Genomic DNA, 115,343 nt, shown 5'->3' with positions numbered 1-115,343 from the left:
AGTCGTATATGTGAATAACCCTAACGAATCATATTGCGTACTTTCAGTAAGTTCCAGCTGATCATAGCCATTTGCTTTTAAAAATTCCGCTGATTTGTTTGCTGCCGCATTTAAGCTAATTTTTTGATCGCCGATATCTCGATGATTAATAAACCAAATTGGATATCCGCCTTTTTTTGTAACATCAATGCTGGCACCTTGACCGTTCCCATCATCTACATTTACACTGTAAAATTGATATGGGGATCCTTTCCCGCTTTCAGTCACCTTGACTTCTTTAGCGGCAGGAATCCCTGCATATTTTGTAGCAAGTGAGACAGCTTCGTCCTTCGTAATGTTTTTTCCGGTTAGGTGATCAAAATTCGCATCCTTTTTTTGGAAGGCAACCATTGATGGATCTTGTAGATTCTCCTCATCATAACCTTGGGCACTTTTTTCCACCGTTTTGAATCCATCAATAATTGTATTATCAGAGTTTTCTTTTCCGGTTGCTAAGGCTAGTTCAACATCCATCCAACGCAAATTGTTTTTTAATACTAGATGCTGAACTCTTCGTAATTCGCTCCGAATCTCGTCACTCTGGGTATATAAATTTTTCAACGAAGAATACTCTTCTTTTGATAATGGATCTTTATCAAGATCGCGAACTGCAGTCCGATAGCTAAAGTTTCCGATATTCGTTAAAAATTCTTCGGTTTTATTAAATGGCAAAAGTGTAAGCGGCAGCTGCCCAACTTCACCTTTGGCAGTAGAGGTAATCCTCCATACATCTGCGAGTGCAGGAGATAAAGATTTTTTAGAATTCATCGCCAGTGTTGTACCAATTTTGTCATGTAGTGTATCCATTTGATAGGTTAAATCATGGAATGCCCGCTGATAATTATTCTCTGCATTGATTAATATTGCATTCTTTTCTTGATGTTCTTGATATCCCCAATAGGCTGTACCAACAACGCCAATTGTTAATATGGCAATCAATATATTTCTAATCATTTTTTCAGCCGCCTCCTTTTTTATTTAACTGCAAAAAATATGCTTCCCAATTCTTTTAATTTGCGGCCTAGTCCAAATCCATGCACTTGTGGCAGTATCAGGGTTAAAATAATATAATGCGCTAGTTGAAGGATCCCATCCATTAATAGCATCAAGTACTGCCTGTTTTGCCCGCTCATTGGGCGTTAGCCAAATTTGACCATCTGCAACGGCTGTAAAGGCACCTGGTTCAAAAATAACTCCTGATACCGTGTTAGGAAAAGATGCACTATTAACACGGTTTAAAATGACTGCCGCCACAGCAACCTGACCTTCGTATGGTTCTCCTCGTGCTTCACCGTATACTGCATTTGCCATTAGCTGAATATCATTTTGCGAAAATCCTGTAGGGGTATTACCGGCAGCTGGTTTAGGTGCAGTGTTTTTTGTGGGAGCAGCCTTACCGGGAGCCGTTTGTTTAGATAATGCTGTACCGCCGTAATAAGTAAAATTTCTTCCTTTATTTATTTGTTCTTTCACAAATTGCTGATTATACTTAGATGCACTTACTAATTTTGCTTTTGTGTCACTTCCAGCTAAGCCGTCAACCTTTAACCCAAAGTCATTTTGAAAGTTTCTTAACGCCCAATATGTTCCCCAGCCAAATACCCCATCAATTTTCCCTGTGTAAAAGCCAATATATTGAAGCCGCGCCTGTAATTCAATAACATCTTCACCGACTGCACCTTTTTGAATCACTTGATTTGTGAATGCTCTTGCTTCATGTGTTGGAGCTGTTGATATTGTAATAATACATAATAATAAAACGGATATTAGCTTTAATATTCTGCCATACCTCATTTTGTCATACCCTCCATATAAAGTTTTCATAGAGATAGTTTCTGGAATAAAGGGATTTTTATACACATTAAAAGAGAAAAGCGCATCATCCTGTATGTCAGAATGATGCGCTTTTTTCTTTTAGCTTTTGAATAAAATGTTGTTTAGAAAGCAAATGTGCATCCTTTACTTTTCTCAAACCGAACCACCAAAGGAATAACATAAAAGGAAAAATATAGTATAACCATTTATTTTCCAAGAAAAGAATGTAATCATATAAACCATGCAATATAAAGGGAACGAAAAAAGAAGCTAATAACCAAGGACGAGAACTGCCACCTATATTAAATTTTGCCTTTCCAAGATAATAACCCATAAGTACACCGAATAAGGCATGGCTAGAGACAGGAAATATCGCCCGTCCAAACGCAAATTCAATGCCATTTGAAAGTAAATATAATATATTTTCCACAGTAGCAAATCCAAGTGAAATACTAGCACCGTACACAATTCCATCATATGGTTCATCGAAATCAGCATGTTGGTATACAGCTAAAAATAAAATAAACCACTTAAAAAACTCTTCTAATAGAGCAGCAGAAAAAAAGGAATGCATTAGAGCACTTTGCAGCAGCCCTTCCTCAGCAAGGACATATTGAATAAACATGATCGGAAAAGTTAATATGGTACCAAATAAGAAAACCTTAAATACAGTGATAACCGGTTCTTGCTCATACTGATCCTTCAAATAAAAATAGCTGATCAGAGCAAGTCCAGGGGCAATACCGGCAGATAATAAGACCAGCATAAACAGCCCTCTTTTCTTTCTGTTTCCTTAATCGTATCATGGAAGAGACAGGATGAAAACGACAATTAAATGTTAAAACATGATATAAATATAATTGACTCTCGGAATTTCAAGGCGTAAATCTGCTGAATTTCCAAAAACCTACTTGGAATTAAGCTTTATTGAATATTTGGTATTCGTTTTCGAAACCTATTCAAAAAAGACATGCGCCACATATTTATTTTTTAAAAGGTTTTTTTGCAAACATTGTTGCTTTACCATGGTAGTGCGTGGTTGATTTCCGCTACAGTTGCTCGCTTTCCGCGGGGCGGGCGGTGAGCCTCCTCGGCGTAAACGCCTGTGGGGTCTCACCTGTCCCGCTGATCCCGCAGGAGTCTCGCACTTTCGCTACAATCAACCTTCAACAGTTTTTGTTTTAAAAGCAACAATCCCTTAGAAAAGGACCTTTAAAAAAGATTAAGCCATTGAAGAGAAAAATATGACCGTTAAGAAACGATTGTTCGTCTTTTTGATAAGCATACCAAGCGTCAAAGTGTTGTCACATCATGATGGTATATGTCCTTATGTACCACATTTTTGTGGACTGATGCCCATCAGATTGCAAGTGATAATCTAATTTCTCCCTTTTGTTTGAGCGTTCTACGGATGTAAGGCGATTATAAGCTGCCACTTTTCAGACTTTCTAGGAGTTCTGGTAAACAATCGGTCCCCTGGCAGCTCCTTTTTCTTGGAGCCATACCGGAAAAAACAATCCATTAACTTTCTTACAATTCCCAAACTTGGGGGAAATGCTTTCTCGCCTTTTGGCGTCATTTTCTTTTTTCTTTTATTGGCACTTAGGTTTGATATAGGGTTTTATATTAGTAAGGAAATTTCCTTCACCGGCTATTATTGTATTGTTTCCAAAAAGTCAAGTGTTTTTGAAACAACAACAAACTTAAGCCTTTCACGGAAATCTTATGAAAAGGAAGAGATTTGAAAACAAGGTATGTACGCCCTACCATGAGTAAAAGAATATCTTAGTTGATTGGAGTGGAAGGCGGCGACTCCTGGGGGATCAACGTGATAGGTGAGACCCCGCAAGGCGCGAAGCGACTGAGGAGGCTCACCGCACGCCCCCTGGAACGCGTCCGCCTGGAACGGAAATCAACGAACGGTGGCAGGCGGACGCATTGTATGTAGAGTATTTATCTCATTCAATACAGAATGGGCAAATTTTACTAAAAAAAATGGCACAAGAAAATCTTGTACCATCTGACTCGGTGAATGCCGAAAGTCTATTATACTAAGAGGTGGTTTACAATGAAACGTATCCTTGTTATCCATACAGGTGGAACAATTGCCATGCAGGAAGATTCCGAAACCGGAGCCGTCTCTCCAGGGCGGGATAATCCATTACTCATTCATACTGAGCAGATTAGCAAGTTCGCTCAACTCAGTATCCGGCAGCCTTTTCACTTGCCTTCTCCACATATAACTATTTCAGAAATGCTGGAATTGAAAAATGTAATAGACGAAGAATCCCAAAAACAACATACAGATGGTATTGTCATTACTCACGGAACAGATACGCTTGAGGAAACCGCTTATTTTTTGGATTTAACTGTCCATTCCGATATTCCGATTGTTGTGACTGGAGCAATGCGATCTAGCAATGAAATTGGATCGGATGGTTTATATAACTACATATCATCCATCCGTGTAGCTTGTACTACTGAGGCAAAGGGTAAAGGTGTTTTAGTTGTGCTAAACGACGAAATCCACACCGCTATGAATGTGACTAAAACTCATGCGAGCAATGTTTCTACTTTCCAAAGTCCTCAATATGGGCCAATCGGCATCGTCACAAAACAAGCAATTATTTTTCACCATCAGCCAACTTATAAGGAAAAATATGATATTCATACTTTAACAAAAAATGTTGTACTTATTAAAGCGTATGCAGGTATGAATTCGGATTTATTGAGCGCCATTAATGATATGAAGGTGGATGGCGTTGTCATAGAAGGATTGGGACAAGGCAATCTCCCTCCGGCTGCAATGACCGGTGTGGAGAAGTTGATTCACTCAAATATCCCGATTGTCCTCGTTTCGAGATGCTTTAATGGGATTGCTCAGGATATTTACAGTTACCAAGGTGGCGGCAAGCAGTTGAAGGACATGGGCGTTATTTTTTGTAACGGTTTAAACGGTCAAAAAGCAAGGATAAAATTACTCGTCGCTCTTACACAAACAAATGATATTAAAAAACTGAATGAATTATTTTCGAAGTGAAAATAAGAAAACATCCCTTTAGTCGCTAGGGATGTTTTCTTTATTTTCTTTCGATTGGATAGCTTTTGCTATACGTCCTCCATGAAAGCGCCCATTTTCAATAAATATTTCGTTTGCGTTATTACCAGCGGCAATGACACCGGCAATAAATAATTGTTCAACATTTGTTTCCATTGTATCCGGATCAAAATAAGGCTTCCCTGTTTCACAATTAATTTCTACACCCATTTTTCCGATAAACTCATGATCAGGATGGTAACCAGTCATAGCAAAAACAAAATCATTTGTGATTTCCTTCATTTCTGTACCAACTTGATACTTTAGTGTTGAAGGTGTGATTTCAGTAATATGCGCATTAAACTCCATTTTAATTTCTCTGCTTCTTACTAACGCATCAAATTCAGGAAGAATCCAAGGCTTAACGCTAGGAGAATATTCGCTCCCACGATATAAACAAGTGACGTGCGCCCCTGCATTATGAAGCTCTAGTGCGGCGTCAACTGCTGAGTTCTTTCCTCCTATTACAGCAACTTCCGCTTCAAAGTATGGATGACCTTCTTTAAAATAATGTAAAACTTTATCTAGCTCTTCACCAGGGATACCCATATAATTCGGATTATCATAATAGCCTGTAGCAATCACCACATACTTTGCTTCATATGTGTCTTTATTTGTTTTAACTATAAATAAGCCATCCTCTTTTCGGATGCTTTCTACTGTTTCAAACCTATTTATTCTCAAGTCTTTCCTTCTTACCACTTCCCGATAATAGGTAAGAGCTTGATTTCTTTTGGGCTTACGTTCTACCGTAATAAAAGGAACGTCCCCAATTGAAAGTTTTTCACTCGAACTGAAAAAAGTTTGGTGTGTTGGATAATTGTATATTGCATTTACAATGTTTCCTTTTTCTATAATCAACGGGTTCTTTCCAATTTCCTTCAAAGCAATGGCAGCTGCCAAACCACAGGGGCCTCCACCTACGATGAGGCATTCTTCTTTTTGCATATTACGACTCTCCTTCTTGCCAAACAGTAAAAATCTCCTATTTATTATGATAGGAGATTTCAAATTGGTGTGCAAAGATTATGATTCAAAAGTAATGGTGAAGAGTTTGCAAGGCATTTTTTTCAATTAATGGCTTTCCATAATCTTCTAAGAGTTCAAGGGAAATCGGATCGATGGTTCCGTATTCCTCGCATAATCCGTAAAGTGCATTTTGATTGAAGCCGTTTTTTTCAATGGTTAAATAATAGTTGGAATTTAATACATACAATGAACTTAAAATATTTTCATGTTTTATTTGAATTAAGTATTTTACAAGCATAATAATGTGGTCTATATCGGCGGCCATTACGATTATGTTTTCGCTTTCTGCTTTTACTGGTTTTTTCACATCTTCACTTGACGGCTCAATCACGTCTTCTTCATCTAACGTCAATATCAAAACGAGCTCTTTTGATGTTAATGAAAATATTTCTATTGAAACTGCACCACAGTCTTCTAGTTCATACATCCTGCTAGCCTCATCAAGCATTTCATCAAATAAGGCGTCCCATATAAACGATTCTTTTAACAGATCGTCTTGGATAAATCCTTTATATGACAACTCTTCAAAAGATATGGAATATTTTATTTGATTCTGTGAAATACGTTCCAACTTCATGAAACCGCCCCCTGAATGTTGCTCTTACCCCATACTATGAAGCAATGAGTGGATGGTTCATGAGAAGTGTTCCTTCAGGCTTGATAACCTTTTCCATTTTTGATCGTAATTAAATGTGTTTCAGCATCAGCACCCAATCGAAGCGGCAATGCCGTTGTTCCATAGCCGTTACTGACTAATAAAGTAAGACCTTTAATATTTCTTATACCCCCTTTTCGGTAAGGACCGAATCCAAACACACGAATTTGTCCACCATGGGTATGTCCACTTAATATAAGTGAAATTCCATGTTCTTCTGGAAGCATATGAATGATATCTGGATTATGACTAATTAATATGCGAAAGACATTTCGCCCTTCCTGTTTTAATATATCTTCCAAAGGCGGTAATTCCTGTGTTAAATCATCGACTCCGATGAATGCAAGCTTTTGCTCATTTTTTTCAATGTAATATACTTCATTTTTCAGTTCGATCACTTGGCAATTTTTTAAAGTCCGGCTTAGCTGATTATTATTAACTTCATAATCATTATTCCCCCAAACGAAAAATACTGGCGCAACGTCCTTTAACTTTTTTAAGTTCTTAGTCACTCGGGAGTAAGGAACTCCCTTTTCTGTTAAGTCACCACCAATAATGACTGCGTCAACCTTTCCCTTTATATGATCAATGATTGAACTGTTGATTTTTCGACGATGGATATCAGAAATAAAAAAAATGGTGAACTCTCGGATATTATTTGGAAAAATATTAAATTCGAAAGTTTCCTCTTTTACATTGTCTTGAAACGCATTATTAAGCATATAAAAAACGAACAAAATTAAAAAAACAGATATGGCTATTATTACAAGCCCCATACGATCACCCTATTATCAACGTATATTACATACGTGGTTATCATATTATTTTAGCAGATTATCGCTTTGTTGTTACATTTTGGTTAAAAAATACTTACTCCTACGGAATTTAAACAAGCCAGTGCCCATACAATGGAATGATAAGAGTCGAAGGAGGAAATGTTATGCCTAGCTTTTATAAATCATACGAGCCTTATATAAGCCCTTTTGATCCCTGTCCACCTTTAACGGTTAAAACTTTCTCCACACCACCTAATCTATATATGGGTTTTCAGCCACCTAATTTGCCACAATTCTCCCCTATAGAAGCATTAAAAAAAGGGACGCTTTGGAAAGCTTTTTACGATCCATATTACAGCCCTTATGAAAGGGCACGGGAGGAGGCAGAATGATGAGGCAGATGCCTCCAGAATATTATAGGCAGCTTGAGGAATTACAAGCTACTGATTTTGTGATTGTTGAATTAACGCTATACTTGGATACTCATCCCGGAGATCATGAAGCAATACAGCAATATAATGCATTTGTAAAAAAAAGCAAAACGTTAAAGCGACAATTCGAAAAGGACTTCGGTTCGTTAACTAGTTTCGGATACAGCTATTCAAAGTACCCTTGGGATTGGAAAGAAGCGCCTTGGCCATGGCAGGTATGAACAAAAGCGGAAGCTGATGATAAGCTTAAAAGGAGGCAATTGTATATATGTGGGTTTATCAGAAAAAATTACAATATCCTGTCAAGGTCAGTCAATGCAATCCGATGCTAGCAAAATTTCTTATTGAACAATACGGCGGAGCAGATGGAGAACTTGCCGCTGCACTTCGATATTTGAACCAGCGATATACAATTCCTGATAAAGTGATTGGTTTGTTGACTGATATTGGCACAGAGGAATTTGCCCATCTTGAAATGATTGCAACGATGGTTTACAAGCTAACAAAGGATGCAACGCCAGATCAAATGAAAGAAGCAGGACTCGGCGCCCATTATGCAAATCACGAAAAAGCCCTTTATTACGAAAATGCGGGCGGTGTACCATGGACAGCTACCTATATTCAAGCAAAAGGAGATCCGATTGCAGATTTATACGAAGACATTGCTGCAGAAGAAAAAGCAAGAGCGACCTACCAGTGGATTATTAATATGAGTGATGATCCAGACATTAATGACAGCCTTCGATTTTTAAGAGAGCGAGAAATTATCCATTCACAGCGCTTCCGTGAAGCTGTTGAAATTTTGAAAGAGGAGCGGGATCGGCAGAAAATATTCTAATTTAGAAAGATGATTTCCTGTAGCTCGGTAATTTTTCATTAATTGATGGTCTCTGCTAACCAGCCTGTTTATTTCCGCTCCGGTCACTCGCTTTCCGCGGGGAGGTCCGGGAGCCTCCTCGCGGAAAGCGAGCGGTAAGCTTCGGAAAACCCGATATATCTAATATAAAAATAAACAGACTGTAGACAGCTCATTTTTTCAAGTTTGTCTATAGTCTGAAACACTATGACAAAAAGTTATAGTGTTTTTTTATTTTATCAAAGCGTATCTCAGATTATTTTTTTCATATCTAGATACAATAAAAAGACATGAAGACATCTTAGATTTGGGTGATGAAATGAGAAAGATAAAGGCAATTTTTGCATTATTACTGACTGTAATGGCTATGCCCATTGGCTTAAATCGTACCCATGCACAAGAAGTGCCTAAATCTGTCATTGATCTTCAAATATTAGAAACGACAGATTTGCATGCGAAAATTATGGATTATGACTATGTAAATAGAAAGCACACAGTTAAATATGGTTTGATAAGAACTGCTACACTTATAAAAGAATCACGCAAGACAGCACAAAATTCACTACTCTTTGATGTTGGCGATGTTTTGGTAGGAAATTCTTTAGGAAAATATGCTTTGAAGACCCAATATGTTAACTTCATGGATATACATCCAGTAATTAAAGCAATGAATATACTCAATTATGATGCAGCTACAATTGGAAATCATGAATTTAATTATGGACTTGAATTTTTAAACAAAAGTTTACAAGGAGCTAATTTTCCTTATGTTAACGCTAATATTTATATCGATGATCATAACGATTTCGAGGGAGATGATTTAAATTATTTCAAGCCCTACACTATTATTAAGAAAGAAGTTAAAGATTCAGTTGGTAAAAAGCATCTTTTAAAAATTGGAGTGATTGGCCTAATTACACCTATTGTTGCAGATTGGGATGAGGCAGTTTTCCAAGGAAAACTTAAGGTGAAAAACATCCGTGCCACGGCAGAGTATTATGTTCCAATCATGAAAGAGCACGGTGCAGATATAATAGTAGCTCTTGCCCATACGGGAATGGAGCCAGACCGAGGCTTAAAACAAAAAAATGGGAATTCCGTTTATTCTTTAAGCAAGGTCAAAGGAATTGATGCCATCCTATACGGACATAGTCATTCCTTATTTCCTCTAAAAGGAGATCATTCAAAAAAGAAAGGTATTGATCAAAATAAAGGCACTGTTAACGGCGTAGCCACTGTTCAGGCAGGATATTGGGGAAACCATCTTGGTATTATTGATTTGCAACTAGTAAATAAGAATGGCAAATGGAAGGTCAAAAACAGCCAATCTTCCGTTAAATCTATTTATAGAACGATTAATCGAAAGAAAATTCCTACCGTCCCTAGAGACCCAGAAATAGAGAAAATCATTGAAACAGATCATCGAATACTTATGGATTATATGAAAATGAATTTTACGCACAAAAAGAGCCCGTTTTGACTTATTCAAAATAGGCTCTTTTATGATTGAAAACAGAATAATACTTAACTATGCAAACTCCCCCTTAACCAAGGCCGATGGCGGTACGGACCAATTGGAATTTGGATTAAGCTTGTATTTCCATTTGAACTCAAATGATAAATCTCATCGCATGAGTTCACTTCAAATCCTAAAAGAGGGTGCCCCCCCATTCCGATTGCGGTCGCAATTAATAATAATCGTTGTACAAGCATACCCGCTTCCATTTGCTGGATGCGGTATCCTCTATATCCAAGTACCGTTTTAGAAAAATTCTTTTCGCCTACCACATGGAGGCAAATCGGTATTTGGAATATATTTACGTTACTACCGGAGGTTCCATATTGCAATTGACTTCGATGATCTCCGGGATGCTCTTGACGTAACGAGTGAGTAACGTTGTCATAATGATAAGCGCCATTCGGAATGCCCTCGACATTATATAAACAGCCGTATAATGCAATACGGGGCTCGCATTTCTCTTCATTTATATCATTTAAATATGAATATGCATCCATCGACTCCTTTAGCAGAGTTGCTAGTTGCGTTTGGCTTACTTTTCCCAAAATGAAATCTACATCCGGTGAAAATCGCTTACGGCAGACCGACGCCAAATCATAAGACAGTTGCGGCACTTGAGGCAGAGCTAGCGATTGAACCTCATTATTTACATTCTCTTCGACACTAATTTTCCGAAACGATGTCGTTGATCTTATCATGGATGCTTCATTCATTTTGACTAGCATTGGATACTCTTTAACTTTTTGTGATCGGACATAGTGGTTACACTGCATTGCTCGTAACTCTAGGGATAGTTCATCAGCACAAATATCCCCTGCCTTATCATTCCCGGTCTTTAACGGGATTTTGTCCAACGAGAGCGGTATTATCGCATAAACGCTCTCCTCTTGTTCAGAAAGACCGAGGAGGTGGTTAATGGCCCGGTCAAGAAACTGGAAGTATACCCTTGATTCGAAGCCAAAACGCTTTGCTACCTCTAGTAATTGTCCAATCAGTACACCAGTATCTAACCCTTGCAAACGGTATGCAAAGTTATTGTATTTATAAAAATTTTTCCAAAACATGGTTGAAACAAAAACAGTGCCAAAACAATCCGAAATTTCACAGCGATTGCCAAGTGCACGGGATATATAAGAATCAAAATTTCCTTCCCGTAATAATACCAAGCGGTGATGTGCCACATCATAATGGTATACACCTGCTGGCAAATCCTCGATCTTCAAATAAATGTACAATTCATTCGGATACAACGCCCCACCAGAAGGAATAAACCGTCGATATGACTGCATAAAATCCGCTTCTTGATCTATTGAACCCAAAGTACTAACAGACTCACTAAATTGAGTAAGACCAAATACATACCAGAGAAAATGACCGATTCCATGTAAGTCAAACTTGATAGATCTGCTCCTGTTCTCAAGTGTCAACGGGACTTCCAAAGAAAGCGGAACGACAGGTAATTCACGGTAAAGCTTATAAGAAAGCGGTGCATCATCCCAATCCACTTCCCAGTCTGACGGTCTTACCTTTTCAATGTCAAAATGGAGATTGTACAGAAATGCGTCTAGGCTCATACTCCTACCTCCTTACCACAGCTTATGGGAACGGATGTGGATGTGGGTTGAGTTGTTCAATTGACAATAGTTGTTTTGCATAACCAAGATCCATCGGCACCCGGAGCACCCTTTCCAGCCCTATTATCCGGGTAAACTGTTGTCCGAATGTCATCGGCAACATTCCCGGAATCAACACTTTAACGCAAAATAGTCCATTTCGTTTGATTTCCGGTGTCGTTTGGTCAACCACTATCACATCAAGGTCCAATCGGCTAAACAGCTTAAGAATATCCCTTAGATCATCGGTGAGATCTGTATGTCGAGTTTTCCATTTAAACGCCTCTTCAAACGTTTGCAATGGGCGATGATCATCCAATAAAAATTGTAGGCGTTCCTCCGCTTCCGGCAACCCATACAGCATTCCATGATCTTCCATCTTCGTTACTAGGGAAGGATCTTGCATCATTCGTACGTACCTCTCTTTGCCCTTCTCCAAATTCTCATCCAGCGTCAGCATCATGCCAGCTAATTCGTGAATGGCGCTTTTCACCGCTCGTATAGGATCAAGATGGGCACCCGCCGCACTAATGATATTCAATCCCTTGTTTTTTCTATTCTTCGCCAAGGCTAAAACACTTGGAATACCATGCTCCATCGTTGAATTATAAAAATGCAGATCATATCCGCCCACCGCTCGGACACGTTCAATCATTAATGGCAATTCTTGGTCGTTAGTAGAATAAGGATCAAGACGCGGAAGTGGCAGCTCTGCATACCAAGTCAATAAGAACGAATCACGCTCAACTACCTCCATAATACCGTAGAAAATAGCCTCCTCTAGACTTCCCCCTAACGCACATCCATTGGAGGTTTCATAAACAAATCCCTCTCCGCAGCCCAAACTGTAATAAGCAAGCAATTCAGGAACGAGGATCGGGTTTTCTTGCAAAAACGAATATCCCCAAACCCAATTGATAGGGCGATCAGGGTTGAACGGTTTGAACGGAAAATTGGGCTGAGCGTATTGTTCATTTGCATGGACGCCAACATTGATAGGATTGAGTGCTATATCTTTTAAATTTCTGTAACTATCATGAACGACTGTCCTTTTACCGTGTGGAGACATACCGCAGTACCTCTCTAACCCCTCCAAAATGGCTGTTGATTCGCTTACAGTGTATGAATGCGTGCGTCCCGCTGTTCCCTCATCCCCAGAGAACAACGGGAGATTGACAATTACATCGGCAAATGGCGGCACGAGATCATAAACCTTTTCATTTAAAAAGCCAGTCTTATGATCTAAATATTCTTTTCTTAAAATCTTATTTAGATCAACTATTGAACGGCAGCGGAAACTGTCGGGACTGATTTTCGGACTAGGTTGCAGAGTAATTCGAGCGGCTTCCGGTGAATCATTGGGTAATTGACTGCAAGTTTTACATAACGGATCGGGTAGGAAGGAATGCCATGAACTATTTAGTGTTTTAAGATTAATTAATAATACCTGGCCTTCAGAATTTGGCTGCCCCCCTTCTAAAACACGATTAACCTCTGCAGTAAAATGAAAGGCCATATGCAACAGTCCAGTGCGCGATGCCCAAACATCTCTCTGCATTTCACAGTGGGCTGCAGTTTTCTGTATCATCTCCCACATCTCTTCACGGTCTCGTCCGGCCATCAGACGGCGCATGTCAGCACATTGAGAGCAGCCGTGAGTCCCTTGACGAACCAGTGGTCCTACGACACCTTCACCAAATGAAACGAAGCCTCGCAGCCAGGGGATTCCTGTTGTTCGCAAATGTTTTTCCATTTTTTGATGAATGGCAAGATTGATGTAATCGTGTAATACTAGAACCAAACCTGTCGTTTCCGGTATTCCATCCTCGAGATCGGCGCGGCGAATGAGCTCATATGATGCGGACAGTTTACTGCAAACGAGGTCCGCCAGCACCCCTTCTCCGATAACGACCACGGCATTCCTCAACTAGAACCCTCCTCTCGTATTAACACACCGAACACCCCTGCGAGTCCCTCTTTCAAAAATGGTTCCAATGTTAAATCGAAGACTAAGAGTTGTTTTTGTTGCTGTTTTAAATTTTTTATAGCTGACTGTAAAATCGAGGATTGGGTTGTAATATCTAAGGAAGGAATGACAAGGCTCAATGGTTCCTTTTCTTCTAGATGAACAGAAGAAACCTCCAAACTTTTGGAAAATAGATAGTCCTCTTTGTTTTGGGCATTCATAAGTGCCTGTTGTAATGCTTTTCGCAACGCCATCGTTATATTCAAACCTACATTGCCGAACCAGCGTTCATTCGTACCAACCCATACAACAGGGAAACCAGACACTTCTCTTCCTAGTCCGATCACAGGTGCCCCCTTCATTGTAGTAAGTGCGTTAAGATAAAAGCGACAATGTTCATCATCCACCTTATCTAACTGCACCTGTGTAACTAAATTATTTCTATTAATCTCCTGTTTGTTAAGCACCTTCTCCAAACAACTTTGCAATCCGCGACTAATACCTTCACTAACCGTTTCTCCCGCTCCAACTCCGACGAATTTATGTGTTGGAACAGCCGTTTCCTCACCATATGGTGGAAGTGTCGTAACGAGCAAATCGACCGATCGCGATACATAGGATTCAATACCTGTAAGACCAGCTTCTCTCCGGACTTCCTCATGTGTCAAACCATTACAAACAATGTCTGGCAACAGTTCCGCGGGTCCTTCCGATAATATGTCGACGGCCTGTACGCGGCATTGAGCTAAAGGCAGCTGCTTTAAATCCCCCTCTTCAAAAATGTGAAAAATTCCAGATTCCTTCGATGTCAACTGGCTGAGGTGGAGTAATAATTTACTCGACACATCTTTATTTAAACTTAGTTCGGGAAGTAAATCCAAGTCACTTACCCATTCGGTAGACATACGTCCTTCCGCTAATGGATGAGGCAAAAACGAATGCCAGTTTCCTTCCAGTGTATGAAGATCAAGCAAATAGAAATGGTTTCTTGACTTAGCTTCATCCACACTTGTAATCTCTTTAAATAATTCAAAGGAGATGATGTTTGCTAACAATGCCCCAGCTATGGGAGAGAAGGAAGAAAACTGTTTTCCTTTGGATAGTGTAGTTCGGTGCATGCGCCTCCACGCAGATTCCCAACAACCCGTAGAGTCCGGATGCACGATAGGACCCGCAAGCCCCACCCCTTGTATACATAAAGCAGGGAGAAATAACTTGTTTTCTTCCCTACAAACTGTATGAAGAAGACGCAGTTCATCTATATCTCCCTCCTGTGAAACATATAAAACTGATTCAAAAGGTTGAATAATTTCCCTCCATGAGCATTCCTCTTTCTTCTGCAGGCTGACCTCCTGTACCATCACCTCTTTGTCTGCTTTACGGGCGCGTGCAACGAGTTCCTCCACCCTCTCCCTATTGGTCACTATCGAGTCCGTAATGAACATATTTATCTTCGGCAATCCCGATTCAATTAATGAAGAAACTAACGAAACAAAAAAAGGACCGGAGCCAACAGCCAATACTTTTGCCCGACGATAGGCTTGAAAACGACAAGCAGCTGAATCGCCGAAACTTTCGAGAAATTCAATTTGGGGAGCATACATTTTAAGAATATGATCATCCAATTGATGTGGAAGATCTTGGCTCATATCCCGAACAAACTCATTCCGATAAAGCACCTCAGCAATTTGATAAACTCGATTTCGATATGGATCTGGCAACCCTTCCGTTAAATCTCCTAATGTAAACTGTCCGTTAAACATCGGTAACAGCTTTTCAACCCATTGATCAATCTTATGTCCTTCCATTCGAAATGAACTTATATTGTTTCGAAAATACACACCGCTGTTTGTATCAGGGAGATATGATGTATCCCTTTTTACTTTTAGCCGCATTTTAGGGGTTAAATTTGTCATCTCACTCCTCCTTAGCCATCACCGTTATGAAATCGTTTCATCACTTTCACTATCATTCTATGTTTCTCAACTTGTTTCATATGTCTAATCAAAAAGGGAAAAGTCCCTGCACTAACCAATGCAGGGACAATAATTTTCTCTATAGGTAACATTTTATCTAGAAAAACAATACGATTAAAACCCGCAGCGTCCACAACGCCCGCAGCGCCCACAACCGCCACAGCGAAAGCAACCAAAGCAACCAAAACAACCAAAGCAGACGCCAATTAATCCAATTTGTCGATCTGAAGCGCCATCGGACTGAGTTTGATCCCAATTAACTGCCTCACTCGTCTGAAAATCGCCAACATCCAACACTTGAAGTTCGCTATGAAAATTTTTCACACTTGTCACCTCCACAAAAAATAACTATAACTTCCGGGAACATGATGGGGAAACAATACAAGTTAACTTGGAAATACTACAAATAAAGGCGATGAATCCACCTTTTCTTCGGATACTCTCACCAATAACTTATGAATGTTGGTTACATATTGCACTAATAGTAATGCCTATTTTTATGAGTATTCCTAATTATTGTTCAAGCAAAAAAACATCGGAATGAACTTCCGATATTTAATGATCCATTGTTTTAATTTCCATTATTGTTTTTCTTCAACTCCTGCATCCGTCCCATAGCTTGAACAAGAGGCTTATAATAATAATCTTGTTTAACTTGTTTCATATGTCTAAGAACTATAGCGGAAGAGCTGGACGATTACTCACTTTCTTGAAATTATCCACAAAGTATTATTTTATAATTTTCTAGAGTAGCAAAAGAAAAAGTCCCTGCACCAACCATGCAGGGATAGTAATTCCTTTTTAGGTAACGCTTTATCTAGAAAAACTTTAGTATTAAACACCACAACGGCCACAACGGCCACAGCGGCCACAACCTCCGCATCGCCCACAACCACCACAGCGAAAACAACTAAAGCAGTTAAAACAGCTATAACAACTATAAAAACCATAACAGCCACCAATTAAACCAAATTGTCGATTTGAATCATCATAGGACTGGGTTTGATCCCAAGGAACTGCCTCACTCGTTTGAAAATCGTCAACATTTAACATTTGAAGTTCGTTATGAAAATTATTCATTCTTGTCACCTCCACAAATTAATTAGATGTGCCAGGAACATGAAGGGGAAACTATACAACCAGTTCGGAAATACTACATATAATAGGCAATGAATCCACCTTTTCTTGTGATACTCTCCCCAACAACTTATGAATGTTGATTAGGTATTGCCCCTAATTACAATGCCTATTTTTGAGTAATCCATGAAATCTAAACATTTGTTTTCTTTTCATCTTTATATAGCAGTTTGAAATTAAAATACTAATTAGCGTAATAAATTTAAGCATAAAAATATCGGAATTAACTTCCGATGTTTAATGATCCGTTGTTTTAATATCCATTATTGTTTTTCTTGAACTCCCGCATATGTTTTATAGCTTGAACAAAATGCTTATAATTAGTAACTTGCTTTCTTATAATAGGATGAAGCTTGTTGTAGGCAACTTTGCAATCAGGAAATCAGTACAGTAAAACACCACTCATAAAACAATAAGTAAGAAAGGAATGTGATACAATCGGGGAAAACCATTACAAGGAGTACGATATGTGTCGAAATATTAAAACTTTATTTAACTTTGACCCTCCTGCAACTGATGATGAAATTTATGCAGCATCCCTTCAATATGTACGAAAGGTCACCGGATTCAATAAACCTGCAAAAATAAATGAGGACAATTTTAATCATGCCGTTAAAGAAGTAGCAAAAATTACACGTAATCTCTTTAACTCTCTAGAAACTTCTGCTCCTTCCCGCAATCGAGAGGTTGAGGCGGAACGGGCTCGAATGAGGAATGAAAAAAGATTCGGGATTAAACAAAGTTAAGTTAATTCCGCTAACCAAAAAATATTATACTGGCTCCCCATTGTTACTCGCGATTCGTCGAATACAAAAAAAGTACGAAAATCGTCAAAAACAATTGACAGTTCTGTGAACAAGATAAATAATAAATAAAAAAGGGGAGCCAGTAAATGAAAACTAATTTAAGATTACTTAATGCTGTACAGTATATTGGTTTGACATTAATTACAATTGGTATTGTTACTTTCTTATACGGTTTTTTTGTAAGTGGTTACATTATGATGACTAGTATAGGAATTGGAACAGTTATGGGGGCTATTTTTATCTTTTTGATGGGTGTATTTTTTGTAGCAACAGAAGAAATGCAGGAAAAAACTGCAAAAGGAATAAAGCTCACCCAATGAGCAGAGTTTTCTCTTCTCGGAATTTTTTCAAGCAGTATTCTTAGTATTTACAGTTAGATGCTTATAAAAACAAAGGAGCGTCATTTTGACGCTCCTTTGTTGTGCTACATATCCCAGATTAAAATGAGCAATGTACCGAAGATTGTACATAGTGCTATAGCAAATCCATAATAGATATTCGTATAAATGGAACCTTTATCACTAGTTTCACCAGCATGCATAAAGACAACAAGCTGAACGGCTGCCTGCACGAATGCTGTAACTAGAAGTATCGTCATCCCCACTACAAATGACATATTGAAAAAATAAACAGCGAGAGCAACGGCAGTAAGAATTAACGAAAAGATAAACCCCATTACTTGCTTACGCGGAAATAATTTGCTCATATTACATCATTCCTTTCAAATAGACGAAGCTGAAAATAAAGATCCAAACGACATCTAAAAAATGCCAGTATAATGAAAATATGAATGATTTATTAGCTGTTTCTGGTGTTAAACCGCGTTTTTTTACTTGTAGGATGATAAATAATCCCCAGAATAATCCAAGTGTCACGTGTGCTCCATGTGTACCTAAAGTTGTTAAAAGGACGGCCGTGAAAGCACTTGTTTGCAGTCCTGCCCCAATATGAACATAATGTGCAAACTCATATATCTCAACTCCTAAAAATGTAAGACCAAGTAGTAATGTAATTGCAAAGAATGTCATCATTGCCTTCTTATTACCAATGCGCATTGCATGAACCCCGAGACCGATTGTAAAACTACTTGTTAACAGTACAAACGTTTCAATCAGCACTGGTGTAATTTCAAAAATTTCCGCTCCAGAAGGCCCATTACCGGTACGATCGACTAATGTGAAATAAGTTGCAAAAAGTGTTGCAAACAACATAATTTCGGCTCCGAGAAAAATCCAGAAACCTAAAATATTCAATTTATTTTGCTCTGTACTATACTCCAGCGGAAGCGAGTGATCTATATTCATTAGCTAACACCTCGCAGTTTTTTTTCTGTGTCTTCAACTTCTTGAACAGAAATATAATGACCGTCATCTATCTCAAAGGAACGATGTGCCATACATGCAAAAATAGCTATTGTTGTAATGATTGCGGGAATCCACATGCTGAATACAAATGAGAAGCCCCATAAGAAAAAGATACAACTCATAATAAATGGAACACCACTATTATTTGGCATATGAATTTTTTCTATTTTCCCTTTGAATAATAGGCGATTTTTTTTCTTAGCATCCCAGAATGCTTCAATCGATTCAACTTGTGGAGTCACAGCAAAGTTATATGATGGTACTGGGCTGTGGGTAGCCCATTCAAGAGAACGTGCATCCCATGGATCTGCACTAATATCTCTTGAAGCATAACGAGTGCTGTAATAAACATTATATACAATTAATGCAAAGCCAATTGCGAGTCCAATTGCCCCAACGAAAGAAAGTAAATTAAGCGGACCAAATCCAGTTGCTTCAGAGTATGTGTACATTCTGCGTGCTTGCCCATCTAAACCTGTGAAAAACATTGGGAAGAATGTAACGTTAAAACTGATAGCAATAAACCAGAACGCCCATTTTCCTATTCTCTCATTTAACATGAATCCAAACATTTTTGGCCACCAGTATGTGAGACCGGCAAGCATTGCGAATACGACACCAGGAATAATGGTGTAGTGGAAGTGTGCAACCAAGAACATCGTATTATGATATTGATAGTCGGCACTTGCCATTCCCAACATAACTCCCGTTACTCCGCCGATTGTAAAAATCGGTATGAATCCTACTGCGTAAAGCATTGGAACGGTAAATTCAATTTTTCCTTTCCACATCGTAAGCAGCCAGTTAAAAATCTTAATTCCGGTCGGTATGGCAATCGCCATTGTCGTAATCGAGAAAATACTATTTGTTAATGGTCCCTGTCCCATTGTAAAGAAATGATGTGTCCAAACTAAGAAAGAGAAAAATGAAATGATGACAATGGAAGCGACCATTGATTTATATCCATATAGATTACGTCGTGAAAATGTAGAGATAATCTCACTATAAATTCCAAATGCCGGCAAAATTAAGATATACACTTCTGGATGTCCCCAAACCCAGAACAGGTTCGCCCAGAGCATATCCATACCGCCATTCGTTGTCGTAAAGAAGTTTGCGCCAAAAAGCCGATCCATTGTTCCCAATAGAAGTGCAATTGTTAGTACTGGAAAGGCGTAAACGACAATCACGTTCGTGATAAGAGCAGTCCATGTGAACATTGGCATCTTCATTAATGTCATACCAGTTGCTCTCATTTTTAATATCGTCGTAATAAAGTTAATACCAGATATTAATGTACCAATACCAGCAATCTGAATGGAAAGCATATAGTAATTTGTCCCGACAGATTGGCTGAAATCATTGCCCGCGAGCGGGAAATATGAAGTCCAGCCTGCATCGGGAGAACCGCCAATGACGAATGAAATATTGAATAACATCGCACCCATAAAGAATAACCAGAAGCTTAATGCATTTAAGCGCGGAAACGCTACGTCACGGGCACCAATTTGTAATGGAACAACGAAGTTCATTAAGGCATAAATAAATGGCATTGCCATAAAAATGATCATGACTACCCCATGGGTAGTAAACACTTCATTATAATGCTGAGCATCTAATAACGCATTTTCAGGTACTGCCGTTTGCGCCCGCATCATAAGTGCGTCAACGCCACCACGGAATAACATCAGCAAGGCAGAGATCAAATACATAATCCCGATCCGTTTATGGTCTACAGTTGTTAACCATTCACGCCATAAATAACCCCATTTTTTAAAATATGTTAAGCCTGCGATGATAGCAATAACTGTAAGACCAATGGCAACCATCGATGCATAAATCGCAGGACTTGGATGAGGAATAGCAAATCGATCAAAGTAATTCATACTTTTATGACTCCTTTCATACAAAGCAAGTTGTTAACAAACGATCAACCTATTCATGATGATCGTGTTCTGAATCTTTCTCGTTTGAATGTTCATTATGTTCATGTCCACCCCTTGAATCCACATGTGATTGATGGGAACCATGATGATGTCCACTATACTCCCCTTCCGGAGCAGGCAAGAATTGTAAATGTGTTCCACTGAATGTTAACTGTCCAAGATGGCCTGGTTTTAACAACTCATTGAATTTCTCTTCTGTTAAAGGTTTAGCTGTTGCTTTAACATCTTCAACCCATTTATCATAATCGGATTCAGACATTGCTTTTACAAGGAATGTATTTTCAGCGAAACCTTTTCCACTAAAGTTAGCATTTCGCCCCATATATTCACCAGGAACACTAGCTGCTAAATGTAATGTCGTTACCATATCCGACATCGCATATTTTTGTCCTCCAAGTTGCGGAATCCAAAAGCTCGTTATTGGTCCATATGAGTACAATTTAAATTCTAACGGTCGATCCGTAGGGACATATAAGTAATTAACTGTTTCGATATTTTCTTCAGGATAACTAAAATGCCATTTCCAGTTAGAGGAAGAGGCATAAACGATCAAAGGCTTTTGATTTTCATACCCTTTCGGTGTTTTCTCAACTGCATAGGTAGATTTAACAGTGACAATTGAAAGGAAAATAATGATTAAAACTGGAATTCCCACAATAATTGATTCAACAATCGGATTACCCTCAATATGTGGAGGCTCATAATCTTCACTTTGTTTCGATGCACGGTATTTTAATACTATAAATACTAATAGACTGAAAACGACAATAACAATGAACGCCATGGTCGCAATCGAAATCCATATAACATTAGCTTGCGTTTCAGCTTGAGGTCCTTTAGGATCCAAAACCATCAATGATTCACAACCCGTTAACACTATGATACTAGTGATAAATAAACTATATAAAGCCCATTTCATTTTCATTAAGGTACCCCTTTCTTTTGTGGTAAAAGCTTCAGTTTATATAGGAAACACCTACCTTGTGATATACATCACATACATAAGATTATTTTATTCCTATCAAATGCAAAATACAATTTTAATGTGATATAGTTCACAAAGTGTTCAAAAAAATTCTTTAAAAATCGTCACAAAATGTATTAATAATAATGAGCAATAATTCACGTTTTCGGAATAATTATTAACATCTTTTTAATAACTGGAATATCTATAAACATTTAAAATGAAATTAAAATAATGGTAAAGTTAATTTCCAACCAAAAATGAACCCACCATGTATGGCGGGTTCATTAGCGATTATTCATTGTTTCTCGAATTTATCGGAGACTTTTCCAATTGTTATGAAAATGTAAATTGTAAATTATATAGCCTTGCATACATGCCATCCCGAGCGATTAATTCTTCATGTGTTCCTTGTTCTTCAATCCCATCATCCGTTAAGACAACGATTCTTTTTGCATTTCTAATTGTTGATAGCCGATGGGCGATAACAAATGTAGTGCGATTATTTGCCAAATGTTCTAATGAATCTTGAACAACTTTCTCACTTTCATTATCCAAAGCACTTGTTGCTTCATCGAAAATAAGTATAGGAGGATTTTTCAAGAAAACACGTGCAATGCTCAATCTTTGTTTTTGCCCTCCAGATAATTTAACACCCCGCTGACCAATATGTGTGTCATACCCATCTGGTAATTCCATAATAAATTCATGGGCATTGGCATCGATTGCTGCTTCAAAGATTTCCTCTTTACTTGCATGAGGTTTTCCGTAGCGAATATTATCTAATACTGTTCCGGCAAATAAATAAACATCTTGCTGGACGGTACCCACGTTCCTTCTTAAAGAACTTAAACTAATATCCTTAATATTAATACCGTCAAGCAATATTTCACCTTCACTTACTTCATAAAAGCGCGGTATGAGTGAACATAAAGTTGTTTTACCAACGCCGGATGGACCTACTAATGCAATATATTCTCCAGCTTTTACGTTAAGAGATATATTTTCCAAGACATTGTTATGGTTTCCGTTATAGGTAAATCCAACATTTTTAAACTGTACATTTCCTTTGACATTCTTTAATTCAATCGCTTCTGCTGAGTCTTGGATATCGGGTTCTACCTCTAAAATTTCCATAAAACGTTCAAAACCAGTGATTCCTTCTTGATACTGCATAGTAAGATGCGATAGTTTCTGGATTGGTTCAATCAGATAACCAATATATAATAAAAAGGTAATCAAATCAGCCAAGTCTAATGAAGCGTTAACAATGCTAGCGCCGCCAAAAACAATAACAGCAATCATTATGAGTTGGATAAATGTTTCTAAACCATTAGATAAATAAGCCTCGCTACGATAACCATTTTTTCTACTCTTAAGAAAACGATTGTTTTCGTGAGCGAATTTTTCTTTTTCTAATTCTTCATTTGCAAATGACTTTACAACTCTGATCCCCGAAAGATTATCTTCCACTTGGGCATTAATATCGCCAATTCTATCCTTATTTCTTTTTAAAGCAATATTCATCCTTTTATTAAAATAAAGGGCGTAAAGAGCCATCATTGGCAAAAAGATAAATACGGCTAAAGTTAATTGAGCGTTGATCATAAATAGTATTACAAATGCACCGATAAACCTTATTAAATATTTCGCATAATCTTCAGGACCATGATGATACAATTCTGAGAGCAAAAGTAAATCATTCGTGAGTCTAGACATTAATTGTCCAGTTTTTTGCTGATCATAAAAACTAAATGATAGTTTTTGATAATGGGAAAATATTTCTTCACGCATATCACTTTCCATCATCGCCCCCATCGCATGACCCCGATAATCAACAAAAAAGTTACATGCGGCTTGTACCATAGCTAGTACAAGCATGATAGCTCCGATCATATATATTTGATTTAACGCATGACTCAGATTACCTTCTAATACATTTTTCGTAATATATCTAATCAATAATGGAAAAATCAAGGTAATCGACGATGCAATAAATGTGCAAGTCATAATTACAAAAAACAATTTTAAATATGGTTTATAATAAGAAAAAAACTTTTTGAATCGAGTATTCATGTTTCTCCCCCATTGTTTTTGGAGGGTTAAATTGGAATCGCCCTCCATGTATTAATCATTTTTTCGTTTAATGAATTTTTCATTTAAATCACCCTTCGTTTTGTTTTTGGATTCTACTTCAAAAAGCCGTAGATAGCCTCTCTCTATTCTACGGCCTTATTCATCATTGGTAGTCTGTTAGAAGAAATACTGGTGCTCCATGCTTTGGACTAGATTATATATAGCTCACCGTTTCGATTCTTTAAGTAGTCCACGAGTCTTATATATTATTTTCCGGATACTATCTACGGACAAGTTGTAATCTCGTTCTAACTCTTCGAAAGACTTTCCTTCCGTATATAGATGATAAATCTCTTCGTTTCTTTGAGCAATTAACTGTCGTGAACCGTTCATTTCTCCCCATCCAGCCCGCTGATTCTTTTTCTTAGGGATATAGATTAGCTCGCCTTGAATATATTTCTGTAGTTCCTTCAGCAAATTAGGGGGAAGCACTTCCCTCCCGTTTTTGTATTGCAATATTTACGTCCTCCTTTATTAGGTGTACGTATAAAAACAGTTTTATGTTAGTCATTTATAAAATCTCCTTTCGCTTGTAATTTAACGAGTAAGCACTTACAAAAAAATACGTATGAACTACTCATATTCATAGTATAAGTGGATTCACCGTTTATGGAAAGATAATAATATTCTAAATATTAAATAAGGCCGCAGTTGCGGCCCCATTTTTGAGATTCCCGCTTAAACGGAAATCACCTCTTGTTTTATGATCAAAATAATCATCCTCCTTTCCAATAATTCTATCGGTCCGACACCCTTATTAACTCATATTATTGGTAAGGGGAACAAGGGAAAGAATAATTATAGTTAATTTATGCCAATTATAATTCCATCTCCCCCAGCTTTTCATAAGCTTTCTTCCGGGCAAAATTATGAGACTGCCATGAATCACTTTTTAAATACTCTCTATCTGCTTTTCGCTTTTTTAGCAAAGCTTCCAAACCCTGAACATTAGGATTATTTTCATAAAGCTCGATTAATCCAAGGATACCCGTTGATGATAAGCTGTTTAAATAGTCGATGTCGATTTTTCCGGTTGTCTCGAAGCGAGCAATATTTTTATCAACTACGATTTTGTCGATGTTGATAATATTGATACCTGCATAATAAATAAGCGATGCAATAAAATAAAAATGGAATAAGGAAAGCTTCTCAAGCCAAATTTTAACGAGGGTGTATGCAAAAATGACCATTAAGAAAATCATGAAGGAATGCACTAACACCCGTGTAAAAGTGAACCCATACGCATCCTCATACATTGACATTCGCATGAAAGCTGAGATAAGAAGAACTCCGCTTGATAAAACAAGAACTGACAAGGCCAATCGAATTATTTTTTTCAAAAATCCCTGAATAGTCTTCGTTAAATTAATAACCCCGGTTGTTATGCTTAGGTTAATTAGGGTGACAAAAAGTAATTCAAAAAAACCGCGGCGCGCATATTCCGCAAAAGTGTAACCATCACCAAGCGTGCCACTGAAAAAGTACTTGAATTGGACGGCAACAAATAATACATACACCAAGTCCAAGAGCAGCAGCACAGTTAGAGTAATAATACCATCCATTACAATTGGCTTATGAATATTCCTTTGGCCAATATCAATATTCTTTTGTAAAAGCGCCTGCATGAAGCCAAAAAAGCTGAATGTATAAGTTAGAATAACGATCAAACGGAAGACATTGTCTGCCTTGAAGCTTAGCAAATTAGGGATACCACTTAAAAGTCTTTCAAACTGAGCATCAGCTGAAATTAACAGATTAAGTATGACAAACAAAAATGGGACAGAGATAGCAATACCAATCAGGATTTTTTTCCAAATATCATAACCCTTTTTTTGGTTTCTGTTCCCTTTTATGAACTTGGCAATATGCTTTGTGAATTTGGCACTATAGCGAATTCCATCAATGATGCGCAGTAATGTGTAAAAGATAAAAAACAAATTACTCCATTCTAGTTTTTTCGGTGAAGTAATCAATGCAAGATGGAAGATAACAAGAGCCGGGATGATCAAAATATTCAACATATAAAACAGTGTCGTGTCATACAGGTAATAACCTGCTGCTAAAAGCCAAATTGAAATCAACACTAGATATCCTAGCCGCTGATGCGAGAATGAAAACGATCGAAACCTCCAGAAAAAGGCTGTATAAAATATAGCGATGAAAATAAAATAGGAGATGCCGATCTGATCTCTGAAGAATGCTTCTTCCGCAACAAATCCAACAAATAGGCATATGAGAAAAAATATTCCGTCTATCTTTCTAATTTTTAATTCCATTTAAAAATACCTCCATTTTTTTAGAAATCTAAGATACATAGAAATTCTATGTAGACAGGTAAAAAAAAGCTTATATAGAAGCTTTTTTCCCCCACCTGTAGCTAATTAGGCAAACCGGGTATAAAAGAAGCGTGAATAGGATGCAGATCCCGATAAAGGTTTCTGTCAACAATGGACTAAACCATTCACGTGGAATGATCCGGAAAACCGTTAAAACCATTAGTGTGATATTCGGTATTAATACTAATAAAAAGGTCCTTTTCATCAACTTCTTTCCTTGATGTCCAAAGCCCCTGCCTATTTCATAACCAAGCAATGCCCAAAAGAACAAGTAAATTAGCGCAATTAGGATCGGAAAGGATGTCAATTGAATCCATAAGGTCGTGAGCCAGTCCCAATCAAGCAAATTATGAGCAAGAGTGAGTGCGGAGCCTCCGCCAAAAAAAAGAATATTTACTGCAATGAATAACCATTTCATATTGCTTGGTGTAACAGAAAGCTCATCTCTCCACATTGCGGCAATTTCTTCAGGTGTACCGAATCTAGAATAAACCTGATCTCGCAATTCAGATTCATTTTCTATCTTATAGAGACCATTAAAGAGTTCATCAAGATGAGCATCATATTCCTTTAATATTGCTTCTTTCTCTTGATGATTTACAAGCCCCTGTGCGAGTTCTGCTAAAAACTCATTCTTCAGCCGTTCCATGTTTTTTTCTCCCTATTAACTTGTTCATTACAGAAACGAAGTCATTCCATTCACGGGTCTTTTCAAGAAGCATTTCTCTCCCCGCATTCGAAATGCGATAATACTTCCTAGCCGGACCCTTCTCCTGTTCCTGCCAATAGGATTCGATGTATTCCTGCTTTTCAAGTTTATGAAGGGCCGGATAAAGCGTACCTTCCTTTACAGAAAACTCATTACCGCTGCGTTTCTCCAGTTCTTTTACAAGCTCATATCCGTACATGTCCCGCTCATCGAGCAGTTGAAGCATCAAAAGGGATGTACTTCCCTTTACCAATTCACGATTAAACATATTTTCACCTACCTAGAGTTTTTAGGTATATAGGAATTTTACACCTCTCGAAATAAAATGTAAAGTATAGAAATTTTTTTTTGCTTATTTATGCTTGTTTTAAAATCAAGCGTTATGAAATAAATTCAGAAATATGGTAATCTTAAAATATTAATGAAAGGAGTGACTAGTTATGAGTAATTCAATTCCTGAGATTACGCTTAATGATGGCCTTACTTTGCCGGTTATAGGGTTGGGTACATATAGTCTAAAGGGAAGTAAAGGAGTCAACTCTATAAAAAGTGCCATTGATAATGGCTATCGACTCATTGATACCGCCTATAATTATGAAAACGAAGGAACCGTAGGTGAAGCCGTTCGACGCGGCTCTGTACCAAGAGATGAATTAAAAATCACATCCAAATTACCAGGTCGTTATCACGAGTACGATAAGGCCATGACTGCCATTCAAGAATCTCTGTATCGTGCAAATTTAGAGTATTATGATTTATATATAATCCACTGGCCTAATCCTAAAAAGGATAATTATGTGGAGGCTTGGCAAGCACTCATTGAAGCTAAAAAATCAGGTTTAATTCGTTCCATCGGTGTAAGTAATTTCTTACCGGAACATATTGAGCGTTTAGAAAAAGAAACTGGCGTTAAACCAAGCATAAACCAGATAGAATTACACCCATTCTTCAACCAAGCACAACTACGGAATTGGCATGAAGAGAATAATATTAAAATAGAGTCGTGGAGTCCATTAGCTCGAGGAAGTGAAATTTTTGAAGTTGAAACGATTAAAAAGCTTGCCGACCGTCATAACAAAACAATTTCACAAGTTATTTTACGTTGGCACTATCAACTTGGGGCTATTCCAATTCCTAAGTCTTCATCCCCTGACCGACAACTTGAAAATTTATCAATTTTTGATTTTTCCCTTGATGAAACGGAAATGAGCATAATTTCGGAATTAACTCGCCCTGATGGAAGAATTAATGATCAGGATCCTGCTACATATGAAGAATTTTAAAGAGTAACGATAGTAAATAAATGTGCACGGAATCTGCCGACAAATACTCGAAAAATCGTGTGTCGGCAGATTTTTTTCATAAAGAAATTTCATTCATTTCCTCCCCACTTTTCCTGGATTAGCTTTATTTCTTTTTCATGCGACATTTCTTCTTTTGGTGTTTCCAATATAAAAGGTATGTTAGCAAGTTGGGGTGTCGTTACTAATTGATCAAATTGAGCCTCTGTTATGTATCCAGATCCAAAAATTGGTGCATGCCGATCTTTTCCCGACCTAGTATCATACTTAGAATTATTAAAATGAATAAGCTTTAACTCCTCAAAATATCCAAGTTCCATTCCTTTCTTTAGCACTTCATGCCAGTTTTCACCATCCCATAAGCCGCTAGCAAAAGCATGACATGTGTCCAAACAAAAGCCTATTTTTTCGGGATGATTACACAATTTGCGAACTTGCACTAGCTCTTCTAATGTAGTTCCAATCGTTCCGGGGAAACCGGCATTATTTTCAAGTAGAACCTTGGCTTTTCCTTCCCACTGATGAAGTATTTCATCTAACATACCGATGATAAGATGATAGCTTTCAAGTGGATTTGTTTTGTTTAACTGTTTGCCAAAATGAACGACAATTCCAATAGAACCACAGGCTTCGGCAATTTCTAAATCATTTAATAAGGAGTGTATCACCTGTTCTCGCTTCTTCTCATTTTGGGGAGTTAAGCTTGTTGGATATGGGGAATGACCGGCAGAAATAATTGCCTTTTCTTTACAAAATTCATTGCATCGCAAGGCATCGTCACGATTGAAATTCTTCACTGCTAAGCTTTTTGGGTTTTTAGGGAAATATTGAAAAGCGCCAGCATTCATTGCGAATGCTTGTTTAGCAGCACCTTCATAGCCCTGTCTTATCGAAAGATGGCAACCAAATTTCATATGAATTCTCCCACAATTAATGCTGACACCCTTGAAATAAAAATGTTTTGCGTGAGGAATCTACTTCTTTCACATTTAGTGAACCGCATTGTGTTTTCTCCCAATATAATATGCTTTAATCCCATTATCCCACAAGCGCATGTTAATCATGCTTCTTGATTATAAGTAAAAAACAAGCGAGCCTCTATATTACAAGAGACTCGCTTGTTTGGTTAATTAATTGTAGATTATCTCTTATTCGTACTCTAAGCCCCATTGCTTACGAAGTGTATCCATTGTATTCATAATATCGTATGTCTCATCCAAGGGCATAATCGAACTTTCAATTCGGCCTTCTCGTAAACAGTTCATTGCTTCTTCTGCCTCAAAAAGATAGCCATTCACCTTGCGATCATCCTTAAACTCTTCCATTTCCGAACCAGAACCATGCAAATAGGCGGCTTCCCCCGCTAAGAAGTTCGGCATATGAATATAGCCATCTGAACCATAAATATACGCATCGTTGGATAAAGTTAAACGGACACTTGAATTCAAAATAGCAGTTTTTCCATCTTCATATTCAAAAATTGCGGAAAAACGTTCATCCACGCCAGTTTGTCCAATATGAGCGCTACTTTTAATATTGGTAGGTTGTTTCCCGAAAATCATCGATGCAAAAGAAATAGGATAGATGCCAGCATCAAGCATGGCCCCGCCTCCCAGCTTCTTATCAAGTAATCGGCTTTCAGGTGCCCATCCAACATTAAAGCCAAAATTTGCGGTTAGCATATTAATTTCGCCAATTTTCCCTTCCGCAATCCACTTTCTAGCTTGAATAACTGCAGGTAAATAACGTGTCCACATTGCTTCCATCAAGAATGTGTTATTTTCTCTAGCTACTTGAATTAATTCTTCGGCCTCTTCCGCATTCATCGTGAATGGTTTCTCGCACAAAACAGCTTTTCCTGCATTTAAACAGTGCAGTACACATTCTTTATGCTGCGGATGCAGCGTTCCTATGTAAACAATCTCTATTTCATTATCTTGTACAAACTCATCGTAACTGTTATAAGCACGAGCAATGTTGAATTCGCTGGCAAAGGCGTCCGCTTTTCCTTCCGTTCTTGAAGCAACTGCTACAAGTTCCGCATTTTCAGATTGCACTAAATCAGATGCAAATTTGTGTGAAATATTACCTGGACCCATTATCCCCCATTTTATCTTACGCCCTGACATGTCCATTTCCCCTTTCAATTTAGTCTTTAATAAAAAATTGAACTTCCATTAAGGTTTAAAACTAACTTTAATGGAAGTTTTTTTCAGCAATTATTTAATTATCTTGTCCCATAAACTCATAATCTACCTTTTATGGTTAAACAGTCACTGCACTAGGATGATCTTCTTTTACAATATCAAGTTGAGCGGCTCTTGCATTCACTTCAACTTGCTCAGGACTCTTACAGCCAGGAATTACACAAGTAACAGCGGGATGTTTTAAGCACCAAGCCAATGCCCATTCAGCCATATTCACTCCTTCTGGAACTTCAGTTTGTTGAATCTGCTCAACTAGACGCAGCTTTTCATCAACTTCTTCTCGGTTACGTCCTTTTCTTACATTATCACTAAAAATAGCTCCAGGTTTGTATTTACCACTTAGGAATCCACTTGCTAATGGCACCCTAGCTAAAACGCCTAAATCCTGTTCAATACAGGATGGGAAAACTTTCTCTTCAGGGATTTGATCGATCCTGTTAAAAACGACTTGTATCGCTTTTGCATTCACCTTTGTAGCTTGTGAAGTTTGATGAATATTAGCATTGCTGCCAATAGAAATTCCTAAGTTCCGAATTTTCCCAGCTTGTACTTGCTTGTCCAACATTGTCCATAGATCATCGTTATCGAAATCTTCATCTGAACCGGAGTGGAACTGATAAAGATCGATATAATCCGTTTGTAATGCCTTTAAAGATTCTTCTAATTGCACACGAACTTCATCAACACTCCATGCATGACCCCAAGAATCATGCCACCTGTGTCCAAATTTAGAAGCAACAACCCAGTCTTCACGGCGATCTCGTTTAAGGAAATCTCCAATAAATCGTTCAGACATGTGGTGAGGCCCATAACATTCAGCCGTGTCAATCAAATTAATACCCAACTCTTTTGCTCGTGAAAGGATAGTATCAACCTCATTTTGATTGAAATCTTTGCCCCAATCACCGCCAAATTGCCAAGTTCCAACTCCGACTACTGAAACCTTTAAATCAGTTTTTCCTAATCTTCTATATTTCATTGAAAACACCCCTAATCTTATATTATTTATTGTTAGACAACCTTATTGATCAAACAACCTTTGCCAACCATAACTAAACATAGAGTCTTACAAAACAAAATCTACAACATTATGTAACAAGCTTTATCCCCTGATAGCGTTTACATAATTAATATACCATAATTTTGTAATCCTTAGCCAAGTTTTAGACCATTTCCATACTCATCTATAAATTTGCTACAAATTATAACTATTCGAACGATTATTACTTAATCCTCCACCAAATGCAATCACATATCCATCTACATCTTTTATCGCAAATTCATTCCATTTAGGATCTTGATTAAAACCATATGCAATTTCTACACCTTTTGCTTTAAATTCTTCAAATAATAAATCTACAGAATCCGAATAGGCAAAAGCATCCCATTGTGGTCCACCAAAAAGTGAAGAGAACGGTCTAATATCTACCGATTTACCTGCCTCGTGTAAAATAAAAGTTAAATTATCTCTTGTTAAGTGAATATGTTTAATATTTCCGATTCCTATTTCTTCATAATCAAATCCCAAAACATCCCTATAAAATTCGGACGACTTTTTTATATCTGATACTAAAAAAACAATCGATGCGCCTTTAATTTTTCCTAATATCTTTTGGTGGATTGGCAAATATGAACACACCTTTCAGAGAATTTGCAAATACGTAAATAATATTCTACATATACAATCCAATACCTTTATGTATGAATATACTTTTTGAATCACAAAAACTGAATCTCTTTTGTTTCCTTCAGTGTAGCAAAAGCATTGCCTAACACTTCATTGTGATGATTAATAATTTGCTTGGCACATAAGGTATCGGAATCCCATGTTGTGTGGGCATCTTTAACAAGAGTGACATTATAGCCGAGACTAAATGCACGTCGACTCGTAGTATCAATACAATACTCGGTCTGATTTCCAGCAATAACAAGATTTTGGATTTGTCTTTCTTCAAGCTTATCCTGAAGCTCGGTTTCATGAAAAGAATCCGGTGTATGTTTTTGGATTACAACTTCCCCATCATTTGGAGTAATTGAAGAATGAATTTCCCACGAAGTGGTTCCATTTTCAAATTCTTCATCATTATGTTGAACATAAAAGACAGGGACGTTAGCAGTACGTGCATTATTAATTAAGTCCTGAAGATTTCTTAGAAGCTGTTCTCCTTGGTATATCGGATTAGATTCGTCAAACATGGCATTTTGAACATCAATAACTAACAGTGCACATTTATCCATTTTAAGCCTCTCCTCATAATTAAAGTACTAAAAAGTATTCGACATTATTCACAAAAAACCTCCCCCAAATTGTTTTGCAATAAGAAATAACGGTTTCCCCAATTTATTAAAAAATCGAAGATCTATCGGAACGAAACCGGAAAAACCTTCGGATTAGGAATGTTTTATTTGTTAAGTCGCCGAAAAAGCTTCCAACAGGAATGCTCTTCTTAATTCTTTTTTAAACCAATACTCTGAACATATTTTACAAAGGAATAGGCTTCTTGCATACTTCCTTCTCGTGGTGTAGCATTTGCGTCAAATCCAAGTTTTCTATCTTCCTTTACCTGTTTTAATAGATACAACCAACGAGAATCTAAATTCTTTGCAGCCCAATCTATACAACGTGCTTTAGATATTACTTCTCCAGTTTTTATTGTATATAACATTCTACATGCTGTAGTAACAATATATCTTTGTCCCCAAGCGATAGTAGGTGGCATCCAACTGTGAGTGTCTGCAATAATATTGATTAGTAATTTTTTTGCCTCGTCTCTCATTATTCCTTTAGGTATTGGATCCACTATGTTTTTTGGATCAGGTCCAATTAATGTGATACCCTTTTCTCTTAAAGACCATCTTGCCCAACAATTATTACAATGGGTATCCCATTGCATTTCTCTCCAACCATGGTCTATATACAACCATTTCGCATCCAACTTTTTTAGAGTCTTGAATTCTGAGGCAATTGGATATGAGCCTTCTAAATGTTGTGTCCAGTGTCCTTGTCGGGTTGGAATTTCATCATGTAGCTTTCGCAACTCATTTTCTTGATAATCTGTTAGTTGTTCATTAATGAATATAAGAAAATCACAGTCACTTTGCATATCTGCATCACCCACTGCAAAAGAACCTTGTAAATATGCTCCAAAGAAATTATCTCCAAGTATATTTCTGGCAGAGATAACTAGATTAATAAGTAATTCGTTAAGTTCGGAAAACCTGGTAGGACTTGGATTTATGCCATCAAAAGTAATCTTTTCTTTACTTGTCATATTGTTTTCTCCTTAATGGTTTGATTAGATCAAATTGAATTAATTAATATTGCGAGCACTTACATTACTACTCTAATTATTATAAGAAATCATAGAAAAAAGTCAGATGAAACTCCAATTCCCATGCCCCTATGGTCATAATTATACGATTTATTATAGTTGGCAATATTTTAGCAATAATTTTTTAGTAAAATAGTTTATAACAACGTGAAAGGAATCATTACAATGAAAAGAACTATTTTAATAATAGAAGATGAAGAGTCTATTGTAGATATATTAGCTTATTCCCTACGAAAAGAAGGTTTTGCTGTACACGCAGCTTCTACCGGTAAAACTGGATTAGAAAAACTTCAAGGAAATGAGATTGATTTAATTATTTTAGATCTAATGTTACCTGATACAACAGGCTTTGAGCTGTGTAAAAAAATAATAACTATGTGTAACATACCTATTCTTATGCTTACTGCTCGTGATGATATTGTAGATAAAGTGTTAGGATTAGAACTTGGTGCCGATGATTATATGACAAAACCATTTGATATCCGTGAACTGATTGCACGCGTGAGAGCTATGCTTCGCCGCCAGCCGAATAAAGCATTGTTTAACTATTTAACCGTCAATGAATATATCAAAATTGATCCTCGTGCCCATATGGTTTTTAAAAATGACGAGTCCGTAATTCTAAAGCCTAAAGAATACGAACTTTTATTATTATTTGCGCAAAATAAAAATCGTGTTTTTACTCGTGATGAGATTTTAGACACAGTGTGGGCAATGGACTTTGATGGTGGCTTTCGAACTGTTGATGTCCATGTTCAAAGGATTCGCAAAAAATTAGATCCTTCTATTATTGAAACGGTGTTTGGTACTGGCTATAAAATGAAGGGATTTTAAAATATGAAATGGACAATTCGGAGGAAATTTCTCCTCGCGTTTTTATTGCTTTTTACTTTGGCAACGCTCTTTTTTAATCAACTACTAGAAAAAACAATTGAAAATTATACAACAACGTATATTAAAAATGATTTAACCAACCTGCAACACACATCAAAAGAATATATTAAGCAGTTCTCACAAATACATAGCAATGATGATGACCTTTTCAGTGAATACGGAAGTACGATTGCGCAAGTATTAAGCAATTTGCATGCGCAAAGTGTAGCCGTCTATAAACCAGATGGTAGTTTTTTATATGAGGCTGTTCCAATCGATCAGCCCCTTTTGATGGAAAATCAAAAATATGAACATGACGTTAATAAAAATAGTAGTAATGAGTTACTGCAAGCATTCCAAAACAAAGCTGCCTATACACCAAAAACTTTAGGAAAAGGGACAATCATTTACTTTGCATACCCTGTTTATATGAACGACACATTTTACGGTGTAATTCGATTTACTGGTGACTATTCGGACATGTTCAGGCATAATGAGCAATTATTAACTAGCTTTAGACTACTAACGATCTTTTTATTTATCGGAGTTTTTATTATTTCATTATTAATAACGAATCAGATTATTAAACCGCTACAGTATTTAACGATTGCCACAAAACGTATGGCAAGAGGTGATTACAATGAAATTACAAATAATAAGACCTCAGATGAAATCGGTGAACTAGCAAATCAATTTCAACATATGCAAAATGAAATACGTCAGCGCATCGATGAACTCAACGAAGAAAAAGAGAAAGTATTATTGCTTGAACAAAAACGTACAGACTTTTTCCATAATGTAACGCATGAACTAAAAACACCGCTTACCACCATTTCTGGATATGCCCAAATTATTGGTGAAAAAAACTTTGATGATGCAATATTTTTACAAAAGGCTGCATCTAATATCCATTCAGAAAGCGAACGATTAAATGGCATGGTTACAGAATTACTATCTTTTTCTAAATCGCAGATGCCAAGCATTATGAAAAATAAAGAAGTATTTGATTTATACCCTTTTATTCAATCGATTTGTGAGGATATGCAATTAAAAGCGAAGAAATATACAATGTCAATTGAACTGACAGGCACCCCCACTATGATTAACGCCAACCGAGACGATATGCGACAAGTATTCATTAATGTAATCGACAATGCCATTAAACATGGGAAGCCAAAGCAAGCTATTCAGATATGTGTGAATGAAACCATTTCAATTATGAACTTTTGCGAACCAATTCCTTCAAAAATAGTTGAACATGCATTTGACCCATTTATCCACCGATCTACTAATGAGAGCCATGGTTTAGGGCTCTTCATTTGTAAGCAAATTCTCGAACAGTACGGCGGCACAATTTCGTTTCACTATGAAAACGAACAGGCTAAAATCGAAATTACTTTCCCCCACCCGCAACAAAACGGCAACAACTTATCGCGAATTGGCAATAGGTCCTCTATATGATAAATATGTACACAAATTATGAGGAGGAAATGACATGAAAAGAAAATTTCAAGGACTAGCCGTTTTAACGCTAGCGAGTATTGTTGCTTCAGGGTGTTCAATAACAGGAAAGGCTGATATGCAAAAAACGGTGACGATTAATGAAAATGTGAAATTTGAAAGTTCACTTGCCGATAGTTCTCTCTCTGTTGTCCATAAAAAAACGATCCAGATACCAATAAAAGCTGATTACACAGGGTTTCAAGGTGAGAATATTTATTACAATCAAAACGGTAAAACATATTTAAAAAATATTAAAACACATGTAGAAACTAAACTTGCAGATAAAGCATTTTTTGCAATATCAGAAAACGGAAATAGAGCACTATCATTCGTAGATGGAAAAGTTTATGTACTAGACTTTGAAACGAATTCGGAAATATTGATTGGCCATGGTACCGATACATATTTATATTATTTTGCAGATCCGGATGGAAAAGAAGTCATTCATGTGGATAGCGGAGAAGAGCTTTCTGTGCACGTAACCGATGTCGATTCTTTAAAAGTAAAGACTTGGGATTTAAACAATCGGTTTGACTTGAATAATTTTACCTTAACCTCGATTAAAAAAGATGTAGACGGCATTTATGTTGCAGCCGAGTCGTTGGAAAATGGATATGGACTCTATCATCTCGATAATAATGGAAATATGAAAACCATTTCTACATTAGAAAACATCGATTCACTAGATAACTATGACTTTTTAGATAAAAATATAATTATATTTAATGATATTTACAATGGGAAATCTGGAATTTTTATCATAAATTTACAATCAAATGAAGTTACACAATTAGTCGCAGGTGGGAAAGATGAAGAAGGAATATGGGTGCCATTTTACAAACTGTCACCAGATCAAAGCAAAATATTATTTGATACACCTGTTCAGGTCGGAAATGAATATAAAACAAATGTGTATATGGCGGAACTCGTAAATAATCAGGTTACGAATCCGACACGAATTATGGAAAATGCTGATTTATATGCGGTTATTTCACTTACGGGCTTTTGGAGCCCAGATTCCAAAACCGCTTATATAAGTACATCTAAACCAGGAAATGATTTGATTGATACAGTTGAAGTGTTTACGCTTCAATAACAGGTACAAAATCAATTAGTACGCGGTTTCACTTTGGGGAACATGAACCCAACCGGGTAGATTTTCAACAGTTTTGTTCTCTTCATTTAATTTTTTTTTCAAGATTGTCCCGAAATGCAGACAAAAGGCAAGCGAATTTCTCATTCGCTTGCCTTTTCTACACTTTTACCTGTAATTAGACATCGGAAATGTCTGATGCATTGAGGTTGTTAAATCTCTATCCACTAGAAAAAAGCTTAATCGTTTTTATTTTGTTTTCATCCTATAAAGTGGTAGACTTATGCTTAAAATTAACATCATCGTAATGACGAATTAAGAGAGGTTCTCCTTAGTTCTGTGAAAGGAACTCGCCAGGTAAGGCACCTATTCTGCTTCCAGGAACAATGTATTTTTGAAATTGATTACGCTCTAAAATCGATAAATTTACCTTTTATACATTGGAATCCATCCTGGAGATGGAGGTTTTTTTTTTGAATGTGATCGTAAACAAAATAAAGCAAATGACTTTCAAACAAATTTTATTTTACATAATAATAACACTTTGCTTTGCGTCCTCTGTTTTATTTGTTAATCACAATTATTCATTCTACGATCGTCCAATCGCTGAAGTTATCAAAACAGATCTGGAAGATACAAATCAAATAACTGATATATTTAATAACAAAGATCAGCTATTCACTCAGCGAATAATAGCCAAATTGAAAAACGGTGAGAAAAAAGGGGAGCTTATCTATTTAATTAATGAGTATTCATCGTCCGGAGCATATGATCAAGAATACCATGTTGGAAATGAATTATTTGTTTCTATTAACAAGAACACAGAGAAAAATACAGATTTAACTGGCTCCATAAAAGAGGTAAAACGTGATAAATATATTTTAATAATAGCTTTGATTTTTATCTTCACTTTACTTTTCGTTGGAAAAAAGCAAGGGCTTTTTTCTATTATAAGTTTGGCTGTCAATGCCGCTTTGTTATCCTATGCGCTGGATGTGTATGTAAATAACTCGGACATTAATTTGTTATTGATATGTAGTATTAGCGCGGTTTTATTTACTGTCATTTCTTTGTTACTCATTAACGGTTTTAATGAAAAAACTTATGCAGCTATAGGAGCGACCCTGTTAGGGACTTTTATTTCGCTGCTAATTGCTTATCTTGTTATATGGGTAACTTCCGAAAATGGACTTCGCTATGAAGAAATGCAATATCTAACACGTCCCTATAAAATTGTATTTATTGCAGGGTTATTCCTAGGGTCTTTAGGAGGCGTAATGGATGTAGCCATTACCATGTCTTCTTCTATCTTTGGACTATATGAAAAGAATATCAACATATCAGTAAAAGCACTTAAAACATCTGGAATGGACATTGGAAAAGATATTATGGGAACAATGACAAACATTTTATTTTTTGTATATATTAGCGGCTCCATTCCAATGCTTATTTTATATTTAAACAACGGTTCTCCATTGGCGTTTACTCTTTCCATGAATATTTCACTGGAATTGGCTCGTGCCTTAGCTGGTGGTATTGGAATTGTGCTAACTATTCCAATAAGCCTATATACTTCTATTTTTTTTGTTAATCGAAAGAGGGCAAGAAGATGAATGTATTAGTGTGTCTAGCAGCGATTTTATTTATATTAATGGTACTTATCGGTGGCAAAAAAGGAGCACGATCTTTTTTTGCTTTATTTCTAAACTTTGGTGTGCTCCTCATTACCATAGTTATTATGACAATTCCAAATGCTAATCCGATTATCTTAACCTTCATTGCATGTACAGCGGTTAGTTGTATTAATCTGTTTTATATTAATGGAGTGAACAGTAAAACAAAGACAGCTTTCATTTCAACTATGACAACAATTGTCATTTTACTCTTTTTTATAGTCATCATGACAAAGAAAGCGATGATCCAAGGATTTGGTGAAGAAGAAATCGAGGAACTAAGCATGTTTTCCCTTTTTATTGGAGTAGATTTTGTTAAAATTGGAGCTGCCGTGATCATTATGAGTGCAATCGGTTCGATTGTAGATGTAGCTATTTCTATTGCTTCTTCCATGCGCGAAATATTTAATCATCATCCATTCATTAGCAGGAAAGATTTATTCACGTCTGGATTAAGTATCGGCAGAGATATTTTAGGTACGGATACGAATACGTTATTTTTCGCCTTCTTTGGGAGCTATCTGGGATTACTTATATGGTTTAAAGATTTATCTTATTCTTTTGGAGAAATTGTAAATTCCAAAGTATTTAGTGCTGAAATGATCAATATACTCAGTGCCGGCATTGGTGTAGCATTGATTATTCCAATCACTGCCTGGATTAATGCATATGTTTTAGTGAAAACAAGAGATAAAAACGCGTTATGATAATCGATTTTGTTTGTAACTTAATTAACCCTTGCCCCCAATCGCCCTCCATCCCTTCATGCTCAAACGAACAAAAAGAAAAGCGCGTTTTTTTGATTAAAAACGCGCTATTGCTATTTTAAATTAGATTAGTTATAAAAATAGATTACTTTACGCTCGCCAATGGTTGCTTCAGGCAGTTAAAATTCGCTTGTATTTGTACTGCAGACTGCGTCCAGAAAAAATTTGGGTGCTCGAACAATCCGCAGTTTTTTAAAATCAGACTCCGGCATAAATTTTTCCAATATAGGCAAACAATCTTCTAAATCATTTTTTCTATTGCCTATTACCGGATCTGATAATAAGTGAAATCCAAAATCAGAATATAATTTGATAGCTCGGTAACTTGATGGTTGGGTATGAAGAAATACCGGATATTCGTCTTGTGACAGTCTTTCCATAACAATTGAAAGTAGCGCCCTACCTATACCTATTCCCTCATATTCTTTCAAGACCTTAAACCAATGCAAAGTATGGATTGTGTTGTACGACTTCCACACAAAGCATGTTCCTACAGGCTTATCAAACTTATTGCAAATAAACAGACAGCTTTGATAAAACAAATCTTTCTTCGGTAAATAAACAGAATTGAAATAGTCCGTCATAAAATCGTAGTATTTCATTGCGATTTCCGGGGTATTAAAATGCATTGCTTTCCATATATCCAACTCGTTTTTTCTGCAATAACGTACATGAAAACCTTTAGGCAGTTTTCTAAGAGCATCTGTATTCAATGTTTGACACATCATAAATAGGTTTTTATCTGGTATCTGATCTGCCATGCTATTGTCCTTTTTTGTATAATTATCGCGGTCTACAAACTATTGGTATTGGTTAATAATATTTATGACCAAAAATTACTTGTATCACAGCTGAACCCCGTAATGGAAAATCTCAATTTTGATGAATCACATGTCAAAATCATAAAAAAATAGCATATTTTTTCTTTGACAATATATGATTAATAATAAGACTTTATAAACCAATCTATGATCATACTGAAAATATCCCCAATAAGCAGGAGGAAAATATGCTAGAGGCATCACATGGATTTTTCTATATTGAAACAGTTATTTGGTTGTTCCCTATCATTTTTATGTTCCATGACTTAGAAGAGATCATAACAGTTGAGAATTTTATGACCAAGTACAAAAACAGAGTTCCGAAAACTGTTCTCGAAAGACTTGCGTTAACCATTAAGAAAAAATTGGGTATGAAATCTGCCCAGCTTTCAATTACTGCTGTATGGATTTTACTTATAATATCATTTATCACATTTATGACCGCCTACCATCTTCCTATTGGGGGAAACTTTCTTTTATTTACTGCTGTATTAAATGTATTTTTTCTGCAAACATTTTCTCATATTGGCCAAACTGTCATTTTCCGAGGTTATACACCTGGTGTCATAACGGCGTTGGTGATCGTAATTCCTTATTCTCTTCTTACCTATTACTGGTTGTTTGAATTGAATCTCATTGACGGACAATTAATATTCGAAAGTATTCCATTTAGTATTTTAATGGTACCAATTTTTCTTATAGGTAATCTTTTAGGAAGTAGATTAATCCGCTAACTATCTATATTTATATTGATTTAGGTATCTAATTAGTTGGAAAATAACCATAACATACTCAACATAAATCGGCTTTTTCTTATTAAACAATATGGCAATTTAATAGTGTAAAATGATTGGAGTTTTACAACTTCAACAAGAGCAAAAAGAAAAATTCTTACCAGGTGCAAACAATCCTATTTAATTAAATCATTAACCTTGATTCTCCAAACCATATAGTCGAATCCTTCACCCCAATAATCCTTTAACAAATAATCAGGATCTCCAAATTTCTTTTTCCAGATTTTTTGTGCCCGAACATACCCGCTATCTAAACAAAATTCTTCTATTCCCTTTCGCTGCAAAGTAAAATACATTGTATTTAATAGCAAATTACCTACCCCATTCCTCTGGTAGTCGGGATGAACAAATACTGTACCAACCTCCATTAGATTATTGAAAGCATTGTTTGTACATTTGCATATGAGCTCACTTGCAGGACCACATTCGATTGAACCAATAATTTTATCATTATCTAAAGCAATTAAAAAATATCGTTTCTCCCCATTGCTTTCAAAATCACTTTCTAAGTATTTTTTCTTATCATTGATTTCATCTTCTATATCATCCAATTTATTTCCGATACCTTCTTTAGAAAATGTATCTTTTATCACTATCCTAAAAAAATAATGTAACTCTTTAATGTTCTCAGCTGTTGGCCTTCTAATTTCAACATTAATCACTCCAACCCCTCCCTCTTATCTCCTATAAACATATCAAAACGCCACCAATTTCATTAAATCGTTGGGAAAAATTCAGCACTCAAAATGCTTTAGGTTACATAATTGCATAAGTTTTGCAGGAAATCCAAACAAGGATATAGAAGTGTCTACCTATTACGATAAATAGGTAGGTGAAAAAATGAAAGCACTTTTAGTAATTGATGTGCAAAACGGTATTGTTAATTTTGGTGATTTTAAAGAAGAACTTTCATTGATGGAAAATGTGATTAAGGATTTCAAAGATAGTAATAGGCCTGTAATCTTTATGAGGCATTTAGATGATACAGAAGAAAGTCCGCTTTATAAGGGTTCTGTTGGTTCTGAACTACATAGTTCACTGAAAGACTATGCTGACTATGTACTTGAAAAACAAACGCCAAGTTCATTCTTCAATACTGAACTCTCTAACACATTAGAAAAATTAGGTGTAAATCATCTTTTTATTACCGGTTTTAACACCGAGTTTTGTTGTATGTTTACGGCTATTTCTGCATTTGATAGAGGATACAAAGTGACTTTTATTGAGAATGCAACAGGAACAGTTAATACAGATGAAACATACGAAATGCAAGGATTGGACATTAAAGATTTTGTTGGAACAGTCCTACATTGGTCGAATGTTATTGAAGTATTAGACTACGAAGAATATGTTGAGGAATACAAAGCTGAGAATACCATTTGAGTGGCTGTCTATAAGGAAGGGAGAAAATAGACACCCTTCCAAGCTATTAAGGGTTTTTAAGTCGTAAACTTACCATCAGTTTTCTTTCACCACTGACACCTCCAATAATACGCATATGCTATTTCTTATTTAGCATATGCGTATTTTCTAAAGACTTAATATCCCTTTTTCTAGTTTTTCAAAGTCTTGCTTTAACAATGAATACATATATAAGTCATCAAATTTACCACGAGTAAACTCATAATTTCTCAATAGCCCTTCCCTAATAAATCCCTGTTTTTCTGCTAACTTGTATGACGGTATATTAGGCGGTTCAATTAACGCCTCTATCCTTTGTAATTTTAAATGTTCGAAACCGTACCTTATTACAGCTTCCATAGCCTCGCTTGCTATTCCTTGCCCCCAATAACTTTTATTTAACTCATATCCAATTTCAGTTCTATAATGCTGTGGAATCATCTTAAGAAAGCCACAACTACCAATAACCTCATCTTCCCCTTTTATAGTAATGCCCCATCTTATTCCGGTTTTTTCATTTAATATCGATTGATACCAAGATATCTCATCTAAAGCATCATTTATTGTTTTATAAGGTTCCAAACCATAATATTTCATTACCTCTTTATCGGACAAATATCTTAATATGCTGTGTGCGTCGCCTTTTACAATATTTCTTAATACTAATCTACTGGTTTCAAGTACGGGAAAGGTATCAACATCTTCGATCAAAATAAATCACCCCTTCTATATTTCTTCAGTAAATAAATTTTTCTGGTCTCCAATATAAAACAAGAAATTAAAGTTTTACGAACTCGGTATGATCAAAAAAACATCATATCAATCCATATTGTCCGATTAAATAAAAGAAACCGGCAATTATACCGGCTTTTGCAATTTCGTATTATGTGTCGACCGAATATTTCTATCGAGAGATATAATTGTTAATGTAAAAATTATCGTTAGGTTATTTAACTAAAGCTGCTCTCAAGTTAGCATCATATTCCAAATAACCTTTTAAACAAGTTAACATATAAACCCAACCTTCTTTATTATCTATCAGTTGATTTATAAATTCATCATCTTGTTCATTAAAACCTTCTTCAGAAACCTCGATTATTGTACTTAAATTCTCCACGTCTTCAAGAGCAATCGTTACAATATGACCTTCCCCATCTCCACCCCACTGAAATATGATTTTCTTATTTTTCTCTGCTTCTAATATTTTTATATCCCCTTGAGCATCGTATTCGTCATATCGCAATGTGATCGTTTTGCCTTGTTCCCATCTTTCGGAACTTGATGAGAACCAAAATTTCCCGATTTTTTCCGGATCTACAAGGGCCTCAAATACTTCATGAGTCGGCTTTAATATTTTCATTTTTGTATGATTGTTCATAATTGATTAATCCTCCATCTATTTGTAGTGTCTTTATGCCCTAATTTCATTTAAATCATAGAATTCTTCATAATTGAGTTCGCTGTAACAACTTTGATTAGTCAAACGTTTTTTACCTTTATAGCTATTTTAAAATGGATAATATTTATTTAAAGCTACAATAATATTCGTCGGTTTAAAGTATTTTCCATCAAACTCCAAGCTTCATAACAGCTTGGAGCTGTAAGGTAAGGTTCAAATCCGTAGTTTAAGTACATGTTGATAGCTTGATAACTCGTAGTTTGGGATGTTAGATAGGCTTTTGAATGGTGACGGGCCAAAATGTTCAAAGCTGCACTAAGTAATGGTTTTGAAAGTTTCTTTCCTTGATATTTGGGAACTACACTTACCCAATGTATTCTACCCGATATTTCGCCATCCCCATTTAAATCGCCATACCAAGCTGTTGTTGTTGCGATCGCTTCTCCATGTTCATTCTCAATGAATAGACAACGATTAGACATTTCATCAATATGTGACCCGAATTCTTTAGTGAAGTGTTCCAGTGCAGCTATTTCATTTTTAAATTCATCTACACTTGATTCAATTCTAGCCAAAATATGGTCGTCACCTTTTTCAAACAATCTAATTTGAAATCCAGTTGGAAGCGTATATTCGGGAATATTCAATAAATCTTTTTTCACCATTTTCAGTGGAATTCTTTTCATTTAAACCATCTCCATACTCTTAATTAATAAACGTAGCTTTTGCGCCATTATCTCTGGCAATTACTTACATGTAAATTCAAATGTATTTTTTTCTATCCAGATTGTTTCACCAGATGTTTTGATAATAATATCAAAACGCTTTCTGTAGGGATGCATAAACACTTCGTACTGAATCCGACGTTCTTCGTGAGACTTCCTTAAATAATTGATATCGGTTCCCCTTTCAACAATATCACGACTCGACCTTCTCATTAATTCTGTTTCGCCATCTGTATAGAAGTAAATTTTCAAATCAAATAAATCCGGATTAATAAATGCAGCACTCATTCCTTCTACAACCGTAACTTTGTTTTCCGAAGAAATTAACTTACTTTTCATATAATGTGTATCTATCGTATAAAAATCTAAACCATCTCTAACCATCTGAACATCTCTTTCTAAAGAAGGTAAATGATGCGCTGATGGATGGCAAGCCGTCATTTTATAGCGATGATTTTCGTTTTGATATGTATAGTCGATAATTGCTTGCTTTCGTATGTTCGAACTAACAATATACGAATCTGTATTAATATAATTCACTTCATTTTGATTTAGTAGTTTTAGAAGCCTATTTGCAAATGTTGTTTTTCCAGCAGCACCATGTCCAGAGATTCCAATAACAACCTTTTCATCAGTCATTCTAATCCAATATATGATTTTCTTTAATAACTTGTCCATCCCTCTCCCCCTTTTTCCTTTTTTTAAATTGTTGCTTATTCTAATTTTTATGAAGAGATAAAGTTGAAAATAACGAAAGGCAAGAAAATAATAGATCCCTTCACTACTTTTCCATAGATAGCTCTATTCGAGGTCGGGTTGATCTAAACCATTGTAAACAAAGTATATAAATAAGAACAATGTCGATGGCATCTCCACCATAATACATGAGCATGCCTCCAATCTCGGCTTGTTCTAATTGTACCCCATTAGGTGGATGAGCGTAGATGTACTTTGATAAAATACCATGGCAAGCTAAAGCGATAACTAATACGATTGCACGGTTCAAAAAAGGGATCCGATGGGATATCGGATCAATATAGATCATTGACACTGTAAAAAGATAGCTTCCACGAATACATGGAAATGCACTATTAGATGCAGAAGGGTATTTTCTTGCATAAGTGAGTACAGATTTGTCATGTACAATAACCAAAGTCCCCCTATGTTAAGGAGGGATGCAACAACGGGATGGGTGAATATCCGCGATGGCCAGCTCCTTAGAACCTTCGAAAGCCTTCTTGCTAAGGGAACGCTTAGCGTACGTAGCCCGAGTGTCATCGGTGCAGCTAATACCATTAGCAATGGCGCTAGCATCCCCAAAAACAAATGACCAAGCATGTGCGCTACGAAATCTGCATGGGCACGATTCGCTAGTGGACCAACAACAGCAATAATCGCTAAGTGAACTCCTAAAGCCCAACAAACAGTACGGTATATCGGCCATGGCCTTCGACGCCTACTGGAAACCACTACGGCAAAGATATACAAAACCAAAGCTAACACAAACGGTAGACCTAAAAGAAGCTGTGGTAGTATACCAATAAGATGATGAATGTGGGTTCCCTCTATATGTATGAGGTTATTAATGTTCATGAGATGGCATTCCCAGATTCTTGTTTATTTCGTCTAAGAACAACAAGGCTGAAACCGAATATGATCATGATTAGAGCCGATATGTTCCATATTAGGTCGTAGACAAATAAATTATCTACATAACGAATCTGGTGTATCCGCATTAATTTGTGTTGTATTATGTTGTCGTATAACTGGAATGTGCCTGCACCAAGTAACACGCCTCCCCACCATTTCGTGAGCCACAACATGTTTCGTCGCTGAAGATCGGCGAACAAAAATCCTCCCCCAATTGTCGCAAACCAACTAAAAGCATGAAATAAACCATCTGAGACTAATCCAATATCAGTCGTAGACTTATCATAAAAATGATGCCAATGTAGTATCTGATGAAAGATAGCCTCGTCTAAAAAGGCGACTAAACCAACTCCAAAAAGAAAGCCGGATAATAAATTACGACTTTTATACTCAGATCTTTTCTTATTATTTGAATTATTTTTCCGATTTCTATTTTTAGTAGCCATTTTCTACTCCCTTGTTGGGTTTGATATATATGTATCGTTACCACTTACCTCTCTTATTAAAACAGGCAATATACAAAAACCCTAGATAGCTGAAATCGAAAAGAATAACTATATTTTCAAGCTTAAAAAAAAGCCCAATTAATGTTTAAGGTAATAAAAGCAAATGGTGTAGGGAAACTTAGAATAGAACTAAACCGAGTGTCTTTTATTAAAAAGGAGTGTTTTGAATGGAAAATAAGAATAATGAAAATAAAAAAGATTCTTTGAATCTTGCTGGAAGAACGTATGAGGTTGAGGATTATAATCGGAAAGACACTTTATCGGCAGGACTCGCAACTACCCATGAACAAGTTTCTGATGCTTATATGGAAGGTGAGATTGGTGCGGTTATTGACGATGTTAAAGGAACAGATATTGAATTAAATGAGAAGGAATAGAAGAAGAATCTCAGTATTTAACATACTTATATCAAAATCTAAAAGGTAACAATAAAAAAACTCTTTAAGTGATGGTAAAGTAACAGATGCTTTAAGATGGAACTTCAGGAAATAACAGAAATCTGTTGTTCCTGAAATTCCTGTTTTAACGAACCTCCGGCGGTGTCGAAGGTCTATTTAAAATACTTATTCAGAAAAGAGGTAATAAATTGTATTACTATAAAGAAGAACTAATTAATATAATTAAACCAGATCAACCAGACCCCGAAGCCGCGAGAGTGTTGCAAGAAATACTCGGTGGCCATTTTGGCGAAATGCGAACAATGATGCAGTATTTCTTCCAAAGCTCTAATTTTAGAGGCAAAGACACTCAATACAGAGATTTGCTTCGTGGTGTTTTCTTAGAAGAAATCGCTCACGTAGAACTTGTGCAACATACGATAAATCAATTGTTAAATGATTCTGGAGAATCTACAGTTCCAGGGAATGCTGGTGTAGATCATGCCCCTCTTGATGATGCCACGAGACATGCAAATCCACATCATTATATAATCGGAGCACAATCTTCATTACCCGTAGATGCTTCCGGAAATCCTTGGAATGGCTCTTGGGTCTATGCACATGGAAACTTGATAGCTGATTTACTAGATAATCTAGTTCTAGAATCTACCGGAGTCCTTCAAAAAACTCGTATTTATGAAATGAGTTCCAATAAAACATTTCGTGAAACACTTGGATTTCTAATAGTTCGAGATAACGCTCATCAAAATGCTTTCGCTAAAGCCTTAGAGACGTTGGGTGTGGAATGGGGTAAGGTTTTCCCGATTCCCAACTATGATATCAACAAGTACCCTGAATGCAGAAAGTATGTTGAGATGGGATACCATAATGCACAGTTTAATTTCAGACTAGATGCAACTCGTATCGGTGAAGTATTCCAAGGACAATCCCCCAGCAGGAATAAAGGTTCACTTGAAATGACTAATCCCCCCAATGGATTTCCAGTACCCTTAATGCCAGAAATGCCCAACGAGCATAGTCCTGGTATCCAAGATATGAATAACTAGATCTTGAGTTAAGTCCCTGGTAGTTTTAATACTAGGGACTTAAATATTGAATTAAACACTTTATTGTCAAACAACATGGGCTAGCTTAGCTCGTTTTAGACAAGTAAACCAAGATTTTTTTCTCTATATTACATCATTTCAACTGGGTGATAACTTACCTATGTACAGTAACGCGGTGATGCTTAATATAAGAAAACAACCCGATTACTAAAGTCACTATTACAGCCGCATTGGCAGTAATGTTTACAATATTTACTTCAGGAACTTGCTTATTCAGGTAATATATCCAGTCGCCAACCAAGGGATCTTGAGCGATTCCGATGATATCATTTTGAGCTATGATTCCTCCTGCAATGATATTGATCCAAAAATAGGTTGTTGCAAGTTTTACAACCAATTGTAAAAAATAGAGCGAAATTAAGAGACTAAAAAAAATACCAAAGATAATTAGGCCCATGTGTTCCGATATTCTGGATATGACAATTACTCCATCCCACCAACAAATGAAACATTGGAAGATTTGAAAGTCCATTAACCAAAACGACATATAACGTTCGTGTAAAGGTAAGAACGATGGCAGCGAGAAAGTTTATGCTCAAATATGAATGCTTTCGCAATATGTTTCCAAGGATGAGCATGTTGTCAATGTCACTCACCAAGTTCATGGAAAATATCTTGAGGAACTCCAGCATCTATTCTCGAATTCCTTTAATTATACATATTTCTCTAACTATTTTTATGCAAAATTAGCTTCTTTATTTTGAAAAAAATAAAGAGACTCGTTTTTTTAGAAAAGCATTTTAAAATCAAAAAGAAATCATTGGGAAATAATGGTCATAGAGATCATCATAATGATTTGGAAATGCTATTGTTTGCTGGCTTGGTATCTCCATATGAAATTAACCAGATGATGTAAAGGAGCAGATGTAGGCACATTAACTAATTATGAAAATCGATTGAAATATAGTAAGGAATAACAAAAATCACTTAAGTGGATTCTTCTCACTCAAGTGATTAAATCAAATATAATATGTATCTGTCTTTAAGTTGGTATTTTTTCAAATCCACTTCACTCGTTCTGCCCTATGCCCTCTAAGCCTCTAGGTATAGATAGGATAGGCTACGCAATGTTAGGGGATTAAATATCAAGTTTACGGGTACCGATCCATTTCACAATTTCAGGATCGTTATGTGAAAAGAACAAGCTTTTTTTCGTATCTAAAGTAGTAATTATTTCCATATCCTCCTGGCTTAATTCAAAGTCAAAGATATTGATATTTTCGATGAGTCTTTCCTTACGAACCGATTTTGGAATAGCTACAACTCCTCTTTGTGTCAACCAACGTAAAATCACCTGGGCAACGGATTTATTATGCTTTTCGGCTATTGATACTAAAATTTCGTTTTGGAACATGCCATTTTTACCTTCAGCAAATGGTCCCCAAGACTCTATTTGAACATTGTTCTCTTTCATAAATTTAGCACTTTCTATTTGCTGGCAGAAAACGTGTGTTTCAATTTGATTTACTGCGGGAACTACTTCATTATGAGTAATCAAATCCACCAGACGGTCCGGATAGAAATTGCTAACTCCAATTGCCCTGATCTTACCCTCACGATACAATTCCTCCATAGCGCGCCAAGAACCATATATATCACCATATGGCTGATGAATTAAATACAAATCCAAATAGTCCAATTGCAGTCTTTCCAGAGATCTTGAGAATGCTTTCTTTGCGCTCTCATAACCTGCATCCTGAACCCAGAGTTTTGTGGTAATAAACAATTCCTCTCTTGGCAAATCACTCCGCTTGATTGCTCTGCCGACTGCTTCTTCATTTAGGTAAGATGCAGCGGTATCGATCAGACGATAGCCCGCATTAATAGCGTCATATACAACTTGTTCACATTCACTTTCATCTTGAATCTGAAAAACACCCAAGCCTAGTATAGGCATCTCAACACCATTGTTTAAAATTACTTTTTGCATATAAAATCCCTCCTGTTTGTTCAACTAAAATATTTTTATTAGAAATGGGTTCATCAATATCAATTTTAGATAAAGCATTATTTAGGCTATCTAATTCTTTCTTTTGTAAATTCTATTTCAGCTCCACCTAGTTTTCTTCTAATCTATGTAATTTTGTTGTACCCGGAATTAGGAATAATAAATTTTTTTGAACTAATTCCCATACAACCGAGTCCAATAGCGGAACTTCCAATCCGCTTTTTTTAAAAACTGTCAACTCCATATCAATAATTTGATATTTTTTTGATGAAAATAAAGGTATTTAACAACTTGGGCATCCTTATTATGCAACAAAGGAATTCACGACTGGTATCAAAATCGTATCAAATGATTGCATAATCCTCTCACATTATTTAAGTAGAAAGTAAATTAGGAAATATTGGGGCCATCACGGATTAAGAAAACAAGGAGAAAGTTATGCTTGACCAATTATATAGACAAAGAGTTGATATATGGGCATAAAACTTGCGAATGTAGCGAAAAAAATCCACGAAAAACGAATCACATAAAAAAAGGAATGTCAGGAAAATATAATAGTGTATGATAAATGTGAATAATGGAGGAGAACATGGATGAAAAAGTTTTTATTATTGTTTTTGACCATTGGTTTATTCTTAAGTGTTGGCAATCCTATCTTGACTAAAAGTCAACAGCCAGATTATGTAAAGTATGGACGAATTGCAACCGCTGTTGTAAAAGAAGATTATCCCGGTGAGGAAGTTGTTGATTATCAGTATGTTGGAAGACAAAAATTATCTAATACCGTTGTGATGGATTCTTTTAGTTTTCAAGTAAAGGAAAATAATAAACCAGTAACTGTCATTGTTAAAATATCCCACAGTCTAAATAACAAAAAGCTTCTAAATTTAACAGTAGAAGAAAAGAAGGCATAGGAGAGAAACTCTCTTATGCCCATATATAACATAACAAAAAAGTCTTTTAAATCTAAGTATTATTGCATAATACCGATTCGTCTTTTTAAAATAAGATGGGCTATTCCGATTCCTTGATTTTATTTATGAAATTCATATTAAGTGATTAATTCACAATAATGTTAAGTGAATTCCCCAGTTTTCCTGCGCTAATTTGATACTAATAGAACAGTTCTAATCATACCCTAATAAAAGAAAACAATAAGAAGGGGTGAATGTTAGTTGAAAAAAGTGAAGGTTGGTTTGCGCCCCATTGTAAGTAAATTAAATTTACCTACCGTTTTGAAAACAACTAGACTTCCTGGTGATTCCATTGAAAGATTATTTATTGCAACCCAGGTCGGAGAGATTTTTTACATAGGAAACGGAGATATTAGGACTTTTTTAGATATTCGCCCGCAAATCTTAAAACTAGGTACTTCTGAGCCAGGTGTTTCCCGTGGCGGATATGATGAACGGGGATTAGTTGGGCTAGCGTTTCATCCCCAATTTTATTATAACGGTCTGTTTTATCTTCATTATTCAGTAACTGGAACACAAGGTCCAGGTGCTCTTTCTGAACATTTTTCCCCTGACCCGTGTGATCCCAAAACTTTAAATCTAAGGTGGGTCAATAGAGAAACTCAATATGATCATATTGATACTGTAGAAGAATGGATTTTTCAATCGAATGGACAACCTCAAAAACGACGAACAATACTTAACTTAAGAAGACCATTTTTTAATCATAATGGTGTCAATAGCTTAAATTTTTCACCTGAATCAGGAAACCTTGTTTTAACAACCGGAGATGGTGGAGCAGGCTATGATCCATTTAATTTAAGCCAGGATGATATGGAAATCGCCGGTAAAATAATTGAATTTGATGTAGTTAAGAATACATTTATCGATAATCCACCTGTAGTCACACGTTTTGATGAACTTCCAGTATCTATCCAAGAAACACTTACTGTCATTGCCAAAGGGGTTCGAAATATACCAGGAATTTCTTATCAAAGGTTTTATAATCAATATATTAAATATGTAGGAAATGTCGGACAGGATTTGGTAGAGGCACTTTTTTCATTCGTTCATTATAAACCAATACCGGTTACTCAGCTTGTTCAAGCTTCATTAACGAAATCTAAAATTGACCAAGAAGGTTTTATTAACTTTGGCTGGCGAGGGTGGGAAGGTGCTTTTCCTACTTCGACTAAAAATAGTTGCTCTGCAAATCCGTCTTTGGATGAGAAAACAATTGCTTATTACGATGAATCAATAAACACTTCAGTGAAGCGTCTTCAGCCTTTAGCTAGTTATTTTCACAAAGATCCAAGACCTGAAAAATTTGGAGGAACCGCACTTACAGGAGTCCATCCGTATATGGGAAGTGCAATTCCAAGTCTAACGGGAAGTGTTGTATTTACCGATATTGCGCGTCGTAATGAATCTCCGACTAGAGGGGTTTTAGCATATACTAGGGTCAGAACAGATTGTAAACTAAGCGATTTTAGTGTTATTGAAACCGATTATAAATTTGGGTCCCAATCAGCTTATTATGTAAGTTTGGGATCGAATTTGGATCAAAGTAGATTATATTTAGGGGTTTATGGCTCTATGAAAGTGACTGATTTTAACCAAGGTACTGTTTTTGAAATTGTTCCAGATTCATAACTATGAAATTCTATTTAATAGTAGCTTTATTGGATTTAATTAAATCGAAAAATAAAACAAACAAGAGAGCAATCATGTTCCCTTGTTTGTTTTATTTTTATTATCATTCTGTTATTAACACCTTATTGACATCCATCTATTCCACAAACCATTCCTTCAGGGAACTCAGCGCCTTGTTTACTTATCTCCTCTTCGATTATTTTTGAAAGTGTCTCTTTCGAATGTACACCTGGAAGTTTAGTATCTCCAATTACAAAAGTAGGCACCGAAGTGATATTCGCTTCCTCGTACGCATGTTTTAGTGCTATTTGATGCACTTCTTTGTATTTTCTAGTTTCTAGCGCCTCCAGATACTCTTTTTCATCTAGACCAATTTCACCGGCTAACTTGGTTAATACCTCAACATCGCCAATGTCTTGTTCTTCTTGAAAGAACGCACCCAGCATCCGATCATTATATTCATTACCCTTACCTTTTTCCTTGGCATACTGATAGCCTTCAAAGGCTAAATGCGTATAGGGTTGAGGCGATACTCTTGGAAGGACGATATCAATGCACATCCGTTCAGCCATCGGGTATACAGACTGCTTCCATGTACTCTGCAAATAATGACCCTCGGGCTTTAAAGTTTCATTTGGATACGGACGCAACTCAAACGGCATCCATTCCACTTCCACGTCTTTCCCTTTTATTGCTTCTTCTAAGGGGTGTTCTGCAAGAAAACAAAATGGACACATGTAATCTGAATAGACTTTTATCTTTATTGTCATTGTTATGACCTCCTATTGAATTGAATTCTATATCTGGATACAGTTGTTTCATTGTAATTCAAACTTTCCATTCGAGTCCAGCGCAGCATAAATTATGAAATGAATAAATTCTGAGGGTACAAAAAAACCGGCGGGCGCCGGCTTTTTTTCATATAACGATATCAGCTCTTTTGAGCATTCATTGCTTCCCATTCTTCTTTGCTAGGACCATATACTCCAGGAACTTTCAAGTCAGCTTGTCTCATAAGGACAGTCAATTGTCCACGATGATGAGCCTGATGTTGAATTAGCAGACGGAAAACAGCTTGGAACGGCATGTCCATTCCAAATAAATTCACCATTTTGTTCATTTTTTCTTCTGAAACCTGTTTAGAAAACGCTTGTGTTAACCGCTGACTTATTGTTTTATAGGTCTCACTGATTTCAGTAGCTGATTTCGGTGCATCTTTTTGAAGATCAGGAACCTCAAATTTTAATCCGACCTGTGAAGGAAAGTAGTAAGTTGCCCCAGTAATGTGCCAAGCCAGACTTCCGATGCTGTATAATCCTGGAGAAACCTCCTGATTCAACGATTCATCCGTAAGCACATCCAGCACTTTTTGAGTAACAGCTACTTCTTGTTTCCATTCGTTCAAGAAATCATTTACTGATGTAAACATTCCATTCCCTCCTTAAATTAGCAAGCCTTTAAATTCATTGTATCATGTTCAGCTAAGTATACAGTTAATTTAAGTTGTTCTTAGCTAGCAAGTTGATTTGTTTTAGGACTATACTTATATTTTCTCATAAAAATAGATACCGAAGCCAATATTACCGATAAAAATCCGACCAAGACGACGTATTCTGTTCCCAATTTTGCAATGAATAATCCACCGATCGCTGCACCAATCGTTGTTCCTAAGTTAGCAGATGTTAAAAATAAGCCATTAGCGAAATCAGGCGCTTCGGGAGCCGAAGACATAATCCAATATTGATTTATATTTCCACCCAACCCTGCTAAGATTCCCCAAATTAAAGTAATGATTGCCATAGGCGCGGATAAATGTCCAAATAGGAATAATATGATATAAATAGCACCCAATGCAAAAGGAAAAGCCGCTACAGATTTTAGGGCATTTTTAGTAAGTAACGTTCCCGCCACAATGTTTCCAATAATATTGGCTGCTCCAAATATAAATAACGTAAATGTAATGGTATTTGAAGACATATTCGTAACAGTTTTCAAATATTCCGCAAAATAACTATAAACCCCAAATACCGCCGCATTGAGAAAAATAACAGCAATGATCGAATGCCAAGTAATTGATTTTTTTAATACGGAAACCTGCGCTCCATATGAAAGCTTTTCCTCAACAGGCATAGATGGTACAAATAGTAATGTGGCGATGAATGCGATGGCATTTACAACGGTAAAGAATACCATTGCCATTTGTAAAGAGGTTGTACTGGCTATAAAACTTGAGATTGGTACGCCTATCACTATTCCCGCGGATACTCCGATAAACACTTTAGAAACAGCTTTAGGAGCTTCTTCTTTGCTAACCGAGGCAGCAGCTACTGAAAATGCCAATGAACAATAAACCGGATGAAAAAAGGCTGGTATTGCGCGAGCCATTAATGCGACTGTGAAGTTAGATGTAAAGATAGATATGATGTTTCCCACAATGAAAACACCAAGTACGAGTAACATGACCTTCCTCCGATTAATACCAGAAAACAATAAAGGCATCGTTGGACCGGATCCCGCCACAACAAGGGCAAACACACTCACGAGCAACCCTGCTTTTGATACACTGACATCAAAATGTTCAGCGATGTGAGGCAGTATGCCAATAACTCCCATTTCAGTATTAAGAATTCCGAAAACGCCAATTGTTAATATAAATATGAGTAAATTGTTTTGTTTAGCCAAAAGTTATACCTCCGAATTTCTCTCTTATATCGTTATTTCTAAATGTAACCAAACCCCCTTACCTAATATGTCGATCCGTCGTGCGCCATAGACCCCTTCTTACCGTTGTTGTCACCCTTTGATATTTATTCTAGCTATGCTTTTTGTATATAGCTAATACTTATATCTTATATTGAGATATGCTTGATGAGCATTTCTGGAATGTATATACTAAAATTAGTAAGAGGAGGAGTTGTAGGTGGAATTTAGAGTATTGCGGTATTTTCTTACAGTTGCAAGAGAAGGAAGCATAACGAGGGCTGCTGATTTTTTGCATGTTACACAGCCAACCTTGTCAAGACAATTAAAAAACCTGGAAGAGAAGTTAGGGAAAAAACTATTTATTCGCAGCAGTCACAGTATCATTCTTACAGATGAAGGAATGCTCCTGCGAAAGAGAGCAGAAGAAATCGTTGATATGGTCGATAAATTAGAGGCAGAATTTAGCTCCATGGAGGAAACAATCAGTGGTGATATTTACATAGGTGGTGGGGAAACAGACGCCATGAAACAAATTGCACGGGTAGTAAAAGATTTACAATTAAGTTATCCAAATATACTGTATCACCTATACAGCGGAAACGAAGATGACGTGACCGAACGGCTTGACAAGGGATTGCTTGACTTTGGTATATTAATTGAACCAGCTGATTTATCAAAATACAATTATATCAAGATCCCAGCCAAAGATGTTTGGGGCGTTGTTATGAGAAAAGACAGTCCTCTTGCTTGCAAAGAAACCATTCAAGCAGTGGATTTATTAAATATTCCGCTAATCTGTTCACGACAGGCTATCAAACAGACATTTTCTAAAAATGAATTTGCCGATTGGTTTGGAGAAGATTTTGCTAAATTAAACGTTGTGACTACATACAATCTTGCATATAATGCTGCCATTATGGTTGAAGAGGGCATTGGTTATGCAATAACTCTTGATAAAATAGTAGATACGTCTAGTGATAGTAACCTTTGTTTTAGACCACTAAAGCCAAGACTTGAATCTGGCTTAAATATTGTTTGGAAAAAGCATCAGGTTTTTTCCGCTGCTGCTGAGATGTTTTTAAAAGAAATTCAGAAGAAATTTTCAAATTCAATAGAGGAAGTATAGGAAAAATCTTTTAACATATTCCATAAAGAAGCCACCATTGTTCTTGAAAACAAATCAATATAAGGCAACTGCTAACTGAACAGTTGCCCAGACTACTTTGTACATTCCTCCACAATCTATCTAACCTTACTCCAACATATATTCTAGATGTTCAAATCAGCATACCTACCAAGTTATCATTGAATTCACCCATACCTACTTCCTATTACTTCTTGTCCCTTTCTTCTTTCTACTATGCAAATCGCACACCCAGCATCCCTGTGACCAACCCAACAAGCGTGCCAAGCATACACACCGCAAGCCAAACCTTCCTGCTCCGTGCTCCTTTCAAAAAACACCATCCTGCAATAGCAAGTAAAATGCCTTCAATCAAAAACCACGGTTCGAAAATGACCATATCCCACACTACGTACATATCATCGTGAATATCAAATGTTCTATTCTCCAAGCCAATCACACCTGCGATTTGCAAGCCACGATAGATAATACCAAAAATGCCATGAGCAGTGGCAATCGAACACCCTAATACAGATACGGAAAGCAACAATAAGCGAAGAATTTTACTTTTGCCTAAATAAATGAAGCCAAGACCTACGAGTCCCGCAACAATAAAGATTGGTAACGCGATCCAATTAATCAGTTCAAACTGGGAAGATGCAGCCACACCGGGTTTTAGTAGGGACAGCCCCTTTATTCCGCCTAAAGCCCAATATAGATGTGGCAGCATATAGGCAGTGGACCATACAAAAACAGCTCCACCAGCCCAAATGGTTGATTTTGATTGCGGTGGTTTCGACGACAGATTTGAATTCAACAACGATCACCTCGACAGGAAAGAATTGAGGATTTGCTTTACTTTCCAATTATCAATATATAGATTTGTAGTGAAATGTATATGGCTTATTTACCCCTTAGTCAAAGATTTATTTATCTCTTCAATTTTTAATCGCTTATCTTCTAAATCTTTATTATTTGAGTAATGGGTCAGTTCCTCCAATATCTTAATCCATCTATCTTTATTTCCCTCAACACTGTTTTGAATATTTATAAGATCGGCTATAGTTTCCTTTATTACAATAATTCCTTCTATTTTATTTGAATCTAAATCAATATATTGTTCCTGCTCATTTGAATTCTCAAGATGTCCCTTGTGATGAGTATATAAAGATCCTAAAAATACAGAAAAGGAATCTAAAATATTTACCAATGGTAAGAGATCAACTCTATTATTTCCCTCCACATTATTAGATAAATCTAGAATTGCATTATTCATTTCTCGTATATCTTTTTTCAAATAATTAATTACAAATCCATTTTTCCCAATATATAATTCATTATTTGAAAGTGAGGTATTTAAAGTTTTCAAAACGGAATATGAACTCACATTGAAACTAGTTAGTATAGTTTGATTCTTTGTGTGGATTTCTTTGTTCAATTGCTTTGTAGTGTTTATTAATTTTAGATTAGAAAATATTAATAGTAAAATTACGATGACTATTGAAGTCTCCTTAAGTTTCTTCATTTTTTATCCCCTTTTAATAAATTGGACTTCTTTTTAGTATTATTAAATTGAAACATTACTCAGATAATGGCATGTTAACCTAAATTTACAAATTGTTTTATAGAGTATTTCTTCTTTACATTTTTGCTTATAACTCATCATAAGTTTGAGGCCAAGAGGAACAGTCCTCTTGGCCCCTTTGCAATTTAAAGGTGGTTTTTACGGAAACCATTTAGAATGTTTAATTCATTTTTTTAACTTATACCCTTTAAATTTCAATAAGTATAGGAACAATCATCGGCTTTTTCTTCGTATGTGTATATATATATTGTCGTATTGATTTTTTTATTTGCTTTTTCATTACATTCCATTGGTTTCTATTTTCATCTCGGAGCTCGTTAACAGTTTCAGTAGTAAGTCGATTAACTTCCCTTCGTAGTTCCGAGAAATCTTTATCCAGAAATCCACGTGAAATGGTATCGGGTTCCGAAATCAATTTTCCTTCCGCTTTGCTTATTGTGAGAACAATCATGATCATTCCATCCTCTGATAGCTGTTTGCGGTCTCTTAATATAAATTCCCCAACATTACCTACATCTCCTCCGTCTATGTAGGTATTCCCAACGGATATTTTCCGGGTCTGACGGGCAATGGTATGTTCAATATCGACGACATCGCCATTATTAATGATAAAGGTGTTTCCTTGCTCTACTCCAACGGATTCAGCTAACAAACGGTGATGGTGCAGCATTCTAAATTCACCGTGAATAGGAATAAAATATTTTGGTTTCATTAGTGTAAGCATTAGTTTTAAATCCTCTTGATAACCATGTCCGGAAACATGCATGCCGGAAGTACTTCCCGGTCCATAAATCACATTGGCTCCAAGTACAAATAAGTTGTCGACGATCTTTGTGACATTTCGTTCATTCCCCGGTATTGGACCTGCAGCAAAGATAACCGTATCCCCAGGTAAAATATCGACACCGCGAAAGTTTCCAGTGGACAGGCGAGCAAGAGCGGCCATTGGTTCTCCTTGACTTCCCGTGCATAAAATAGCTACTTTTCCAGGCTCCATTTCATTGATTTCATGCGGGTCAATTAACATTCCATCAGGAACTGTTAAAAACCCTAGTTCCATAGCAACCCCTACCACATTAACCATACTTCGTCCAAGCAAGGCAAGTTTTCGATTTGTTTTTTGTGCTGCATTTACGACTTGCTGAACGCGGCTAATATTTGAAGCAAAGGTGGAAAGAATAACTTTGCGTTTCGCTTTCATGAAAGCTGCTTCCACATGTTCACCTACCATTTGTTCCGAAGGGGTAAAACCAGGACGTTCTGCATTCGTACTCTCAGACAATAATAGCAAGACCCCTTCTTTTCCGATTTCAGCCATTTTATGAATGTCTGAACGCTCCTCATTGTTCTCGGGCGTTAAATCGAATTTGAAGTCCCCTGTATGTACAATATTACCCGCTGGTGTCTGAAAGACGATTCCCAAACAATCGGGGATACTATGAGTCACTTTAAAAAAGCTTATATCCATTCCTCCGATTTTTAAATTTGAGTTTGAGTGGATTTCAACAAGTTCACTTTCTCTAAGAATTTTATGTTCTTTTAACTTCATTTCAATTAACCCTAGTGTGAAGCGTGTAGCATAAACGGGCACATTCAATTTTTTTAAAAAGAACGGAATCCCCCCGATATGATCTTCATGTCCATGTGTGACAATTAAAGCCCTGACCTTATCTTTATTTTCTACTAAGTAAGCTATATCAGGGATAATCAAATCAATTCCTAATAAACTTTCGTCTGGAAACTTATTACCACAGTCGATCATCACGATATCGTTTGAATATTCGATTGCATACATATTTTTTCCGATTTCATTCAAGCCACCTAAAGCGAAAATAGATAATGCATTCTCTTTTGTACTCAAATTTATATCCTCCCACATTAAATATAGTCTAGTATGCCCTTTCGGTTTCCCTTTATCAGTGGGTTAAAATTGAGCTTCCTGTTTTTCAAAAAATATCGGAAAAGGTTTTATTTAAATATACAAAAAGCCAAACGCTTTCTGGTGAAAACACGTTTGGCTTTATTCAATATACTATTGCTCCGAATTGTGCCGGTTTCTCGGCTGGATTGCTTTTTCCAAATCTTCCATAGCAATCGTACGTTTTACATTGTCGCTATTCGGCTTTCCTTTTTGACTGTAACCTTTATCGCGTTTTCGGCTCATTAGAATAGTCTCCCTTCTTATTAACTTCACCTAATAAGATGGGTTATGAAGTGGAAGCTTATTCATAAAGTAAAAGTTTATCAAGCGCGACAAATTGTTTAACTATCTTACACGGCTCTTTTATATAATCTTTTACGTTGATACGTAGAAAGCACTACCCCTCCTACAATAAAAAGAGATCCTAATATTTCTGCACCTGTGATCGGTTTGTATAATAAGACCAATCCCATCACCATTGCGACAAAAGGCTCTAAATTAGATAAAATGGATGCCTTTGAAGCATCAACATATCGTATATTTTGGTTCCAAATCAAGGCCGCTAGACCATGTACAACAACGGCTGTTACAATCAAAAAAGCCCAATCATTAAGATGCAAGCTTATCCGAATGGGAATATCTAATGAAAATGCAAATGGGATAGATACAATAAAACCCACGATATTTGAATACAAAGTAATGGTTAGTGGATCTATTCTTTGAGATAGCACTCTCGTCATAATGATCATAATAGCAAATGTAATCATCGTAATAACTATCCATAATAACCCTTTGTCCACATGAATCGGAGTCAAATTACCTTTCGTCACAACAAAGTAAATGCCAATAATTGCAATGATCGATCCGATCAACATGCGAACAGTTAATTTTTCTTTTAAAAAAATGGCTGCTAATACCCCAGCTAAAATAGGTGTTGTTGCTAAAATTAATGCAGACGTTGTTGGATCAGCTGTTTGTAATCCCACAAAAAAAGACCATTGATTAATAAATACACCAATAATTCCTAGAACAAAAAGCAAAAGAAATTCTGCTTTATTCACCCGTTTAAAACCCTTTTTATAAGAAGCTATTCCAATTAAAAACAGCACGATAAACAAAAGTCTCAATAATGTCAGCATAGTCGGAGAGAAAACTTGAACGAGCATCTTTCCAAATACAAAATTACTTCCCCATACCACCACGCATAAAATGAGCCAAGCATAGGCCTTAATCATTTACTTCATCACCGTTCCTATATCAAGATACCATTGCTCTATTTTAATGGTAGATGCATGTTGTGTATACTTTTTTGCATTTGAAAGACTTGTCCATATAAAGTTCTTCTTTCTTACTGGATCTTTTTAATCGGCCAAGCGAAAACTTGTTTAGATGCAGAAAGGTGAAGAAGGGGCTGCCTTTCAAAATATTTTTGTGGTAAAAAAGGAACTAGCGAATTAGCCTGAATAGTCGCCTTCGCTTTACTTACCCGCCAGCGGTCATGGTGAATATCTCCTCTATATAGATGTTTTCCCCTTGTCGTAAAGAAGCAGTATCGTTCAAACAACCAGTATTCAAGACTCTCAACTTCTGGCAAATAAAGGTTAGAATCAGATTGATAATTAATATAAAAACTTTCTTTCGAACTTCCCGGATGCTTCCTTTTACTCTGAAAATATACTTTATTTTCTTTTATATTCATTTTCATCAATGAATGTCGGTAAGGAAGTTGCGCCCCTATTTTTGCTCCAATTACTGCAGACCATTTATTTGCATCAAGTGTAAAAAAGTATATTCCAGGTGTTCCTTTATATTTAACATAAGTACGCAAATTTAGTTCTAAGTACGAATTAAGGTATGGAATTTCCGGTATACCATGCACTCTCATATGATTTACTTTAAATGGGATAATAGCTATCCAAGCTTCTCCATTAAAGAGGTCCAGATCCACGTCATTTGGAACATGAGCCCTTAATAATTCAGCTGGCAAACTCCAATGACAAAAAAGTAGTTTATCCCATGTTTGTGTAAAGAGCCACGGATTGCTAGGTAAAGGAAATGGACGCTGATCTGTTTCCAAAAACTCATTATGTAACATGTAATACCCCTCCCTAGGAGCCTTTACAGCTCTATTTCCATAGTTTCCCCGTATTATTCACTTACAAATCATGCTTCAAAAAAAGAATGTTTCCTTTACTCAGTATCCCCGAATGTATAATAATGGATTGTAGGCCTTCCCTTCATTCTGTTTTAGGGGTGTTGATTTTCATGGCTAAATTTACATAATTTTATTCCGGTAAATGCTTGAAAGAATGGGAGAGAAAGAAATGTGGTTTGTTTTTGCTGTAGCCGCTGCTACATGCTTTGGATTTAGGGGAGTTCTGTATCATTGGACTGCACAAAGACCAATTGATCGAAACCTTCTGCTGTTGGGGGTATATTTATCTGGTACAATCATTACTTTATGTATTAATATCTTCATCCAACAACCATGGTCAAAAGGGGTGTGGATTGGGGTTTTCATGGGGTTATCTTCATTTATGGCGAATGCTTCAATGTACCGGGGCTATGCTGTAGGCAAGGCTTCTATTGTTGCTTTATTTACAGGACTACCTCCCCTCGTTGTAGTGGTCATTGCTTACTTCCTTTGGAATGAAGCACTAAGTACTTGGCAAATGTCAGCCTTTATCATTGTCTTGATCGGTCTGCTTCTCATTAAATACTCACATGATTTTAAGCTCGACCAATTAAAGGGAATCCAATGGGGAATATTAACAATGCTTTTCTTTGGCTTTACGGATGTAGCCGTGAAACAAGCTACTATTATTGGTGCCTCCACATTCCCCATTTTAACAGTCATGTTTGCAACGGGCAGTTTATTATTTGGTACTTTATGGACAATTAACAATGCTAAAAGACCTTCAATGCAATCGCAGGTAAAAAATCAGAATGAGGCAAACAGACATAGTAATGCAGAATTACACAACAGCTGGACGAAGAAAAAAACATTAGGTTGGGGAATGTTTGTCGGGATTACGAATGTGGTAGGAATGATATTAATCTTTCCAGCATTCCGTGAAGGGATTACGGGGATAGTTTCCGCAATCGTCGCGATGAACATTGCATTTGTCATTTTATACGCTCGTTTTTATTTGAAGGAAAACTGGAGCAAACGTGAAGTTTCGGGACTTATTATGGCATTTATAGGAATACTTGTCCTACGACTTGCCTCATGAAACAAAAACGGAGCTGTCCAGAAGGTCACTTTTCCTGACTTTCTCGACTTCCTGCTTTATCTAATTTTTTCAGATTTGTGTCTTCATGAACGTTGTATAGCCATTTATATTATTTATTCAGATCAATAGAACCTTCCCGATTTGCGGTAAGCCACGATTTTTCACCGGGACGGGCAATGGAACGACTTCTCTTAATCTAAGAAAACACCCTTCAATCGAAGGGTGTTAATCTGTGGAGTTTGTTTCATTTGAATATAATAAAAACTGATCGACAACCTCATTAAATCTCTCACTATGCTCCCAAAACATCAAATGCCCACCAAGGACTTCCACCTGAGAACCCGGAGAAAGTTTTTTTGTAAATGCACTCGCTATCTGTGCCCAATGCTCGGCGATGACAGTAAGAGTCGGCACGGTTTCGCTTGCAAGTCTTGCCTCTTCCCGGTAATCGGAAAACATTCCGGCAGAAAATAAGTTTGCCGCAATATAATATGGTGTTTTTAATGATTGCTCAACTAGCCAATTTAATTCCTGTTCCTCTAACTTGCGTTGGACCATAACTTGAGTTGCATACCCAGCGACAAACTCCCGTTGCCCTTGCGGATTTTGCAAGTAAGTTGTATAAGCTGCTCCGATATCATCGAGTGGCCCCTCTACCCAGTTCTCCTCATGGTTCGTCGATAATGGCTTCGGAGACATATCTACAAAAACCAATGATTTTATTTTCTCTGTACCGTGCTGTCTAATATATTCCCACATCGTTAAACAACCAAATGACCAACCGACGAGCGTTATTTCATTTAAATCTAATTCCTTCATTACCTTTGCTAAATCTGACCCATGAGTTACATAATCATTGCCATGAAGGGAGATAGATGAACGGCCGTGGCTTCTAGGGTCAATCACAATGACACGATTTGTTTTTGAAAAATGCGCCAATTGCTTGGAAAAAACTTCAGTTGTAAAAGTCCAGCCTGGAATAAAAACAATCGGCTCCCCTTCTCCAATATCTTGAACGAAAATCTCTACTCCCGGTCCCACTTCAATATACTTTCCGCCTTGAATAGACACACTCCACACCTCGCTTATTTCAATCATAAACTCAATTATATGTATCTATATTCGATTAATCCTGTTAAAATCCCTATTTGCACAAATAAAGAAGAACAGGCTTTTGCATAACACAAACGCCCGTTCTTCTTTATATCTTATTCACTTAAATCCACATTGTGGTACACTTGTCCAACATCTTCTAAATCTTCTAATGCATCAATCATTTTTTCAAATTGCGCCTGTGCGTCTTCCGGAAGGGTTATATCATTTTGTGCAAGCATTGTTAGTTCTGCAACTGTAAAGTCTGTAATCCCGACATTTTTAAATGCTTCTTGGACAGCATGAAACTGATCTGGTTCCGCATACACGATAACCGCTTCATCTTCCTCTAATATGTCGCGGACTTCTACATCCTCTTCCATTAACAATTCAAGCACTTCATCCGCCGTTTTACCTTCAATACCGATTACAGCAGTTGCATCAAACATATAGGCTACTGATCCACTAACACCCATATTGCCACCGTTTTTACCAAATGCGGCACGAACTTCAGATGCTGTACGGTTTACGTTATTTGTCAGTGCATCCACGATCACCATTGAGCCATTCGGTCCAAATCCTTCGTAACGAAGTTCGTCATAGTTTTCTTCGGAACCGCCTTTTGCTTTTTCAATTGCACGGTCAATAATCGCTTTTGGCACGCTATATGTTTTTGCACGCTCTAATACAACTTTTAATGCCTGGTTTGACTCCGGATCCGGTTCTCCTTGTTTTGCTGCTACATAAATTTCACGGCCAAACTTGGCATAAATACGACTTGTATTTGCATCTTTTGAAGCTTTTTTTTCTTTAATATTATTCCATTTACGTCCCATATTGAACACTCACTTTCACTTAAATCTATACAAATATAAAATTAGTTACTTCTCAATTAAAAGGAAGAAATTAATTACTTTAAAATATTATACCTCAATGGCATAAGTTGCAACGATTTTCATGATCAAAAAATACATTTTTCGGACAAAGATATGAGCAAAGTTAAATTAATCGAATTATTTGCTCTGATGGTACAAGTTAATATCGTATTTTTTTTTCATTTGTTCAAAAACCTTATGCCTTTGCTTCCAGTTTTCACCTTTCCAAAGGTCTTTACTTTTCTCAATAATTTCACATCTGAGCGCATGATATTCTTTTTCTGCTTTTTCTTTTTTTTCAAAGATTATCTTAACAGATCCAAATAAGAAGAAAGCAATGAAAGTAAGAACAAAAAAGTTACCTTCTCTAACAAAAACTGAAAACAAATCGAGCAAAGAATAACTATTAGGCTCAATAGCTGTCTTGTATATGAAATAAAATACAATAAAGGCGAATAAAAAAGCGGTGAACATGATAAGGAAATGTGCTCTTTTATAGCGAGTATATTTCACTTTTTTAACGATTAAATTTTGAAGCATTTGCTTTGTCGTCTGATCTGTATGATCGCCCAATTTTACCAAAAATGGCTCCATTCTATCATCCCCCAAAACTCTTTCACACTATATTTATGAGCGAGAATAATGGGCTATGACAAAACAATTGTACAAGTATCATCTATTTACGGTAAAGGTATTTTCAGCGTTTGTCCCACACTAAGCTCATTTCCAGTAAGCCCGTTAGCTTGTTTGATTTTTTCAATTCCACTTTGATCATTATAGTAATTCATAGATATTCTATAAAGCGTTTCTCCACTTTGGACGGTATGATATTTAACTGTCTCAACTTGAGTTTCCTCTTGAACCACGGGAGTTTCGACTATCTCTTCTTCTGGGCTGTTCTCTTCCTCTGTTTGTAAGTCTTCTTCTTTATCACCATCATCTACTTGCGAATCGTTTGGTTCTGGGGTTTCGCTTGGCTCTTCTTTAGGCTCTTCTTTAATTTCCGGTTTCTTTGGTTTCTCTCTATCAACCTTTGATTCTTCGTCAGCTGGGTCTTCCCATGAGATTTCTTCTCCCACATTGTGAACAGGAGTCGCTTCTTTATCTTTATTTATAACGATAATGGTGGTGATTGGAAGAAGCAATAAAATGATTAACAATACCAAAGGAATAGAAATTTTAAATTTCCGCTTCCCTTCATGATTTTCATCATTATGGTCGTTATGGTTATTATGGTCATTTTCTATGTTACTTTGTTTCTTTTTCTTTTTATATTTATGACCATGCAAATCGACTCTCGAAGGAGTCTTACTTTTTATGTTCATTTGTTCTTTTGTTTTTTCATCATGTTGTACTTGTTTTTCACGTTTCGACATAATTACATCCCTTCTTTATGATTGTTTTGGGAAGCAGTACGACTAATATATAACCCCAATAAGAAATCAATCGTAAAGTGCATCGCAATGACTGGCAATAATTGCTGGCCTGACCATTCATATAAAATACCTATCCAAAAGCTCAAGATGACTACATTCAATATTAAAAACCAATGTGCCCAATAACGAATATGGATGACTGCAAAAACAATGCTGGCAATCACTAAGCCCATTTTCGTTTGAATAATTCCCCGAAATAAGGTCTCTTCCGCCACAGCAATTAAAATGGCAACAAAGGCAATCTTCCAGATCGGCATATTAGAAAATAACTTTTCGTTAATGCCCCCATCATCATAATATTGTTTTGGCAGCAATTTCATTAGTACTAAATCTAGAGCAACTATAATTAAACCATTCACAATACCAATAATGATCCAGCCTGTATCCCCGCTAAACAATTTGAAATAAGAGGCATAAGAATTAAAAAAAATAAAACTTAACAAACCGGCAATGGTTAAGATGATTATTTGTGTAAAATACAAATGATAAACAAGCTCTTGCTTAGTCAAACTTTTGATTAACTCTGCCTGTCTATTTTTTTTCATGAATTTTTTCTCTCCAGCAGTAATTCCATTAATATGTCCTTCCATGAATTTAATACAGGTATCTTATCTATTTTCTTTTTTTCCTGATAAAATTTTAGCTCAACTTCACAAAAATCACAGCAATTCGTTTGGGCATTCACCAATTGCTCATCGAAAAACGACATCACATTGCTACGCCTACAGCCCCCGGCATGAATCCAGTTGGTCATTTGCTGGATTTTTTTAAATTTGAAAGCTTGCCTAGCCTTTCTTATTGCTTTCACATTTTCTACAGTGTTATTAGACGCTTTGAAGAAATAAAAGGTAAGAAATCGCAATTGCGTCTCAGTTAAGTTTAACTCTGAAGCTAGCTCTTGAAAATTTTTAGAATTAGCTTGAGTAAAAAATGATTCTATTTGCCAGTTTTCTGGAAGCTCAGATTCCATTAACTGAATTGGAAGCAGTTCATCACCGGAATTATAAAGCAGGATAGCAATACTCGGTTCTCCGTCCCTACCCGCTCTGCCAATTTCCTGTAAATAAGATCCAATTTGTCCAGGCAGATGAAAATGGATAATAAAACGAATATTGTTCTTATTAATCCCCATACCGAATGCACTCGTTGCACAAATAATATTTAATTGATCGTATAAAAATTGTTGTTGAATTAAAATTCGTTGTTCTTGCTCCATGCCTCCATGATAGGCAGCAACACCCTCAATTCCATTGCTGCGTAAGAATTCGGCTGTTTCTTCGGCCATTCTTTTACTGGAAAAATAAATGATCCCTGGCTTTTCGAAAAAACCAGCAAGTTTTAACACTCGCTCTTTCTTTTCAGCAAAGCTATCCAGCTTTTCGACAACCAAACTTATATTGGGACGATCAACAGAAAAAACAATTTCTTTTGGATTACTTAGGAGTAAATATCGTTTTATATCTTCGCGAACTTCTTTTGCAGCTGTGGCAGTTAAAGCTAGAGCAGGAGGATTACCAAGCTTATTTCTAATACTGCCTAAGTTCAAATAATCAGGACGGAAATCATGACCCCATTGTGAAATACAATGTGCTTCGTCAATAACAAATAATGAAATATTTATTTGCTGTAATCTCTTTATCACATATTCTGATCCTAGCATTTCGGGTGAAATATAAATAAACCGATACGTACTAAGCCTTTGTAATGCCATGTTTTTTTCTTTATGGCTTAAAAAAGAATTAAGAGCAACTGCTTTTCTTTCTCCGATCATTCTTAGCTGTTCTACCTGGTCTTGCATTAATGATATTAATGGAGAAACAATCAACACAGTACCCGGTAGTATGTATCCCGGTAATTGGTAGCAAAGAGATTTTCCAGTTCCAGTTGGTAGCATAGCCATCACATCATTTTTGTTTAGCACAGCCTCAATGATTTCTTCTTGTCCTACTCTAAATGATGAAAAGCCAAATATCCTTTTTAAGATTTCCTTTTTTTTCATACCTTTTCTCCTGCCCTTGCAAGCACAAGGCGAATTTGAAAATATGAAATGTCCTGTACCTGTTCTTTGATTGGCTTCAGTTTCCTTTGTCCTAATCGCTTCGCTATGTCTGATATTTCAGCGGCTGTTTTCTGATCTATAAACGAATCAATTGAAAAGTCTCGATCTGAAAGGGCGATTTCAATGATATGATCTTCAACTGTACTTTCTTTGAGCCCACGCATTGCAGCAATTTGCAAGATGGAAAAATCTTGTTGAAGCAATTCGTATGTGCGAAAAGTAGATTTTGTATAGGGTACTTTTTGATAAACATCTGTGATCAATGAATTAAGAATCGGAAATGCCCCTCTTTGCTGGGTCACGGTTTGAATTATAAAATGAAGTCCGTTCAAAAACCTGTAATGGTATTCTGTTTCTTCCAGACCCATTTGTTCAGCCGTTTGCTTACCCGTTAACCCAATTCTTTCCCAGCCGCTTAACCTAGCAACAATTAAGAATGGATTTTCCGGGAAGTCTGTAGAAAATATTGTATGCAGTTCTTTAAATAAATCCTTGGAAAGTCTAGATCGGCCTCCACGATAATTGGTTAAAAAATCTCGTACCCACGTGTAAATTTCCGGATCTCTTTGGATAGGATAATAGCGGTTAATTGAGTGAATTAAATGGGAAGCTGCTTGGATTAATAATGTAAGTCTTTTCCACATTAGAATCGTGGCATCTTGTAATTTCAAACCCTGAATATATTCAGGCATTGGGCACCGCTGGAAAAAAGTCATGTATGCATCGTATCCTTGGTCAGATACAAAATATTTAGTAGACTCCTCTCCTTCGTTAAGATAGGATTCTTGGTGGAGTGTGTCGATATAAGCATTAAATTGTTGACGTTTTAAACCCGGCAAGGTTTTAAATAAATGCGTTAATTGGAAAAGATGGGCATCTTGAATTGTCTGTGATGATTTCTTTCCTGTAAGTAAATGATAAATAGAGTAAATCGTTCGTTCACCGTTTATTTTTTGTAAGCATTCCAAGATCACAGCCTGCAAAAAAGTCATGATTATCGGCTCCCCTTACGACATTTATTCTATTTATTTTACCATGGAAATGGTATTTCGACTATGTCTTCATTCCTTGCTAAAGATTCGACAAATCATCAACAATTTGATATAAATCCTGATCTTAGCAACTGTCGCGAACTAATATTTGTTGAAATGTTTATAAAGGAGCTTTAGAATAATGTAAGGAGAGGCTTTCATAATCATCATTAAGATGAATTTTGAATAAAATTTAATATAGATAATGGATTAGGAGGTTATCTGATGCCAAAATATACAATTGTAGACAAAGATACATGCATCGCTTGTGGCGCCTGTGGAGCTGCTGCACCTGATATATATGATTACGATGATGAAGGAATAGCATATGTGATCCTGGATGATAATCAAGGCACTGCTGAAATTCCAGATATTCTCGAAGATGATATGATTGATGCATTCGAAGGCTGTCCAACAGATTCAATCAAAGTTGCAGATGCACCATTTGATGGGGACGCATTAAAATATGAATAAAAACAAAAGCGCAAGCGCCTTGATCAGCCCCGACAAGCAAATGTTCTGAGACAGGAAAAGTCCGGTCTTGACTTTTATTGGCTCAGGTTATTTGACCTCGAGGGGCTAGGCGCTGGAGCTGGACGATTAAAAAGCGCAAGCGCCTTATTACGGCGCTTGCGCTTTTATTCATTTATACGCTTTTATATGCTATTTGCTTGTTCAGCCAGCCATTCATCCGGCTATACAGCAGAAGGAATATAATCGTAACGATAATGCCTTTAATCACATTAAATGGTAAGATGGCTGCCACTACAAGTTGGCGCATTTCCGAAGTCTCCATCGCTGGCCATCCAAGTAAAAGTGTATAGGCTGGCAATATAGCAACGTAGTTTATGATGCTCATAAAAACAGCCATGAATAATGTACCCACCACAAGAGAGACAGCAAGCCCCCTCTTCATTTTCAAGCGTTTATAAACAAAATAGGTTGGTAAGACGAATAAGATTCCCGCAAGGAAATTAGCCATATTTCCAATCGGAATACCAACTTCGCTCCCGCTCGTTAAATAATCCAATATGTTTTTAAACAATTCAACCAAGATAGCGGCAACCGGTCCAAACATTAAGGCAGCGATCAGTGCAGGAATATCGCTAAAGTCTACTGATAAATATGCCGGAAATGGCGGGATTGGAAACTTAATGAGCATCAAAATAAAGGATAAGCTGCTCAACATTCCAATCGCTACAAAAGATTTTACATTCAATTTCTTCATTTTCCTCTCTCCTTAGAGATTCATCCCTTGTTGAAGAAAGGTATGCCCAAATGCGTACCCAAATAAAAAACCTCAAAGAAAAATTTTCTTTGAGGGAGATATCAGGCATGCATTAACAAGCGTTCAAAACCTGCTTTTTTGAACACTAGGCAACCTCCATCTTCTCCCATCCAGACTATACTGTCGGCTTTGGAATCTCACCAAATCCTGCCCCAAAAGAGGCTCGCGGGCTGAGAAGCAATGGCTTCATTACCGCCGGTGGGGAATTTCACCCCGCCCCGAAGATGAATCGTATTTTATTTTACATAATAAGTATACACTAGTTGCCGTATATTGTGAAGAAAAACCTAATTCATCATTGTTTTAACAGGTTAGGAGCATAAGGGACTTGGATGGGCTGATCAAAATTGAAGTCCTCCCATGTTCTCTGTTCAATATTTTCGAATTTCACCTTTTGATAACCAAACTCTTTTGCTGTTAATAATATTCCTTCAATCATTCTCATGTTTACACTTCTGTCTCCTCGCTGCAAATCAAGGGGTTTCTTAAACGTAATCACCGCTTCTGTTTTATATTCTTGAGCTACTTCCGGTCTCACATTTTCGGGAATTAATGATGGATAATAATCGTTAGGTGAGAATTTCAGGCTCTCAATAGCGGCTGCCAATGTAGCCGATCTCGATAGTGCAGGTACAATATACATGTCACCGTTCCCAAGTTCATACAGATAATGTGATTTTTTCGTAATTTTTTTCAGCGTTCGATCCTGAAGAACACCAAATTCGCCGAGTTCCACAGGTTCATCTATTTCATTTACAAATTTAACTAATTCAATATCTTGGCTTGCCAATGTATAGTCGAGCATTTCCATCACTTGTTTTTCATACATATTAAAAAAAGCCATATTTTTTGAAGTAATTATTACTTTTGCCGTTTTTGTCTTGTCATCGTAGTCTAACGCCTTTATTAATGGATTAATATCATGAAAACCATATTGAGTTAGGTCAAATGAGTCGGCAGTTTCTTTATAGTAGTTAAGCCAGCTTTCGTGATTGGCCGCTTTTGGTAATAGAATACTAACGGGAAGCACATGAGCGTCATCAGTCACAGCTCCAAATGTTACCAGTTCACTATTCTCCATATCTTCTTTATATACTGCTGTTCTCAAATGGCTTTCAGTTTCAGCAAACTGTTCTACACTATTATCTTCAATAACCATAGATTTCATATCCATTTTCATATCACTGGACTCTCCCGAATTGGCACTATCTTTAGCTTCCTGATTTATTCTAAACGAATCTCCTGATGATTGCTGTAATATGACGGGAAAGATAAGTAAAAATAATAAAAGAGCAGCAAAGCCAGATATGGCGGGAATAAACATCGGTCTTTTTTGTTTTTTATGAACGTTGGTCTGAACATTACGATAAATATCATGCATTGATCGGCGATCTTTCATAGCCGGAAGCTGTTTAAGAAGCTTAATCATTTTCTCTTCGCTGTGATTAGATCGAGGCATGATTATCTTCCTCCTTTTCGAGTCGACTTTCCATTACCTCTCTTAATGATTTTAACGCTCTGTGTTGAGTCGTTTTTACTTTGCTTTCTGTCCAATTTAGAGCCTCTGCCGCTTCAGCAATGGTGAGGCCATTTATATATCTCAAAATCAATATAATTCGGTAGTTCGTATTACATAAATCAAGGCATTCGTATAATATTTTGATATCTTCATTTTTGAGTGCTGTTTCTTCTGGTAAGGGAGCCAAGTCCTTTACTTGATGCCGGTCCCAATCGAACTTCTCATAAAGACGTTCTTTCCAGCTTTTATGTTTACGAAAATGGTCAATCGCTACATTTTTCGCAATTGAAAAGAGCCAAGTTTTTTCTGAACTTTTCCCTTCAAACTTTACGTATGAGCGCATCACTCTTATATATACTTCTTGGACTAGATCTTCAGCTTCCTCACGATTTTTCACCATGTAAAACAAAAACTGAAAGAGATCTTGGTGATATTTACTGTATATATCATGAAACACGGAGTTCATCCATTCCCCTCCCCGTTAAAGTATTAGTCGTATGATCGGAAAAAAGGTTTCATAAAATAAAAAAAGTCGATATTATTTAAATAGTACAATTAATTTCGCCATAAGAAAACGGGTTGAACAACAATTTCAGTTATTCAACCCGTAATGATTAAAAGCTGTTTCCCATGAAACAAGATTACATGCCAACTTTCAACATATTTCCACTATATTTCAGGCAAGAAGAAGGAAAAGGTTGTTCCTTGCCCTAGTTTACTTTGAACCGAAATCTCACCATTGTGGGCATCAATAATATTTTTTGCGATAGCTAGACCTAAGCCTGTACCAGCCCTTCCCCTCGTACGCGCTTTATCAGCTTTATAAAAGCGTTCAAATACAAAAGGGAGATCTTCCTCTGGTATCCCCGTTCCATCGTCTTGAACAGAAATAGTGATACCTTTTGCATTTTTTGTTTGTGTAATCATGATGGAGCCTTTTTCTTTTGTATGCCTGATCGCATTATCAATTAAGTTTGTCAAAACTTGCTCAATTCTATCTGGATCCATTTTAAAAGTAAGTCCACTAGAATCAATACGACTTTCAATCATTACATTATGATCTCGCGCAAGCCCACCAAATTTATACTTTATTCGATTAATAAATGATTCAATATCTATTTCTTCATAATTAAGGGCAATGTGGCCTGCTTCCATCCTTGCCAAATCCAACAGCTCATTAACAAGACGGCCAATGCGGAGCGATTCATCATAAATAATTTTTGCGAGTTCCTTCTTCTCTTTTTCTGACTCAGCTATATCATCAATGATCGCTTCACTATATCCTTGTAACATGGAAATCGGTGTCCTAAGTTCATGTGAAACATTGGAGACAAAGTCAATCCGCAGTTTATCAAGACGTCTCTCTTCAGTCATATCCCGGACAACAGCGACTGCACCACGCACGCTTTCTTGATTTTGAGTATATAAAGGACTAATGATAATTACATAATAGCGGCCTTGAAGCTTTAGCTCTCCAATCTGCTCAGTTTCCGTTTCAATCGCCAAAGAAAGGAGTTCAGCTAACTCAGTTGGTACCGCAATGTCTTCTTCACTCTCGTAATGCCATTGTTGTAAAAAGCGTTCTGCCGGAGGATTCGTAATTAGAATGGAACCATCTTGACTAAAAGTCATAACACCATCCGCCATACTACTCAAAATACTTTTTAGCTGTTCTTTTTCTTGACTTAATACATTCATATTTATTTTTAGTCTTTTACCCATTTGATTAAAGGCAATGGCTAATTCTCCAATTTCATCATGACTGAAAAATGGAACCTTCGTATCGAATTTCCCTTTCGAAACTTCGAATGCAGCTTCTTTCATTTTTCTTAATGGAGAAGTAATTCGAGTCGATAGAAAGAAAGCAAAAATAGTCGTTAATATAATGGCAATTCCGGCAGCAAGTAATATAAGCCTTGTTGTTTTTTGAGTTGTGTCCTTCAATACAGCAAGTGATTGGTAAATGAAAATTGCACCTTTTTGACCGTCCTTAACTTCTAGAGGAACACCTGCCACGATGAAATTTTCATATCGGCTGCCTCTCCTACCTGTATCGGTAAGTGATAATTCTTTTCGAATGGTTGCTCTTTCTGAAAACACTTTTGATAAATCCTTATCATTTAAAAAAACTTCAGCGGGTATCCAGCCTTGCAAAGCTGCATCTGGTGAAAATAAAAAGTTCTCTTTATTATAGGCAATGGCAACACCAACAGGGTCATCCACTATCTCAAAAACAATCTTCTCTCCAAGACTGTCATTTGCATGGGCTTCGATGATACCGGATATTTTTTTTGCTTGTTCGGCCAAGCCTTGTTCTATTTGATTTACATGATATTTATCAAAAAACTCTAATAGCAGCATCGTTAAAATGATTAGAACGAAGGATACGAGGAGGAGGATTGTTATCCAGAGCTTCCCTACTACACTACGCCATAGCCTCATTCATGACCTACCTCGAACTTATACCCAACTCCCCAGACCGTTACAATCATTCCGGCAGCCTTATCTGAGACGCGGTTTAATTTTTCACGCAGTCTTTTAACATGGGTATCAACTGTTCTCAAATCTCCAAAGAATTCATATTGCCAAACTTCTTTTAAAAGATGTTCACGATCGAAAACCTTATCAGGTGATTTCGCTAAAAAATGAAGCAATTCGTATTCCTTAGGTGTTAGATTAACTTCTTTGCCATCAGCAGTTACCCGGTGAGCATCGTGATCAATGGAAAGATGTGGATAAACAATAATATCTCTTGCTGAAGCACCTGACTGTAAATACCCTGTTTGAGATGATCTTCTAAGTAACGCTTTCACACGAAGAACCACTTCTCTTGGACTGAACGGCTTAACGATATAATCATCGGTACCCACTTCAAATCCTTGGACTCTGTTAGCTTCTTCTCCCTTTGCGGTCAGCATGATGACAGGCGTGGCTTTCTCTTCGCGCAGTTCTTTACATACTTCTATTCCATCTTTACCAGGCATCATTAAATCGAGTAATATACAACTGTAATCATTGTTTAAGGCTAGCTCTAATGCTTCCTCGCCATCTGCAGCTTCGTCGATTACATAATTTTCTCTCTCTAAATACATTCTAAGCAATCTACGAATTCGATCTTCATCATCTACGACAAGAATTTTGATTTGTTGTTCCATTTACAATCCCCCTTAAATTTTCATCTGTCTACATTGTATAAGAAAGGAGCCCGCACCTAAAGAGTGAGGGCTTAGATTATAGGTTGAACCATGCTTCTCGTTAAGCATATGAATGTAACCCGGCTAAAATCAGGTTTACAGCAACTAAGTTGAACATAATAATGGCAAATCCGACAACGGCAAGCCAAGCCGATTTTTCTCCATGCCAGCCCCTTGAAAGTCTTAGATGAAGGAATGCCGCATAGAATAAAAACGTAATAAGAGCCCACACTTCCTTAGGATCCCAGCCCCAAAAGCGCGTCCAGGCGATTTGCGCCCAAATCATGGCAAAGATTAGGCCACCAAGGGTAAATACTGGAAAACCAATCAACACGGAACGATATCCAATCTCGTCCACTAAATCCAAATTTACTTTTTTCACAACTGGCTGCAAAGCTGTGCTGATTCGCCTTCTAAAAATAAGTCTAAATAGTAAATAAAGAGTAGACCCGGTTAACAAACTCCAAATAACTGTGTTCAGTTTTTGTGCGTTAATAATGGCTGGCATACTTGCGATCGGCTCCATTTTACCTTCCGTCATCAGTTCGCCTTCATGAGGCCCGACAATTGCCGGAAGATGGTAGGATGCGAGTCTTTCTTGTCCTTCTTTATTTATCCAGTTAAAATCCGCGTTGTATCCTGCAACTGAAAACGAGACAGAAATTACAATAAATCCGACCGTTAAGACAAGGGTATACATAATCGCTTCCAGCCAAAAAGCCCGTTTATCCTTAGCTTTTGTATCAACAGATTTCAGCAAATACATTATTCCCGCAACGAAGCTTAAAGCTAGGATAGCCTGTCCAGCTGCTACCGTTGTTACATGTATATAAAGCCAATGGCTTTTAAGTGAAGGGATGAGAGGACTAATTTCACTCGGAAACATACTGGCAAATGCAATCATCAACATAGATACAATTAGGGCAAACAGTCCAAGTACGTTTAATTTGTAAATGAAATAAATAATGATGAAAGCACCAACAAGCATCATTCCAAAAAAGGTAGTGAATTCAAACATATTACTAACTGGTGCATGACCGCCGGCTATCCAGCGTGTAATAAAGTATGCTAGCTGAGATATAAAACCAAGTATCGTCAAGGTAATAGCAATTTTTGACCACCTGTTAGGCCCGGCCTGTTTTTCACGACTTCTTTTCTCCCGAATACCGCCGCCGAAAAATAGTGTCGCAATCAAATATAGAATAAATGAAACTTCTAAAAAATTTCCGCTAATCTTTACTAGATCCGTCATCGGTTTTCCCACTTTCTTTGACGTTTTTTTTCTCCTCTTGCTGGTCAATCGTAACAGGAATTGACGTATCTTTTACGATGTACATAATTTCATTTCTTAAACTATGCCAGTTTTTATTCGTATGACCAGCAATTAAAATATTGCCATTAACGTTTTGCAGCCATATTCTTCGGTGATTCCAATACGAACCTTGGATCACACCAATCATGAAAATAGCTCCGCCGATGGCAAGAATCCATAATGTTAAATCCTTCCTCACAGTAAGCGCTGTTGCATTACGAGTGGATATATCTTTAAAAGCCATCTTATAATCAGTTTCACCGAGCGGCTCAACCGTTTGCCGTATTGCAGCAAAGCTTTTTTCGCCATCCGGATGTTCCGGTGATATCATATTAAATAAAAAAGCTGGATTATTAGGTACGGCTGAATCTGTTAGTGGTTCACCGCTTTTAGCAAAACCTGAGAAATCAGGATAATAGCCTAATAATTCAAGCTTGTACCCATTTTCAAGATCATATTCCTGCTGAGGATCAAATAAATCAATCGTTACTTCTCCTTTTATTTCATCCGTTGCTTTCTCTAAGAAATTGAAAGTCATCGTTTTAAATTCATCTAGTTTATAGTCGACTTGATAGATGGCATAGTTATCAAACTTCAAAGGTTCATTGACGCGAATTTTGGCTTCCTTCTCCTTGATAAGATTCTCATTATCACCGATCGTGCTTTCAGGATCACGCTTATAGAGAACAACATCGGACTGGAAGCTTTTAACGACCGAACCGATTCTATCAAGAGCAGCACCATACACTTCTTTATCTTTTTCCTTATCATATAATTCCATTGTGAATTTTTTATTTTCTAATACATATTCTTTATGAGTTCCTGGAATTGTTTTGATTTCCCCTTCACGCAGCCATAATACCTCATCTACATACATGCCAGGGACAAACCTCAGCATACCGCCAATAAGAAAGATAATAAGTCCGATATGATTTACATAAGGGCCCCAACGGGAAAAACGTCCTTTTTCTGCAAGAATATTTCCATTTTCTTCACTGATTTTATATCTTTTTTCTTTAAGACGTTTCTTGACGATATCAAAATCTTGTATTGTCTGTTCAGTGCTGGCGATTCGGTTAAATAATCGTTGTCTCATCAAAAAACTTTCATGGCGGCTAACCCGCTGATTCTTTAATGCCCTGTATAACGGAATTACTCGGTCCAGACTGCAAATAACGAGAGATATTCCAATGGAGGCAATCATTAATAAATACCACCACGAACTATATAAATCATGAAAACCTAGTAAATAATATATCTTTCCGAAGATACCATACTGTTCGGCATAGTAATCTGCAGGTGGAATATTTTGTGGAATATACATCACTTGAGGCAATATCGTTCCAAGTGCAGATGCAATCAATGTAATAACAATTAACCACACGCCTACTTTAACAGATGAGAAAAAGTTCCATATTTTATCTATATATCTTTTATTATAAGTTTGTGATCTACGGGCACTTCCTTCATAGCGCATATCATGCAGGCTTTCTTGTTTTGCTTCTTCCGTTAATGCCCTTCCACATGCTTCACATAAAATCGTGCCGATCGGATTTACATGACCACAAACACATTTTACTTCTTTCATTGATTAACTCCCCTATTAAGGTTTAATACTCTCCATCATTCCTTTTATTTTTGCTTCAGATAATCTTCCTTCTTCGATCATTGTGATTTTGCCTTCGGGATCGACTAGGAATGTAGCAGGTAAATTATAAATCTTGTACATCGACATAATGTCTTTCGTTTTATCTTTTAAGATTGGGTAATCAAGTGGATATTTTTGCAAAAAGTTATTTATTAAAAATTCCGGTTCTCCTACGTTGACTGCTAAAATTTCGACACCTAGATCTTTATATGTCTTATATTGATTGTTCATATCAGGCATTTCATCTTTACAAGGATCACAATATGTAGCCCAAAAATTTAAAAATACTCCCTTACCCTCGTAATCAGATAATTTATGTTTATTGCCTTCCATGTCAGTTAAGACAAAATCTGGGGCCTTGTCACCAACGGAAATTTTCGCATGCTTTTCTTTCGTAAAATTGGCATATAATGTGTACACTACAGCCGCAGCCATAATGGACAAAATAATCGTCCTTATCATTAAGCGCCTTTTTTTCTTATCAGACATACTTCTATTCTTACCTCCCGAGGGTTTAGCCACATAACAGTTATTATAACATCGTAATGGCCCATGCTTGGCTGTTTGTTTTGAAGGTTATGTGAAACTTTATTTTAGCCTGTGCATGCCTTTTCCTGTCTCAGCTAATGTTCGTAGCTGTTTAACTTCATGCGGCGTTAATTCCCTGAATTCTCCAGCATTTAATCCATGCAAATTAAGTGTCCCGTATTGTTCTCGCTTAAGTTTTATAACAGGGTGACCAATTGCCTCCATCATTCTTCGTACTTGTCGATTTCGCCCTTCGTGGATAACAATCTCTACAATTGCATTACCTTTTCGCTTATCCAATGACTTAAGTTTGACCCTTGCAGGCGCAGTCTTACCATCTTCAAGGCGAATTCCTCGTTCTAATTTTTTTAACGACTCTTTTAACGGAATGCCTTCCACTTTTGCAATATACGTCTTTTGGACGCCAAAGCGAGGATGGGCAAGTAAATTCGTAAATTCGCCATCATTGGATAATATCAACAGTCCTGAAGTATCATAGTCTAGCCTGCCAATTGGATAAATCCGTTCTCCGATATGTGGGAAAAAGTCCGTTACCACTTTTCTCCCTTTATCATCTGTAACGGCTGAAATAACTCCTCTTGGTTTATAGAGTAGAAAATACCTCTTTTCTTCCTGCTCAAGAGGGATTCCATTTACCTCAACTTTGTCTGAAGGTGAAACTTTCACTCCCAATTCTTTCACAATCTTGCCATTCACTTTCACTTTACCTTCAAGGATTAGCTCTTCAGCCTTCCTACGCGATGCTACACCAGCATAAGCAATTACTTTCTGCAAACGTTCCATATATTTCCACCTCATCATAATTATCAGGCTTTTACTGTATGAATTATTACATATGTCAAGTGAAAATCAAAGGAAGATTACTCTTAATTCCCTTGAAAACAAAAAAAAATGTCCAGATTAAGAACTGAACATTAAAGTTACGATAATAATTGCGGCAGAAATTCCGACAAGATCTGCCAATAAACCTACTTTTAATGCATCGCCCATTTTTTTTATTCCCACTGCTCCGAAGTAAACTGTCAATACATAAAACGTAGTATCCGTACTCCCTTGGATGGTGGAGGCAAGCCTGCCGATTAAAGAGTCAGGGCCATGAACAGAGAGGATATCACTCATCAACCCAAGAGCTGCATTCCCGGAAATAGGCCTAATCAAAGCTAATGGAACAATTTCAGCGGGAACACCGAGAACTTCTAGCAACGGCCTTATAAATTGGATAAAGAAATCTAATGCTCCTGATGTTCGAAAGACGGTTATCGCAACAAGCATGCCAACTAAAAATGGGATAATAGAGACGGCAATTTTAATACCCTCTTTTCCACCTTCCACAAAATGTTCATATGCCGGTATTTTCTTCCATGCACTATAAAGTAATATAGTTCCAATAATTACAGGGACAATCCATAACGAAATTGTGGAAATGAGCTGCACGATTATTTCACGCCCTTTCTAATTCGGCGCTTGTAAAAAAACCGATCAATCATAATGGCTGCGACTGTAGCGCAAACGGTGGCAATTAAAGTTGGACCTACAATTTCAGTAGGCGATGATGAATTGTATTTCATTCTGATGGCTATGACTGTCGTGGGGATGAGCGTAAATCCCGATGTATTTAAGGCGAGAAAGGTCACCATGGATCTACTCACTGAGGACTTCCCGCCATTAAGTGCTTTCAACTGCTCCATTGCTTTAATTCCAAGAGGTGTAGCAGCATTTCCTAAACCAAACATATTCGCGATAATATTTGATAAGATATATCCAATCGCGGGATGATCATCCGGAACTTCCGGAAACAACTTTATTATTAATGGTTTAAATAATGTAGATAGTTTTGCCAGTAAACCGGCTTCCTGTGCTATTCTCATTATTCCAAGCCAAAAAACGAGAATGCTAATTAGTCCTATACATAACGTGACTGCTTCATTAGCCGAATGAAAGATTGCTTCGTTTACATCTTTCATTTTTCCGTTGGCAGCTGCAAACACCAGACCAATGACTGTCATCGCGATCCAAATATAGTTAATCATTGTGCATCACACCAGTCTGGCCAAATAATAGATTTTGCAGCTTTTGCCACCAAGTTTCTTTTTTTTCGATTTTTTCCATATAGATTGGAACCCGTTTAATTGGTTCATCGTGAAAATAAAGAATGGCTATGCCAACTTGCCCTTCTGTAATCTTGGCTAATTTCTCTTCTTGCAATAATTTGTATTCAATTCTAACTTCATCTTCCTCTTCTTTTGACAAGGGATAATAAATAGATTCCTTTAAATATAGATTCTTATTTTTAGTACCTTTAAGATTAATTGAAATCGGCCCTTCATTCATTACAGTGTGGATTGGATATGAATTAAATCCAAGCTCATACATCGCTATATGATCATCCCAATCATCAGAACCATCGAGCGTAACAGCGATTAGCTCAGTTCCGTTCCTAGCTGCAGTTGAGACAAGTGTTCGTCCGGCCCGTTTTGTAAAACCCGTTTTACCACCTGTACAGTATTTATATTTTTCGGTTAAAAGCCTGTTTTTGTTTGTCCAACTTTGGGGACCCTTATCCCGAGAAAATTTATAAACTTTTGTGCCTGATATGGTTCGATATGTGTCGTTTAACATTGCGTAGCGGGTTAATAATGCCATATCATAAGGTGTGGAATAATGATTTTTATGATCATCCAGGCCGTGTGGATTTGCAAAGACTGTATTGGACATCCCCAATTCCTCTGCTTTCTGATTCATCATATAGACAAAGCCTTCAAGACTGCCACCAACATGCTCAGCAATAGCCCGTGCAGCATCATTGCCAGATCGGAGCATTAAACCATAGACCAAATCCTCGAGCTTTATTCGTTCACCAGGCTGAAGGTATATGGATGAACCCTCTGTATAAACGGCTTCCTTGCTAACTTTTACAGTTTCATTCATTTTTCCGGACTCAATAGCGATTATGGCTGTCATTATTTTTGTTATCGAAGCAATCCGCCGTTTTTCATGAGGATTTTTTTCATACAATACCCTTCCTGAATTTTGCTCCATCAATACTGCTCCAGAAGAACTCACCGAAAAGGCATATGTACTCTTTGGCAAGAGGATCGCAAGCAGCAATGTAAGAGCTAGGCTAATAAAGACGATTTTTCTTTTTGCTATCATTCACTCGCTCCCCGTTTCCATATTTTCAGCACCAGTTTGTACAAGTTTATGCTTCTGTTATTCTGATATGTATAAAAAAATAACTGCCGTGGATACGACAGTTATTTGCAGCATCTATTCAATTTGCTCTTTAAATGATGAGAAAAATAAATCTGCATCATCTTGCGGATCATCTTCATTCAATGTGTTAGGAAGTTCTGGAAGTTCGTCTAGAGATTTAAGGCCAAAATAATCCAAAAATTCTTTAGTAGTACCATATAACTTGGCTCTACCGGTTCCTTCTGCTCTACCCGCTTCTTTAATTAATCCTTTTGCCACCAAAGTCTGAAGCGGCCGTTCTGTTTTTACACCCCGTATTTCCTCAATCTCCACCCTTGTAATTGGCTGTTTGTAAGCAATGATTGCCAAAGTTTCAAGGCCAGCTTGTGATAATGTAGAAGGTCCAGGGCTTTCTACAAGCCTTTTTAAATAATCTGCAAAATCTCGTTTCGTCGCAAGTTGATATGTTTCGGCAAGAATTGTTACAGTAATTCCTCGGCTTGTATCTTGATCATAATTAGATTTCAACTGTTCAAGCAAGATGATTGCTTCATCCTCAACGATTTCCATGGTTGTACATATTTGCTTCAGTGATAAACCTTCGTCACCTGCAGCAAATAGTAAGCATTCAAGAATTCCGATTAACTTAGAATCAACCAACAGCCCCCGACTCCTTTCTTCCTGTTAAAAAAATTTCTCCAAAAATGCCTTCTTGTTCAACATGAATCTCGTTACGCTTCATCAATTCAAGCACAGCAAGAAATGTGATTACTATATGTTGTTTATCATCATTTGGAAAAAGTTCATAAAAGCTAAATCTAGATTCATTATTACGTAGTTCATGAAGAATTTCCGTCATTCGATCATCAATAGAGATTTCTTGATTTGAAATTTTTGCAGAGATGGGTTTTTTTAGTTTTTTTCTTCTTACTAGCTTATGATAAGCCCCAAGCATATCATATATAGATACATTGAAATCAACATGAAGAGAGTGAGTTGACTCCGCATATGCCGAAAGATCGCTTGGTGGCTTCGTATACATTTGACCGCGCTCAAACTCTTTTTGTTTTAATGCTTGTGCGGCTTCCTTAAACTTTTTGTATTCAATTAATTGTTCAACAAGTTCATCTCTTGGATCTTCTTCCTCGTATATATGTTCTTCAATTTCATCATCATAGTCATATTTAGGCAAAAGCATTTTGCTTTTTATAGCTAGCAAGGTCGCAGCCATCACTAAATACTCGCTTGCTCCGTCAAGCTCCAATTCCGTCATTGCATTGATATAAATCAAATACTGTTCAGATATTTCCGCTACCGGAATATCGTAAATGTCAATTTCGAGACGATTGATGAGATGTAATAAAAGGTCTAGCGGTCCTTCAAAAGCATCAATTTTTACTTGGTATTCCATTTAATCACCAATTCCACAACTGAATTACATTATAAAATGTCCATTCCTTATCATATAACAGCGCGACCAGAAAATGAAGAAAAACCGGAAATAGATAGGGCATCACAAACATCGTTTAAAAATATGTTATAATTATACTTTAGTCAACTATTAATATAGAGAAAGGAGCAGCATCTTTGGGTTTTCCTACACTATATATAAACTTTTTAATTCACTTCCATGGAGATAGAGATTATTTTGAATGTCATGAAGTTCTCGAAGAGCATTGGAAGAATTGCGGAATGCATCGAAACTCAATCTGGGTGGGGCTGATACAAGTTGCAGTAAGCTTTTATCATTACCGTCGAGGAAATAAAAAAGGCGCGGTTAAAATGATGGATAAAGCAGTCCACCTATTAACATATAAACAGCAAGAAACAGAAACACTAGGTATCAATCATCAACACTTAATAACAAAATTGAAAAATAGTAGATTACAGATGATGAATAATATGCCTTATATGGCAATTAACCTCCCAATTAACAACCGCGAGCTGCTCAATTTATGCGTCGAGCAATGTGTAAAGCTAGGTTATGAATGGGGAGACATAGATGATCATACTTCTCAATCCATTATTCACAAGCATAAAATGCGTGATCGTTCAGATGTTGTTGCAGAACGAAAATTTGCCCTAGAAGCAAAAAGTAGAGAAAGAAAATTACTTTTAGCATAATGACAAAAGCGCATGCTTGGAGCTAGACGCTATAAAGCTCGGATGATTTATTCATCCGAGCTTTCGTCATTAAGAAAGTTACATTTTTCAAAAAAAGCTGCCGTATACTCAGTCGGAATGAATGTTTTATCTTCATGAAGCTGTTTTAGAGATTTTAACATACTTTTCCCAATACCTTCATGACGGTGGGATGGATTGACAGAAATATGCTGTACTTCCACTTGATCATCATGTATAACCACACCGATTAATCCCGTGATATCTTCGTCCTTCCATAGAAAAAGCTGCCAGCTACTTTCTGACTCATAATTTTTCATTGTGGTTTGTAGTTTTTTAAGGTCTTTTTCATTCGGCATAAATGAGAGAAGGCCCATCGCAATCTTTTCATAGGCTTTCTTATAACGAATTAACATAATAGATCCCTCGTTTTTCTTTTTTCCGGGAGGCGAGCTAGGTATCCAGCTTTTCATCCTTTGAAGGCATTTTCAAAACAGTTGCCACTTGCGGATTTTTAAAGAAATTCAACTGTATGCTGATTAACGATTTGGCGCGATAAAAAGCCAATAAGCAAGTCCCCACATAATTGCTACAGTTAAGATCAAAATATATAAGGTAATATTCCTATTACGCAAAGCATGAACACCCCTTACTCTAACATAAGCACACTCTAATAAAATGTGCTGCCTATAAAGATAATTGTATCGACTATTCACTTATTTAGCAAATATGTAAGAAAAGCGCGCTTACGCTTTTCTATTATCCAGCGCCTATCAACTAGTGTGCTGGGTTTTTTCAGTAAAAGGAAGATCAAGCCTAAGTAAATCTTCGTATGTTTCACGTTGTACAACTAATTGATCATGTCCATTTTCAACAAAGACAACAGGTGGACGAGGAATTCGGTTATAATTATTGGCCATGGAATAACCGTATGCTCCTGTACAGAACACTGCTAATATATCGTTAGTACCCACGTCTGGCAATGATAAATCCCAAATAAGCATATCGCCGGATTCACAACACTTACCTGCGATGGAAACAAGATCTTTCGGTTCTTCATTGGCGCGGTTGGCCAAAATTGCTTCATACTTTGCATCGTAAAGAGCAGGCCTTAAATTATCTGTCATTCCACCATCGACCGCTACATATTTTCTTATGTTGGGCACTTCTTTACTTGACCCAATCGAATATAGGGTTGTACCTGCATCTGCCACAAGTGATCTTCCCGGTTCTATCCAGATTTCAGGCATAGGCAGGGAGAGTCTTGTTGTTGCTTTTCTAACTTCCTGAATCATTTCTTCAACATAATGAGCGGGATCCAAAGGCGTATCTTCATCAGTATAACGAATTCCAAATCCGCCACCTAAATTTAATACTTTCGGGGTAAATCCTAATGAAGTTTGCCATTCTGCCATTTTTTCAAGGATTTTCTTCGCAGCTAAAATAAAGCCCGTAGTTTCAAAAATTTGCGAACCAATATGACAATGAAGACCTAACACATTTAAAAATTTGCTTTCTACTGCCAATTGTAGAGCCGTTTCTGCTTGACCGTTTTGTAAATCAAAGCCAAACTTTGAATCTTCTTGCCCAGTTAAAATATAATCATGAGTGTGTGCTTCAATCCCGGGCGTTACGCGGATTAAGATATTTACTACTTGTTGTCTTTCCTGACAGAGGTGATGGAGCATATGCAATTCATGAAAATTGTCCACAACAATACAACCTACTCGGTGCTCCAATGCCATAACAAGCTCGTCTTCACTTTTGTTATTACCGTGAAAATGGATCTTTTCAACTGGGAAATCCGCCTTGAGCGCAGTAAATAGTTCTCCGCCCGATACTACGTCAAGTGAGAGTCCTTCTTCCTTAATGAGTTGAAGCATAGCAATGGTTGAAAATGCTTTACTTGCATATGCTACTTGCGCTTTAATTCCAAGCTTTTCAAATGTCTGTTTAAAAGCTCTTGCTCTCTTCCTTATTAAGGCTACATCGTAAACATATAAAGGTGTACCATATTTTTCAACAAGTTCAATCGTGTCTTTCCCGCCAATTTCCAAATGTCCACTTTTATTGATTTCAGCTGTACCGTATAAGTGCATTTTTTTCCCTCCCACATGCATATATCAACTAATAATAAAGCAATCGGGATCCATACCGATTGCTTTCAAAGCATTAGCCGTACCGGAAGGGCGAGTACGTTGCCTTCCTGATAAGTTTCATAAACTTTACCATACTATAATTTTTTCTGCAATGGATTATTGATCATTTTGGCGGCTGACGAAACCTATCACGCGGATGTACAATACTTGGTCGGAGCTTGGCTCCCGGTACTGTACGCCGAATTAAAATATGCACGAAAGCTGCAGGGTTAAACGGCAACACAGGCCATAAATAAGGCGCATTTAGCGGGCGTAACCATGCAAGAAAAAGAATATACAGCGTAGTTCCAATAATTAGGCCGGGAGCCTTGAATATCGCTACTAAAATAAGCAGCAGCATTCTTACCATTTTATTCGCCACACTCAATTCATAGCTTGGTGTACAAAATGTCCCGATAGCTGCTAGTGAAATGTAAAGGATAACTTCAGAATTGAATAAACCTACATCGACGGCAATCTGACCAATGAGGACTGCGGCGATTAAGCCCATAGCGGTTGAAAGCGGTGTAGGCGTATGAATAGCAGCAATTCTTAAAAACTCTACCCCAAGATCTGCCGATAGCAGTTGAATGATTAACGGGATTTCCGATTCTTTATTTGGTCCTATAAAGGCAAGCTTTTCTGGCAGCATAGACGGTTCAAGGACGAAAAGAAACCATAGCGGCAAGAGGAAGATCGAAGCCCATATGCCCAAAAACCTCGTCCAGCGGACAAATGTACCGACAGCAGGTGACTGCCGATATTCTTCAGCATGCTGTACATGGTGAAAGAAAGTGGTTGGAGTAATAATGACACTTGGAGAGGTATCGATAAAGATTAGGACATGTCCTTCCAACAAATGAATTGAGCCTACGTCCGCCCTTTCTGTATACCGGACAAGGGGATACGGATTATATCCTTGTTTCATAACGAATTCCTCGATCGTTTTGTCTGCCATCGTAATTCCGTCGATATCGATTGCTTTCAGCTCTTTTTTAATCGTTTCGATAAGATCGGGATTGGCGATGCCGTCAATATATCCAATCGCAACATCTGCCTTGGATCTTTCACCTACTTTAATAATTTCAAATCTTAGCCTTTCATCACGAATTCTCCTTCGTGTTAATGCTGTGTTTACGACAATATTCTCTACATAACCATCTCTAGAGCCCCGTACAACCTTTTCTGTATCTGGTTCTTCCGGTTGTCTTCCGGGGTAGCTGCGTACATCGATGATTAAGGCAGTTTCTTCTCCTTCTATAACAACGGCTATTAAACCCGATAACACTTGATCGACCATCTCATCCAATGTGTTCACTTTCTCAACGGATTCGTGGACGAGCCTGTTTTCTATGAGCTCATAGATTTTTTTCGTGGGTTTTTCATTATTATTTAAATTCACTAGTTCTTTAATAATTTGGATAATATAAATCGAATCGGTTAAACCATTTACGTAATAAATATCTACCCTTTTCTTCAAAATAACTAATTTCCGCTGTCCGATATCAAAGCTCGTGCCTAGTCCTACCCTCTTTTTAAAAAAGTTTTCAAGATTATCAAGGTCTTTATCGATTCTTTTCTCAATGGAAAGATCTTTGTTCTTCATCATGCTTCCTCCTTTCACGAGAAAATATTTTTAATCATTAATGAAATACAGCCATTGAAACAATGAACCACAAATTTTCCCTAGCACGATCGCCATTAAGAGCATTAAGATCTTTCCATCCACCCCAACTCTTTTTGATAGGATGGGCATTACATTTAATACTTCAGTTAGTGCCGCAGCAAGCATACCGACGAAAGTTCCACAAAACAGTCCAATAGGAACCATTATCCAAGTAAATAAATGAAATGAAAGATCTCTCAGTCCAATCCATACAGCAACAACTGCCCCGGAAATTACCGCCCATTCATAAAAGCGAATCATATTTCCTGTTTTCGTTAGCTGAGTTAAGCGAGGAATAATACCCAAGACGGTTAAAAAAGCCACAAAACCACTGCCAACCGCTAAGCCTCCCGCCAAGCCAATGACGATTAAAGCGACACTTTTAATCACCATTCAAATGCCTAACACTCTCTTTGTTTTCATTAATAGCTACATAGCGGTCTAGGTCCTGCTGGTAATTAAACATTTCGATTTCCAGTGGGCTTGGCTCTTCATTGAATCTTTTTTTGAAAATATGATTAAAAAATAATACCATTCCAAGTCCTATACCGAATGAATATGGAATTTGAAGAAGTAATGGCTTTTTATTATGAATCCCCGTAATCATCCAGTAGAGCCTTTGATGAACTGCCTGCATGCTGACTTCTTCATGAAAATTAAGGATGGCAAGTCCAGCACCGATAAAAAGCAGCAGCCAGACAGCGATAAACAAAGGATAGCGAGATTTCTTTTCTTTAATCATTTCAATAATGGTTTGATTAGGTCCGATTGTTTGAATATCTGATTCAGGAAAATATTCGTATATTTTTTTTATGACACTCATAACATCTAGAACCGCCAAGTTATTATCCGATTGATTAAGTTGATATACCTCAATATCCTTGAGCACAGCAAAAACCTCATCAGCAGCGATAATCTGGGCAGCTTGTGAAAGAGTAATCTTGCCTCCTTGTTTTGTTTCCACTCGTTGGCGCATCCGAATATAGACTGTGAATGTCATTTTTTCACTTCCCGCATTTCCAATTGTGTATCACATATTATTTAGCATGAGGGATTTTTTTATACGGAATGCCTAACTTCAATCCATCCGATACTTTCCTAAATTAAAAAAACAAAAAACACATGGACACCGCTAGGCATCCATGTGTTCTTTCATTTGTTCCAATATTTTCTTTTCAAGCCGGGAAACTTGAACCTGTGATATTCCGAGTCTTTCAGCTACTTCCGATTGAGTTTGATCCTTATAATACCGAAGAAAAACAATTAATCTTTCACGTTCATCAAGACCGCGAATCGCTTCCTCCAGTGCTATTTTATCAAACCATTTATGGTCATTTTGATCTGCAATCTGATCGATTAATGTGATTGGATCGCCATCATTTTCGTAGACTGTTTCATGAATAGATGCAGGTGAGCGTCCGGCATCTTGGGCCATGATGACATCTTCCTGAGGGACATCGAGATAGTTAGCTATTTCAGCGACCGTTGGTACTTTTCCTTCTCTTTTAGCAAGCTCATCTCTTGCTTTTCTTATTCGATTTCCAAGCTCTTTCAAAGATCTGCTTACTTTCACTGTACCATCATCACGAATAAACCGTTGTATCTCCCCAATAATCATCGGAACCGCATAGGTTGAAAATTTGACGTCATAAGAAAGATCAAATTTATCAACGGACTTCAATAAGCCAATACTGCCAATTTGAAAAAGATCATCGGGCTCATATCCACGATTTAAGAATCGTTGGACAACAGACCACACAAGCCGTACATTCCTCTCAACCAGAATGTCTCTCGCTTCTTGATCTCCCTCTTGGCTTCTTTTAATATATTCCTTTACCTCAGCATCTTTTAAAAATCCTTGCTTCGTCTCTTTCTTAAGTTCCACATCCATAGGCGCGGCTCCTTAATTGCATAACGCTTTGTTTTTCGTTAAATATTTTATTAAACGAATCGTTGTGCCTGTACCTTGGTGTGATTCCACTTCTAACTGATCCATAAAGTTCTCCATAATTGTAAAACCCATACCTGATCTTTCCAACTCTGGCTTAGTCGTAAATAGCGGTTGTTTTGCCTCTTCTATATCCTTAATCCCAACTCCATTATCCCTAATGACTAGATCAATCATATCGTTCTCGATTGCTGCTGAAATATAGACGATACCAGCAGGATTTTGCTCATAGCCATGAATAATCGCATTGGTAACAGCTTCTGAAACTACGGTTTTAATTTCTGTCAATTCATCGAGTGTAGGATCTAGCTGTGCAATAAATGCGGCAACAGTAACTCGGGCAAATGATTCATTTTGGCTGAGCGCACTAAATTGAATTTGCATTTCATTTCTCATTTGTTAGGCGACCCCCAATCTTTCAAGAGCAAACTGCTCTGATGGTTCCAGTCTCATTATTTTAAATAGCCCAGACAATTCAAAGAGTCTCTTTACTGGAGGGGTAATAGCGCATATAACCATTTCGCCATGTTTCAATTTTATTTGTTTATATCTCCCAAGTATTACGCCTAAACCAGAGCTATCCATGAAGGTCAATTTTTCAAGATTTAAAACGATATGAAGGATTTGATCTTTCTCAATCGATTCCGTTACTCTTCTTCTTAGTTCTTCCGCCGCATGGTGATCTAATTCACCTGACAGGCGAATGCATAACACATCTTGCATTACTTCCAAATCAATTGATAGACTCACTATCCTTAGCCTCCTTGCTTTTAGGTATAGTGAGTCAATTCTATTTCAATCGTCCCAATTCCTTCCTCATGACAAAACTAGAACTAATTCGCTAATTTTTTTAAAATTATTTGGAATGGGTGAATAATCCGAATGATCGTTTATATAAATCCCACCAACTGGCACGCTTCACACTTTTTTCTGCAGTAAGTGCTGTCTTCACTAGGACTTTCCCATCTTTTTTGATAATCAACATACCGACTTCTTCACCTTTATGAATCGGAGCCTTTAAATGATCCTTCAATTTTACTTCTTTCGTTATTTGATCAAGTTTTTCTCCTTTTTTGGTCAAAACTGACACCGATTCCCCAGTTACCGCTTTTATATCTTTTATATTACCTTTGCTTATTTTTACTTTTCCAAGTGTTGCACCTTTTTTATATACCGGGTGAGTTGCGTATTGGGAAAAAGAGAAATCGAGCATTTTTGTTATTTGCGCATTTCTGCTCTTCGATGTAGGGGCACCGAATACTACTGCAATTACTCGCATGCCATCTTTTTTCGCAGTAGCAGTTAAACAATACATGGCATCTCTTGTAAAGCCTGTTTTTAATCCATCGACACCGGGGTAGAACTTCACAAGCTTATTCGTATTAACGAGCCAAAACTTATTATCTGTATTTTCTCTTAAATAGGATTCATACATCTTCGTAAAATCGGTAATTTCCTCATGTTTTAATAATTCTTTTGCCATCATCGCCATATCATGTGCAGTACTATAATGGTCTTTTGCCGTTAAACCGGTTGTGTTCTTGAAATGGGTATTCTTAAGTCCGAGTGATGCAGCTTTCTTATTCATCATATCTACGAAAGCTTCTTCACTTCCGGCAATTTTTTCCGCCATCGCAACTGATGCATCATTGGCAGATCCGATTGAAATGGCTAACAGCATTTCTTTCACTTTCATTTCTTCGCCTGGCTCAAGGAATATTTGTGACCCACCCATAGAAGCTGCATATTCACTCGTCCTGACTTTTTCCTCTAACGATAATTTTCCGCTATCTAGTGCTTCCATAATGAGCAACATTGTCATGATCTTTGTCATGGAGGCAGGAGGCAGCTTTTCGTTACTATTTTTATCGTATAAAATTGTTCCGGTATCGCGTTCAATTAAGATAGCTGATTTTGAATCATTTGAAAGCTCAGCTTGTTTCTCCGCTGCAAATACAGACTGGGAGCCTAACAAGGTGAACATCATAAAAAAACTGATCAATGCACCTACTAATCTTTTCATATTAACCCCTCCGATTTTATCATTCAAAAAACGGTAATGTTTTCCATAGACCCATTGTCCCCCAGGTAGTATTTTTTATACCAACTAAAATAGAAAAAAGCCGAAGATTCTCATCTTCGGCTTTTTAGTCCATTCTTATGTTTACAAAGCGGCAACCAGCGCTTTTACGAAGCGAAGAAATTCGCTTCGTACTTTCTCTGTTGTTTCAATTACTTCATCATGCGAAAGTGGCTGATCAAGCATTCCTGCTGCCAGATTAGAGATGCATGATATCCCGAGAACCTCTATACCGGAATGACGTGCAACCGTTACTTCTGGAACAGTTGACATACCTACTGAGTCACCACCAAGGAGACGAATCATTTTTACTTCAGCAGGCGTTTCGTACATCGGACCTGGATTACCGAAATAAACTCCTTCACGAATCGTTAGATTGAGCTTGGTGGCAGTTTCTTTTGCAAGACCAATCAGCTTTTTGCTATAAGCTTCTGACATGTCAGGAAATCTTGCCCCCAACCGCGAGTCATTTGCTCCAATTAGCGGATTCCCACCCATATTGTTTATATGGTCGGTAATGATCATTAAATCACCAGGCTGAAATTGTTCGTTTACTCCGCCGGCCGCGTTTGTCACGATCAATGTCTCCACTCCAAGTGCTTTCATCACTCGGACCGGAAATGTTACTTCGGAAAAATCATAGCCTTCATAAAAATGAAATCTTCCTTGCATGGCTATTACTTCGTTTCCATTTAAATCACCTAATACAAGCTGTCCAGCATGGCCTTCAACGGTTGAAACTGGAAAATCCGGGATGTCTTCGTATGGAATTTTTACAGGTTGCTCGATTTCATCTGCAAGAACACCAAGACCCGAACCAAGAATCAAGCCGATTTTAGGATTGCCTTTATATCTATCCTTTATAAAAGTCGCTGCTTTTTCTATTTTTTCAAACATGAGTTCTACTCCTTAATATGCAAGTTTTCTAGAAAGCTTGTCCCTTCCCCTTGCCATTTTATCTTGAAATTTTCTGCAATAGTGGCCCCAACATCAGCAAACGTTTTACGAATAGGCAGCTCGCCCCCTCCATTAAAACGCTTCGAGTAAACAATTAAAGGTACAAACTCTCTTGTATGGTCAGTGCCGGGATGAACCGGGTCATTTCCATGATCAGCTGTAATGATGAGCAAGTCATCTTCCTTCATTTTAGATAGCAGTTCTGGAATCCTCTCATCAAATTCCTCCAAAGCCTTCCCGTATCCTTCCGGATCTCTCCGATGTCCATATAGGGCATCAAAATCAACCAGATTCACAAAGCTGAGTCCCGTGAATTCACTGTCTACTACATCGATCAATTTGTCCATACCATCCATATTAGAAACGGTCCTGACAGCATCAGTAATTCCTTCGCCATCATAAATATCGTTGATTTTACCTATAGCAATCACATCGAAACCATTATCTTTCATTTCATTCATGACCGTCCTGCTAAAAGGCTTGAGAGCATAGTCATGACGGTTTGGAGTCCGCTTGAAATTACCCGGCTCTCCAATAAACGGACGGGCAATGACGCGCCCAACTTTAAATTCATCCACCAGCGTCAGTTCCCTTGCCGCTTCACAAATCCGATAAAGTTCTTCAATAGGAACTATATCTTCGTGCGCAGCAATTTGCAAAACAGAATCAGCAGATGTGTAAACGATCAGCGCTCCTGTCTTCATATGCTCCTCGCCTAAACGATCGAGAATTTCTGTTCCACTAGCTGGTATATTTCCAATAATACTTCTACCTGATGCCCGTTCAAGCTGTGTAATCAGTAGTTCCGGAAAACCATCAGGAAAGACCTTGAATGGATGACTTGTAACAAGTCCCATGATCTCCCAATGTCCAGTCATCGTATCTTTTCCTCTAGATGTCTCTTGCATTTTTGTATGGTAAGCAAGTGGGTTTTCTGCTTTTTCAATCCCTTTTATTGCTTTAATATTTGAAAGGCCCATTTTCCCCATATTCGGCATAGTCAGACCGTTCATCTTTTCTGCGATATGTCCTAATGTGTCTGCACCCTCGTCATTAAATAAAGCGGCATCAGGAGCTTCCCCGATTCCCACTGAGTCTAGGACTATTAAATGAATTCTTTTATAACTTGAATTTTCCATTGTGTTGCCTCCTCTTTGATGTGCATATGAGTATCATACCCCGTTAGATGGCAGAAAAAAACTAACCCGCTCGGAGGCGGATCCATCAGCATTCGTACGGGATAAGACTGTGCCAGTTAAACAGTATGTCCGACCCGGATATTCGCTTCAAGCCCTAGGATGATATTTTGTGTATACATCTTTCAACCTCGTTTTTGTGACGTGGGTATAGATTTGAGTCGTTGAAATATCGGCATGTCCAAGCATTTCCTGGACTGCTCTGAGGTCTGCTCCATTTTCAAGTAAATGGGTGGCAAACGAATGGCGAAGTGTATGGGGGGTAAGCTCTTTTTCAATCTTGGCTTCGGATGCCAACTTTTTAATTATTTTCCAAAATCCTTGTCTTGTCAGACGATTTCCGTGATGATTAAGAAACAATGCTTCAGTCTTGTATTTCGCGCTTCTTAATTTCGGACGCGATTCTTGTAAATACTCTTCAATTGCTTTTGATGCAATATTGCCAATTGGTATTATTCGCTCTTTATTTCCTTTCCCTATACAACGAACGAACCCCATTGTTAAATGCACGTTTTCCATGTCCAATGAAATAAGTTCACTTACACGAATTCCCGTTGCGTATAATAGTTCAATCATCGCCCTATCCCTTATACCAAATTGCGTAGTTTTATCGGGGGTTTCCAATAATGATTCAACTTCTTGGAAATTAAGAACCTTTGGTAATGTTCTTTCGAGCTGCGGTGTCTCAATATGAACCGTCGGATCTTGTTCAACTGCTTTTTCACGCAGTAAAAACTGATGGAATGAACGAATTGAGGCAATATGACGGGCAAGCGTTTTAGCTGACTTTCCCTGGTCTTTTAAATAGGATAAAAATTGTATAATGTGTATCCTGGAAACAGTGTCCAGCGATTGTAACTGCTCTACTTGTTGCAAGTATTGAAGATAATGCTTCAAGTCTCTTTCATAGGATACTACCGTATTTTTGGCCAATCCTTTTTCCACAATCATAAAGTGGATAAAATCCTGAAGCCGATCTCGCATTGTACATTACTCTCCATTTCGATAAAAAAGCATCAAGCGCTCAAACCAGCCGTTTTCCCCACTTTCGATTGGCTGAAATGCCTTAACTGCGCTTCCTTCCGGCTCATCATAACGCCGATAATTTTCATATTCCTGATTTATCCACATGATACCATAATAAAAGAGGATAGTGCATCCCGCAAATAACAAAAACAGCCGAATTGTCCCAAAGAATACTTTTATTAGATTCCTCATTAGTTATCATTCCTTTGCTTTTCACTGTCCAAGGGCTAAACAGCGCCTTCCGCTTTTCTTTGTCCAGCTCCAGCGCCTAGCCCCTCGAGGTCAAATAACCTGAGGCAATAAAAGTCAAGACCGGACTTTTTTTGCCTCAGAACATTTGCTTGTCGGGGCTGAACAGGCGCTTCCGCTTTTCTTTGTCCAGCTCCAGGCGGCAGGGGCTCGAGGTCACAAGTCAGTCGCTTCTGAAGGCAAACTACGCCTTCTGTCAGCGCCACCTTGTGCTTGTCGCCCCTAAACAGCCGCCTTCCGCTTTTCCTGTTATCATCATATGCCCAGCTTGTCTAATTTTATTCAAAAATATAAAAGCCTTTTCCGTATAGGCGGAAAAGGCTTTTTATTGTTTATCGTTTTCAGTTTTTTCATCCGATTTTTTGTGACAACGCCAACAGATGCCATGGAATGTGAGTCTGTGATCTTTTATTTTAAAATTCCAGTCACGCTCGACAATTTTTTCGACATCCCCTAATAAATCATCCTGTATTTCGTCCACTGCACCACATTCAATACAAACTAAATGATGATGAAAATGTGCAGCGCCCTCCTGCCTTAAATCATAACGGGATACACCATCGCCAAAATTGATTTTATCGACCACTTTTAATTCTGTTAAAAGCTCTAATGTTCGATAAACAGTTGCAAGGCCAATTTCGGGGGATTTTTCTTTAACCAGGAGATAAACATCCTCTGCACTCAAGTGATCTTCCTCATGTTCAAGTAACACCCGAACCGTGGCTTCACGCTGGGGAGTAAGCTTATAGCTGGCAGAATGCAGTTGTTTCTTAATTCGATCAATGCGACTTTCCATACGTATGTATCCTCCCTCGCCACTATCCACTATATTATAGCAGATAGGAAGGGATAATCAAACTAAAATAATTATAAAAAAGAGAGGATTATCCCCTTATAAAAGGTTGTTTTTTTAAATATTCAACCATTATTTAGCGATAGTCGAAAGTATTGATTTCATCAGCGCTGGGACAATATATGCCTCTATACTTGCTGCGACAGTTATGATGGCCATAGCACCAATATACACCATAAAATAGCTGGCAAAAACAGGAACAAGCTGAAAGGGAAGACTTTGCCTTATGAATATTTTCCTGATTAATTTCATGGATAACCCGATGGAACAGGCGGAAATAAAAATAAAAACGGGTATAATGAGTAAATTTTGTGGCAGCAAGGATACGAATGACAACAGCAAGCCATTCCAGCCCATTTGATTTACAAGAAAGCCTACAGAAAAGCCCACGACAATTCCTTTAATAAATAATAAAATGAAAATAAGCGGAAAACCGATAATAGATATACCAAGTACCCATATCAAGCCCGCAAATTTCACATTATGAATAAAGCTTAATTTTAACAATTCTTCGGGAGGAACCATCTTCCCTTCACCAATTTGACCGAAAAACTGGTTTAAATAGTAAAAAAGATCTTCCTTTTGATGACTCGATAAGCTATTTACAATAATGGCTCCAAAAATTACACCCATTAAAAATAACACCATAATGAATGTGTAAATAGAAGAATATTCTTGGAAATGACGAGTGATTATGTTAGTAGAGAGTCTATTACGCATCATTTGCTTCCTCCTGTCCCACGATTGATACATCATATGTAGGACAAGCAGCCAGTATGACATCGATTCATTGTTTTCGTTTGTTTCCTTACTCTAAATCTTTTGCGACTTTTCCATATCGCCCACCTCCGCCTAACTCCAATTGAAGCTCTCCACTTCTCGCTTTTATAATGAGCTTGGCTAAATCTTCTTTCACTGCAGTTTTCAGTTCCTCCACCGAAACCCGATGAAGGATATTCATTTCAGACCCGAAGTGGTCGTACAATTTTTCCATCGTTTTCGTGCCGAGACCCGGCAAAAACTCTAATGGTACTTGGTGGACATACGGCGGTCGTGTAGGAGCATTTTCTTTGGAAGCCAATTCCTCAATCCGTTCGGATACTCCCTTTGTAAATTTATTCGACCCACAATTGGCACAAACACTTCCACGCTGCGGTTCAAAGCAAATAGCACAAGTTGTCCGATAATACTTACCTAGATATGGATTGAGTCCATAGTTTTCCATTATTTTATTCCCATCTTGACTGTGCAATGCTTTCGCAAGTGAGCTGAATGTTGGAGACTCCAATCTCATACGTTGATATTCTCTAGCCATTTTCGGCAATGAATGAGCATCCGAATTGGTGACGAATGTGTAGTTATGCATTTCTGCAATTTTATCCGCCATAAAAGTATTTGAACTTAATCCAAGTTCCATCGCATCAATCAAGTCTGGTCTTAAAATCTCTTCTAGAGAAGCCTTCACACCTTTTCCATATAAGCTTTTGAATGGTGTAAAAACGTGTGCCGGAATAAACAGTCCGCCTAATGATTTTACAAAATGCTGTAATGTTTTCGCATCTTCATACATTCTTTGGGTACTGAGCTGGAGGTTCGTTACTCTTGAAGACATCCATGTTGAAAACTCCTTTAAAGCGTCAAAGTTAGGTAAATAACTTAGAACATGGATTGGCCCGCTACAGTTTTGATCATAAATCTCAATTTCCGATCCGGGAATAAGCGTTACTTCATTATCAAACCGAAAACCGCCTTCTTCAATTTCCACCAGGTCACCTTTATTAAGCAATTGCTCGATTTCCATCATCACTTCCGGCGAGTGACAGTCGATTACGCCGACTATATCGAGTCCTTTCGGATACTTTGCCGTCTTTAAAATATTTGTTAATGTGAGATTTTTGCTTGCGGTAATTTTCACAGGTTTTCCTGTAAATGTTCTACCGATATGAATGTGTAAATCAACAAAATACTCGTTCATATTTTTCCCATCGCCAACTGGAGCTGTAAATAAAGAACGGCGTAGGCTGTTTTAGCATCATAAATGCGTCTGTCCTCTACACATTTTACAGCTTCTTCTATCGTAAGCTTGTGCAGCTCAACAAACTCATCTTCATCACCCGCTCTTGGATTTTCTACTTTTTTCAATTCCTTAGCTATATATAAATGGATGAGCTCATCAGCAAAACCTGGGGAGGTATAGAATGAAATAAGATGCTCCAGATTACCAGCCGTATACCCTGTCTCTTCTTCCAATTCACGCGCAGCCGTGAGCTTAGGCTGTTCTCCAGGCTCCAGTTTTCCTGCTGGTATTTCAAGCAGTGAACGCTCAAGCGCTTTCCGATACTGCTCCACCATAATGATCTTTCCGTTTTCAGTCATTGCAATGACTGCTACTGCACCTGGATGTTTGACCATTTCCCGTTTAGCTGTTTTTCCATCGGGAAGTTCTACCTCATCCACCTGTAAGCTAATAATTTTCCCTTTAAAAATATTGTTTGTACTTATTGTTTTTTCTTCGAATTTTTTCATCTATATCCACTCCTTCTCGTATTGCTTTCCCCAATCATCAATCATATTATCACACAGCTGAAAGAACATTAATTTTGTTTAAGATAGACGTTTCACGTTAAAATAAATAAAAGACTTTGAGAGGCGGGATTGAAGTGGAAAAAAGACAACTTGGAAATTCAGATTTATGGGTTTCAAAAATCGGGCTCGGGTGTATGTCTATCGGGACGGAAGAAAAAAAAGCAACACATATTATTGAAGCGGCTTTAGATTCAGGAATCAATTATTTTGATACAGCAGATTTATATGATTTCGGTGTGAATGAGGAAATTATTGGAAAAACACTTTCATCTAGACGCGAAGATGTAATTATCGCAACAAAAGTAGGAAATCGTTGGAATGACATGAAAGAAGGCTGGAGATGGGATCCTTCTAGGGCATATATAAAAGAAGCGGTGAAAGATAGCCTTCACCGACTTAAAACAGACTATATCGATCTATATCAGCTTCACGGGGGGACGATTAATGATCCAAGCGAAGATACAATTGAAGCATTCGAAGAATTGAAAGCAGAAGGGTTAATCCGTCATTACGGAATTTCTTCCATCCGCCCAAACGTAATTCGTAATTACGTTCAGAATTCTTCCATAGTCAGCATCATGATGCAATATAGTTTGCTCGACCGCCGGCCTGAAGAATTAATGTCCCTATTAAGTGAGCATGACATAAGTATTGTTACAAGAGGCTCAGTCGCAAAAGGCCTTTTAAGTGACAAAATGTTGGAATCCCCCGAAATTGACCATGCGGAAAAAGGTTATCTTAATTATTCCGCTATCGAAATTAAAGAGTTGCACGATAGTATTAAAGCAAATATTTTACGTGGACAAAGGACACTAAATGAAGTTGCTCTTCAATTTAATCTGGCTCATGAAGCTGTTGCTGCTGTGGTGACTGGAGCAAGTTCAATAGAACAAATAAAGGATAATGTACGCGCTGTAAACACAGCACCACTTACTGATGAAGAATTAACATATTTAGAGATGATTTCAAAGGAAAGTAAGTATCAAGAACATCAATAAAAGTTTTCGATCATTATCGACGGATTCTTCCATTGTTCTACATTATGTTTTACATCGTTATTTTTGGCCTATCTAATGTACGAGTAAAAAGCCATGCTTTCCACTTTTTTACAACTTATTTTTCTGTTCTCTGACAAAATGATACGAATAAATACATATTTATAATTTTCAAGAAACTCTTCGACATCGACATTTTTTTTAAGACTGTGACTATCATAATGCCTATACTAGACACATAGAGATACTTTATAGAAAAAGGCAAGTCTGATCGAAAGGCAGATACGCAAAGCCACAGGCCTACGGTATGCATTTTTACTATGGCAGCTGGGTTACCTAAAACTACGTTATGTATTTTAGGAGGTCATTATGGTGACTACGGCAAAGATTAAAACGGAACAGTTGGACGAAGAATGGATTGAATTAATTTTAGCAGCACTTGACGCGGGTATTAGTGCTGAAAGTATTCGCAATTTTTTCCAGCAGAAGTCTAATAATTAATAGTGTTCTCGTATTTTTTCACAGTACATAAAAAAACATTTTACTGTGTTCTAAATATGAAACAAACCTTCGTTATATGATATAATCTGCTGTAAGGAAGGTGAAGATTTTCATGATTGGTTTGCGCATACGTGATTATAGAAAGAAAAAGGGAATGTCTTTATCAGAATTGGCGGAAAAAGCCGGAGTTGCAAAATCATATTTAAGCTCTATTGAACGGAATATCCAATCAAACCCGTCTATCCAATTTCTTGAAAAAGTTTCGTCCGTCTTGGATATTTCAGTTAATTCACTACTTCATGGCGAATCCGAACATTCGGGGAATTTGGATCGTGACTGGGAAGATCTCGTTAGGGAAGCCATGTCATCTGGGATTTCTAAACAAGAATTCCGTGAATTCCTTGAATTTAATAAATGGAAAATCAACAATAAGTAAAAAAACGTTCATTGACGCAATGTCGTCTGAACGTTTTTTTGTCCTTGTTACTTAATGGCTCCAGCTGTTAAACCATCCATAAATTGTTTTGATGCAATGAAAAACAGAACAATCATTGGCAGTGATGATAGGGTTAAGCCTGCAAATAATGCTCCCCAATCAGCCGAGTGTTCCCCGAATAACGATAGCATACCTACCGGGATTGTCTTCTTCGATTCTTCTGTAATGAAAATTAACGGAAAGAAGAAATCATTCCATGACTGAATAAAATTGATTATCACGACAGTACCTAGTGCTGGCCGCATTAATGGCAGCACTACATTCCACAAAATTCGTAAGTCTGATGCACCGTCAATACGTGCAGCTTCTTCAAGTTCAACCGGCATCGTCTTGAAAAACCCTGTTAAAATGAGAATCGAGAGCGGTATCCCAGTAGCGGTATACATAAAAATAAGTGACCAAAGGGAATTAATCAGCCCTAAATCATTCATTAATATGAACAATGGTACGATGCCTAATTTTATCGGAATCATCATTCCCATTAAGAATAATAAAAATAATAAGTTATTCCAGTAAAACTTGAACCTGGCGATATAATAAGCCGCGAGTGAACAAGTAATTGTGATAAGCAAAACAGAAACAACACTTACTATGACACTATTTAAAAAATAATCAGTAAAAGGCACTCGTTCTAATAAACTTTTATACGTATCGAGACTGAATTTTCTAGGAAAAGCTAATGGATTCTTAAATATTTCTATACTTGATTTAAATGATGAAAGTAACATTAATAGAATTGGATACAAGCTTGTGGCGGCAAAGATAGAAACAATGACGTAATAAACTGTGCTCGTCCAAACTGTCTTTTTCATGTATCCCACCCCCTACATTTCCACTTCTTTTTTCTGCATTACTTTTAAGATAAAAATGGTGAACGTAGCGATAAAAATGAATAAAACCGTTGCCAGCGCTGAACCTAATCCAATCGCTGTAGAATCACCTCCCGATGAACCGCCAAATGCGAGGCGATAAAAATATACGGCTAATGTATCTGTCGAGTGGTATGGTCCACCATCCGATCCTTGCATAGCGTACACTAACTCGAACGCTTCAAATGATTGAATAAACGTTAAAACTGTCATGATCATGATGGAAGGTATCATTAATGGTAAATAAATTTTTCGCAGCATAGGACCGCCCTTCGCCCCATCCAATGTTGCCGCTTCTACTAATTCGTTGGGAATGGCCTGAAATCCAGCTAAGAAAATCAACACACTAAATCCTAAACCAAACCAGCAGTTCACTAAAATAATGGCGGTTAATGCTGTTTTCGGATCACCTAACCAAGCCTTTTGTAATGTTTCCAAACCGAATTTACCAAAAATCACATTTAAAGCCCCGTAATTTGGATTCAAAATGAGCTTCCATAAAAATCCAACCACAATCACAGATAATAAACGCGGCAAGAAAAAAGCAATTTTAAAAAATTCCGCTCCCCGAATTTTTTTATAAACTATAAATGCCAATAAAAACGCAAGCCCATTTTGTACAACCATTTGTAAAACGAAATAAAGTACATTATGTTGAAAAGCATTCCAAAATAACCCCGCAAATGGCTCTAAAGTAAATAGATTTTTGAAATTTTGAAGGCCAATAAAAGCGCCTCTTTTAATGCCTTTCCAATCAAAAAAACTATATGTGAGTGCTGCTGCCAAAGGGTAAACAATGAACAATCCATAAATAATAAGAGCAGGAATGGGGAAGAGGTGGACACTCCACCTCTTCCCCTTCCTTTGTTTGACTCGGTTAGTAGAAATAATTTCATGTTTCACCTGCATAGTCGCCGCCACCTTATTTCTTGAATGGTTCATACCATGTAGCTGCATTCTCCTGTACTTTTTGCGCAACTTCTTCTGGAGATTGTTTATTTAAATACATTCCTTGCAATTCTGTTTCAAGCGTTGCCTTTGTGGAAGGATTTCCTCCCGTAAAATGAACGACAAACATGTATGGCGTTGGTCGTTCTTCGACCGCTTTACTTAAAGAATTGACAAGTTCATCATTGGTTGTAATCCCAGGAATGGCACTGATCATTTTAAATTCTTCTGTAAATAGCTGACCAAATTCCTCTGTCGTTAGGAATTCCAAGAATGTCTTTGCGGATTCTTTATGTTTAGAGTTAGCATTAATTGCAAAAGAACCATCAACCCAAGTCGTAATGGTTGGCTCCTTGCCGACAGCAGACGGCATTGGGAAGAAACCGAAATCAAGGTCCGGGTTCATTTCGCGTAATACTTCTATCTCCCAACTACCCATCGGAAACATCGCAGCCTCTTCCGTGAAAAATAATGTACGAACATCCTCCATACCTAAGCCTTCATAGTTTGCCGGGAAATATTTACTAAGATCATTCATTGCTTTTAATGAATTTACAAATTCATCACTTGTAAAATCAGTTTCGCCTTCCGTTATTTTCTCGACAAAATCTGTTCCCCCATAATGAGCAGGTCCGATCATGCCGTGCGCTGCAGAGAGTAACCAACCTTCCTTCGATCCTAAAGCGATTGGTATAATTTTTTCCTTTAATAATTTTTCATTCATCTCAATGAATTCACCCCATGTTTTTGGTTCTTCCAATCCTAAATCTTTAAAAATTTTCTTATTATAGAACATTTGGGTTGTACTAATGTTTAAAGGAACACCATATTGTTTTCCATCAGCCCCTTTTGAAGCCATGAGGGATGATTCAGGAAAGACATCCAATCCTTTCAGGCCGTCCAATGGCTCGACATATCCTGAATCAGCAAGAGTAATCCCTGCAGTATATGGGCGTAAATGGAAGATATCTGGTCCTTCTCCACCTTGTAACGCTGTATTAAGAATTGTATTATACTCTGTGTTTTTTGATGGACTAAATTTAATCTCGATATTTGGATGCTGTTCATTAAATTTTTCAATTACTTTTTTATACTTATCTACATCCTCTGTTCTCCAACTGCCCATCGTCAATTGAACTTTTTCTGCAGTGTCTTCACCCGGATTAGAAACATTTTTCTTTTCTCCACCTTTATCTGAGGAACAGCCTGAAACGACTAGAATGATTGCCAATAAACTTCCGAGCCACCATTTGTTAGATTTTTTCAAGATTTGACTCCCCTTTTTCTTAGATTGTCAAAATTTAATTTTTTGGCTTTATACTGAACAAACTAGCAAACTAGCACACTGGGAATTTCGGCGACTATTACATTTATCAATAAATTTAATACAATAAGTATTTATTTCTTAATTTCTTAAATTCTTTTAATTCTGCTTCCCAGCGTGATTTCATTTCCTTCACTGTCATGCCTTCCATGATGCCTTGGCGGATCCAGCCGTTTCCGATTAGATTGTCAAAAAAAGCTGTTAAACTAAAGCTCTCAGGATATAAATCATGTATAGTCTTTACGATATGCAGCCCCGTTTCAACAGGCTGATAGGCATCACGGTCGGTTATATGAATTTGAACACCATGCGAAAGTTTCCCGCTGTGCTTAGAAAAAGTCGGTGTAAACGATGCACTCCGGAATATTACCCCTGGAAGATTCAGCGAATTTAACTTTTTGGCAAGTTCCGTGCTATTGATGAACGGAGCCCCAATCAATTCAAATGGCTTCGTTGTTCCCCTTCCTTCCGACGCATTCGTTCCTTCAATGAGTGCTGCCCCCGGGTATACGAGTGCTGTCTCAAGCGTCGGCATATTTGGTGAAGGGAGTACGAACGGTAATCCTGTTTCATCATAGTACGAATCGCGCTTCCAGCCCTTCATTTCAACAACAGTCAAATCTGCATGAATACCGAATTCCCTATTGAAAAGCTTGGCCAATTCTCCAACTGTCATTCCATGGCGAAGCGGGATGGCATATTGTCCGACAAACGAAGCGAATTCTGGATCAAGTACAGGTCCTTCGACTTTTGTTCCACCAAGCGGATTAGGCCTGTCCAATACGATGAAAGGAATACCCTTTTCCTTTGCAGCCTCCATTGCCAGTGCCATCGTATAAATATACGTATAGAAGCGTGTTCCAACATCTTGAATATCAAACAAAAGTACATCAACGTTTTCAAGCATTTCAGGTGATGGCTTCCGTGTGCTTCCATACAGGCTATATACAGGAAGTCCTGTTACCTCATCAATATAATAAGGGACATATTGTCCCGCCTGCGCATCGCCACGAACACCGTGCTCAGGTCCGTAAAGCGCCGTTAACGATACATCTGGATCGTTGTGGAGCAAGTCAACGATACTATTCAATTCTTGGTCAACACCCGTTGGATTCGTAATCAAACCGACTTTTTTCCCTTTAATCAAGTTCTTTTTTTCTTTCAGCAGAACCTCTACACCAATGGCAAATTTTTTATTTTTCTTACCTCCATCATTTGATTTTCCGTTACCATTATCATGGTTAGCTAACACGGCCGATAATGACGAAAGAACAAGCACTGCTGTCAATAAGGTGATCATCCATTTTTTCATGTTCATCTCTCCTTCATCGTTTCAGTAAGTTAATCCGTGGCCATATTGATATAAAACCCCGCCTGTATAATTAGGAATCGTTACAGGTAGTTTTCCAGTCGGTGCAAGCTGTCCAAAAATAATCGAAGCCGTCGCATTAAAGCTTGCTGATCTAAAACTGTATTGGGCTAAATACGCATCAACATTTGGGAATGCCATGATGTCATAAGGATTACGGATCCCAACGGCAATCACCGGCGTATCTGTTTCATTTTTCAACTGATTGACCATACGCATTTGAGCATTGGAAGGTGTTCTTCCAGACACCGTCGAAGTGTTGGTCCCAACAATGACCGCTTTTGAACTTCGTATTTCGTTTAATTGGGCTTCTGATAACGGACCGCTTGAATTAATTAACATGGTGTTTGCTTGATAGCCTTTCAAAGCATTGAATAGATCACTACTATATGTGCTCCCTACTACAACAATTTTGTCATCTGTGTTAGGTGTCAAAGGCAAAGCATTGTTATTTTTCACTAATGTAACTGACTTTTCTGCCGCTTCCCTTTCAACTTGCTTATTCTCTTTAGAACCGACCACTTGAAGCGCATTCGCAATTTTTTCTTTAATTGGCTTTGGATTTTCTTCTTTGATGATGCCGCGTTTCAGCTTCAAGGCCAAAATCCGTTTTACAGAAGCTTCGATACGATCAACGGAGATTTCACCGGAATGAACGGCTCCCAGTAATCCGTTTGCGACACTTTCAAGCCCAACCGGCATTAATACAATATCGGTTCCGGCATTAACTGCACGAATGACAGCATCCACAGGTCCAAAGTGATCAGTAATGGCCTGCATGTTCAAAGCATCAGTGAAAATCAATCCCTCATAACCCATTTCTTCTCTCATCAGTTCTGTTAACACCTTATATGAAAGAGTTGCTGGAAGATTTATTTCCGTCCCATCCTTTTTGGAAATTACCTTCGTACCATCAATCTTCGGGAATGTGACGTGTGCCGTCATGATCGCGTCTATTCCCGCCTCCATTGCTTTTTGAAATGGATACAATTCTACTGCTTTTAGCCTTTCTTTATCATACGGAACCTCCGGAAGACCTAAATGCGAGTCGGTTGCTGTATCGCCATGTCCCGGAAAGTGCTTTGCTGTGGCCGCTGTTCCTGTTGCTTGCAGCCCTTTCGTATAGGCAACACCGAGCTTAGCCACCAATTCCGGATCCTCTCCGAACGATCTAACGCCAATGACTGGGTTATCCGGATTGTTATTAATATCAAATGAGGGGGCAAAGTTTACATTGATTCCTAGTGCCGAGAGCTCTCCCCCAATCGCTTTACCCACTTTATGTGCCAGTTCCTCAGAACGCGTAGCTCCAAGCGCCATATTTCCGGGCATATCTGTGCCAGATTGTAGACGCGTGATAATACCTCCTTCTTGATCAATCGTAAGAAAAAGGCCATATTTTTCTGTAGCAGCTTGATAGTCTGCAACAAGTTTGGCCGTTTGCTCTGTAGTAACAACATTTTCCCTGAACAAAATGACTCCACCAAGGTGATAATCTTTTACAAGCTGTTCAATTTCAGGGAGCATTTCAGTCACATCTTTTCCTTTCCAATTTCTAAAATCAGGCATGAGCATTTGGCCGACTTTTTCTTCTATGCTCATGATTTTTACAGCATTCTCGATTAAGTTGTAACGTTCTCCTTTACCTTTTACAACCTCCACTTTAAATGACGGTTTCCCTTTTCCTTGTCTTGCTGCTGGATCAGGTTTTACATCAATCGCCATTCTATCGTTATATGTACCGTCATTTACCGTAATAAATGTTCGGCCTGTTTTACCCGATATTTTGACAACACCATTCTTATCAACTGAAGCCACATTTTTGTTTGAGGTTGTCCAGTTTAAGTTTTTTGAGGCTGCCGTAAAATGGCCTTCATGGTAAACATGTAGTGCTTTTAAGTGGAATTCCCCTCCTGCCTTCTCCATTTCCACTTCAGGTACGTTTTGAAGGATGACCAAATCTTTTACTGTTGATTCACCTGCGGCTTTTGGATTGTTAGCACCGGCTAGAATAGGTGAAGCCAATAGTGCGATAATCAGGATTGGAAGGAAAATAAATTTACGTAAAACGAACACATTTCATTCCTCCTTTTACTTTAATTGCAAACGCTTACAGCGTTGATTTAAGGTTAACTTATTTAGCTTTGGATCTCTACACACCGGAAGTACTATCATTATCAGTTAGTACTCTTTATTCCAAACTAATGACCTGATTCCTTTTTCCTGTTTTTGAAATGTTTTGATATAATTAATGATTAATAAAAAAGTAAACGGCCTACTCCCGAAAAAGGGAGCCAGGCCGTTTATTTAGTATAACAATCAAATTTTAAAATATTCCTACTTATAATCCTTCCAATTTAAAGGTGTTTCATTTAATAATTCCTCAAATGTTTTATTTTTGTCTCGTTGCTTCTTTTCTTCTAGCTTTTTAGCTTTCTCTGCTGTTTTTTTCTGTTCTTCCGCTTCAAGTAGATCATATTGCGTCTGCTTGAGCTTTTGTAGCACTTCGGGATTGAGTCCGTCCTTTAAGGTGACATTCCCCGTATCCTGTTCTTTCAATTTTTGCTGTCTTTTTCTTTGTTTTGCCATTACCGCTTTCTCCTTGTCGCTCGAATTAATATTAATTAAAATGCATTCACTTTTACATCATCCGCTACTATTAATTTCGGTTCTGTCGAAGCAATTATATCATCGATGGCATATCCCTTTGCGACTTCTTTTAATAGAAGCCCTGTGTCGGTCACATCAATGACAGCTCGATCTGTGATAATTCGGTGGACGACCTGCTTGCCAGTAAGAGGTAAGCTGCATTCGTTTAATATTTTCGGGTCCCCACCTTTATTGACGTGCTCCATAATCACAATGATTTTACCCGCACCGTGGACAAGATCCATCGCTCCGCCCATGCCCTTAATCATTTTACCCGGAATCATCCAATTAGCCAAATCACCTTTTTCCGATACTTCCATTCCGCCTAAAATGGCAATATTGACGTGACCCCCTCGGATCATCGCAAATGATTCAGCACTATCAAAGTAAGCCGCTCCCGGAATAGCCGTCACTGTTTCCTTTCCCGCATTGATTAAATCTGCGTCAATATCAGATTTCTCTGGATACGGACCTATACCAAGCAATCCGTTTTCCGATTGCAGCACAACTTGTTTGTCAGAGGAAATAAAATTGGCTACTAATGTTGGCATACCGATTCCGAGATTCACATAAAATCCCGTTTCAATTTCTTTTTCCGCCCGTTTTGCAATTTTCTCCCGAATCAATGCCTTATCCACCGCCATGTTTTTCGCTCCTTTCCACGCGTTTTAAGCTTTAACGGTTACCCTTTCAATTCGCTTCTCTTGCGGCCCTTGGATGATTCTCTGTACATAAATGCTCGGTGTATGAATATGATTCGGGTCCAGTTCGCCAATGTCACATAAATATTCGACTTCGGCGACTGTTACTTTTCCGGCAGCAGCCATCATTGGATTAAAATTTCGGGCGGTTTTCCGGTAGAGGAGATTGCCCATTTTATCGCCTTTCCATGCTCTAATTAAGCTGAAATCGGCAACGAGCGCTTCTTCAAGTACATATTCTTTACCATTAAATTCCCGAATTTCTTTTCCTTCGGCTATTTGTGTTCCAACGCCTGCTGGAGTATAAAATGCCGGAATTCCCGCACCGCCTGCTCGGATTTTTTCCGCGAGCGTTCCTTGTGGAGTCAGTTCCACTTCCACTTCTCCTGAAAGCACTTGCCGTTCAAACTCTTTGTTCTCTCCTACATAGGAACCGATCATTTTTTTGATTTGTTTATTTTTCAGTAATAATCCGAGGCCCCAATCATCGATACCACAATTGTTGGAGATTATCGTCAAATTTTTTACGCCTTTATCAACAAGGGCTAAAATCAAGTTTTCCGGTATGCCACAAAGCCCGAATCCGCCTACCATAAGGGTAGATCCTTCCTTAATGTCAGCAACTGCATCTTGATAAGATGTGTAAATTTGCTTCACCTTTTTCATCCTCCTTTTACTTTTAATAAAAGAAGCGCTTCCAATCATTGGTGTTCAACTTGGTTGATACTCACACTCTCCTCTTCTTTTTTCAATACATATCCCTAAAATCCTCTTTTTACGATGTCTTTATAGAACTTTTTACTTATTTCCCGCTTTCAAATGGCATTTATATTCCTTATAATAGAGTTATGAAACTTTTTAATAACTAAATCGTAATGAATATATATGAAAAGTATGGGACAGGAGTAGATGCATCTTGAAATCCGTTTATTCTTTTTTCCTCGGGATGTTTACAGCCGTTGAAACGATTTTAATATGGATTATTTTATTTTTTGGTTTTAAAAATCCTCCCTTCACCTCTTTCTTGATCGCCTTGTTGATCGGTGGAGTGACATTTTTCGGGCTGAAGTGGTTTTTCGATTATCAATTTTTAAAGAAAAATAAATTGACTCGCAAAGAATACAACTATATCCAAAAAAATTTACAGGAGGCCAAGAGAAAAATGAGCCGCCTGCAGAAAGCTTTTTTCTCAGTTCGGTCCATGGGAGCCTTCAAACAGCTTTATGAACTTAATAAACTGGCGAAAAGAATGTATGCGATTGTCAATAAAGATCCGCGTCGATTTTATCAATCCGAACGCTTCTTTTTCTATCATCTTGATTCTGTAGTTGAACTTTCTGAACGTTATGCTCATCTTGCTGCACAGCCAATCAAAAATGAGAAAATGTATATTTCTCTTAAAGAAACACAAAGCACGCTGGATGATTTAAGGGAGTCCATAAAAAAGGACATTTACCATGTGCTGTCTACTGATATTGATGATTTGAAATTCGAACTCGATGTTGCAAAGCATTCCTTAAAAAAACTCGAGTATAACCCTCTTGATGAGGAAAGGAGAACAAAAGAATGAGCGAAGAAAAAAAAGATATAGTATTAGAAACTGATTTATCAAGCGGGCTGGATGACCTTTTAGCCAACCCATTTGGAGAACAGGAGCTAGCTCCATTGGAGCAGCCATCCGTACAAATGGCAGAAAAACCTGCCAGGCTGGTTGATACCCTACCCGAAGAAAATCGCAAGCGCGCACTGGAACTTGCAAAGCAAATCGATCCAGCCAATCATCAAGCCGTGATTGCTTATGGGACTCAAGCCCAATCCCAGTTGTTAAACTTCTCAAGCTCTATGCTTGATCATGTGCAAAATAAAGATATTGGTCCAATTGGCGATATATTAAGTGAATTGATGAGTAAGCTTCGGGATGTTAATCCCGATGAACTAGCGCCTGAGAAAAAGAACTTCTTTTCCAAAATGTTCGGAAGAATTTCCGGCTCTATCCAGGAAGTTATGTCGAAGTACCAAAAAACCGGTGCTCAAATAGACCGAATTAGTGTGAAACTTAACCAATCCAAGCAAACATTGATTAATGATTTAAAGATGCTTGAACAATTATATGAGAAGAACAAGGAATACTTTCATGCTTTGAACATTTATATTGCGGCGGGAGAGCTTAAAATTGAAGAGCTGCGGACAAAAACGATTCCCGAATTGAAACAAAAAGCGGAAGCTTCGGGCGACCAAATGTCGTATCAAGAAGTAAATGATATGGTTCAATTTGCTGACAGACTCGAAAAACGACTTTATGATTTAAAACTGAGCAGACAAATTACCATTCAAAGCGCTCCACAAATCAGGATGATCCAGAACACAAACCAAGCTTTGGCTGAGAAGATCCAGACATCAATCATGACAGCAATCCCGCTTTGGAAAAACCAAATTGCCATTGCTCTCACACTGATCCGCCAACGCCAAGCTGTTGAAGCCCAAAAGCAGGTTTCGAAGACGACAAACGATTTACTTTTGAAAAATGCTGAAATGCTGAAGACGAATACGATTGAAACAGCACGGGAAAATGAACGCGGACTTGTCGATATCGAAACGTTGAAAAAGACGCAGTCGAACTTAATTACAACGCTTGAAGAAACGATCAAAATTCAGCAAGAAGGCCGTGCGAAGCGTGCACAAGCGGAGCAAGAACTTATTTCAATGGAAAACGAGCTAAAGCATAAACTTCTTAAACTAACATAACTTCTTTCTTAATGGACCGGACATACGTTGTCCGGTTTTTTCATAAAATTCTCTTGAAAGATTGCTTCTATCCGGACGTTTACTACCGATTTTGGATGACTTACTACCGGTTATCATCACTTTACTATCGATTGTTACTCACTTACTACCGATCATCATCACTTTACTACCGATTGCTACACTTTTGATTAGAAATGGGGGAATATGCAGATGAATCTACCTGAAAGAGTGACAATGATTGAAGTAGGGCCCCGTGATGGATTGCAAAATGAACACCATTTCATTGACACTGAAATTAAAAAAGCGTTTATTCAGAAACTAGCGGATGCTGGTATGAAGGAAATGGAGATTACTTCTTTTGTTTCACCTAAATGGGTTCCGCAAATGCAGGATGCAGCCGAAATTGTTCAATCCCGGCCTAGTGGCGTTCGCAACATTGTTCTCGTTCCAAATCGAAAGGGCATAGAACAGGCTTTGGAAACGAGTTGCAAATCGGTTGCTGTTTTTGTCGGTGTCAGCAACAGTTTTAACAAGAAAAACATTAATAGATCGACACTGGAAAGCATGGCTGAATTGCAGCCGATGATTGCTGAACTAAAAGGAAAGAATTTTTTTGTACGCGCTTGCATTTCCACTTCTTTTTATTGTCCGTATGAAGGAAAGGTTTCTGAAGCCGATGTATTAGGCCTTTGCCAGGAATTTGCAGATGTAGGGGTTGATGAATTGAGTGTGGCTGATACGATTGGCATGGCAACACCATTCGAGTCCTTTTCTCTCTTTTCAAAGCTGAAAGAGCGGCTGCCCGACATGATGATTGCCGCTCATTTTCACGATACGAGGCGGCTTGCGATGGCCAATATTTATGCCGCGCTGCAAGCGGGCATTGATCGGTTTGATGCATCGGCCGGCGGGCTTGGGGGCTGCCCGTTTGCTCCGGGCGCCACCGGCAATGTTGCGACTGAAGATGTTGTCTATATGTTAGAACGCATGGGCATTGAGACATGCATTGATCTTGAAAAAATTGTGGAAGCAATTGATGTGATTGCCCCCGCCCTTTCCCGTAAGATTGAAACGGGTTACTATCAACTAGCCAAAAATGGCTAAGTTTAGCTTGATTTCACTTTAAGAGCCATACGTCCATTTAATATTTGACCCGGGCTTGCTAACCGAAATGCTTGGGATTCTGTAGAAAAGTCGATTTTAAGCTCGTCATCGAAAAAGATAATTTTTGATTTTTCCATGATGACAGGCATGACGTTTGTTTCAATTTGGATATCATCATTGTCTAATCCCTGTCTATTTATTAATTCTAACGTTGGAACACCGCTGACAACACAGCCGCAGCCCTCTGTTTCATATTTTAATTTTAACATTAGATCTTTATCCGCCATTTTCTGCTTAATTTGCTTTGCCGCTTCTTGTGTAATTGTAAGTTTAACCATGGAATGCACCTGCTCTTTCATTTCTTTTTACTATCTTATCATAGAAAGCCCACTAGACAGGTTGCTTTTCCCTCGGTTTCCTTCTACTATTTATATAAGAGGTTTGTATTTAATAAGGGGGTAATCATATTGGAAAAGGTGCAAATTAAGGTAATGGATAACGGTTCTTATCGGGTAACGGGAGATGTAGAATTAATCGATGTTGACGGCAATGTGTTCGAAACAAAGAAAGTGTTTTCGTTATGCCGCTGTGGTTTGTCTGCCCGAAAGCCGTTTTGCGATGGCACACACAAAGGTCAATTCGATTCATGCGTTCGTGTCGAAAAGGTGCTAGAAGACGAAAAGTGAAAGTGGGAACAACGACCCGCAGCTTATCCAATGCTTGCGGGGTTTTTTATTCGTCCGCCAAAATCATTTGCTCAATATTCTCTACTGAAATTCTTTTTATATCCCCTGTCCGATCCACAATTCGAAATTCTTTTTGCAGGGCATCAAAGCAACGAATCCTCCCCTCCATCTTTTCATAGTGATTATTTGCAAAGTGATTAATGATTACCTCTTTCTCAAATGCCATTGCTTCCCTTGCAGTTTCATTCAACCATTCAAGTTTTTGTTCATCCAATTGTTTCTGTTGCTCCTCCGTATCCTCATCTGCCCACCCGCGAAGCATCTTCACGTGTTCTGGAAGCATGAGCGAATTCCATTTGATCCGGCCACGGTCTCGAATCATTTGCGTCCCCTCCTTTAGGCTTTATGCCCTCCAACTAGGCTGGCTCTCTTCAATGTTGTCCCTGCCTCTGTATAGGAAATTGCTCGCAACAGCGAAGCGGCTCCGTGACGGCGACGAATTCGATCAACAATATAGCCAAGCTCTTTTTCACGGACTTTTTTCGGTTCAAATAAATTTAGCTGGACGTGATTGTCATCTGTAACATTAGACAAGGTAATGGAAATTTGCCGAACCGTTTTCCCCGTGTAATGAGCTTCGAATAATCGCAAGCAGACGCGGTAAAGATCCATCGTCGTATTTGTCGGTTCATCAATTGAGTGCGAACGAAGAAACCCGCCGCCCAATTCTTTATCACTGTAGCCAATGCCAAGACTGATGGTTCTCCCTGCTTTTCGGTGCTCACGAGCCCTTCTTGCCACTTCTTCGCACATTTCAAGGATGACACAGACTATTTCCTGTTTTTCTTTATAGTCGCGAAGCAGAATCTGGCTTTTACCGAAACTGATTTGTCCTTCCATAATTGGAGCACCCAACTCCGACAAGTCGACTCCCCATGCATGGTAATACAGCTGTGTCCCCATTACGCCAAATTTTTTCTCAAGCAAGCGAAGGTCACTATGAGCAAGCTGACCGACATTAAAAATGCCCATGCCGTTCAACGTCTTCTCAACCCTTCTTCCAATCCCCCACATTTCTCTGAGCGGAGCTACTGGCCATAGTT

General features: G+C 37.5%; 124 protein-coding genes, 1 pseudogene and 2 riboswitches (2 of these 127 cut by a window edge). Of the genes and pseudogenes, 30 read left to right on the top strand and 95 right to left on the bottom strand.

Annotated features, from left to right (window positions below; all coding sequences use genetic code 11):
* The 3 genes from ypeB to prsW form a co-directional block, all read right to left on the bottom strand.
* Positions 1-993: the 5' portion of a germination protein YpeB gene (gene ypeB / locus KHA88_RS03300; protein WP_213121389.1), read on the bottom strand. Its footprint begins 357 nt before the window's first position; only the first 993 of its 1,350 coding nucleotides appear in the window; the start codon lies at positions 991-993; the stop codon falls past the left edge of the window.
* A 24-nt stretch (positions 994-1,017) separates the two neighbouring features.
* Complete coding sequence (gene sleB / locus KHA88_RS03295) at positions 1,018-1,833, bottom strand: spore cortex-lytic enzyme (RefSeq protein WP_213097179.1); 816 nt, start codon at positions 1,831-1,833, stop codon at positions 1,018-1,020.
* A 97-nt stretch (positions 1,834-1,930) separates the two neighbouring features.
* A complete protein-coding gene (prsW, locus tag KHA88_RS03290; protein WP_213121388.1) occupies positions 1,931-2,620 on the bottom strand; it encodes a glutamic-type intramembrane protease PrsW in 690 nt (229 codons plus the stop codon).
* Between the two features lie 1,302 nt (positions 2,621-3,922).
* Here prsW and KHA88_RS03285 point away from each other — a divergent pair.
* Positions 3,923-4,894 carry an asparaginase gene (locus KHA88_RS03285; RefSeq protein ID WP_213097181.1) on the top strand — a complete coding sequence of 324 codons (972 nt, stop codon included), beginning with the start codon at positions 3,923-3,925 and terminating at the stop codon, positions 4,892-4,894.
* Between the two features lie 18 nt (positions 4,895-4,912).
* On the opposite strand, the gene KHA88_RS03280 is transcribed toward KHA88_RS03285, so the two are convergent.
* From KHA88_RS03280 to KHA88_RS03270, 3 genes are all read right to left on the bottom strand, one after another.
* Positions 4,913-5,899: a YpdA family putative bacillithiol disulfide reductase gene (locus KHA88_RS03280; protein WP_213097182.1), complete on the bottom strand. Its 987-nt coding sequence runs from the start codon at positions 5,897-5,899 to the stop codon at positions 4,913-4,915.
* An 85-nt stretch (positions 5,900-5,984) separates the two neighbouring features.
* The gene (locus tag KHA88_RS03275) at positions 5,985-6,557 is read right to left on the bottom strand and encodes an adaptor protein MecA (RefSeq protein ID WP_213097183.1); all 573 of its coding nucleotides are present in this window, start codon (positions 6,555-6,557) and stop codon (positions 5,985-5,987) included.
* A 74-nt stretch (positions 6,558-6,631) separates the two neighbouring features.
* The gene (locus KHA88_RS03270; protein WP_213097184.1) at positions 6,632-7,411 is read right to left on the bottom strand and encodes a metallophosphoesterase; all 780 of its coding nucleotides are present in this window, start codon (positions 7,409-7,411) and stop codon (positions 6,632-6,634) included.
* Positions 7,412-7,575: 164 nt separating this feature from the next.
* Here KHA88_RS03270 and KHA88_RS03265 point away from each other — a divergent pair, with 164 nt between their 5' ends.
* The 4 genes from KHA88_RS03265 (at position 7,576) to KHA88_RS03250 (ending at position 10,178) form a co-directional block, all read left to right on the top strand.
* Entirely contained in the window at positions 7,576-7,803 is a 228-nt protein-coding gene (locus KHA88_RS03265; RefSeq protein WP_213097185.1) for a spore coat associated protein CotJA, read from the top strand.
* Positions 7,803-8,063, top strand: coding sequence for a spore coat protein CotJB (locus KHA88_RS03260; RefSeq protein WP_283247392.1), 261 nt, complete (start codon positions 7,803-7,805; stop codon positions 8,061-8,063). Before KHA88_RS03265 ends, KHA88_RS03260 begins: the two co-directional genes overlap by 1 nt.
* Positions 8,064-8,110: 47 nt before the next feature.
* Positions 8,111-8,680 (top strand): manganese catalase family protein, encoded by a 570-nt coding sequence (locus tag KHA88_RS03255; RefSeq protein ID WP_213097187.1) that lies wholly within the window; start codon positions 8,111-8,113, stop codon positions 8,678-8,680.
* A gap of 325 nt (positions 8,681-9,005) precedes the next feature.
* Positions 9,006-10,178 (top strand): metallophosphoesterase, encoded by a 1,173-nt coding sequence (locus KHA88_RS03250; RefSeq protein ID WP_249312873.1) that lies wholly within the window; start codon positions 9,006-9,008, stop codon positions 10,176-10,178.
* 44 nt (positions 10,179-10,222) lie between these two features.
* Here KHA88_RS03250 and KHA88_RS03245 read toward each other — a convergent pair whose 3' ends face one another.
* The 6 genes from KHA88_RS03245 to KHA88_RS03225 form a co-directional block, all read right to left on the bottom strand.
* Positions 10,223-11,791, bottom strand: coding sequence for a SagB family peptide dehydrogenase (locus KHA88_RS03245; protein ID WP_213121387.1), 1,569 nt, complete (start codon positions 11,789-11,791; stop codon positions 10,223-10,225).
* Between the two features lie 22 nt (positions 11,792-11,813).
* On the bottom strand, positions 11,814-13,757 hold the full coding sequence (locus KHA88_RS03240) for a TOMM precursor leader peptide-binding protein (RefSeq protein WP_213097189.1): 1,944 nt from the start codon (positions 13,755-13,757) through the stop codon (positions 11,814-11,816).
* Positions 13,754-15,712, bottom strand: coding sequence for a putative thiazole-containing bacteriocin maturation protein (locus KHA88_RS03235; RefSeq protein WP_213097190.1), 1,959 nt, complete (start codon positions 15,710-15,712; stop codon positions 13,754-13,756). Before KHA88_RS03235 ends, KHA88_RS03240 begins: the two co-directional genes overlap by 4 nt.
* Positions 15,713-15,723: 11 nt before the next feature.
* On the bottom strand, positions 15,724-15,978 hold the full coding sequence (locus KHA88_RS03230) for a hypothetical protein (RefSeq protein WP_213097191.1): 255 nt from the start codon (positions 15,976-15,978) through the stop codon (positions 15,724-15,726).
* Positions 15,887-16,096 carry a heterocycloanthracin/sonorensin family bacteriocin gene (locus tag KHA88_RS21510; RefSeq protein ID WP_488153869.1) on the bottom strand — a complete coding sequence of 70 codons (210 nt, stop codon included), beginning with the start codon at positions 16,094-16,096 and terminating at the stop codon, positions 15,887-15,889. The genes KHA88_RS03230 and KHA88_RS21510 overlap by 92 nt, the downstream gene beginning before the upstream one ends.
* 510 nt (positions 16,097-16,606) lie before the next feature.
* Positions 16,607-16,825, bottom strand: coding sequence for a heterocycloanthracin/sonorensin family bacteriocin (locus tag KHA88_RS03225; RefSeq protein WP_249308378.1), 219 nt, complete (start codon positions 16,823-16,825; stop codon positions 16,607-16,609).
* A 551-nt stretch (positions 16,826-17,376) separates the two neighbouring features.
* Here KHA88_RS03225 and KHA88_RS03220 point away from each other — a divergent pair.
* Entirely contained in the window at positions 17,377-17,655 is a 279-nt protein-coding gene (locus tag KHA88_RS03220) for a DUF2277 domain-containing protein (protein ID WP_213097193.1), read from the top strand.
* Positions 17,656-17,801: 146 nt separating this feature from the next.
* Positions 17,802-18,035, top strand: a complete 234-nt coding sequence (locus KHA88_RS03215; RefSeq protein ID WP_213097194.1) for a hypothetical protein — start codon at positions 17,802-17,804, stop codon at positions 18,033-18,035.
* Between the two features lie 104 nt (positions 18,036-18,139).
* Here the strand turns inward: KHA88_RS03215 and qoxD are convergent, their stop codons facing one another.
* From qoxD to KHA88_RS03170, 9 genes are all read right to left on the bottom strand, one after another.
* Positions 18,140-18,421 carry a cytochrome aa3 quinol oxidase subunit IV gene (qoxD, locus tag KHA88_RS03210; protein ID WP_213097195.1) on the bottom strand — a complete coding sequence of 94 codons (282 nt, stop codon included), beginning with the start codon at positions 18,419-18,421 and terminating at the stop codon, positions 18,140-18,142.
* 1 nt (position 18,422) lies between these two features.
* Positions 18,423-19,019, bottom strand: coding sequence for a cytochrome aa3 quinol oxidase subunit III (gene qoxC / locus KHA88_RS03205; protein WP_213097196.1), 597 nt, complete (start codon positions 19,017-19,019; stop codon positions 18,423-18,425).
* Positions 19,019-20,965 carry a cytochrome aa3 quinol oxidase subunit I gene (gene qoxB, locus KHA88_RS03200; RefSeq protein WP_213097197.1) on the bottom strand — a complete coding sequence of 649 codons (1,947 nt, stop codon included), beginning with the start codon at positions 20,963-20,965 and terminating at the stop codon, positions 19,019-19,021. The genes qoxC and qoxB overlap by 1 nt, the downstream gene beginning before the upstream one ends.
* A 49-nt stretch (positions 20,966-21,014) precedes the next feature.
* Entirely contained in the window at positions 21,015-21,950 is a 936-nt protein-coding gene (gene qoxA / locus KHA88_RS03195) for a cytochrome aa3 quinol oxidase subunit II (RefSeq protein WP_213097198.1), read from the bottom strand.
* Positions 21,951-22,325: 375 nt separating this feature from the next.
* Positions 22,326-24,065, bottom strand: a complete 1,740-nt coding sequence (locus tag KHA88_RS03190) for an ABC transporter ATP-binding protein (protein ID WP_213097199.1) — start codon at positions 24,063-24,065, stop codon at positions 22,326-22,328.
* A 225-nt stretch (positions 24,066-24,290) separates the two neighbouring features.
* Entirely contained in the window at positions 24,291-24,581 is a 291-nt protein-coding gene (locus KHA88_RS03185; RefSeq protein ID WP_213097200.1) for a CD3324 family protein, read from the bottom strand.
* A 362-nt stretch (positions 24,582-24,943) separates the two neighbouring features.
* Positions 24,944-26,401, bottom strand: a complete 1,458-nt coding sequence (locus KHA88_RS03180; RefSeq protein WP_213097201.1) for a DUF4153 domain-containing protein — start codon at positions 26,399-26,401, stop codon at positions 24,944-24,946.
* Between the two features lie 70 nt (positions 26,402-26,471).
* Entirely contained in the window at positions 26,472-27,110 is a 639-nt protein-coding gene (locus tag KHA88_RS03175; protein WP_213097202.1) for an HAAS signaling domain-containing protein, read from the bottom strand.
* Positions 27,091-27,438: a PadR family transcriptional regulator gene (locus KHA88_RS03170; RefSeq protein ID WP_213097203.1), complete on the bottom strand. Its 348-nt coding sequence runs from the start codon at positions 27,436-27,438 to the stop codon at positions 27,091-27,093. Before KHA88_RS03170 ends, KHA88_RS03175 begins: the two co-directional genes overlap by 20 nt.
* A gap of 172 nt (positions 27,439-27,610) precedes the next feature.
* Between KHA88_RS03170 and KHA88_RS03165 the strand changes: the two genes are divergently transcribed.
* Positions 27,611-28,453 (top strand): aldo/keto reductase, encoded by an 843-nt coding sequence (locus KHA88_RS03165; RefSeq protein WP_213097204.1) that lies wholly within the window; start codon positions 27,611-27,613, stop codon positions 28,451-28,453.
* 89 nt (positions 28,454-28,542) lie between these two features.
* On the opposite strand, the gene KHA88_RS03160 is transcribed toward KHA88_RS03165, so the two are convergent.
* The 6 genes from KHA88_RS03160 to KHA88_RS03135 form a co-directional block, all read right to left on the bottom strand.
* Positions 28,543-29,385 (bottom strand): deoxyribonuclease IV, encoded by an 843-nt coding sequence (locus tag KHA88_RS03160; protein ID WP_213097205.1) that lies wholly within the window; start codon positions 29,383-29,385, stop codon positions 28,543-28,545.
* Between the two features lie 234 nt (positions 29,386-29,619).
* Positions 29,620-30,600, bottom strand: a complete 981-nt coding sequence (locus tag KHA88_RS03155; protein ID WP_213097206.1) for a Gfo/Idh/MocA family protein — start codon at positions 30,598-30,600, stop codon at positions 29,620-29,622.
* A gap of 136 nt (positions 30,601-30,736) precedes the next feature.
* On the bottom strand, positions 30,737-31,657 hold the full coding sequence (locus KHA88_RS03150; protein WP_213097207.1) for an aldo/keto reductase: 921 nt from the start codon (positions 31,655-31,657) through the stop codon (positions 30,737-30,739).
* A 216-nt stretch (positions 31,658-31,873) separates the two neighbouring features.
* A complete protein-coding gene (locus KHA88_RS03145; protein ID WP_249305791.1) occupies positions 31,874-32,305 on the bottom strand; it encodes a VOC family protein in 432 nt (143 codons plus the stop codon).
* Between the two features lie 92 nt (positions 32,306-32,397).
* On the bottom strand, positions 32,398-32,916 hold the full coding sequence (locus tag KHA88_RS03140; protein ID WP_213097208.1) for a cysteine hydrolase family protein: 519 nt from the start codon (positions 32,914-32,916) through the stop codon (positions 32,398-32,400).
* 209 nt (positions 32,917-33,125) lie between these two features.
* Positions 33,126-33,950, bottom strand: a complete 825-nt coding sequence (locus KHA88_RS03135; RefSeq protein ID WP_213097209.1) for an aminoglycoside adenylyltransferase domain-containing protein — start codon at positions 33,948-33,950, stop codon at positions 33,126-33,128.
* Positions 33,951-34,175: 225 nt separating this feature from the next.
* Between KHA88_RS03135 and KHA88_RS03130 the strand changes: the two genes are divergently transcribed.
* The 5 genes from KHA88_RS03130 (at position 34,176) to KHA88_RS03110 (ending at position 39,859) form a co-directional block, all read left to right on the top strand.
* Entirely contained in the window at positions 34,176-34,844 is a 669-nt protein-coding gene (locus tag KHA88_RS03130) for a response regulator transcription factor (protein WP_213097210.1), read from the top strand.
* Between the two features lie 57 nt (positions 34,845-34,901).
* Complete coding sequence (locus KHA88_RS03125; protein ID WP_213106891.1) at positions 34,902-36,344, top strand: sensor histidine kinase; 1,443 nt, start codon at positions 34,902-34,904, stop codon at positions 36,342-36,344.
* 34 nt (positions 36,345-36,378) lie between these two features.
* Entirely contained in the window at positions 36,379-37,482 is a 1,104-nt protein-coding gene (locus KHA88_RS03120) for a TolB family protein (RefSeq protein WP_213097212.1), read from the top strand.
* A 500-nt stretch (positions 37,483-37,982) separates the two neighbouring features.
* Complete coding sequence (locus KHA88_RS03115) at positions 37,983-39,092, top strand: YibE/F family protein (protein WP_249312964.1); 1,110 nt, start codon at positions 37,983-37,985, stop codon at positions 39,090-39,092.
* Positions 39,089-39,859, top strand: a complete 771-nt coding sequence (locus KHA88_RS03110; protein ID WP_213097214.1) for a YibE/F family protein — start codon at positions 39,089-39,091, stop codon at positions 39,857-39,859. The genes KHA88_RS03115 and KHA88_RS03110 overlap by 4 nt, the downstream gene beginning before the upstream one ends.
* A 179-nt stretch (positions 39,860-40,038) precedes the next feature.
* On the opposite strand, the gene KHA88_RS03105 is transcribed toward KHA88_RS03110, so the two are convergent.
* Positions 40,039-40,680: a GNAT family N-acetyltransferase gene (locus KHA88_RS03105; protein WP_213097215.1), complete on the bottom strand. Its 642-nt coding sequence runs from the start codon at positions 40,678-40,680 to the stop codon at positions 40,039-40,041.
* Between the two features lie 248 nt (positions 40,681-40,928).
* Here KHA88_RS03105 and KHA88_RS03100 point away from each other — a divergent pair, with 248 nt between their 5' ends.
* Complete coding sequence (locus tag KHA88_RS03100; protein WP_213097216.1) at positions 40,929-41,474, top strand: HXXEE domain-containing protein; 546 nt, start codon at positions 40,929-40,931, stop codon at positions 41,472-41,474.
* Between the two features lie 176 nt (positions 41,475-41,650).
* On the opposite strand, the gene KHA88_RS03095 is transcribed toward KHA88_RS03100, so the two are convergent.
* Positions 41,651-42,196 carry a GNAT family N-acetyltransferase gene (locus KHA88_RS03095; protein WP_213097217.1) on the bottom strand — a complete coding sequence of 182 codons (546 nt, stop codon included), beginning with the start codon at positions 42,194-42,196 and terminating at the stop codon, positions 41,651-41,653.
* 178 nt (positions 42,197-42,374) lie between these two features.
* Between KHA88_RS03095 and KHA88_RS03090 the strand changes: the two genes are divergently transcribed.
* Positions 42,375-42,917 carry an isochorismatase family protein gene (locus KHA88_RS03090; protein WP_213097218.1) on the top strand — a complete coding sequence of 181 codons (543 nt, stop codon included), beginning with the start codon at positions 42,375-42,377 and terminating at the stop codon, positions 42,915-42,917.
* 147 nt (positions 42,918-43,064) lie between these two features.
* Here the strand turns inward: KHA88_RS03090 and KHA88_RS03085 are convergent, their stop codons facing one another.
* From KHA88_RS03085 to KHA88_RS03060, 6 genes and pseudogenes are all read right to left on the bottom strand, one after another.
* Positions 43,065-43,646 (bottom strand): GNAT family N-acetyltransferase, encoded by a 582-nt coding sequence (locus tag KHA88_RS03085; RefSeq protein ID WP_213097219.1) that lies wholly within the window; start codon positions 43,644-43,646, stop codon positions 43,065-43,067.
* Positions 43,647-43,881: 235 nt separating this feature from the next.
* Complete coding sequence (locus KHA88_RS03080) at positions 43,882-44,313, bottom strand: SRPBCC family protein (RefSeq protein ID WP_213097220.1); 432 nt, start codon at positions 44,311-44,313, stop codon at positions 43,882-43,884.
* Positions 44,314-44,468: 155 nt separating this feature from the next.
* Positions 44,469-45,020, bottom strand: coding sequence for a GNAT family N-acetyltransferase (locus tag KHA88_RS03075; protein WP_213121386.1), 552 nt, complete (start codon positions 45,018-45,020; stop codon positions 44,469-44,471).
* Between the two features lie 60 nt (positions 45,021-45,080).
* Positions 45,081-45,737 carry a uridine kinase family protein gene (locus KHA88_RS03070; RefSeq protein WP_213097222.1) on the bottom strand — a complete coding sequence of 219 codons (657 nt, stop codon included), beginning with the start codon at positions 45,735-45,737 and terminating at the stop codon, positions 45,081-45,083.
* Between the two features lie 103 nt (positions 45,738-45,840).
* Positions 45,841-46,628, bottom strand: a pseudogene (locus tag KHA88_RS03065) (cytochrome c oxidase assembly protein).
* Between the two features lie 20 nt (positions 46,629-46,648).
* Positions 46,649-47,155, bottom strand: a complete 507-nt coding sequence (locus tag KHA88_RS03060; RefSeq protein WP_213097223.1) for a DUF2243 domain-containing protein — start codon at positions 47,153-47,155, stop codon at positions 46,649-46,651.
* A 227-nt stretch (positions 47,156-47,382) separates the two neighbouring features.
* On the opposite strand from KHA88_RS03060, the gene KHA88_RS03055 reads away from it, so the two are divergent.
* Entirely contained in the window at positions 47,383-47,592 is a 210-nt protein-coding gene (locus KHA88_RS03055; RefSeq protein ID WP_213097224.1) for a YozQ family protein, read from the top strand.
* A 209-nt stretch (positions 47,593-47,801) separates the two neighbouring features.
* Complete coding sequence (locus tag KHA88_RS03050) at positions 47,802-48,659, top strand: manganese catalase family protein (RefSeq protein ID WP_213097225.1); 858 nt, start codon at positions 47,802-47,804, stop codon at positions 48,657-48,659.
* A gap of 154 nt (positions 48,660-48,813) precedes the next feature.
* Here KHA88_RS03050 and KHA88_RS03045 read toward each other — a convergent pair whose 3' ends face one another.
* Both KHA88_RS03045 and KHA88_RS03040 read right to left on the bottom strand, forming a co-directional pair.
* Positions 48,814-49,116: a hypothetical protein gene (locus tag KHA88_RS03045; protein ID WP_213097226.1), complete on the bottom strand. Its 303-nt coding sequence runs from the start codon at positions 49,114-49,116 to the stop codon at positions 48,814-48,816.
* A gap of 681 nt (positions 49,117-49,797) precedes the next feature.
* Positions 49,798-50,649 carry an aldo/keto reductase gene (locus KHA88_RS03040; RefSeq protein WP_213097227.1) on the bottom strand — a complete coding sequence of 284 codons (852 nt, stop codon included), beginning with the start codon at positions 50,647-50,649 and terminating at the stop codon, positions 49,798-49,800.
* A gap of 611 nt (positions 50,650-51,260) precedes the next feature.
* Here KHA88_RS03040 and KHA88_RS03035 point away from each other — a divergent pair.
* Together KHA88_RS03035 and KHA88_RS03030 are read left to right on the top strand one after the other, a co-directional pair.
* Complete coding sequence (locus KHA88_RS03035; protein WP_213097228.1) at positions 51,261-51,581, top strand: DUF3889 domain-containing protein; 321 nt, start codon at positions 51,261-51,263, stop codon at positions 51,579-51,581.
* Between the two features lie 261 nt (positions 51,582-51,842).
* The gene (locus KHA88_RS03030) at positions 51,843-53,273 is read left to right on the top strand and encodes a PQQ-dependent sugar dehydrogenase (RefSeq protein ID WP_213097229.1); all 1,431 of its coding nucleotides are present in this window, start codon (positions 51,843-51,845) and stop codon (positions 53,271-53,273) included.
* A gap of 122 nt (positions 53,274-53,395) precedes the next feature.
* On the opposite strand, the gene KHA88_RS03025 is transcribed toward KHA88_RS03030, so the two are convergent.
* The 3 genes from KHA88_RS03025 to KHA88_RS03015 form a co-directional block, all read right to left on the bottom strand.
* Entirely contained in the window at positions 53,396-54,043 is a 648-nt protein-coding gene (locus tag KHA88_RS03025) for a DsbA family oxidoreductase (protein ID WP_213097230.1), read from the bottom strand.
* Between the two features lie 161 nt (positions 54,044-54,204).
* Positions 54,205-54,702, bottom strand: a complete 498-nt coding sequence (locus KHA88_RS03020) for a DinB family protein (protein WP_213106881.1) — start codon at positions 54,700-54,702, stop codon at positions 54,205-54,207.
* Positions 54,703-54,782: 80 nt separating this feature from the next.
* Positions 54,783-55,955 carry an MFS transporter gene (locus tag KHA88_RS03015; RefSeq protein ID WP_213121385.1) on the bottom strand — a complete coding sequence of 391 codons (1,173 nt, stop codon included), beginning with the start codon at positions 55,953-55,955 and terminating at the stop codon, positions 54,783-54,785.
* Positions 55,956-56,193: 238 nt separating this feature from the next.
* On the opposite strand from KHA88_RS03015, the gene KHA88_RS03010 reads away from it, so the two are divergent.
* Complete coding sequence (locus KHA88_RS03010; RefSeq protein WP_213121384.1) at positions 56,194-57,102, top strand: LysR family transcriptional regulator; 909 nt, start codon at positions 56,194-56,196, stop codon at positions 57,100-57,102.
* Positions 57,103-57,334: 232 nt separating this feature from the next.
* Here KHA88_RS03010 and KHA88_RS03005 read toward each other — a convergent pair whose 3' ends face one another.
* The 6 genes from KHA88_RS03005 to KHA88_RS02985 form a co-directional block, all read right to left on the bottom strand.
* Positions 57,335-57,916, bottom strand: a complete 582-nt coding sequence (locus KHA88_RS03005) for a DUF3995 domain-containing protein (protein ID WP_249305790.1) — start codon at positions 57,914-57,916, stop codon at positions 57,335-57,337.
* 90 nt (positions 57,917-58,006) lie between these two features.
* The gene (locus KHA88_RS03000; protein ID WP_213121383.1) at positions 58,007-58,624 is read right to left on the bottom strand and encodes a hypothetical protein; all 618 of its coding nucleotides are present in this window, start codon (positions 58,622-58,624) and stop codon (positions 58,007-58,009) included.
* Positions 58,625-58,871: 247 nt separating this feature from the next.
* Positions 58,872-60,545, bottom strand: coding sequence for a ribonuclease J (locus KHA88_RS02995; protein ID WP_213097236.1), 1,674 nt, complete (start codon positions 60,543-60,545; stop codon positions 58,872-58,874).
* Positions 60,546-60,716: 171 nt separating this feature from the next.
* Entirely contained in the window at positions 60,717-60,848 is a 132-nt protein-coding gene (locus KHA88_RS21115) for a hypothetical protein (RefSeq protein ID WP_283247389.1), read from the bottom strand.
* 107 nt (positions 60,849-60,955) lie between these two features.
* Positions 60,956-61,840: a DMT family transporter gene (locus KHA88_RS02990; RefSeq protein WP_213106880.1), complete on the bottom strand. Its 885-nt coding sequence runs from the start codon at positions 61,838-61,840 to the stop codon at positions 60,956-60,958.
* Positions 61,841-61,953: 113 nt separating this feature from the next.
* Positions 61,954-62,700 (bottom strand): YqjF family protein, encoded by a 747-nt coding sequence (locus tag KHA88_RS02985; RefSeq protein ID WP_213106879.1) that lies wholly within the window; start codon positions 62,698-62,700, stop codon positions 61,954-61,956.
* 229 nt (positions 62,701-62,929) lie between these two features.
* On the opposite strand from KHA88_RS02985, the gene KHA88_RS02980 reads away from it, so the two are divergent.
* Positions 62,930-63,838, top strand: a complete 909-nt coding sequence (locus KHA88_RS02980; RefSeq protein WP_213121382.1) for an EamA family transporter — start codon at positions 62,930-62,932, stop codon at positions 63,836-63,838.
* Between the two features lie 225 nt (positions 63,839-64,063).
* On the opposite strand, the gene KHA88_RS02975 is transcribed toward KHA88_RS02980, so the two are convergent.
* The 7 genes from KHA88_RS02975 to KHA88_RS02945 form a co-directional block, all read right to left on the bottom strand.
* Positions 64,064-64,936 carry an alpha/beta fold hydrolase gene (locus KHA88_RS02975; RefSeq protein WP_249312870.1) on the bottom strand — a complete coding sequence of 291 codons (873 nt, stop codon included), beginning with the start codon at positions 64,934-64,936 and terminating at the stop codon, positions 64,064-64,066.
* Between the two features lie 110 nt (positions 64,937-65,046).
* Complete coding sequence (locus KHA88_RS02970) at positions 65,047-65,766, bottom strand: YebC/PmpR family DNA-binding transcriptional regulator (RefSeq protein ID WP_213106876.1); 720 nt, start codon at positions 65,764-65,766, stop codon at positions 65,047-65,049.
* A gap of 177 nt (positions 65,767-65,943) precedes the next feature.
* Complete coding sequence (locus tag KHA88_RS02965) at positions 65,944-66,399, bottom strand: DUF2663 family protein (RefSeq protein WP_213097241.1); 456 nt, start codon at positions 66,397-66,399, stop codon at positions 65,944-65,946.
* 86 nt (positions 66,400-66,485) lie between these two features.
* Positions 66,486-67,181 (bottom strand): LysM peptidoglycan-binding domain-containing protein, encoded by a 696-nt coding sequence (locus tag KHA88_RS02960; protein ID WP_213106875.1) that lies wholly within the window; start codon positions 67,179-67,181, stop codon positions 66,486-66,488.
* Positions 67,182-67,183: 2 nt separating this feature from the next.
* A complete protein-coding gene (locus KHA88_RS02955) occupies positions 67,184-67,786 on the bottom strand; it encodes a CPBP family intramembrane glutamic endopeptidase (RefSeq protein ID WP_213106874.1) in 603 nt (200 codons plus the stop codon).
* Positions 67,783-69,240 carry a RecQ family ATP-dependent DNA helicase gene (locus tag KHA88_RS02950; protein WP_213121381.1) on the bottom strand — a complete coding sequence of 486 codons (1,458 nt, stop codon included), beginning with the start codon at positions 69,238-69,240 and terminating at the stop codon, positions 67,783-67,785. Before KHA88_RS02950 ends, KHA88_RS02955 begins: the two co-directional genes overlap by 4 nt.
* Positions 69,237-70,292 carry a YpbB family protein gene (locus tag KHA88_RS02945; protein WP_213106873.1) on the bottom strand — a complete coding sequence of 352 codons (1,056 nt, stop codon included), beginning with the start codon at positions 70,290-70,292 and terminating at the stop codon, positions 69,237-69,239. The genes KHA88_RS02950 and KHA88_RS02945 overlap by 4 nt, the downstream gene beginning before the upstream one ends.
* A 264-nt stretch (positions 70,293-70,556) precedes the next feature.
* Here KHA88_RS02945 and KHA88_RS02940 point away from each other — a divergent pair, with 264 nt between their 5' ends.
* A complete protein-coding gene (locus KHA88_RS02940; RefSeq protein ID WP_213097246.1) occupies positions 70,557-70,805 on the top strand; it encodes a ferredoxin in 249 nt (82 codons plus the stop codon).
* Between the two features lie 172 nt (positions 70,806-70,977).
* Here the strand turns inward: KHA88_RS02940 and KHA88_RS02935 are convergent, their stop codons facing one another.
* The 14 genes from KHA88_RS02935 to KHA88_RS02870 all read right to left on the bottom strand — a co-directional run bounded on the left by KHA88_RS02935 (position 70,978) and on the right by KHA88_RS02870 (position 84,444).
* Positions 70,978-71,559, bottom strand: coding sequence for an ECF transporter S component (locus tag KHA88_RS02935; RefSeq protein WP_283247387.1), 582 nt, complete (start codon positions 71,557-71,559; stop codon positions 70,978-70,980).
* Positions 71,560-71,713: 154 nt separating this feature from the next.
* Positions 71,714-71,849, bottom strand: a riboswitch (FMN riboswitch).
* A 65-nt stretch (positions 71,850-71,914) separates the two neighbouring features.
* Positions 71,915-73,078, bottom strand: coding sequence for a hypothetical protein (locus KHA88_RS02930; protein WP_213097247.1), 1,164 nt, complete (start codon positions 73,076-73,078; stop codon positions 71,915-71,917).
* Entirely contained in the window at positions 73,065-73,604 is a 540-nt protein-coding gene (locus tag KHA88_RS02925; protein ID WP_213097248.1) for an RNA polymerase sigma factor SigX, read from the bottom strand. Before KHA88_RS02925 ends, KHA88_RS02930 begins: the two co-directional genes overlap by 14 nt.
* A 203-nt stretch (positions 73,605-73,807) precedes the next feature.
* Complete coding sequence (locus KHA88_RS02920; RefSeq protein ID WP_213121380.1) at positions 73,808-75,580, bottom strand: ATP-binding protein; 1,773 nt, start codon at positions 75,578-75,580, stop codon at positions 73,808-73,810.
* Positions 75,577-76,293, bottom strand: coding sequence for a response regulator transcription factor (locus KHA88_RS02915; protein ID WP_213097250.1), 717 nt, complete (start codon positions 76,291-76,293; stop codon positions 75,577-75,579). The genes KHA88_RS02920 and KHA88_RS02915 overlap by 4 nt, the downstream gene beginning before the upstream one ends.
* A gap of 100 nt (positions 76,294-76,393) precedes the next feature.
* Complete coding sequence (gene ccsB, locus KHA88_RS02910; RefSeq protein WP_213097251.1) at positions 76,394-77,584, bottom strand: c-type cytochrome biogenesis protein CcsB; 1,191 nt, start codon at positions 77,582-77,584, stop codon at positions 76,394-76,396.
* Positions 77,562-79,232, bottom strand: coding sequence for a cytochrome c biogenesis protein ResB (gene resB / locus KHA88_RS02905; RefSeq protein WP_213097252.1), 1,671 nt, complete (start codon positions 79,230-79,232; stop codon positions 77,562-77,564). Before resB ends, ccsB begins: the two co-directional genes overlap by 23 nt.
* A 15-nt stretch (positions 79,233-79,247) precedes the next feature.
* Complete coding sequence (resA, locus tag KHA88_RS02900; protein ID WP_213097253.1) at positions 79,248-79,781, bottom strand: thiol-disulfide oxidoreductase ResA; 534 nt, start codon at positions 79,779-79,781, stop codon at positions 79,248-79,250.
* A gap of 99 nt (positions 79,782-79,880) precedes the next feature.
* On the bottom strand, positions 79,881-80,624 hold the full coding sequence (locus tag KHA88_RS02895; protein ID WP_213097254.1) for a pseudouridine synthase: 744 nt from the start codon (positions 80,622-80,624) through the stop codon (positions 79,881-79,883).
* Between the two features lie 117 nt (positions 80,625-80,741).
* Positions 80,742-81,275 carry a spore maturation protein gene (locus tag KHA88_RS02890; protein ID WP_213097255.1) on the bottom strand — a complete coding sequence of 178 codons (534 nt, stop codon included), beginning with the start codon at positions 81,273-81,275 and terminating at the stop codon, positions 80,742-80,744.
* 2 nt (positions 81,276-81,277) lie between these two features.
* The gene (locus tag KHA88_RS02885; protein WP_213097256.1) at positions 81,278-81,871 is read right to left on the bottom strand and encodes a nucleoside recognition domain-containing protein; all 594 of its coding nucleotides are present in this window, start codon (positions 81,869-81,871) and stop codon (positions 81,278-81,280) included.
* Positions 81,864-82,994, bottom strand: coding sequence for a D-alanyl-D-alanine carboxypeptidase family protein (locus KHA88_RS02880; RefSeq protein ID WP_213097257.1), 1,131 nt, complete (start codon positions 82,992-82,994; stop codon positions 81,864-81,866). Before KHA88_RS02880 ends, KHA88_RS02885 begins: the two co-directional genes overlap by 8 nt.
* 114 nt (positions 82,995-83,108) lie before the next feature.
* Positions 83,109-83,693 (bottom strand): SMC-Scp complex subunit ScpB, encoded by a 585-nt coding sequence (gene scpB, locus KHA88_RS02875; RefSeq protein WP_213097258.1) that lies wholly within the window; start codon positions 83,691-83,693, stop codon positions 83,109-83,111.
* Complete coding sequence (locus tag KHA88_RS02870) at positions 83,686-84,444, bottom strand: segregation/condensation protein A (protein WP_213097259.1); 759 nt, start codon at positions 84,442-84,444, stop codon at positions 83,686-83,688. Before KHA88_RS02870 ends, scpB begins: the two co-directional genes overlap by 8 nt.
* Before the next feature lie 176 nt (positions 84,445-84,620).
* Here KHA88_RS02870 and KHA88_RS02865 point away from each other — a divergent pair, with 176 nt between their 5' ends.
* On the top strand, positions 84,621-85,157 hold the full coding sequence (locus KHA88_RS02865) for a DUF309 domain-containing protein (RefSeq protein WP_249305789.1): 537 nt from the start codon (positions 84,621-84,623) through the stop codon (positions 85,155-85,157).
* A gap of 47 nt (positions 85,158-85,204) precedes the next feature.
* On the opposite strand, the gene KHA88_RS02860 is transcribed toward KHA88_RS02865, so the two are convergent.
* The 17 genes from KHA88_RS02860 to KHA88_RS02780 form a co-directional block, all read right to left on the bottom strand.
* The gene (locus tag KHA88_RS02860; protein WP_213097260.1) at positions 85,205-85,570 is read right to left on the bottom strand and encodes a GNAT family N-acetyltransferase; all 366 of its coding nucleotides are present in this window, start codon (positions 85,568-85,570) and stop codon (positions 85,205-85,207) included.
* A gap of 357 nt (positions 85,571-85,927) precedes the next feature.
* On the bottom strand, positions 85,928-87,253 hold the full coding sequence (lysA, locus tag KHA88_RS02855; RefSeq protein ID WP_213097262.1) for a diaminopimelate decarboxylase: 1,326 nt from the start codon (positions 87,251-87,253) through the stop codon (positions 85,928-85,930).
* Between the two features lie 163 nt (positions 87,254-87,416).
* Positions 87,417-88,901: a spore germination protein gene (locus KHA88_RS02850; RefSeq protein ID WP_213097263.1), complete on the bottom strand. Its 1,485-nt coding sequence runs from the start codon at positions 88,899-88,901 to the stop codon at positions 87,417-87,419.
* Positions 88,902-88,928: 27 nt separating this feature from the next.
* The gene (locus tag KHA88_RS02845) at positions 88,929-89,351 is read right to left on the bottom strand and encodes a stage V sporulation protein AB (RefSeq protein WP_213097264.1); all 423 of its coding nucleotides are present in this window, start codon (positions 89,349-89,351) and stop codon (positions 88,929-88,931) included.
* Entirely contained in the window at positions 89,341-89,958 is a 618-nt protein-coding gene (locus KHA88_RS02840; protein WP_213097265.1) for a stage V sporulation protein AA, read from the bottom strand. The genes KHA88_RS02845 and KHA88_RS02840 overlap by 11 nt, the downstream gene beginning before the upstream one ends.
* Positions 89,959-90,090: 132 nt before the next feature.
* Complete coding sequence (sigF, locus tag KHA88_RS02835; RefSeq protein WP_213097266.1) at positions 90,091-90,849, bottom strand: RNA polymerase sporulation sigma factor SigF; 759 nt, start codon at positions 90,847-90,849, stop codon at positions 90,091-90,093.
* Positions 90,850-90,861: 12 nt separating this feature from the next.
* The gene (spoIIAB, locus tag KHA88_RS02830; RefSeq protein ID WP_213097267.1) at positions 90,862-91,302 is read right to left on the bottom strand and encodes an anti-sigma F factor; all 441 of its coding nucleotides are present in this window, start codon (positions 91,300-91,302) and stop codon (positions 90,862-90,864) included.
* A 3-nt stretch (positions 91,303-91,305) separates the two neighbouring features.
* On the bottom strand, positions 91,306-91,656 hold the full coding sequence (spoIIAA, locus tag KHA88_RS02825) for an anti-sigma F factor antagonist (protein WP_213121379.1): 351 nt from the start codon (positions 91,654-91,656) through the stop codon (positions 91,306-91,308).
* A 106-nt stretch (positions 91,657-91,762) separates the two neighbouring features.
* On the bottom strand, positions 91,763-92,929 hold the full coding sequence (locus KHA88_RS02820) for a D-alanyl-D-alanine carboxypeptidase family protein (protein ID WP_213121378.1): 1,167 nt from the start codon (positions 92,927-92,929) through the stop codon (positions 91,763-91,765).
* Between the two features lie 141 nt (positions 92,930-93,070).
* A complete protein-coding gene (locus KHA88_RS02815; RefSeq protein WP_213121377.1) occupies positions 93,071-93,883 on the bottom strand; it encodes a purine-nucleoside phosphorylase in 813 nt (270 codons plus the stop codon).
* 5 nt (positions 93,884-93,888) lie between these two features.
* Positions 93,889-95,082 carry a phosphopentomutase gene (gene deoB / locus KHA88_RS02810; RefSeq protein WP_213121376.1) on the bottom strand — a complete coding sequence of 398 codons (1,194 nt, stop codon included), beginning with the start codon at positions 95,080-95,082 and terminating at the stop codon, positions 93,889-93,891.
* Positions 95,083-95,229: 147 nt separating this feature from the next.
* Positions 95,230-96,123, bottom strand: coding sequence for a site-specific tyrosine recombinase XerD (gene xerD / locus KHA88_RS02805; protein WP_213097272.1), 894 nt, complete (start codon positions 96,121-96,123; stop codon positions 95,230-95,232).
* Between the two features lie 6 nt (positions 96,124-96,129).
* Entirely contained in the window at positions 96,130-96,357 is a 228-nt protein-coding gene (locus tag KHA88_RS02800) for a YqzK family protein (RefSeq protein ID WP_213097273.1), read from the bottom strand.
* Positions 96,358-96,739: 382 nt separating this feature from the next.
* Complete coding sequence (fur, locus tag KHA88_RS02795; RefSeq protein WP_213097274.1) at positions 96,740-97,210, bottom strand: ferric iron uptake transcriptional regulator; 471 nt, start codon at positions 97,208-97,210, stop codon at positions 96,740-96,742.
* A 129-nt stretch (positions 97,211-97,339) separates the two neighbouring features.
* Positions 97,340-97,987, bottom strand: a complete 648-nt coding sequence (gene spoIIM, locus KHA88_RS02790; RefSeq protein ID WP_213121726.1) for a stage II sporulation protein M — start codon at positions 97,985-97,987, stop codon at positions 97,340-97,342.
* Positions 97,988-98,075: 88 nt separating this feature from the next.
* Entirely contained in the window at positions 98,076-99,242 is a 1,167-nt protein-coding gene (locus tag KHA88_RS02785) for an endonuclease Q family protein (protein ID WP_213097275.1), read from the bottom strand.
* On the bottom strand, positions 99,239-99,793 hold the full coding sequence (locus KHA88_RS02780; protein WP_213097276.1) for an NUDIX hydrolase: 555 nt from the start codon (positions 99,791-99,793) through the stop codon (positions 99,239-99,241). Before KHA88_RS02780 ends, KHA88_RS02785 begins: the two co-directional genes overlap by 4 nt.
* 134 nt (positions 99,794-99,927) lie before the next feature.
* Here KHA88_RS02780 and KHA88_RS02775 point away from each other — a divergent pair, with 134 nt between their 5' ends.
* The 3 genes from KHA88_RS02775 to KHA88_RS02765 all read left to right on the top strand — a co-directional run bounded on the left by KHA88_RS02775 (position 99,928) and on the right by KHA88_RS02765 (position 101,785).
* Positions 99,928-100,851, top strand: a complete 924-nt coding sequence (locus KHA88_RS02775; protein ID WP_213097278.1) for an aldo/keto reductase — start codon at positions 99,928-99,930, stop codon at positions 100,849-100,851.
* A gap of 247 nt (positions 100,852-101,098) precedes the next feature.
* Positions 101,099-101,188: riboswitch (cyclic di-GMP riboswitch) on the top strand.
* 29 nt (positions 101,189-101,217) lie between these two features.
* Positions 101,218-101,349, top strand: coding sequence for an anti-repressor SinI family protein (locus tag KHA88_RS02770; RefSeq protein ID WP_213097280.1), 132 nt, complete (start codon positions 101,218-101,220; stop codon positions 101,347-101,349).
* A 112-nt stretch (positions 101,350-101,461) separates the two neighbouring features.
* Positions 101,462-101,785: a helix-turn-helix domain-containing protein gene (locus KHA88_RS02765; RefSeq protein ID WP_213097281.1), complete on the top strand. Its 324-nt coding sequence runs from the start codon at positions 101,462-101,464 to the stop codon at positions 101,783-101,785.
* A 47-nt stretch (positions 101,786-101,832) separates the two neighbouring features.
* On the opposite strand, the gene KHA88_RS02760 is transcribed toward KHA88_RS02765, so the two are convergent.
* From KHA88_RS02760 to KHA88_RS02725, 8 genes are all read right to left on the bottom strand, one after another.
* Entirely contained in the window at positions 101,833-102,657 is an 825-nt protein-coding gene (locus KHA88_RS02760; protein ID WP_213121375.1) for a carbohydrate ABC transporter permease, read from the bottom strand.
* A gap of 12 nt (positions 102,658-102,669) precedes the next feature.
* Entirely contained in the window at positions 102,670-103,623 is a 954-nt protein-coding gene (locus KHA88_RS02755; protein WP_213106865.1) for a carbohydrate ABC transporter permease, read from the bottom strand.
* 13 nt (positions 103,624-103,636) lie between these two features.
* Positions 103,637-104,929: an ABC transporter substrate-binding protein gene (locus tag KHA88_RS02750; protein WP_213121374.1), complete on the bottom strand. Its 1,293-nt coding sequence runs from the start codon at positions 104,927-104,929 to the stop codon at positions 103,637-103,639.
* A gap of 115 nt (positions 104,930-105,044) precedes the next feature.
* Positions 105,045-106,298: an exo-beta-N-acetylmuramidase NamZ family protein gene (locus KHA88_RS02745; protein ID WP_213121373.1), complete on the bottom strand. Its 1,254-nt coding sequence runs from the start codon at positions 106,296-106,298 to the stop codon at positions 105,045-105,047.
* 21 nt (positions 106,299-106,319) lie between these two features.
* Positions 106,320-108,431 (bottom strand): glycoside hydrolase family 3 protein, encoded by a 2,112-nt coding sequence (locus tag KHA88_RS02740; RefSeq protein ID WP_430413617.1) that lies wholly within the window; start codon positions 108,429-108,431, stop codon positions 106,320-106,322.
* 261 nt (positions 108,432-108,692) lie between these two features.
* Positions 108,693-108,944 (bottom strand): YqkE family protein, encoded by a 252-nt coding sequence (locus KHA88_RS02735; RefSeq protein ID WP_213097286.1) that lies wholly within the window; start codon positions 108,942-108,944, stop codon positions 108,693-108,695.
* A gap of 35 nt (positions 108,945-108,979) precedes the next feature.
* Positions 108,980-109,648, bottom strand: a complete 669-nt coding sequence (locus tag KHA88_RS02730) for a 3-oxoacid CoA-transferase subunit B (protein WP_213097287.1) — start codon at positions 109,646-109,648, stop codon at positions 108,980-108,982.
* 24 nt (positions 109,649-109,672) lie between these two features.
* On the bottom strand, positions 109,673-110,362 hold the full coding sequence (locus KHA88_RS02725) for a CoA transferase subunit A (RefSeq protein ID WP_213097288.1): 690 nt from the start codon (positions 110,360-110,362) through the stop codon (positions 109,673-109,675).
* Positions 110,363-110,621: 259 nt separating this feature from the next.
* Between KHA88_RS02725 and KHA88_RS02720 the strand changes: the two genes are divergently transcribed.
* The 3 genes from KHA88_RS02720 to KHA88_RS02710 all read left to right on the top strand — a co-directional run bounded on the left by KHA88_RS02720 (position 110,622) and on the right by KHA88_RS02710 (position 113,554).
* Positions 110,622-111,275, top strand: coding sequence for a 5-bromo-4-chloroindolyl phosphate hydrolysis family protein (locus KHA88_RS02720; RefSeq protein WP_213097289.1), 654 nt, complete (start codon positions 110,622-110,624; stop codon positions 111,273-111,275).
* Positions 111,272-112,450 carry a toxic anion resistance protein gene (locus tag KHA88_RS02715; protein WP_213097290.1) on the top strand — a complete coding sequence of 393 codons (1,179 nt, stop codon included), beginning with the start codon at positions 111,272-111,274 and terminating at the stop codon, positions 112,448-112,450. The genes KHA88_RS02720 and KHA88_RS02715 overlap by 4 nt, the downstream gene beginning before the upstream one ends.
* A gap of 204 nt (positions 112,451-112,654) precedes the next feature.
* Complete coding sequence (locus KHA88_RS02710; RefSeq protein WP_213097291.1) at positions 112,655-113,554, top strand: hydroxymethylglutaryl-CoA lyase; 900 nt, start codon at positions 112,655-112,657, stop codon at positions 113,552-113,554.
* 2 nt (positions 113,555-113,556) lie between these two features.
* On the opposite strand, the gene KHA88_RS02705 is transcribed toward KHA88_RS02710, so the two are convergent.
* Complete coding sequence (locus tag KHA88_RS02705) at positions 113,557-113,892, bottom strand: iron-sulfur cluster biosynthesis family protein (protein WP_213097292.1); 336 nt, start codon at positions 113,890-113,892, stop codon at positions 113,557-113,559.
* A 129-nt stretch (positions 113,893-114,021) separates the two neighbouring features.
* Between KHA88_RS02705 and KHA88_RS02700 the strand changes: the two genes are divergently transcribed.
* Positions 114,022-114,240 carry a CDGSH iron-sulfur domain-containing protein gene (locus KHA88_RS02700; RefSeq protein WP_213097293.1) on the top strand — a complete coding sequence of 73 codons (219 nt, stop codon included), beginning with the start codon at positions 114,022-114,024 and terminating at the stop codon, positions 114,238-114,240.
* A gap of 46 nt (positions 114,241-114,286) precedes the next feature.
* On the opposite strand, the gene KHA88_RS02695 is transcribed toward KHA88_RS02700, so the two are convergent.
* Positions 114,287-114,622 (bottom strand): YolD-like family protein, encoded by a 336-nt coding sequence (locus KHA88_RS02695; protein WP_213097294.1) that lies wholly within the window; start codon positions 114,620-114,622, stop codon positions 114,287-114,289.
* A 14-nt stretch (positions 114,623-114,636) separates the two neighbouring features.
* Positions 114,637-115,343: the 3' portion of a Y-family DNA polymerase gene (locus KHA88_RS02690; RefSeq protein WP_213121372.1), read on the bottom strand. It continues 556 nt past the right edge of the window; only the last 707 of its 1,263 coding nucleotides appear in the window; its start codon lies beyond the right edge, outside the window; the stop codon is at positions 114,637-114,639.

It is taken from the genome of Lederbergia citrea (assembly GCF_018343525.1).
Taxonomy (GTDB): Bacteria; Bacillota; Bacilli; order Bacillales; family Bacillaceae_C; genus Lederbergia; species Lederbergia citrea.
Note: the sequence above shows the minus strand (reverse complement) of the source record. Positions and strands in the feature narration are given on the sequence as shown.

What these genes read in the sequence shown, in the direction of transcription:
- sleB (WP_213097179.1), bottom strand. Translation starts at nt 1,833, where the DNA reads ATGAGGTATGGCAGAATATTAAAGCTAATATCCGTTTTATTATTATGT.
- prsW (WP_213121388.1), bottom strand. Translation starts at nt 2,620, where the DNA reads ATGCTGGTCTTATTATCTGCCGGTATTGCCCCTGGACTTGCTCTGATC.
- KHA88_RS03285 (WP_213097181.1), top strand. Translation starts at nt 3,923, where the DNA reads ATGAAACGTATCCTTGTTATCCATACAGGTGGAACAATTGCCATGCAG.
- KHA88_RS03280 (WP_213097182.1), bottom strand. Translation starts at nt 5,899, where the DNA reads ATGCAAAAAGAAGAATGCCTCATCGTAGGTGGAGGCCCCTGTGGTTTG.
- KHA88_RS03275 (WP_213097183.1), bottom strand. Translation starts at nt 6,557, where the DNA reads ATGAAGTTGGAACGTATTTCACAGAATCAAATAAAATATTCCATATCT.
- KHA88_RS03270 (WP_213097184.1), bottom strand. Translation starts at nt 7,411, where the DNA reads ATGGGGCTTGTAATAATAGCCATATCTGTTTTTTTAATTTTGTTCGTT.
- KHA88_RS03265 (WP_213097185.1), top strand. Translation starts at nt 7,576, where the DNA reads ATGCCTAGCTTTTATAAATCATACGAGCCTTATATAAGCCCTTTTGAT.
- KHA88_RS03260 (WP_283247392.1), top strand. Translation starts at nt 7,803, where the DNA reads ATGAGGCAGATGCCTCCAGAATATTATAGGCAGCTTGAGGAATTACAA.
- KHA88_RS03255 (WP_213097187.1), top strand. Translation starts at nt 8,111, where the DNA reads ATGTGGGTTTATCAGAAAAAATTACAATATCCTGTCAAGGTCAGTCAA.
- KHA88_RS03245 (WP_213121387.1), bottom strand. Translation starts at nt 11,791, where the DNA reads ATGAGCCTAGACGCATTTCTGTACAATCTCCATTTTGACATTGAAAAG.
- KHA88_RS03235 (WP_213097190.1), bottom strand. Translation starts at nt 15,712, where the DNA reads ATGACAAATTTAACCCCTAAAATGCGGCTAAAAGTAAAAAGGGATACA.
- KHA88_RS03225 (WP_249308378.1), bottom strand. Translation starts at nt 16,825, where the DNA reads ATGTTAAATGTTGACGATTTTCAAACGAGTGAGGCAGTTCCTTGGGAT.
- KHA88_RS03220 (WP_213097193.1), top strand. Translation starts at nt 17,377, where the DNA reads ATGTGTCGAAATATTAAAACTTTATTTAACTTTGACCCTCCTGCAACT.
- KHA88_RS03215 (WP_213097194.1), top strand. Translation starts at nt 17,802, where the DNA reads ATGAAAACTAATTTAAGATTACTTAATGCTGTACAGTATATTGGTTTG.
- qoxD (WP_213097195.1), bottom strand. Translation starts at nt 18,421, where the DNA reads ATGAGCAAATTATTTCCGCGTAAGCAAGTAATGGGGTTTATCTTTTCG.
- qoxC (WP_213097196.1), bottom strand. Translation starts at nt 19,019, where the DNA reads ATGAATATAGATCACTCGCTTCCGCTGGAGTATAGTACAGAGCAAAAT.
- qoxB (WP_213097197.1), bottom strand. Translation starts at nt 20,965, where the DNA reads ATGAATTACTTTGATCGATTTGCTATTCCTCATCCAAGTCCTGCGATT.
- qoxA (WP_213097198.1), bottom strand. Translation starts at nt 21,950, where the DNA reads ATGAAAATGAAATGGGCTTTATATAGTTTATTTATCACTAGTATCATA.
- KHA88_RS03190 (WP_213097199.1), bottom strand. Translation starts at nt 24,065, where the DNA reads ATGAATACTCGATTCAAAAAGTTTTTTTCTTATTATAAACCATATTTA.
- KHA88_RS03180 (WP_213097201.1), bottom strand. Translation starts at nt 26,401, where the DNA reads ATGGAATTAAAAATTAGAAAGATAGACGGAATATTTTTTCTCATATGC.
- KHA88_RS03175 (WP_213097202.1), bottom strand. Translation starts at nt 27,110, where the DNA reads ATGGAACGGCTGAAGAATGAGTTTTTAGCAGAACTCGCACAGGGGCTT.
- KHA88_RS03170 (WP_213097203.1), bottom strand. Translation starts at nt 27,438, where the DNA reads ATGTTTAATCGTGAATTGGTAAAGGGAAGTACATCCCTTTTGATGCTT.
- KHA88_RS03165 (WP_213097204.1), top strand. Translation starts at nt 27,611, where the DNA reads ATGAGTAATTCAATTCCTGAGATTACGCTTAATGATGGCCTTACTTTG.
- KHA88_RS03160 (WP_213097205.1), bottom strand. Translation starts at nt 29,385, where the DNA reads ATGAAATTTGGTTGCCATCTTTCGATAAGACAGGGCTATGAAGGTGCT.
- KHA88_RS03155 (WP_213097206.1), bottom strand. Translation starts at nt 30,600, where the DNA reads ATGTCAGGGCGTAAGATAAAATGGGGGATAATGGGTCCAGGTAATATT.
- KHA88_RS03150 (WP_213097207.1), bottom strand. Translation starts at nt 31,657, where the DNA reads ATGAAATATAGAAGATTAGGAAAAACTGATTTAAAGGTTTCAGTAGTC.
- KHA88_RS03140 (WP_213097208.1), bottom strand. Translation starts at nt 32,916, where the DNA reads ATGGATAAATGTGCACTGTTAGTTATTGATGTTCAAAATGCCATGTTT.
- KHA88_RS03135 (WP_213097209.1), bottom strand. Translation starts at nt 33,950, where the DNA reads ATGACAAGTAAAGAAAAGATTACTTTTGATGGCATAAATCCAAGTCCT.
- KHA88_RS03130 (WP_213097210.1), top strand. Translation starts at nt 34,176, where the DNA reads ATGAAAAGAACTATTTTAATAATAGAAGATGAAGAGTCTATTGTAGAT.
- KHA88_RS03120 (WP_213097212.1), top strand. Translation starts at nt 36,379, where the DNA reads ATGAAAAGAAAATTTCAAGGACTAGCCGTTTTAACGCTAGCGAGTATT.
- KHA88_RS03115 (WP_249312964.1), top strand. Translation starts at nt 37,983, where the DNA reads ATGACTTTCAAACAAATTTTATTTTACATAATAATAACACTTTGCTTT.
- KHA88_RS03110 (WP_213097214.1), top strand. Translation starts at nt 39,089, where the DNA reads ATGAATGTATTAGTGTGTCTAGCAGCGATTTTATTTATATTAATGGTA.
- KHA88_RS03105 (WP_213097215.1), bottom strand. Translation starts at nt 40,680, where the DNA reads ATGGCAGATCAGATACCAGATAAAAACCTATTTATGATGTGTCAAACA.
- KHA88_RS03100 (WP_213097216.1), top strand. Translation starts at nt 40,929, where the DNA reads ATGCTAGAGGCATCACATGGATTTTTCTATATTGAAACAGTTATTTGG.
- KHA88_RS03090 (WP_213097218.1), top strand. Translation starts at nt 42,375, where the DNA reads ATGAAAGCACTTTTAGTAATTGATGTGCAAAACGGTATTGTTAATTTT.
- KHA88_RS03080 (WP_213097220.1), bottom strand. Translation starts at nt 44,313, where the DNA reads ATGAACAATCATACAAAAATGAAAATATTAAAGCCGACTCATGAAGTA.
- KHA88_RS03075 (WP_213121386.1), bottom strand. Translation starts at nt 45,020, where the DNA reads ATGAAAAGAATTCCACTGAAAATGGTGAAAAAAGATTTATTGAATATT.
- KHA88_RS03070 (WP_213097222.1), bottom strand. Translation starts at nt 45,737, where the DNA reads ATGGACAAGTTATTAAAGAAAATCATATATTGGATTAGAATGACTGAT.
- KHA88_RS03060 (WP_213097223.1), bottom strand. Translation starts at nt 47,155, where the DNA reads ATGGCTACTAAAAATAGAAATCGGAAAAATAATTCAAATAATAAGAAA.
- KHA88_RS03055 (WP_213097224.1), top strand. Translation starts at nt 47,383, where the DNA reads ATGGAAAATAAGAATAATGAAAATAAAAAAGATTCTTTGAATCTTGCT.
- KHA88_RS03045 (WP_213097226.1), bottom strand. Translation starts at nt 49,116, where the DNA reads ATGGGCCTAATTATCTTTGGTATTTTTTTTAGTCTCTTAATTTCGCTC.
- KHA88_RS03040 (WP_213097227.1), bottom strand. Translation starts at nt 50,649, where the DNA reads ATGCAAAAAGTAATTTTAAACAATGGTGTTGAGATGCCTATACTAGGC.
- KHA88_RS03035 (WP_213097228.1), top strand. Translation starts at nt 51,261, where the DNA reads ATGAAAAAGTTTTTATTATTGTTTTTGACCATTGGTTTATTCTTAAGT.
- KHA88_RS03025 (WP_213097230.1), bottom strand. Translation starts at nt 54,043, where the DNA reads ATGACAATAAAGATAAAAGTCTATTCAGATTACATGTGTCCATTTTGT.
- KHA88_RS03020 (WP_213106881.1), bottom strand. Translation starts at nt 54,702, where the DNA reads ATGTTTACATCAGTAAATGATTTCTTGAACGAATGGAAACAAGAAGTA.
- KHA88_RS03000 (WP_213121383.1), bottom strand. Translation starts at nt 58,624, where the DNA reads ATGAAGAAACTTAAGGAGACTTCAATAGTCATCGTAATTTTACTATTA.
- KHA88_RS21115 (WP_283247389.1), bottom strand. Translation starts at nt 60,848, where the DNA reads ATGAGCCGAAAACGCGATAAAGGTTACAGTCAAAAAGGAAAGCCGAAT.
- KHA88_RS02990 (WP_213106880.1), bottom strand. Translation starts at nt 61,840, where the DNA reads ATGATTAAGGCCTATGCTTGGCTCATTTTATGCGTGGTGGTATGGGGA.
- KHA88_RS02985 (WP_213106879.1), bottom strand. Translation starts at nt 62,700, where the DNA reads ATGTTACATAATGAGTTTTTGGAAACAGATCAGCGTCCATTTCCTTTA.
- KHA88_RS02980 (WP_213121382.1), top strand. Translation starts at nt 62,930, where the DNA reads ATGTGGTTTGTTTTTGCTGTAGCCGCTGCTACATGCTTTGGATTTAGG.
- KHA88_RS02975 (WP_249312870.1), bottom strand. Translation starts at nt 64,936, where the DNA reads ATGATTGAAATAAGCGAGGTGTGGAGTGTGTCTATTCAAGGCGGAAAG.
- KHA88_RS02970 (WP_213106876.1), bottom strand. Translation starts at nt 65,766, where the DNA reads ATGGGACGTAAATGGAATAATATTAAAGAAAAAAAAGCTTCAAAAGAT.
- KHA88_RS02965 (WP_213097241.1), bottom strand. Translation starts at nt 66,399, where the DNA reads ATGGAGCCATTTTTGGTAAAATTGGGCGATCATACAGATCAGACGACA.
- KHA88_RS02960 (WP_213106875.1), bottom strand. Translation starts at nt 67,181, where the DNA reads ATGTCGAAACGTGAAAAACAAGTACAACATGATGAAAAAACAAAAGAA.
- KHA88_RS02955 (WP_213106874.1), bottom strand. Translation starts at nt 67,786, where the DNA reads ATGAAAAAAAATAGACAGGCAGAGTTAATCAAAAGTTTGACTAAGCAA.
- KHA88_RS02950 (WP_213121381.1), bottom strand. Translation starts at nt 69,240, where the DNA reads ATGAAAAAAAAGGAAATCTTAAAAAGGATATTTGGCTTTTCATCATTT.
- KHA88_RS02945 (WP_213106873.1), bottom strand. Translation starts at nt 70,292, where the DNA reads ATGACTTTTTTGCAGGCTGTGATCTTGGAATGCTTACAAAAAATAAAC.
- KHA88_RS02940 (WP_213097246.1), top strand. Translation starts at nt 70,557, where the DNA reads ATGCCAAAATATACAATTGTAGACAAAGATACATGCATCGCTTGTGGC.
- KHA88_RS02935 (WP_283247387.1), bottom strand. Translation starts at nt 71,559, where the DNA reads ATGAAGAAATTGAATGTAAAATCTTTTGTAGCGATTGGAATGTTGAGC.
- KHA88_RS02930 (WP_213097247.1), bottom strand. Translation starts at nt 73,078, where the DNA reads ATGCCTCGATCTAATCACAGCGAAGAGAAAATGATTAAGCTTCTTAAA.
- KHA88_RS02925 (WP_213097248.1), bottom strand. Translation starts at nt 73,604, where the DNA reads ATGAACTCCGTGTTTCATGATATATACAGTAAATATCACCAAGATCTC.
- KHA88_RS02920 (WP_213121380.1), bottom strand. Translation starts at nt 75,580, where the DNA reads ATGAGGCTATGGCGTAGTGTAGTAGGGAAGCTCTGGATAACAATCCTC.
- KHA88_RS02915 (WP_213097250.1), bottom strand. Translation starts at nt 76,293, where the DNA reads ATGGAACAACAAATCAAAATTCTTGTCGTAGATGATGAAGATCGAATT.
- ccsB (WP_213097251.1), bottom strand. Translation starts at nt 77,584, where the DNA reads ATGACGGATCTAGTAAAGATTAGCGGAAATTTTTTAGAAGTTTCATTT.
- resB (WP_213097252.1), bottom strand. Translation starts at nt 79,232, where the DNA reads ATGAAAGAAGTAAAATGTGTTTGTGGTCATGTAAATCCGATCGGCACG.
- resA (WP_213097253.1), bottom strand. Translation starts at nt 79,781, where the DNA reads ATGTCTGATAAGAAAAAAAGGCGCTTAATGATAAGGACGATTATTTTG.
- KHA88_RS02895 (WP_213097254.1), bottom strand. Translation starts at nt 80,624, where the DNA reads ATGGAACGTTTGCAGAAAGTAATTGCTTATGCTGGTGTAGCATCGCGT.
- KHA88_RS02885 (WP_213097256.1), bottom strand. Translation starts at nt 81,871, where the DNA reads ATGATTAACTATATTTGGATCGCGATGACAGTCATTGGTCTGGTGTTT.
- KHA88_RS02880 (WP_213097257.1), bottom strand. Translation starts at nt 82,994, where the DNA reads ATGATAGCAAAAAGAAAAATCGTCTTTATTAGCCTAGCTCTTACATTG.
- KHA88_RS02870 (WP_213097259.1), bottom strand. Translation starts at nt 84,444, where the DNA reads ATGGAATACCAAGTAAAAATTGATGCTTTTGAAGGACCGCTAGACCTT.
- KHA88_RS02860 (WP_213097260.1), bottom strand. Translation starts at nt 85,570, where the DNA reads ATGTTAATTCGTTATAAGAAAGCCTATGAAAAGATTGCGATGGGCCTT.
- lysA (WP_213097262.1), bottom strand. Translation starts at nt 87,253, where the DNA reads ATGCACTTATACGGTACAGCTGAAATCAATAAAAGTGGACATTTGGAA.
- KHA88_RS02850 (WP_213097263.1), bottom strand. Translation starts at nt 88,901, where the DNA reads ATGATGAAGAACAAAGATCTTTCCATTGAGAAAAGAATCGATAAAGAC.
- KHA88_RS02845 (WP_213097264.1), bottom strand. Translation starts at nt 89,351, where the DNA reads ATGGTGATTAAAAGTGTCGCTTTAATCGTCATTGGCTTGGCGGGAGGC.
- KHA88_RS02840 (WP_213097265.1), bottom strand. Translation starts at nt 89,958, where the DNA reads ATGACATTCACAGTCTATATTCGGATGCGCCAACGAGTGGAAACAAAA.
- sigF (WP_213097266.1), bottom strand. Translation starts at nt 90,849, where the DNA reads ATGGATGTGGAACTTAAGAAAGAGACGAAGCAAGGATTTTTAAAAGAT.
- spoIIAB (WP_213097267.1), bottom strand. Translation starts at nt 91,302, where the DNA reads ATGAGAAATGAAATGCAAATTCAATTTAGTGCGCTCAGCCAAAATGAA.
- KHA88_RS02820 (WP_213121378.1), bottom strand. Translation starts at nt 92,929, where the DNA reads ATGAAAAGATTAGTAGGTGCATTGATCAGTTTTTTTATGATGTTCACC.
- KHA88_RS02815 (WP_213121377.1), bottom strand. Translation starts at nt 93,883, where the DNA reads ATGTTTGAAAAAATAGAAAAAGCAGCGACTTTTATAAAGGATAGATAT.
- deoB (WP_213121376.1), bottom strand. Translation starts at nt 95,082, where the DNA reads ATGGAAAATTCAAGTTATAAAAGAATTCATTTAATAGTCCTAGACTCA.
- xerD (WP_213097272.1), bottom strand. Translation starts at nt 96,123, where the DNA reads ATGCGAGATCGGCTTCAGGATTTTATCCACTTTATGATTGTGGAAAAA.
- KHA88_RS02800 (WP_213097273.1), bottom strand. Translation starts at nt 96,357, where the DNA reads ATGAGGAATCTAATAAAAGTATTCTTTGGGACAATTCGGCTGTTTTTG.
- fur (WP_213097274.1), bottom strand. Translation starts at nt 97,210, where the DNA reads ATGGAAAGTCGCATTGATCGAATTAAGAAACAACTGCATTCTGCCAGC.
- spoIIM (WP_213121726.1), bottom strand. Translation starts at nt 97,987, where the DNA reads ATGCGTAATAGACTCTCTACTAACATAATCACTCGTCATTTCCAAGAA.
- KHA88_RS02785 (WP_213097275.1), bottom strand. Translation starts at nt 99,242, where the DNA reads ATGAACGAGTATTTTGTTGATTTACACATTCATATCGGTAGAACATTT.
- KHA88_RS02780 (WP_213097276.1), bottom strand. Translation starts at nt 99,793, where the DNA reads ATGAAAAAATTCGAAGAAAAAACAATAAGTACAAACAATATTTTTAAA.
- KHA88_RS02770 (WP_213097280.1), top strand. Translation starts at nt 101,218, where the DNA reads ATGGTGACTACGGCAAAGATTAAAACGGAACAGTTGGACGAAGAATGG.
- KHA88_RS02765 (WP_213097281.1), top strand. Translation starts at nt 101,462, where the DNA reads ATGATTGGTTTGCGCATACGTGATTATAGAAAGAAAAAGGGAATGTCT.
- KHA88_RS02760 (WP_213121375.1), bottom strand. Translation starts at nt 102,657, where the DNA reads ATGAAAAAGACAGTTTGGACGAGCACAGTTTATTACGTCATTGTTTCT.
- KHA88_RS02755 (WP_213106865.1), bottom strand. Translation starts at nt 103,623, where the DNA reads ATGCAGGTGAAACATGAAATTATTTCTACTAACCGAGTCAAACAAAGG.
- KHA88_RS02745 (WP_213121373.1), bottom strand. Translation starts at nt 106,298, where the DNA reads ATGAAAAAATGGATGATCACCTTATTGACAGCAGTGCTTGTTCTTTCG.
- KHA88_RS02735 (WP_213097286.1), bottom strand. Translation starts at nt 108,944, where the DNA reads ATGGCAAAACAAAGAAAAAGACAGCAAAAATTGAAAGAACAGGATACG.
- KHA88_RS02730 (WP_213097287.1), bottom strand. Translation starts at nt 109,648, where the DNA reads ATGGCGGTGGATAAGGCATTGATTCGGGAGAAAATTGCAAAACGGGCG.
- KHA88_RS02715 (WP_213097290.1), top strand. Translation starts at nt 111,272, where the DNA reads ATGAGCGAAGAAAAAAAAGATATAGTATTAGAAACTGATTTATCAAGC.
- KHA88_RS02710 (WP_213097291.1), top strand. Translation starts at nt 112,655, where the DNA reads ATGCAGATGAATCTACCTGAAAGAGTGACAATGATTGAAGTAGGGCCC.
- KHA88_RS02705 (WP_213097292.1), bottom strand. Translation starts at nt 113,892, where the DNA reads ATGGTTAAACTTACAATTACACAAGAAGCGGCAAAGCAAATTAAGCAG.
- KHA88_RS02695 (WP_213097294.1), bottom strand. Translation starts at nt 114,622, where the DNA reads ATGATTCGAGACCGTGGCCGGATCAAATGGAATTCGCTCATGCTTCCA.